We start from the raw sequence: 112564 nt of genomic DNA on the forward strand, positions 1-112564 counted from the left end.
GCGTTGGAAGAGTAGGGCGTCGCCAGGCATTAAAGCCGGCGGGCACAGGAAAAAAACCCATTCACATGTTCTTGAAAAAGCCGCTGCCGGTCCGATCGCGCGGCGGCTTTTTCAGCTTCGGCCAAGGCTGCAATCGCCCCCTTGGCTCTGGTGACGCGGGGTGGAGCAGCCCGGTAGCTCGTCAGGCTCATAACCTGAAGGTCGTAGGTTCAAATCCTACCCCCGCAACCAACATCATTCTGAAATATAAAGAAAAAGACGGCCTCCTTCGGGAGGCTTTTTGCGTTTTGGGGCCACCGTAAGCACTGTGGAAGCAAGAAGGCTCAAAGGCCCACGTTATTGAGCGTGGTTCGTGGCCCGCAGGACTTCGCCTGGCTGTCGACCTTCAGGGTGTTTTGCCGCCTTTGGCAATCTTGACGAACTTGGCGTGGCCTTGCGTAGACCTGCATGGCGGAACATAATGGCAACTTCATCGAATCGCCGGGGGATCCATGCGCCTGCTGACCAAGGAGTTCTATACTCTCGCTGAGCTCCAGGCGGCCTGGGAGATGGCGGATCATGACGTACAGTATCTGATCGCCACCGGCAGACTGAAGCTGTCGATCGTTGTCTATTCCCAGACACTGGTGACCATGCCCTCAGGACCGCATCTTCCGACAGATGCCAAGCGCCGGGTCTATAGTGGCATGCTTGACCTCAACGCTTCCGATGCTGTCGCCATCCTGCGCAAAGGTGAGACCCAGATCGCCTGCTTCAGCATGCCTGATGGGGCGGCGGGACATTTCCCATATTACTTCCGCGACCAGACAGTGATCAAAGTCGATGAGCTTATGGTTCGCCATGCCGAGCGCGAGCGGGTTGAACGGCAATGGCTCGCATCTCGCGCGTCAGATGCCACAGGACCTTTTGGCCATTCTGCTGATTATCGTGCAGTGCATATGCACGATCGCAAGTTCACGCTGGGGCCCAAACAGGCCGGCGTCATCAAATACCTGCACCGTGCCCATATGCTTGGGCAGCCCTGGTGCTCCGGGCGTGATTTGCTCGAGCATGTCGGGTCGGAAGGCGATCGTTTGCGGGACCTGTTCGGCACCGGCGACAAATGGAACACGTTGATCCTGTCAGATGGACGCGGGCTATACCGGCTCGCCATCCCCACCCAGCAGTAACCCACCCGATCTCACGGGTTTGCGCGCAACGAATCGCGGCAATCCTGCGTGATGATGAGTGTCGGTACCCCACTCCATCCCACGCCGATCCCCCGCTATCCCCCACTCAACCCCGGGTGGTCCTCCAGCAGAATCTGCATTTGATCCCCAGCCCAGGGCCACGACATCCCCCAGTCTGAACCTGCACCTCCAGCCCGGGCCCACAGTGCGGCCCGCAGGAGATATGCATGACCATCAGACATCTTAGCCAAAGTGATCTTTCCGATCGCTGGACCATCAGCCCGCGTACGCTGGAGCGTTGGCGCTGGGCCGGCTGCGGCCCGCGCTACCTCAAGATTGGCGGCCGGGTCGTCTATCGCCTCGAAGACATCGAGGCCTACGAGAACACCCAGGTATTCAACAATACGGCCGAGTTCGCCGCAACGCGGGGAGGCTTCCATGGCCGTTGAAGTCCCGCTTCTGAAAGTGCCCGATCATGTGCTGGCAGCCTGCCAGCAGGGTGGGCGGCATCTGACCCCGGTGATGCAGGCCGTGCGCTATTATGGTGTGAGCCTGGTTTTCGTGCCGCAGGGCGTCAAAGAGCTCGGTGAGGCTTTGCCGAGTGTTCTGGTAAAACCGTTTATCGCCCTCATCGGCGATGACATGCATCAGGCGCTGGGGCCTAAGGCCTTCGGCAGGAAGATGCTGGCCCGTCTCATTCGTGAGGCTGATGTCGCCGCCATTATCGCCTGCGAGGCGCTCCATGAGGTCTATGACCAGATGAGCCAGCAAGCAGCTATCGGCCGCCGCAATGTTCTGATCATCGAGACCCTGCCAGAACGTGAACTGGAGTGGCTCTCGTGCCTGCGCCGCGCCGCCCCCAAACTCCCGATCACCCTGTGCACGGTGAAGCCGGAGGTCCAATGCTGAACCAAGGCAACAGCACCAGGCCGCGCCGCCCGGCCATCCATGGCGGCATCACCACCACTGCCCGCCTGCTGGGCGAGCGGATGGAGGAACTGGCATTGCATCTTCTGGGCACGCCCAACCGTAAACTGTCGACCCGTGATGAACTGCGTTTTGGCAACAAGGGCAGCACGAGCGTCAATATTGGTGGAGCCGAGCCCGGCGTCTGGTTCGATCACGAGGCGGGCAAGGGCGGCGGTGGGCTCGAATTGATCCAGCATATTCAGCACTGCGATCTCAAAGAAGCCTGCGCATGGGCTGATGACTGGCTGGGGGTTTCAACCCTGCCGGCAGCTCCAGCCAAGCCCATGAAGCCGAAAGCAGAACCCGTGCTGTCATCGGCAGCGGGGGTGGCAGCTCCTCCACCAGCCGCACCGCCTTCTGCGCCAACCGAATTCGCGGCCAAGGTCGCCAATATCGTCGTGCAGTCCGGCCCGGCGCAGGGCACCTCCGCGGAGGTCTATCTGCGTAGCCGCGGGATCACCATGCCGTTGCCGCAATCCATCCGCTACCGCGAGGGCGCCATGCGCCAATACGGGGCGCTGGTAGGCCTTGCGACGGGCGATGCCGGTGAGGTGCTTGCAGTGCAGCAGGTCTATTTGACCAGCAGCGGTGAGAAGGCTCCGGTGCACCCTGCCAAGCGCACCAACAAGGCGGTGGAGGGCTGGGCCGAGCGCTCGGCCGTCAGGCTGCCGGGCAGAGCGCCAGTCATCCTGTGCGAAGGGATCGAGACGGCCCTGTCGCTGTGTCAGGCTACGGGTCAGGAAACATGGGCGTGCCTTGGCATCAGCAATATCGCGAAGGCTCCTCTGCCAGAGGGCGCCGAAGTGATTGTGGCGCGCGACGGGGACATTCCGGGCAGTCCAGCGGACGGGCAGATGGAACGCACCCTTGCCACCCTTAAGGCGCGGGGCTTCATTACCCTGTTGGCCTCTCCGCCGGAGAGCCAGGACTTCAACGATGTCCTGCGCAATGCCGGCGAAGAAGCTGTGCGGATGGCTATCGCGGCAGCGGTTCTGCCAGATGCTTTTGGAAGGACCAGCGCAAAACAGGTCTACATCGGTTCGGATGTGGAACTTGCGCAGCGCGTGCGGGAGGATCTGACCGAGCGGCTCGGGCGGGTCGTCCATGCCGAAGGGGCGTTCTGGCATTACGAGCGCACCCACTGGCAGCCGGTTCCCGACCGCCTGCTGCGCATGGCCGTGCACCGGTATGATGGCGCCGAATACGAGACGCCCAGCGGAGAGCCCTCGCGGGTCAAACTCGGCAAAGGGCGGATCGATTCCATCATCAATGAATGTGCCACGCTGTGCTTCGAGCCCGAGTTCTTCGCTGGCCGGCCGATCGGGATCAACTGCGCTTCGGGGTTCATCCGGTTCGACGAGCAGGGCGTGCCCACTCTCACACCGCATGATCCGTCCATGCGCTGCCGTCATACCTTGCCGGGGCAGTGGCAAGGCGGTAATGCTTCCCAGCCACCTGAAGGGAGCCTGCTCGCAAAGCTGCTGGGCGGGGCTTTCCTCGGAGATCCTGAAGCGGACGAGAAGGTCACCTTGCTCGCCGAGATCTGCGGCGCAGCTGCTCTGGGCTATGCGACCCACCTTATCCAGCCCAAGGCTGTCATCCTCTATGGGCAAACCGCCGAAAACGGCAAAAGTCAGATCCTGGATCTCGCGAGGGGACTGCTACCAGCCAATGCCATCTGCTCGGTGCCAGCCGCACGCATGGGTGATGAGCGGCATGTTATTGGCCTGGTCGGCAAGCTCCTCAATGCCACCGACGAACTCTCCTCGGCGGCAGTGGCTTCCGACACGTTCAAGTCGATCGTGACCGGCGAACCCATCGAAGGGCGCGACGTCTACAAGAGCCGGATCGAGTTCCGCTCGATCGCCCAGAACCTGTTCGCCACGAATAACCTTCCGGCCTTCCAGGGTGGGATCGATCGCGGCGTGCAAAGGCGATTGCTGGTGATCCCGTTCAACCGCACGATCCCCAAGGAGGAGCGCATTGAGAACATTGGCCAGCGCATTGCCCGGGATGAGGCCGATCTCCTGCTCGCCTGGGTAGTGGCCGGCGCGTCGCGGCTCGTTGCGCTCCGGAACTTCACCATTCCGATCTCATGCAGCCCGGCACTGACCGAATGGATATACGGCGCAGATCCGGTGCTCGCCTGGCTCGACGAATGCACCGAGGTGTTCCCGTTCGTGCCCGGTAGTCCCTACCTCACCACAAGGTCCGCCTATTCCTCGTTCCAGAACTGGGCGACCACCGAAGGGTTCAAGGGTGACAAGCTGCCAGCGATCAACGGGTTCGTACAGCGCATCCAGGCCAATGTATCAGGGATCAGCTACAAGCGGACCAGCGTCGGCCGGGTGTTCATGGGGCTAAGGATCAAGACCGCTCACGGAGCGTAAGCCATGTCGCACCTGTGTCGCGATAATGACGGGTTTTGACGCCTAAGTGCATGATAATGAACGGATGACGCACTTACCCCTCAACCATTTTATATACAGGGGAAATAAACATGAATTTATCCATCCCTCGCCCGCACATGTAATGGTTAGGGGGTGGGTGCATCATCTGTTCATTTACAAAGGCTTACGTGCCAAAACCCGTCATTCTAGCGGCACAAGTGCGTCATGAAGTCCTGCGTCCGCCCGCGCGCCGACGCGCGAGATGGAGGGGGGGAGGGTAAAAGCGTAGGGGTTTGGAACCGGAAACCGCCCCCGATCCAAAGTTTTCACGCCCGCGAGTTAGCGACCGGGGGTCGGATTTATAGAATATCCGAATATCAGCTATTTGAGCAATGACCAGATGCGCGTCTTGATGCGTGAAATCGTGGACCGGCTCTACACGTTTCACATATCCATCGATGATCTCGATTTTCGGGCGAGGGTTGATCGCTGGGCCAAGATCGCGGATCGGTGGGATGAGCCGGACGGCGACATCGAATTCTTTCGGAATCTGGCCGAAGACGAACACCAATGATGCCCGTCAGGAAGCGGAACAGGATCTTTAGCGAAGGATTTCTATTCCTTGAACGCCTCCACATCACCCGGCCTGCGCAACATCTTGTTGACCTCGTCGAGGTGTAGTTCCTCCAGCATGATCATCTCGCGGGCATACTCTTCGAGCAGAACGGACCGGTTAGCGGCAACCTCGAGTAACTCGTAGTAGAGCCCAAGCGTGGATTTCTCATGCTCAAGGCTTTCACGCAGGATATCGCCGATGTCGTGCCTTGCGGTCTCCAGCAGTGGGCCGATCTGCAGCGAGGGATGGCCACCCAACAGTGTGACAAGTTCGCCCGCCTTGCGCGCGTGAGCCAATCCTTCCGAAGCGTTGCCTTCCAGCCACGACACTATCGGAATTCGGTTATAGCCGTAGACCATCAGCGAATAGTGCGTGTAGCGGACGACTCCCGCCAGTTCCGCCTCCATGATCCGGTTCAGAACCGCGATAGCGGATTTCTTTTCGTCGTCGGTCATGTGAGCCTCCTGTGTCTGCCGAGGCAATGCCAAGCCTTCATCGCCACCTTGGCGTCGAAGGTTATAGCCGAAATACCTGCCGAAAGCCATTGCATTGCAGGAGTGCGTTTGTGCGTGTCGCCAAATGATGGAGCCCAACGTCAATCAACTGGATTGATAATGGCGTCGCTGGCCTTCAATGCGCCGATGATTGCATCCATGACGGCGCGCATCCGGGGCATGTGGCGCATGTCGCTGTGAACCCCCAGCCAGATATCGCGCACCAGCGGGGGCCGGCCATGACACAGACGCACCAGTCCGGGCTCCGCATCCGCGCGGTAGCGCGCGAGTGCGGCGACCCCGCCGCCGGCCAGCGCCGTCTGGAGCTGCACCTCCCGGCTGTTCGACCGGAAGCCGACGACAGCATCGGGGAATATCTCGAGCAGCCATTTGGCCTCAGGCAGGTGGGCCTGGTCGTCGAGCACGGAAATCAGTCTGACCTGCTCCGTGCCGATGCGATCACGCCATTCGGGCGTTGCGTATATGCCCATGGCGAGGCGGCCCGCGCGCCGTGCGACAACTTCATGACCTTCAAACCGCGACATGCGCAGCGCAATGTCCGCCTCGCGTCGTGACAGGCTGAGCGACCGGGTATCGGGCACCAGTTCGATGACAATGCCCGGATGCCGGCATTGCAGAGCGGCCAGCGCCGGGGCCACAATCCGGGCCGCCAGCGTGTCCACTGTGGTCAGCCGCACGACGCCTTCGAGCGCGGCATCGCGGCCCGTGATCGCGCGTTCGGCGGCAAGAACTTCGGCTTCGATCCGCTCGGCATTGCCGAGGACTGTTTCTCCCAGCGGGGTGAGCGCGAACCGACCGGGGTGGCGCTGGAGCAGGCGCGCGCCCGTGCGCTCTTCCATCGCCGCCAGCCGACGGCCCATGGTTGGCTGGGCCACACCGAGGGCGCGAGCGGCGGCCGAAAGGGTGCCGTAGCGGGCAATCGCCAGAAAGGTGCGCAGATCGTCCCAGTCCATACTTTAGATATGCATAAACGCATGACCATTCGTCAAGTTTGGTGAATTCCATACATCCGTGCGCTGGCTTAAGATGTGGTCATCGAACAAAGGAGCCAGCCATGAACACCATCGATCGAACTGCCGCTGCCACGACACTGCTGCGCGTCACCAGCGGCGCCTTGCTTCTCACTCACGGGCTCATCAAGCTCATCGTCTTCACCCCCGCCGGCACCGCCGGTTTCTTTGAAAGCATCGGCTTCCCCGGCATTGCTGCCTATCCGGTGATGGCTGGCGAGATTGGCCTTGGCCTGGCGATGATCCTGGGAATCCACTCGCGCCTTGCCGCACTTGCCGCGCTGCCGATTCTGCTTGGATCGATCATCCCGCACGCCGGTAACGGTTTCACCTTCTCGAACGCAGGTGGTGGCTGGGAATTCCCGGTCTTCTGGTCGATTGTGCTGGTGGTGCAAGCGTTACTCGGTGATGGCGCTTATGCCCTGCGCGGTCGTCAGCAACCGGCGCAGAGCTGATCGCCATGCTGCGCCCGCTCTTCCTGTCACACGGGGCGCCGAGCCTGCCCTTCGAGGATGTGCCAGCCCGGCACTTCCTCGAGGGGCTGGCGGCCACGATCGAACGTCCGCGCGCAATCCTTGCGGTTTCCGCGCATTGGGAAACGCGTCTGCCCACCGTCAACGCCGTGGAAGTGAATCGCACAATCCATGACTTCGGCGGGTTCGCGCCCGAACTCTACCGGCTTGGCTACCCCGCGCCGGGCGATCCGGAACTGGCCGCGCGCGTGGTGGAACTGCTTGGTGACGCCGGTCTCGTGGCTGCGACCGATACCACTCGCGGCCTCGATCATGGGGCATGGGTTCCGTTGATGATCGCCTGGCCCGATGCCAAAATCCCGGTGGTCCAGCTGTCGGTGCAGGGGCACCTTGGCCCTGGACACCATCTTGAGGTCGGACGTGCGATCGCCCCGCTCACCTGCGAGGGTGTGTTGGTGGTTGGCAGCGGGAGCTTCACGCATGATCTGTCTAGCTGGCGCGGCCAGCAAGGCATGGCCGAGCCGGAGTGGGTGAGCGACTTTGCCGAGTGGTTTGACCGGGCGCTGACCGAACAGCGTAGCTGTGACCTTCTGGCTTATCTCAACCTTGCCCCCAATGCTGCGCGCAATCATCCGACTGAAGAACACCTGCTGCCGCTGTTCGTGGCGCTCGGCGCAGCAGGAAATGATACGAAGGCGACCCGGTTGCACAGCAGCACCACTTACGGCGTCCTGCGTATGGATGCCTACGCCTTCGGTGCCTGAATCCAGATCCCTCAAAGACGCCGCCGCCTGTCGCTGAGATCGTCGTGGGAAACGGTACGCACTTTGGGCGGATCATTTAATGCGGATATTCAATCCGGCGGCGATGAACTGGACTTCGCTGGCGGCGGCGGCAACCCTCTGGTTGACCTTGCCGGCCTCGTCGCGGAACCGGCGGGCAAGGGCGTTTTCGGGGACGATACCAAGCCCCACTTCGTTGCTAACAAGGATCACATGGCCTCTGGCGCTGGCGACCGCGTTCGTCAGGCTGGCGGTGGCTGCCTCGATATCGTGATCTGACAGCAGCAGGTTGGTGACCCACAATGTGAGGCAATCGACCAGAAGCGCAACATCGGGCGTATCGTGCCTCCGGATCGCTTCGGCAAGCGCTAGAGGAACCTCAATGGTGGACCAGGCATGGCCGCGCTCATCTTGGTGCAGGCGGATGCGATCACGCATTTCATCGTCCCAAGCTTGCGCCGTGGCGATGTAGAGGGGGGACAGGCCGGTCGCTTCGGCGCGTTGCTGCGCATAACGGCTCTTGCCGGAACGGGCCCCGCCCAGCACGAAAAGACTAGGCATGCGCACCTCCCTGGGCAAGCTCTAGCAGCCCTTCAATATCGAGACGGGATTCCAGTTCGGCGGCTATTCCGTCAAGGGCGGCATCAATGGCAGTGGCATGATCATGCCCGTCCGATGCGCTTCCAAGTCGCTGCAAGATGGCGGCGCGAAGGTCGGTGCTGGCAAGGGCGCCGTGAACGTAACTGCCCATGACCCGGCCATCGGCACTGATCGCGCCATCCGGGCGATTGCCTTCAAGGGTTGCAAAAGGACGCGCACAGGCGGGACCACCTGTTTCGCCCATGTGCATTTCAAAGCCTTCGAACGCGTGCCCCAACGCTACGCCTTGTACGTGGCGCAGCGCCTTTTGAGTGGTCAGCGTGGTTTCAATGTCCAGCAGGCCAAGCCCGTCGCTTTCGCCTGCCGAGCCTTCTATCCCGTGCGGATCGCGGATGCGCTTGCCCAGCATCTGATAGCCGCCGCAAATGCCCAGGATAGCGCCCCCCCGCCGGTGATGGGCAAGGATATCGATATCCCATCCCTGTTCCCGAATGGCGGCCATGTCAGCGATTGTGGCCTTGGAGCCGGGCAGGATGATGAGGACGCAGTCTGGCGGGATGACCTGCCCCGGCGGCACCATCACAAGTTCGACCGCGCTTTCCGCCCTCAGGGGATCAAGATCATCGAAATTGGCAATTCGGGGGAGGATCGGACAGGCTATCCGGATCGTACCACTGGTCTGTTGCCGGGAGCGTTCCAGCACGACCGCGTCTTCGCTGGGCAGCTGCGCGGTGGCCCGTAGCCACGGTACCACCCCATAGCCGCGCCAGCCCGAGAGGGCTTCGATTTGCCGGTATCCATCTTCGAACAGGGCCGGATCGCCGCGAAACTTGTTGATGATGAAGCCCCGGATCATGGCTGCATCGGCAGGGTCGAGCACGGCCTTTGTGCCGACCAGCGCTGCGATCACGCCGCCCCGGTCGATATCGCCCACCAGCACGACGGGCAGATCGGCGGCGCGGGCAAAGCCCATATTGGCGATGTCCCCTTCGCGCAGGTTGATTTCGGCTGCGGAACCGGCGCCTTCGACGACCACGACATCGCATTGTTCGCGCAGGCGATGCCAGCTTTCCAGCACATCGGGCATCAGCACGCGGCGCGCGGCGCGGAAATTGCCGCCGCCCAGCGTGCCACGGACTTTGCCATGCACAACCAGTTGCGATGTATGGTCCGCCTGTGGCTTGAGCAGGACGGGGTTCATGTCAGTATGAGGTTCGGTGCGGCAGGCCATGGCCTGCAAGGCCTGCGCACGCCCTATTTCGCCGCCATCGGCGGTGACGGCGGCGTTGTTGGACATGTTTTGCGGCTTGAAGGGGCGGATCGTCAGCCCGCGATTGGCAAAGGCCCGGCACAAGCCGGCCACCAGAACCGATTTGCCAACATCCGAGCCTGTGCCTTGCAGCATCAGCGCGCCCATCACCAATCTCCCAAGGCAATGGCCGTGGCGATCCCCGCCAGAACCAGACATGATCGCACATAGACCCGGATCGCGCGCCGGACATCGGCGGCGTCGGTATCGGTTTTGCCCTGGCCGATCCACGGCTTTTCGTGAACCACGCCATCATAGGATATCGGGCCGGCCAGCCGCAGCCCGAGCGCACCGGCCATGGCCGCTTCGGTCCAGCCCGCATTGGGTGAGGCATGGCGGGCGTGATCGCGCCACATCGTTGTCCAGCCGCCGCCACCGGCCATGCAGATTACTGCCCCGCCGATCCGGGCAGGAACGAGGTTCAAAAGGTCATCGGTACGCGCCGCCGCCCATCCGAAGGCACGCCAGCGTTCTTCGCGGTGGCCGATCAGGCTGTCTGCCGTGTTGATGGCCTTGTATGCCCAGACGCCCGGCAATCCTCCCACGATCAGCCAGAACAGGGGTGCTGCTATGCCGTCGCAGAAGCTTTCGGCGAGGCTTTCGATGGCCGCGCGGGCAATGCCGGATTGATCGAGTTCGCGCGTATCGCGCCCCACGATCATTCCCACCGCTTCGCGGGCGGCGGGCAGATCGTTCCGAGCCAGCGCAAGGGCAATCGGGCGGACATGATCGTAAAGGCTGCGCTGGGCAAGCGCGGGCCATGCCAGAACGGCGACGGCAAGCCATGCAAGAGGGCCAAGGAAGCTGCGGAACAGATGTTCAAGGACAAGCCCTGCGCCTATCGTCCCGGCCAGAAGGATCAGGACGCAGGCCACGCCCAGTATACGCCGGCGGCTGTTGCTGAAATCCGGCTTGTTCCAACGGCTTTCGCACCCCGTAATGATCCGGGCGAAGAGGCCCACGGGGTGGCCGAGCCGGCGATAGAGGGCATGGGGCCAGCCTATCGCCGCATCAAGGGCAAGAGCCGTGATCGCAATCGGTTCAGGCATGGTCCGGCATCGCCGTGATGAAGCGGAACAAGGCCTCGTGGCTGCCCGGCAGGCCAATGCGTAGCCAACCGGGGTGCTGGTCGAACGGACGGGTGAGAATGGCATGCCGCGCCAGATGTTCGAACAGGGGCTGCGCCCTGTCGCAGGCGATCAGCCGGAACAGCGGGCATTGCCCGAGGACCGTGTAACCGCGCTCTTTCAGCAGAACGTCCAGCTCGCCGGCTTCGGCATCAAGCTGGCGGCGCATCGCGGCAATCCAAGCGGCATCGCGATAAGCGGCGGTGCCGATGGCAAGGGCGGCAGCCGATACGGGCCAGGCGCCGAGCTTGCCGCGCAAGCGCGCGATGATCGGGCGCGGGGCGATCACGAAACCGAGGCGCAGGCCGGCCAGCCCGAAGAACTTGCCGAACGAACGGAAGATGACGAGCTTGCGTTCGTCCGCAACAGCTGCCGCAAAACCATGTTCGGGATGGCAATCGGCAAAGGCTTCATCAAGGATAAGCCAGCCTTCCTGCCCGCGATGATCGAGCATGTCCATCAGCGCGCGGCGCTCCAGCAAGCGCCCGTCCGGGTTGTTCGGATTGGCTAGGATCAGCGTGGTTCCATGCGCATGGTCAAGATCCTCGACAGGCACAGCTTCGCTGCCCGGCATCATCTCACCATGAGTGCGATAGGTGGGGGCAATGTGATGGGCCGGGCCGGCGAACAGATCGCCGCAAAGGCGCAGGCCCACCTCGGTTCCCGGGACCGCGCAGACATGGTCCGCATCGCAGCCAAAATGCGCTGCCGCAGCTTCTTCCAGCGCCCGCAATGCGCCTTCCTCGGGCAAGGCGCGCCAGTCTATCGCTATCGTGTCGGCACCGGACCAAGCGTGGGGGTTGATCCCGGTGGACAGGTCGAGCCAGTCTTCCTCCCCCGTGCCGAAATGCGTGCGCGCAGCGGCAAGCCCGCCGCCATGCCATGTCCAGCGGTTCGTTGTCACAGCGCAGCCTCCACGCTCAGGGCAAGCAGCAGCACCGTCTCGACCAGTTCGATGCCCGCGCCATGTCCGTCGCCTGAAATCCCACCGATCTTGCGCGCGATCCAGACGGCCCACAGCGCCATGGCCGGGATGGCGGCCAGCAAGGCCGGGGCGAACCATGAGAGGCTGAGCAAGGCGATGGTCCATAAGGCAAGATCGGCGGTCCGCACCGCGCCTCTAAAACGCGCGCCTAGGCCATCGTGCAGCGGGGCGATCCAGCGTGTCCAGGCCAGCGGCGCGATGCGGGCGGCGAGGGGCACCAGCGCGAGGGCCGGGAACAGGCCTCGATCGATAAGCGCATGGAGCAGCACCAGCTTGGCAATCAGTTGGAGAGTGATGGCCGTGACACCGAAACTGCCGACATGCGGATCGGCCAGAACCGCGTCCAGACGGGCCCGGTCCTTATGCGCCGCGCCACTGGCATCGGCGATGTCGCCCAGCCCATCAAGATGGAGCGCGCCCGTGACCAGTATCCATGCAACCAGTGCGGTGAGCGCACCTGTCCAGCTGTCGATCCAGGCTCCGGCCCATCCCGCCGCCGCCACGATGGCGCCGATCAGCCCGCCTACCGCCGGGAACCATCGGATCGAGGCGGCAAAGGCTTCGGCAGAGACAGAAACGCGCGGCGCCGGCAACCGCGTCAGGAATTGGACGGCAATGCACAAGCCCTTCATGCTTGCAGTCCTGCAATCTGCGCGGTGCGCCCGGCGCCGGGCCAGATGCGCAGGCTGACGACGGCGGCATAGGGCAGTTCGAAGGCCCACAGATGGCGCTGTTCAAAGCCGAACAGGCAGGCCAGCGCTGCCCGGATGGCACCGCCATGGGTAACCACAAGGGTGTTGCGTTCCGGTATGGCGGCAAGGGCGCCATCAACGCGGGCAGTGAGGGCGGACCAGCGTTCTCCCCCCGGCGGCGGATTGGCGTCCGGATCGTCCCAGAAGGCGGCCATCGCGGGCCTTTCGACATGTTCGGGGGCAAGCCCGTCCCAATCGCCGAAATCCAGTTCGCGCCAACGCGGATCCAGCGCCACCGGCAAGCCGCGCGGTTCGCCTATCGCCTCGGCCGCCCTTGCTGCACGGCAAAGGTCGGAGGCGATCAGCGCGTCGAACGGCAAGGCGCGGGCCCGTTCCAGGCAGGCGGCAATTCCGCCCGGCGTGGATGGCGCGTCAGTCCGGCCGAGCAGCAGGCCGGGCGTTTGCGGCGCGCCGTGGCGCATGAGATGGACAAGAAACGCGCTCACAGTTCGCCTGCGACCCCGGCTTCGGCGAAAGTCGCCATCTGTGCGTGGGCGGCAAGCGCAGAACGGATGACCGATACGGCAACCGCCGCCCCGCTGCCTTCGCCAAGCCGCATGTCCAGCGCAAGGATCGGGGAAAGCCCCAGCCGTTCCAGCACGCGGCGATGGCCGGGTTCGGCCGAGCAGTGCCCCGCGATGCAATGGTCGGTGATGCCGGGGGCCGCCGCCGCCAGGGGCGCGATGGCCGCGCAGGTGATGAAGCCATCGAGAACGACGGGTATACGCAGCTGACGCGCCCGCAGGATGGCCCCAGCAATCGCCGCGATTTCCCGCCCGCCAAGACGGCGCAGGGTTTCGAACGGGGTCTCGCATGCCGTACCATGATGCGCCAGCGCGCGTTCGACGACCGCCACCTTGCGGGCGATGCCGGAGGAATCGACGCCCGTACCCGGTCCCACCCATTCGGCTGCCGAGCCGCCAAAGCTACGGGCGCACAGGGCGGCGGCGGCGGTGGTGTTGCCGATGCCCATTTCGCCCACGGTCAGGATATGGAGGTCCGGCGTCACGATTTCAGCGCCTGCCGAAAGGGCGGCAAGGCATTCCGCCTCGTCCATCGCGGGGGCGATGGTGAAATCCGCCGTCGGCCGCTCAAGGTCGAGCGCGACAACCTTGAGATCGAGCCCCGCCATTCCCGCCAGCGCGTTGATCGCCGCGCCGCCTGCGGCAAAATTGCCGACCATGGCCGCCGTTACGCTCGCGGGAAAGGCGCTGACACCGTGGACGACGAAGCCATGGTTTCCGGCAAAGATCGCCGTCCGCCCGCGTTCGATGACGGGGCGGTCATGGCCCTGCCAGCTGGCCATGAAAATGGCGATGTCTTCCAGCCGGCCGAGCGATCCGGGCGGCTTGGTGAGCTCTGCCTGCCGCGCGCGGGCAGCGGCGATGGCTGCATCATCGGCAGCGGGCAGATTGGCGAGGGCCGTCTCAAAGGCCGCGCGGGACGCAAAGTGGCTCATTCGGCGACAAAGCCCGGCGGGGGGGTGCGGGTGATAAAGTGGCCCTTCACGCCTTGCGGCCATTGCTTGAACGGCACCCGGCCATGTTCGCTTTGCGCGTAAAGCGCGGCGTATTCGAGAATGGCGGTGGCTGCGTCTTCATCCGGGGAGAAACGGCCCAGCACATATCCGACCTTGCCCGGAGCGCGCAGGTGGACCGTGCAAAAATCCGTGCAGGCAAACAGGCAAGGCATTTCCTGCACCGCGACACCGGCAAAGCGCTCATCGCTCTCGCGCACGGCGCGCAGGGCTGCGACCAGTTTCGCACCGCCGCGCTGGCCTGCGGCATCTTCGCGTTTGTCCTTGCTGTGGCGACAGGTGTTGCAGGCAACGATGGCCGGGCCATCGTCAACAGGGGTTAGCATCGTCTTGCGCTCCTTTGGCAAAGGGTCATCTTTCGAACAGGCGCTCGGCCAGCGGTTCGCGGGCTTGCCAGCCGCGCCGTTCAAGTTCGGGGGTGTAGGAATCTGCGTCGGGATAGCCGATGCACAGCAGCGCGATCAGCGACCAATGCGCCGGCACATCGAGCATGGCGGTGACCGCTTCGGGATCGAGGATCGAAACCCAGCCGATCCCGATGCCCCTGATGCGGGCCGCCAGCCACAGCGTATGGATCGCCGTGACGCAGGAATAGCGGAGCATTTCGGGCATGGTGGCAATGCCGAGGCCGTGGCCCGTTGGGGTCTGTTCGTCGCAGAATACAGCGAGAATTTCGGGCGCTTCGGCGATGCCATGCAGCTTGAGCGTGAGGTATTCGCCCTCGCGCTCCTGCCCGGCATAGCGCTGTGCCGCGCGGGCGTTCTGTTCGTCCACATGGCGGGCCAGTGCCTCGCGGATACCGGGCGAACGCAGCCGCACGAAACGCCAGGGCTGGGAATTGCCGACAGAGGGGGAAAGCGCGGCCTGCGCCAGAATATGGGCCATGTCCTGTTCGGCAATCGGGCGCGGCGCGAAATGGCGCACATCGCGCCGCCAGCGCAGTAGCGTTTCGAAGCGCTGCTCGAAATCCGCGTCGAACAGGGGTTGGCCCTCGTTCAAAACTCGATCCCCGCCTGGGCCTTCACGCCGGAACGGAATGGGTGCTTGATCATGGTCATCTCGGTGACAAGATCCGCCGCCTCCATCAGCGCATCGGGGGCGTTGCGGCCGGTGACGATGACATGCTTCATTTCCGGCTTGGCGGCGAGCACTTCAAGCACTTCGTCCAGCGGCAGGTAATCATAGCGCAGCACGATGTTCAGCTCGTCGGCCAGCACCATGTGATAGGCCGGGTCCGCGATCATGCGCTTGACTTCTTCCCATGCCACGCGCGCGGTGGCGATGTCGCGGCTGCGGTCCTGCGTGTTCCAGGTGAACCCTTCGCCCATCGGCTTGAATTCGACATTGTCGGGAAAGGCATCGAACACGGCCTTTTCGCCCGTGGCCATGGCCCCTTTCACGAACTGGACCACGCCCACTTTCATGCCGTGGCCAATGGCCCGCACCACCATGCCCAGCGCGGCGCTGGTCTTGCCCTTGCCCTTGCCGGTGTGGACGATCAACAGGCCTTTTTCGCGGGTCTTGCTGGCCATGATGCTGTCGCGCGCGGCCTGCTTCTTGCGCATCTTTTCCGCATGGCGGGCATCGTTGGCCGTATCGGGCGTATCAGCGGTTTCCATCGGCCTGTTCCTTTCGCATCAGATAAACGTCCATGATCCAGCCGTGGCGCGCGCGCAGTTCGGCGCGGCGCGCGGCAATGCGGGGCGCGGCCTCTGCCAGCGGCCCATGCTCCAGCGCCTGGTGCGGCATGCCCAGATAAGCGCCCCACCAGATCGTGATGCCTTCCGGCTCCAGCACCTCGAAGGCGCAACCGGCATCCAGCATGACCACGATCGTATCGGCGCCCTGTGGCCAGCTCTGTGTCCGCAAGGCCCGCCCGGTGGTGATCGTGACGGGACCGGCCAGTGGGTTGAGCGGTATGGCATGCGCAGCCGTCAGCGCCTGTATGCTGGTGATGCCGGCCACGACATTTACGGTCATGTCCATTCCGGCGGTCCGCAGCCGTTCGGCAATGCGCAAGGTGCTGTCGTAAAGCGAAGGGTCGCCCCAGACTAGCAAGGCCAACCGACCACCGTCCGGCAGGTGGTGTTCGATCTGTTCCTGCCAGATGGCGGCAATGGCGTCGTGCCAATCATGCACGGCAGAGGTATAGTCGCCTTGCGCATCGCGGACAGGCATGTCGAATTCGACGATCCTGACCGGGCGCGTCAGCACGTGCGCGCAAATCGTGCGGCGCAAGTCGACAAGGTCGGACTTGGCGCTGCCCTTGCGTGGCAGCAGGATAAGGTCCGCCGCATTCATGGTGTGTGCGGCCTGGGCGGTCAGGTGATCGGGATTGCCCGTGCCGATGCCGATGAGGTCAAGCTGGATCATGCGCCCTCCAGCAATGCGCCATAAAGGATGATGGCAGGCGCAGACGAAGCCCCGTTCGCCAGGCTTGTGGCAAGCTCTGCGAGGCTGGAGCGGGTGATGCGCTGATCGGCATGGCTGACATTTTCGGCAAGGATTGCGGGCGTATCGGCGGACATCCCTGCGGCCACCAACTGTTCGGCAAGAACGGGAAAGGTCCGCTTGGCCATATAGACGACCGTTGTGGCCCCTGGATCGGCAAGAGCGGCCATGTTGAGGTCTTCGGGCAATTGCCCCGTCTTTCCGTGGCCGGTCACGAACTGCAATCGCCGGGCCTGTTCGCGCCGGGTCAGGGGTATTCCGGCCGCCGCTGCCGCCGCGCTGGCCGCGCTGACGCCGGGTATGATCTCGAACCCGATGCCTGCTTTCTGCAAGGCTTCGATTTCTTCCTCAAGCCGGCCGAATATGCCCGCATCGCCGGATTTGAGGCGGACGACGCGCATCCCGGCCAGGGCATGTTCCACCAGAACCCGGTTGACTTCCGCCTGGCTGGGCGAAGGGCGGCCTGCGCGCTTGCCGACAGGCACCAGCTTCACGCCTTCGCGCGCGCTGTCTGTTGCCACCCGGCTTGCCAGGTCGTCGAACAGGATGGCATCGGCCTGTTCGATCCGCCGGATGGCCTTCACCGTGAGCAGTTCCGGGTCACCGGGGCCAGCGCCGACAAAGGAGACAAAGCCTGTCATGCCGCACCTGCGGGATGGAAGGGGGCGATCATGTGAAAGAAGGTTCCCGTGACATGGCCGCGCCGCGATCCGGTCTCGGCCACGGCATCGCCATTGGCATCCGTGACATGGGCGAGGGGATCGTCGCGCTGCTCCACGATGGTTGAATAGTGGAATTCATGGCCGCGCAGGCGGGCTCCGGCCGGGATGCCTGCAAGCGGCGCCAGCAACTCTGCGAGCCGATAGCCGAGATGCATCTTGCGCTGGGCATGGCTGGTGACGAGCCCCAGAAGGCCCGCCATGCGGTGGTGTTCTCCTGCCTTGTCGACCAGCGCTTCGCCCAGCACCATGTACCCGCCGCATTCGCCGTGGATGGGCCGCGTTTCCGCATGGCGTTGCAGGCCTGCAAGGAATGTATGTGCTGCTGCAATCGTGCCGGCGTGCAGTTCGGGATAGCCGCCGGGCAGCCAGACAAGATCGGCATCCGGCGCGGGCGCTTCGTTGGCCAGCGGCGAAAACGGCAGGATCTGCGCGCCTGCCTGCTGCCAGCCTTCCAGAAGATGCGGATAAAGGAAGGAAAACGCGGCATCGCGTGCAATGGCTATGCGTTGCGCGGGCGGGGCGGGCAGGGGGGCGATGCGTGTGCCGTTCGGTATGGGCTTGCTTTGTGCACAGGCGCGGATGGCATCGAGATCGGCGTGGGCGCGCAGGAACGTTGCGTAATCCGTCACCGCGCGTTCGAGATCGGGATGCTCCATCGCTTGTACGAGGCCGAGATGGCGTTCGGGCAGGACCAGATCTCCACGGCGGGGCAAGGCGCCCAGCACGGGGATGTCGACCGCTTCCAGCCCTTTGCGCAGGAGAGCCTCGTGGCGAGGGCTGGCCACGCGGTTCAGGATGACGCCGGCAAAGGGCAGGGCAGGGTCCAAGGTCTTGAAGCCCAGCGCGGTGGCGGCGGCGGATTGCGCCTGGCCGGATGCATCCAGCACAAGCACGACCGGCCAGCCCATGCGCCGTGCCAGATCGGCGCTGGCGCCATTGCCCAGCGCGCCCCGTCCGGCCACGCCATCGAACAGGCCCATGGACCCTTCGGCAAGGATCAGGTCCGCGCCGCCGGCCTGCATGGCGATGGCGTCGATCAGCGCTTCGTCCATTGCCCAGCTATCGAGGTTGAACGAGGCGCGCCCGCACGCGGCGCGGTGAAAGGCCGGATCGATATAGTCCGGACCGCTCTTGAACGGCTGCACTTTCAGCCCATCCTGCGCGAAGGCCCGCAACAAGCCCAGCATCATTGTGGTCTTGCCTGTCCCCGATGCGGGGGCGGCAATCATCAGGCCGGGAATGCTCACTCCGTCACCCCGCTGAAGCGGGATGTGGCATCTTGCGGGCGGAATCGGCGATCATAACCCTGCGCGTAAAGGCTGCTTTCGGCAAAGCCTTCGGCGGCGAGCACGCGCCCGACAAGGATCAGGGCGGTGCGTTCCATGGTGCCGGCCACGGCCTGTTCCACGCTAGCCAGCGTGGCGCGCACAACGCGCTGGTCCGGCCAACTTGCCCGCCAGACCACGGCCACGGGGCAATCTTCGCCATAGGCAGGAACAAGGTCTGCCACAACGCGCGCGAGATTGTGGATCGAAAGGTGAATGGCCAGCGTTGCCCCGGTAACGGCGAAATTCGTCAGGCTTTCGGAAGGCGGCATGGTGCTGGCCCGGCCCGGCGTGCGGGTCAGCACAAGCGACTGGCCAAGTTCGGGCAGGGTGAGTTCCGCTTCGAGTGCCGCTGCCGCTGCTGCAAAGGCCGGAACGCCGGGGGTGACGGTGAAGGGGATGTCCATCGCCCGCAAGCGGCGAAGCTGCTCGCCCATGGCCGACCAGACCGAAAGATCGCCGGAATGCAGCCGCGCCACATCCTGCCCGGCGGCATGAGCGGCGGCGATTTCGGCCATGATGTCATCCAGCGCCATGGGCGCTGTGTTGACGATGCGCGCGCCTTGCGGACAGTGTTCCAGCACCGCCGCCGGGATCAGCGATCCGGCATACAGGCAGACCGGGCTTGCGGCGATCAGGTCTCTGCCACGCAAGGTCAGGAGGTCGGGTGCGCCGGGGCCGGCGCCGATGAAATGCACGGTCATGGGTTTGATCCTTGGGCAATGGCGCATGTGGCCATGCGATCGGGGGAAATCTGGCGGCTGCGCAACAGGTGCGCGCCCGGCCCGGCGGCGGCAAGGGCTGTGGCTTCAGCGACGCTGCCGGTGCCGCGTGCCGTGTGGCTGGCGGCGGAGCGGGTGGGCGTGGGGGTGGCGGCCATGGTGTCGGCGTCAACTCCGGTGATCGCAAGGCGCAGGGCTTCTGCAAGCGGAAGGAGGGCGGTGGTCTTGTCATGCGCGGTGGCAAGATGGGTGACGGGCGGCAGGCCTTCCTGCGCCAGCATCAGCGCCGCGCGCAGCGAGCCCAGGCTGGTCCCTGTACGAAATCCGAAACCGGCGACGATCATAGAGCCACGCTCCATTGCACGACAGGATAGCGTGATTTCCATCCATGGCGGCTGGCGAGCGGCGCGGCATCGGCCAGTTCGATGCGCAGGAGGCTGCCGCCTTTTACGCCATGCCAGCGGGCCAGCAGGGCTTCCGATTCCAGCGTTACGGCATTGGCGACCAGCCTTGTTCCGCCAGGCAGGCGGCGCCAGAGCGCATCCAGCAAACCTTCCGACAGGCCTCCGCCGATGAACACCGCATCGGGAACGGGGCCATTCGGCAGGCTTTCGGGCGCGCGCCCTTGCTGCACGTCGAGCCGCTCTACGCCCAGGGCGAGCGCGTTGTCCCGTGCGCGCGCCGCCCTTACGGGATCGGCCTCCAGCGCAACGGCCCTGTTGGCGGGATGGGCCAGCAGCCATTCAATGCCGATAGAGCCAGAACCGGCGCCGATGTCCCACAGCAATTCGCCGGCGCGCGGCGCCAATGCGGACAGGCTCAGCGCCCGGATCGGCCGCTTGGTGATCTGCCCATCGGAGGCGAAAAGATCATCGGGAAGGCCCGATGCTGCGGGTATGGCCTCACCTGCACCTGCAACGGTAATCCCGACGGCAACGGGATGCGCGATATCGTCAAAGGCCAGATCGCTGGCCGAGGCATGGCGCAACCGTTCGCGCGGCCCGCCAAGGGCTTCCAGAACGTGGAGGGCCGATGCCCCGAAACCACGCTCGGCCAGATAATGCGCCAGGGCCTGTACGGCGCCCCCATCGCGCAGCAGCACGATCAGCCGGCGCCTCGGCACGAGGTGCGGGCGCAGCCGCTGGAGGGGCGCAGCGTGCAAGCCAAGGCAGTTCGTGTCCTGAAGCGCCCAGCCCAGCCGGGCAGCGGCAAGGGCGAAAGTGGAGGGCGCGGGATGGACGATCCATTCGCCCGGTTCGAGATGGGGGATCACGCTGCTCGCCGCGCCAAACCAGAAAGGATCACCCGATGCGAGCATCACCACGCGCTGGCCGCGATGCTCCAGCAGGCGGGGAATGCCATCGGCGAAAGGCACTGGCCATTCGACCGTCCGGCACGTAAGCGGGGGCAGCAGCGCAAGATGGCGGGGCGCTCCCATGACCAGATCGGCCTGCGCCAACGCCGCCCGGCTCACAGATGGCAGGCCGTCCATGCCATCTTCGCCGATGCCGATGATCGTCAACCACGCCATGGAAACAGGATTAGCCATGCGACATGTCCTTTTGCTGGGTGGCACCACCGAAGCGAGCGCGTTGGCCAGTTTGCTGGCCCAAGGCGGCATTGCGGCCACGCTCAGCTATGCCGGGCGTACCGAAAATCCGCGCGCCCAGCCGGTGCCCGTCCAAATTGGCGGTTTTGGCGGCGTGGCGGGGCTTGTGGATTATCTGCGCGAACATCGCGTGACGCATCTGGTGGATGCCACGCATCCCTTTGCCGCTAAGATGAGCGCTCATGCCGCTGCCGCCGCGCATCAGGCGGGCGTTCCACTCCTCGCGCTGACCCGTCCGGCATGGCAGCCGACCGCCGATGACCGCTGGACCCATGCCAGCAGCATCGAGGCCAGCGCCGCCGCGCTTGCAGGTGCGCCGCGCCGCATCCTGCTGGCGCTGGGCCGGATGCATGTCGATGCCTTTGCCGCGCAGCCGCAACACCACTACCTGCTGCGCTTCGTGGATGCGCCGCATACGCCGCCGCGCTTGCCGCATTACAGCCTGGTCGTGGATCGCGGACCGTTTTCTGTCGAAGGGGACCGTGCCCTGATGCAGGAGCACGGCATCGATCTGGTGGTGAGCAAGAACGCGGGCGGCAAGGGCGCCGAAGCCAAGCTGATCGCGGCCCGGCAGCTTGGCCTGCCGGTCCTGATGATCGACCGGCCCGCGATGCCCGCACGGCTTGAGGTCCACCGGCCGGAAGATGTGTTGGCCTGGCTGGATCACGGCAGCGTTCCGGGGGCGGAGCGCGGGGTGTAAAGCAGAGGGCCGTTTTGCCGTTCGATGATCCGGGTCCGGCTTGATCCGACAATCACCATCGTGCGCATATCGGCCATCTCCGGTTCGGCCTTGTCCAGCGGGACGATGCGCAGCTCTTCCTCCGGGGTGGAAACGGCCCGGGCGAACAGCACGGGGCGAGCGTCACCACAGGCTTCCTTCAGCACGGCCAGCGCGCGGGCAAAGCCTTCGGGGCGGGATTTCGAACGCGGATTGTAGAAGGCCATCGCGAAATCCGCTTCGGCCGCCAGCCGCAAGCGCTTTTCGATCAAGGGCCACGGCTTCAGATTGTCGGACAGGTTGATCGCGCAGAAATCATGGCCAAGCGGAGCACCGGCCCGCGCGCTGGCCGCCAGCATGGCGGTAATGCCCGGCAAGACCCGGATGTCGAGATCACGCCATGCGGGATTTCCTGCCTCCAGCGCTTCGAAGACGGCGGCGGCCATGGCAAAGACGCCTGGATCGCCGGAAGAGACGACCACGACCTTGTGGCCCCTGGCGGCCAGATCCAGCGCCAGCGTCGCCCGGTCCAGCTCCACCCGATTGTCCGAAGGGTGCAGCACCAGCCCTTCACGCGGGGCAATGCGCGCGACATAGGGTATATAGCCGATGACATCGCTCGCCTCGGCCAGCGCGGCGCTGACTTCTGGGGTAATGAGCGCCTCATTGCCCGGTCCAAGCCCGGCAATGGCCAGCCAGCCTGTCGCGTTCATGGCCGCCGTCCCTGTCCGTGGATCAGGAGGATCGAGAAATAGGGCGTAACGCTCTCGGCCTCGGTCAGCGGGGTGACCTTCTGGTTCGGCATGGCGGCATGTTCGACCAGCCATGCGGCCTCTTCGCGCCCGGCGGCGGCCACGGCGCGGCGCAGCTTGGGCAAGTTGCGCCCGATCTTCATCACCACCAGCGCATCGGTATCGCGGATGCGGCGCACCAGTTCCTCTTCGGGCAGGGTGGCCATGGCAACGGTCAGCACGTCATCGCCCCAAGTGATGGGCATGCCGGTTGCGTTCCATGCGCCCGCCATGCCGGTGATGCCGGGTACGACATGCACCGGTACGACGCCTGAAAGGCGTGAGTGAAGATGCATGAAGGAGCCGTAAAAGAAGGGATCGCCCTCGCACAGGACAATAACATCCTCGCCGCTGCGGGCAAGGGCGGCCAGTTTTTCGGTGCATTGCGCATAGAAGGCGGAAAGGCAGGCGTTGTAGCGTGGATCGGAGACCGGAATCTCGGTCGTTACCGGGTATTCCATGGGAAACTCGATCGCATCGGCCCGCAACATACCTTCCGCGATGCGGCGGGCTTGGCCGGGGCGACCGGCCTTACGGAAATAGGCGATATGGCGCGTGGTGCGCACCAGCCGGTCAGCGCGCACGCTGAGCAGGTCGGGCGCGCCGGGGCCAAGCCCGACGCCGTGGATCGTCCCGGTTATCACAGGCCCGCTCATTCCGGGCGGCTCGCCAGCGCGTTGACGGCCGCCACGGTAATGGCGCTGCCGCCAAGGCGGCCCGAAACGATGCAGCAAGGCGCCGCCTGCGCCGCCCAAAGGGCCTGCTTGGATTCAACGGCTCCTACAAATCCCACCGGGCATCCGATGATGGCGGCCGGGCGGGGGCAATCGGGGTCTTCCAACATGTTGAGCAGGTGGAACAGCGCCGTCGGCGCATTGCCGATGGCCACCACCGAGCCTGCAAGATGGGGCCGCCACAATTCCAAGGCGGCGGCAGAGCGGGTGTTGCTCATGGCCTTCGCCATTTCGGGGACCTTGGGATCGTGCAAGGTGCACAGCACCGCGTTGTCCGCCGGCAGGCGCGCGCGGGTGATCCCTTCGGATACCATGCGCGCATCGCACAGGATGGGCGCACCTGCGGCCAGCGCGGCCCGCGCCGTTGCGGCAAAGGCAGGCGAGAAACGGATATGCGGGGCCAGATCGACCATGCCGGCGGCATGGATCATGCGAACCGCGACGGGCTCCTCTTCGGCGGAAAACCGCGCAAGATCCGCTTCGGCGCGGATCATGGCGAAGGATTGGCGGTAAATCGCCGCACCATCGGTTTCATAGAGGTGGGGCATCAGGCGACTCCAAAATGAGCAAGAACGGCGCCGGGTTCGAGACCGGCCAGATCGGCAGGGGCGCCGGGGTGAGCATGGCGTGAAAGATCGAACCGACCGGCGCGGCCCGTCAGGGTGACATCGGCGGCTTGCGAAGCGGCGCATCCCTTGGCGCAGCCCGAAACATGCAGGCGCCCGGTTATGGCAGGGGCGAGACGCTGCGCCAGATCGCGGGTGGCAACGCTTGCTTGCGGGCAGAACGGCGCGCCGGGGCAGGCTTCGGCGCGCAGCAGCGGATCGACAGGATCGCAAATGAGGCCGGGCAGGGCAGAGGGCGGCGCGCCATCCATCACCAGCACGCGCCACGGCGTGATTCTCAGGCTTTCGGCTCCGCAGGCGCACACCGCAGCCGAAAGCAGCCGTGCCTCGATCTGCCCGAACGCAACGCCATAAGCCATGCCACGCGGCACCGGGCCGGGCGCAATGGGGGCAGAGGCCGCCGCCGGGGGCGTCGATCCGCAGGCCCAATCGGGCAAATCCGCGCCATGGCGGGCCATGCGGCCGGCTGCCGCGCCGCCGCTTTCCATGAACCAATGGGCAAGGGCGACAAGCCTGTCCGCCTCCTCGCCAAGTGCCACGCCGATGCCGCTGGCATGGCCCGCTGCGCGCAGGATCAATCCGTTGTCCGCGCACCGCTCGATCCGGAAATCGCCAGCCTCTCCCAGCAGGCATGGAGCCTTGCCGGCATCGATCACGAAACCGATCTTGCCCGGCAGTTCGGGCAGGCGATCAAGGCGGGCGAAAAGGTCTATCGCGATGCGGTGCGTGTCATCGCCTTCGGCCCAATCCGGCGCCATCAGCACATTGCGCCTTTTTTCAAGCGTCGCGTTGCTGTCCACCAGCCCGTGCTCAACCAGTTCGCTGACAAGGCTGGACCAGCCCTGTTCGGTCACGCCGCGGATCTGGAAATTGGCGCGGCGCGATACGTCGATGATCCCATTGCCATACGTTTCGGCAAGATCGCACAGCGCCAGAACCTGCTGGCGACCGAGATGCGCAAGGCGGGGCTTGATGCGGACCAGCAGCCCGTCGCCCGTGGCCATCGGACGCCATGCATCGGGGCACCAGCCCTTGACGAGGAACGCGCTCATAAGCCGTTCTCCGGGCTGTGCGCGGCTTCGGGCGCAAGAGGCAGGCTGGCGAGGATCGAATTGCGTCGCGTTTGCCAAAGGCCGGCGGCTAAGAGCGCGGCAAAGCGCGCTTCCATCGCGGCGAGCGCGGCGGGATTTTCGCGTTCCAGAAAGGCGCGGACGTCGCTCTGGCCCAGTGTTGCGTCGTGATAGAGATCGAACAATTGCGGCGGAACGCTGCCTGAAAGATGCGCGAAGGCGCCAAGATGATCGAGGGTTGCCGCCAGTTCTGCCCCCCCGCGAAATCCATGGCGCATCATGCCGGCAATCCAGCCCGGATGCGCGGCGCGGGCGCGGACCACGCGGGCGATCTCTTCGGTCAGCGGGCGGGCCACAGGATTTTGGGGATTGCGGCTGTCGAGGTGATACAGCGCGGCCTTGCCCCCGGTGACGGCTTGCGCTGCGGCAAAACCGGCCTCGTGCGCGGCATAATCGGCGGCCAGCAACAGATCGGTTTCAGCCAGATCCTGAAGATGGACAAAGGCATCGGCGCTCGCCACCCGCTGGCGCAAGCCGTCCGGGTCAGCCCGCCCGCCTGTTCCCTGTTCGCCTGCCCCGTCAAAGGCATGATCGGATGCGGCCAGCCATGCCTCGCCGCCTGCGAGCCGGCTCTCTTTGTCATAGACATCGGCGGCCGCGCCCAACCCCAAGCCATAGCGGCCCGGTTGCGGGCCATAAACGCGCGGTCCGGCGTCTTGCCCGGCAAACGGGTTCCATTCCGCAGGCTCGTCCCTGTCGCATAGGGCGCGCACGGCTTGCCCGAAAAGGACGGGCAGGGTGGGGAAGGCGTCGCGGAACAGGCCGGAGACGCGCAGGGTCACGTCGATACGCGGTCGGTCCAGCAGGGCGATGGGCAGGATTTCGACCCCAGTCACCCGATCGGACGCCATGTCCCATACCGGTTTTGAGCCCAGCAGATGCAAGGCCATGGCAAATTCTTCGCCCGCCGTGCGCATCGTGGCCGAACCCCAAAGGTCCACCATCAAGCCGCGCGGGTAATCGCCATGGTCCTGCAAATGGCGCCGGATCAGCTCTTCGGCCAGCACCACGCCTTGCGCATGGGCCGAACGGGAGGGCACCGCGCGCGGATCGATCGTGAAGAGATTGCGGCCGGTCGGCAGGACATCTGTGCGTCCGCGATAGGGGGAACCGGACGGGCCGGGCGGAACGCGCCGCCCGTCAAGCGCGGCGAGCAGGCCACGGCGCTCAGCCTCTCCATGCTCGCCCCGGCCGAAGACGTGCAGGCCATCGCCGAACTGGCTTTCCTTTACATCGCACACGAACCGGTCGATCCGGGTGATCGCCTCAACCAAGGTGGTGGCTGCATCAAGGCCCAGTTCCGCTTCAAGGCCCATCGCTTGCGCTTCCTCGCGGATTTCGGCCTGCAAGCGGTCCCGGCGGGCCGGATCAAGACCGCCCGCGTTGGAAAATTCGTCTAGCAGTGCCTCGATCCGGGCAAGGCCGGCCCCCTCGGCGGATGGCGAGAGGGGCGGCGGGGCATGGCCGATGGTCACAGCGCCAATCCGGCGCTTGGCTTGCGCGGCTTCGCCGGGGTCGTTGACGATAAAGGGATAAATGATCGGAAGGCCCGCGCTCAGCGCCTCCGGCCAGCAGGCGTCAGACAAGGCCACAGCCTTGCCCGGCAGCCATTCCAGCGTGCCATGTGCGCCCACATGGATCAGGGCATCGATGCCCTGCGCCTGCAACCATAGATAAAACGCAACGTAAGCGTGACGCGGGCAGCGGGAGAGATCGTGATAGTCGCCATCCCGCATGGCCGCTTCGCCGCGTTCGGGCTGAAGCGCCACAAGCGCACGGCCGATGGCAAGGGCGGCAAAGTGGAACGCCCCGTCCGCCACTGCGGGATCCTGCTCCGGCTCGCCCCAATTTTCGGCCAGCGCATCGCGCAAGGCAGCAGGCAGGCCTCGTAACGCTTCCCGATAGGCGGCAACCGGCCATTGCAGATGATCGTGTTGAAGGGCGGCGGCCAGATCAGGAACCGTGCCGGTGGCATGGCCTTCCTGGGCCAGATCGGCAAGGATCGCGTCTGCCGAAGCCAGCGCATCCAGCCCTACCGCATGGGCCAGCTGATGGGCCTTCCCGGGATAGGTGGAAAGGATGAGGGCCACACGCCGTTGTTCTGGCGGTGTGTGGCCCAGCGCAATCCACCCAGCCACCCGTGCGACAATGGCCCTGATCCGGTCGGCGTCGGCGCGGTGCGTGTTTCGGGCAAGGCCCAGCGCGGGATCGTACGCGGCAGCTTCCTTGAAGCTGGCGACGCCGGCAAAGACGCGGCCATCGATTTCGGGAAGCACCACGTGCATGGCAAGGTCTGCGGGCGACAATCCCCGTGACGCGGCGCACCACGCATCGCGCGATGCGGTGGCCAGCGCCAGCTGGAACACCGGCACGCCGGCTCCATCGAGCGGCGTCGCGCCCTGTTCGTCACGGGCCGAGAAGGCAGTGGCGTTGATGATCGCGGCGGGCGCGAGGTCTCTTACCCAGCCATCCACCCTGGCGCGCGCCTGAGGTTCCTTCAACGAGGTGACGAACAGCGACAGGCTGTCGAAGCCTTGCGCTTCCAGCGCGGCGTGCAGCGCGATGAACGGGGCCAGATCGTGCGCGGCAAGATAGGACCGGTAGAAGACGATCAGCACCAGAGGCCTTGCCTTGTCGCGTGCCATTGCCAGCGGATCGCATACGCCTCTGTCCGGGTGCCAGCACCCGGCCATGGGCAAGGGGGTGCTATCCTGTGCGGGGATGGTGGCAAGCCCGGCTGCCTGTGCGAGAATGGCCAGCGCCGAACGGGCCGCTTCCATCCCGCCGGAATCGCAAAGCCGGCCAAGCCTGCGCCGGACAGGGTCCGGCACCGTCGATACGGCATCCAGCCTTTCGTCCGGGCGGCCATCGCCGGGCAGAACGGCAAGGGCGATGCCGCGCCTGCGGGCCAGCGCCTCCACCTGCTGCAGCCCGTAGCTCCAGTACGGCGTGCCGCCGATCAGGCGGATGAGAATGGCCCTGGCGCCTTCCAGCGTGCGTTCGACATAGGTGTCGACAGACAAGGGGTGCATCAGGGCCGCGAGATTGGCCAGCCGCAGCGAAGGGAAATCCGGATTGGCCTTCGTGGCATCATGCCATGCCGCCGCGAACGCGCCAAGGTCGCTGTCCGAAAAGGACAGGACGACAAGATCCGCAGGCTCCTGCCCCAGATCCTGCGGGATGGCGGTTTCTTCCATCCCGTGCGTTTCGCGGAAGATGACGTGCATCGTCCGGTTCAGCCTGCAAGCACAGCCCGGATGACCCCGTCATCCACATGCTCGCGCTCGGCGATGGCGACCAGCGTGGTCTGGCGCGGCTCGTCGCTTCGCCAGGGCCGGTCGTATTGGTGTCGTACCCGTCCGCCGACCGCCTGGACCAGCAAGCGCATCGGCTTTCCGGCAACAGCGGCATAGCCCTTGACCCGCAGGATCTGGTGATCGCGGGCCAGCGTTTCGATTCTGCCCACCAGTTCGGCGGGATCGGCGATTTCGCCCAGCGTCACGACGGTGCTGTCGAAATCGTCGTGCTCATGCTCGTCCTCGTCATCATGGTGGGACGGACGCGCATGGATATCGTCCTCCGCCGCGGCGCCAAGGCCAAGGATCACGCGCGGATCGATCGCGCCTTCTGCAATTTCGATCACCGGGACGGGACGGGGGGCCTCGGCGGCAATCACCGCGCGGGCGGCGGCCACCCCTTCGGGGCCGGCAAGGTCGGTCTTGGTCAGCAGGACCATGTCGGCACAGGCCAGCTGGTCCTCGAACACTTCGGACAAGGGCGTTTCGTGATCGATGCCGGGATCGGCGGCGCGCTGGGCATCCAGCGCGGCGACATCGGGCGCAAATCGCCCGGCGGCCACCGCTTCCGCATCGGCCAGCGCCAGCACGCCATCGACCGTGATCCGGCTGCGGATGGCGGGCCAGTCAAAAGCCTTGAGCAGCGGCTTGGGCAGGGCAAGGCCCGATGTTTCGATCAGGATATGATCGGGGCGCGGATCAAGCGTCAGCAGCTTTTCGACCGTGGGAATGAAATCGTCCGCCACGGTGCAGCAGATGCAGCCATTGGCCAGTTCGACGATGTTTTCCGCCGGGCAATCTGGAATGGCGCAGGACTGGAGAATGTCGCCATCGATGCCCAGAGTGCCGAATTCATTGACCACCACGGCCAGCCTGCGCCCTGCCGTGTTGCGGATCAGATGGCTGATGAGCGTCGTCTTTCCGGCGCCCAGAAAGCCGGTCACGATGGTAACGGGAACCTTGGACAGGTCGGTCATGCACTTCTTCCCGCGCGCCGGGGCGACACAGGGCGGGGCTTGCCGGAAAGGTCCGGTCGGCGCGTGATGACGGGCGGGCGCAGCAAACGCCCGAAACCACGCGACCGTGCAGCCCCAGCCACACAGCTTCGCCGCTCAGACGGAAGAGTTACCGTGCCAAGACCAATCCCTGGGCCTGGGCAAGAGCGACCGGTACGCCGGCAGGTCTCCTGGCTCGCGGGTCAAAGCTTGATGCAAGGCCTTCCCAGATTTCGCATGTCCTGCGTATCCAGTGGCTGCCCCTTTGTCGGGGGCGTTCGCATCGCGCTATCCGCTTACAGTTGCAGGGACAGCCGCGGATTTGGGAGACAAGCTCCCGCACCGCATTCCCGATTAAGTCCGTTTCCGGACACCGGCGTGATCATTGAAGACGGGCAGGCCCTATCTTCGGCAGCGGCCTTAGATCGGAATGGCAGCCGAGCCAATCCCTTTCCATCAGCCCGCGGGCGTGACCTCGATTTCATCGAGCCGCTGCCAGCGATAGATCGCGAGGCTAGCGACCCAGCACACGATGAACAGGGCGATGATGCCGAAGCCGAGATTGTTGAAATTGTCCCCCAGTTCAGCGGCCACGCTCCACGGCCAGCCCGTCAGGCCCAGCTTGTCGCCAATCAGGGCCAGGGTCTCGATCCCGCCGATGATGATCGCCACCAGCGCCGAAATCAGGGTGATGGTGATGTTGTAATAGAGTTTGCGGATCGGCTTCACGAAAGCCCATTCGTAAGCCCCGAGCATGATGACGCCGTCTGCCGTATCGACAAGGGCCATGCCTGCTGCAAACAGGGCTGGGAGGACCAGGATCGTGCCGATCGAAAGCCCGTTGGCGGCCTGGCTGGCGGACATGCCCAGAATGGCCACTTCGGTTGCCGTATCGAAGCCCAGCCCGAACAGAAACCCCAGCGGAGCCATGTGCCAGCTCTTGCCGACCAGCCGGAACATCGGCCCGAACAGCCGCGACAGCGGGCCGCGCGATCCCGACAGCAGGTTCAAGTCGTCTTCCACATAACGCCCGCCCGCGCGCACATGGACGAAAGTTTTCCAGACCGAACGCAGAACGACAAGGTTCATGCCCGCGATGGTGAACAGGAACAGGGCGGAAACCGTGGTGGCGATCATGCCGCCCACGTCCTTGAACGCATCGAATTTGGACAGGGCGTTGGTCGTCAGCGCGATGGCAATGGAGGCGATGGCGATGATCCCGGAATGGCCGATTGCAAACCAGAAGCCGACGCCGATGGGGCGCTGGCCCTCCTGCATAAGCTTGCGGGTCACATTGTCTATGGCCGCGATATGATCGGCATCGACCGCGTGGCGAAGCCCAAGGCCCCAGGCGAGCACGGCGGTGCCCAGCATCAGGGGTTGTGCGTGGAACAGGCTGAACGCCCAGATCCAGACGGCGATGTTCGCCGCGATCAGGGCCGTGAAGAGCAGGCCGATCCGACGGCGCAGCGACAAGGATGAAATGCGTGCGAGAAGAGGCATGATTTTCTCTGTAACGAAAGGGACGGCAGGAGAGCGGGGGCGACAAATCCGGTGTCGCGCGGTGCGGGCGGCTTGCGGCTAGAAGGTCACCTTGGCCCCTATTCGCGTGGTGCGGGGTTCCACCACGCGGCTCAGCCGTCCTTCGACAGGGCCGGCCAGGTCGTGGGCCGGGATGTAGGATTCGTAGAAATAGGCGATGTCCTTGTCCCGGCTGTCGAAGAGGTTGAGCACTTCTGCGTAGATCTCGATCCGCTGGCCTTTCCATGCGGCCCTGCCATTGGCGATCGTGCTGCCCCGGTCCCTGACGCTGTTGTCCTCGACCAGGGGCGATGGCCCGAGATGGCGCAGCCGAAGGCTGGTCGACCAGGGCCCGCTAACCAGCGATGCGCCCGCAGAAGCCGCGCTTTCAAAGGCATTGGGGATGCGATCGCCATTGTCATAGCGCGCATGGCTGGCGGTGTAGCTCCCATCCAGAACGAGCCATGGGAGCGGTTGCCACGAGACGACCACTTCATAACCGTGGCGCTTGCTGGCCCCTGATGGCTCGACCGCGTTGGAATCCCCGATGAAGCGCAGTTCGCTGTCGACATCCAGCCACCAATAGGTGGCCGTCAGGGTCGCGCCGGCCCTTTGCATGCGCGCGCCCAGTTCCTTGCCGGTGCCGCGCACGAGCACGGGGACCGGCGTATCGACATTGACCGCGCCCCGGACATCGTTCGAATGAAAGCCGCGCCCCAAATTGGCGTAGACTTCCAGGTGCGGCCTGATTTCATAGGAAATCGATGCCTTGGGCGAAAGAAGGGTGGCTGACCCCTTGCCCTGGCCTAGCGCGCCCGCGACGGCATCGCGCGCGCGCACGAAATAGGCGTAATAATCGCCCCGCAGGCCGGCCGTCATGCGCAGGCCGGGCACAGGCTTCCAGATAGCCTCGCCGTAAAGCGCAAGGGACAGTTCCTTGACGCGGTAATGCCCCAGCGAGGCGAGAAAGGCCCGGTTGCTCGTGTGATCGACGCCCACATTGCCGATGGCGTCATAGCGGTGCTCCATCCCGACCGATCCGGTCAGGGCGGGCCCCATGTCCCATTGCTTCTTCGCGGTCAGCCCGGTCACCCAGCGACGGTCGAATTGCCGGATCTGCGCGCTGGTGCCATCCGGATTGGCGTAGGTCGGATTGGAGAACATGCTCCAGTCGTAGAACTGGGCATAGGCATTGGCGTGCCATGTCGGCTGCTTGACCAGGATATTGCCGATCAGGCGCAAGGTTTCGCCCCGCGCCGAAGGTTCGGGAGAACAGAACGCATCGGCGCACAGGGCCGTGCCGACGATGCGCTCGGGAATTTGCTCGGTCGGATGCCAGGTCGCGCGGTAGGCGTGGAGCGATGCTTCGATGGCGCCTGCCGCTGCCGGCGCGCGGTATTTGGCAAAGCCGGCGTAATGGCGCAGCCGTTCAGGCTCCTGCCAGGGGCCGTCATAGGTGCGGATCTGGCCGGCAAGCGTCAAGTCGCCGCCGCCGGGCGCGCTGTGCGTTCCACCGGCGGCCAGTCGTCTCCAGCCAAAGCTTCCGCCCTCAAGCAAGGCCCAGGGCCGGTCGTAACGGTCCACAGTGCCCATATAGGCAGCGCCAGCCAGGGCGAGATCGCCGCCATCCGCGCGATAGGGGCCTTTGCGGAAATCCTCCCGCGCCACGATCTCCGGAATCAGCCCGTTAAGATCCAGATAGCCCTGCCCGTGGCCGTGCGTGCGAAAGTTCATCTGCACGCCATCGATATAAGTGGTGAAATCGGACCCGTGATCGAGATTGAAACCGCGCAGGAAATACTGGTTTGCCTTGCCGCTGCCCGAATGCTGGGCTGCGACCATGCCCGGAACCGCTTCGAGGAATTCGGCCACACGCAAGCGGGGCCGCGCCAGCAGGTCGGCACCGGTCACGCTGCCTTCGCTGGCTGCATGGGCCGTGCCGATCGTCACTTCGCTATGACCGAAAACGACAATATCGCTGGCGGAGCGTTCCTCGCGCGCATCGGTATTCGCCGTTGCATCGGCGGTTTCGGCATGGGCAAGGGTGGCTACGAGAAGCGCGGCGAACGCGCATTTGGAAAGAACGGTTCTGATCACAACAAAGTCTCCGGCGTCTTGCGACGGGCGGGGGCTTGCCGTTCACGAACGGTCGGGACGCGCGCCGGCCCAACGCCAATGGCGCAGCATGCGTTCCAATACGGCCCCAGCCGCTCGTTCGTCGCTCAGACGGAGTTCACCGTGCCTTAGCCATCCCCTGGACCAGGCAAGAGCGACCGAGCGCCGGCAGGTCTCCTGGCTTGCGGGTCATTGTTTGATACACGCCTTCCCAGACCTCGCAGGATTTAGCGTCCGGCCCAGTGGCTGCCTCTTCAAGGAGGCGAAGTGTATCGCACTATCCGCTTACAGTTGCAGGGACAGCCGCAGATTTGGGAGACAACCTCCCGCACTGCATTCCCGATTAAGCCCCTTTCGAGGCACCGGCGCGATCATTGCCCATGAATTGCTCCATTGGGCAGTCGCGAACTTATCGGGTTCACGATAAAAAGCAACTGACGCTGGCCGCACTTTTTCTGTTGTAGCTAGGACGGGTAAATCCTCAAAAGCGGTGCATGTGGCACCACCCTATCACAGCGCTTGCGCTAAATCGCGACGCGGATTGGCGAATGATTGCGCCCCTTTTGCCTTTCTCGCGCGGCGGAGTTGAGCCTTAATGAGCTGCCTCTGTTGCGGGCAATTTGTCCAGCGTCCCGGCATCCGAGCGGGACATGTGCCGCTGACGCCAGCATATGAGTGACATCGGCGGTTTGTTCCCGATGGCGCTATGCGATCGTGCTTCGTTGTAGTGTATGCGCTGAGGTGACAGCCTCTGCCAACTTGATCAAGTCGGGGGTCGCTATTGCCAGTCAATATTTTTGCTGACGCTCTTATAGTTCGCGGTAGTATTGCAGCCTCGTGATGCGAAGTCCGGGCATGCCCGAGCGGTCGACGGCGCGCTGCCAAGCGGCAAACTCTTCAAGGGTGAGATTATAATGTTCGCAGGCCTCATCGACGGTTAGCAAGCCGCCGTTGACGGCCGCGACCACTTCGGCCTTGCGCCGGACGACCCAGCGCCGTGTATCGGCCGGCGGCAGGGAATCCAGCGTCAGTGGCTCTCCAAGCGGCCCGATGGCCACTGCAGGACGAAAATTCTGATTTTCAATCATTACAATGTCGACCGTCAGGCTTAGTAGGCTGGCGACGCCTTCTCGTATAACAAGCTTTTACCTGAGCACTGTGACACGGTGGGGTTAATGTCGGGTTTAGGGCATTTTGGGATCATTCTGGATTGGAAAATGCGACCAAGTCCACGCGGCGTTTGATCGTCGCTTGCCATTCGCGTCAGCTCGAACGGAAAACGCCCTAGCCGCTGACGCCACCTGACGACAGAAGGATTACGGGGCTACAGCTCCAATTGAAGCCATAGGGCTGCAGACGTCATGTCGCCGCGACCATGTTATCTGGTCGGGCGCCATCCATCATTGCGGGCCGCCCGCTCGGCCTCGTCATCAAGCGCAGAGCCCACCGCGAGGTTCTGTGCAGCCTGCATGATCTCGGCTTCGCTGCCGGCCTGACGATATTCGCTCTCGCTTCGCGGCGCGCCTACAGCGCCAGCGCGCAATTTCCAGCCGGTTTTGTCGCGGCAGGCAATTCCGGTGCCCGAATGGCTGGCAAAAGCGCGGCAGTATGACCCCGCTGCATCGCGGAAGCTCAGCAGGACCCTTGTCGGAGCGTCCGCTGGTCGCTCGGCCACGAGCTGGCTGTCGAGCGCGCTTGCCAGTTGCTCGTCCGCATAGCCCGGCAGTGGGTCATTGTGCGTCGTCAAGGTGACGACGAGAGCCAGCGATGCCGCAAGGGCCGGTCCAGCAAACCAGGTCCAGCGCGGAAGGGTGCGGCGTTGCGCCCGCTTGGCATCGAGATCGATCACTGCTGCCGGCTGGGGCCTGAACAGTGCCGCGAGATGGTCCGGCACGGGGGCCTGTCCGATCGGCGCGAAATGCGCGTCGAGCTTCTGGCGCAAGGCGCGATGCGCGGCCACTTGGCGGGCCAGCGCGGGGTCGGCGGCAATCGCTGCTTCGACGTCCGCCCGCTCGACATCGTCAAGCTGGCCATCGGCATAGGCGGCGATCTGTTCCGGTGTCGGGATCATGCCGTTTCTCCCAGCAGGACCAGAAGCGCATCGCGCCCACGAACTAGCCGCGAATTGAGCGTGCCGACCGGACAGCCAGCGATTTCGGCCGCTTCCTTGTAGGACCAGCCCTCGACCATCACGAGTAGCACCGCCTCGCGCTGTTCATCGGGCAAAAGCGCCAGCGCGCGGTCCACATCGCCCAGCGCCGCGCGTTCCTCCTGCCCGCCCGAGGCGCCGACGGTCAGGCCGGCTTCCTCGTCCACGAAGGTTTCGCTCCGGCGGTTGCCGGCGCGAACCTCATCAATCCAGATATTGCGCATCATCCGGTACATCCAGCTGTCGAGCCGTGTTCCTGCCTGCCACTTGTCGCGGTTGCGCAGGGCGCGCTCGATTGTAATCTGGCACAGGTCGTCAGCTTCGCCGGACCCGCGCGCCAACCCGGCGGCGAACCGGCGCAGTCGCGGCAAGAGTGCAAGGATACCGTCTGCGAAGGGGTCTGCCAGGGTCTGTGCCTTTCCTATGGATGGAACGGACGAGTTCATCCGTTTAATCCCTGCCGATGCAATTATTGCACAAAGGAGTGAAATTGAAACGGTCCGCTCTTTTCGCCCTGATCCTGGCTGTAGGCGCTGTCCCGGCGCCGGCGCAGCTTGGCCTGCCGCCCGTGGTGGGAACAGTGGACGAGACCCTGCAGACTGTTGACCGGACGATTGGCGCGGTTGCCCCGACATTGCACAATATCAGCGCCTCGGCGCGGTCTTTGGCTGATGCTCGGGTTGAGCGTCTCGCCCGGTTGCTGCGCCGCAATCCCGATAGCATGGAACGCGACAGTGCTGGCGATCTCGCCCGGAAGGATGAGCTGCTGTTGCTCGATCCGGATGCCGATGCGCTCGAAAAGGCGCGTATAGCCGGGTTTACGGTGTTGTCGACCGAGGTGTTGGCCGAACTTGGCATGAGGGTCGTGCGCTTCCGGATCCCGTCCAGCATGAAGCTGGCACGCGCGCAGGACAGGCTCGCAGGACTGCTCCCCGGCGTGACCATTTCCGCAGACACGCTCAATTTCCAGGGCGGCGCGGTATCGCCTGCGGCCAGGCCCGGCAAGGCAAGCCCGGCTTCCATGCCTCCGATCGAGACCCCAGTGGGCATCATTGATGGCGGTGCAGGCCGCAGCGCCACAGTGGCCGAGACGCGCGGCTTTGCCCGGGGCGCTCCAATGGTGAGCGACCATGGCGCCGCCGTTGCATCGCTGCTGGCCCATGCGGGCGTGCGGCGGGTTCTGGTGGCCGATGTCTATGGCAACGATCCGGCAGGCGGCAATTCGCTGGCCATCGCCCGTGCGCTCGACTGGCTCATCGGACGCGATATCCGTGTCGTTTCGATGAGCCTGGTCGGCCCGGCCAATCCGGTCCTTGCGCGGGCTATAACCGCAGCCCAGCGGCGCGGTGCGGTGATCGTCGCGCCGGTAGGCAATGATGGGCCAGCGGCCCCCGCCGCCTATCCGGCGTCCTATCCCGGAGTTATCGCGGTCACCGGGGTTGATGGCCGCAACCGCGCGATGATCGAGGCCGGGTGTGCTCTGCATCTTGATTATGCCGCGCCGGGCGCGGATATGCTCGGGGCCAATGCTGCGGGGCGCTGGGTGAGGGTGCGCGGCACGTCGTTCGCGGTGCCTTTCGTTGCCTCGCGCGCGGCCCTGGTCCTTGGTGGCCCTGTTGCCGCGCGGCTGGACCGCGAGGCGATCGACCTCGGCAAGCGCGGACCCGATGAGATCTATGGCCGCGGACTGCTCTGCGTGATCTGCCGTAGGACCCGATGAACCTGCCCCTGAAGATTTTCCGTGCCGGGATGGATTAAACCCGAAACCGCATCCGTTGTCATTTTCAGGAAGCGCCACGGCGGCGTTTTCACGAAATCGACGAAAGGAAATTGTGATGCGTATCTTCCTGGCAGCTTCGACAGCCATGCTCGTTCTTGCCGCTCCGGCAGCCCAGGCCCAGATCCTTGGCGGGCTTGGCGGCGGCCTTGGGGGCAATGTCAGCGGAACCCTGGGTGGTACGATTGGCGGTATCGGCTCGGTAGACCCGATGGGGAGCGTCAATAGCGCGACCAGCGGGACCCTGCGCGGTTCCGGCAGCGCCACCGCCAACAAGTCGGTCGATCGCAAGAACGGTAAGGTTCATGCAGACGGCAATGCTGACGGCTCGCTCACGGGAAGCCTGGCGCAGACTGTCTCCACCCCGACGCGAATGATCGGCGCCGATGGTTCAGCCAATGGCTCCGGTTCGGCATCGGGCAATGCCGATGCGCAGTTGATCGGCACCGATGCGGTGCGTTCGACCGCTCAGAGTGCAGCCGGGTCCGCGAGCAGTGCAGCTGGCGGCGGTGCTTCCACTGCCGGGACGCTGATTGGCGGCACCGTCGGCCTTACTGGTTCAGCTGCCGGATCGGCGGCTGGCTCCGCAAACGGCGCGGGCAGTGCGGCAGGATCGCAGGGCGCAAATTCGCTGGCGCTCGCAGGCACCCTCGCCTCGTCGGCCAATGGCGCCTTTTCAGTCAGCAAGGGGATGCCCGTCCTGACGCCGGATGGCGAAAAGATCGGGAAGGTCCGCGAGGTGATTACCGATGGACGCGGGGAAGTGCGCTCGCTGCTGGTCAAGGTCGATGGCGAGAAGGCGATCCTTCCAGCCGCGAATTTCACCGGCAGCGGAAATGCCGTGGTCTCGGCCATGGGTGAAGGTCAGATCAAACAGGTCGCCCGACAGCAGGACGAGGCAGCTACGGAATAAACCGGTCTTAGTGAAGAGCAGCTTCAACGTGGGATAGTCATGCACGGCTCCCTTCGGGGGGCCGTGTTTGTCATGGCTGTCCGTACTGTCCAGAGTGCCCGCGGTGGGCCATCTACCCTGATGGTCAAACGGCAGATGTTCAGGATCGCCGCGGCATCCAGAAGCTCCAGACCGCCAGGGAGCCAAGCATGGCCATGGCAATCCCCGCGATGCACAACAGGAACCGGTAAGCAAAGCCGCCCACTTTGGCTGCGTGCAACGGATAGATCGCGTTAAAAGCCTGAGTGACCGGCGAAAGGGCCCCGGCGTCTCGGGATCCGAGGATGAGGCCGCTTCCGGCGTCGAACCACACCATTGTCCTGCCGTTGGGCAACCACTCCTCGCCCCGCTTCATCCGAACTGTGATCGGCTCACCGGCTTTTCGCGGCAGTGCGACGATACGGATGGCTGCGTCTGGGAATGTGCGATGAGCGCGCTCGACGATCGCGGGCCAGTCAGGATGGGATGCCAAGGGTGCGCTCTTGAAAACTGGGGATTGGAGTTCTTCATCCAGGGTTGCCGTCGATCCCATCGGTGCAAGAACGACGTGTGCAACAGGCCGAAAGATCAGCATGACCCCTGTGAGCGCGGCCAGAAACAGGATCGGAGCCGTCACGATGCCGAGATCGCGGTGATGCATGCGAACTGCAGGCTGGCTCAGGCGTTTCGGCCAAAGTCGCAGGCGGAAGGTCCGGCGGGTTCGCCACCACAGGATCACTCCCGTGACCACGAATACAATTGCCGCCAAACCAGCTATTCCGGCCAGAAATTTCCCGGTCTCGCCTGCCAAAAGATAATGGTGCAGATCGAACAGCCACAACTCCGGCCTTTCCCACTGACTGGACCAGCGCTCGACGATTTCACCGCTTTGCGCCGCGTAGAATCCGCCATTGCCCGAGCGAAACTGGACCAGGCCGAAACGATCGTTGGCATAGATCAGGCTCTCGCCGCCGCTTGCGTCTTTCAGCAGGCGTGCCGTGAGTTGCCCGAGGGCGGCAGGATCTACCACTCTCGCATCGTCGACGTGCGGCAGCGCAATCCAGGTCTCCTTATAGACAAGGATTGCCCCCGTCAGGCCGAGCACCGCCAGGATCAGCCCGAGCAGGCCTCCGCCCCAGCGGTGCAGCAATTCAATCGTGCGCATCTGTCAATCTGCGCCCGACGATCAGAACGAGGCCTGCCAGCGCAGGGTGAAGGCACGGCCGCGCCCTGAAACAAAGTCCTTGTTCGTAACGAAGGTCGCCGTCTGCGAGAAATACGTGATGTATTGCTCGTCAAACAGGTTGCTGACGGCCAACGTAAACCGTCCAGCCTGCTTGGCGTCGTAGCTCACCGACGCATCGACAAGTGTGTATCCGTCAAAATTGAACTGGGGCAGCCCGCCGTCGAACTCACGGTCGAACAGATGCGACACCTGGACCCGTCCGCTAAGCCGTTCGCTGATCGGGCCTTCGACAAAGGCGTTGAGGCGGTTCGGAGCGATATTGCGGCCATCGAGATCGCGGTCCACCTTGCCGTCCGCGTTGCTGTCATAGCGCCCTTCCAGCACCGCGAGCGCGACGCCGACGCGGTGTCGGGTTGGAAAGCGATAGTTTGCGGCGACCTCGAAGCCCTGGATCTCGGTCCGCTCACGCTGCACAACCCCGGCACCGCCGATCACCTGGATGCGCGAGCCAAGATCGGAGTTCGACCAGAAATAGCTTGCGGTGAGATCGAGACCGCCGCGCCGCCAGCCAGTTCCAAGTTCGAATTTGTTCGCGATCACCGGTTTGAGATCGACCAGTTCCTCAACGGTCCGGCCAGGCGTGTTGACTGCCCGCAGGATCAGCCCGGCGTCCGGCATGGTGAAGCCCTGAGCGTAGGAGCCGAAGACCGTGAATCCCTTCAGTGGCTCCACGACCGCGCCGCCATTCAGAAGTAGTTTGTCGAATTGCGGGCTCCCACCTTTAACGAAGGTTCGATTGGCACTGGCAATAGTCGTGAAGTCCGGAACGTCGAGCGTGGCATGCTCCCAGCGGGCACCACCGGACAATCGCACCACATCAGCTGCGAGCTTCTGCTCGATCTGCACAAACGGCGCCCAGCCCTTGTAGATGAGTTTCGGCACCCACAGGCGACCGGTCTGGGCCAGTTCCTGGAAGCTTTTGTCGCGTAGATAGTCTGCTCCGGCAACGATCTGGAGGCCTTTCCAGATGGCGTCCTGCTTCGCCCATGTCAGCTTTGCGCCGTATTTCTCCGAACTGAGCGCGGATTGATCAAACAATGTGCCAACGGGCGCAATGTTTGAATCCTGGAACGAGGGAAACCTGTCACCCCCGTAGAGCGCATAAAAATCGTAGTAGAAGCCCTGGAGCGTGAGTTTCCCACTGAGCAGCGAGTCGTTCGTGTAGGTGAGTGCCAGATTTACCGCCTCGTTGAAGGTCGGGTCGCCGTCAGGTGTGCCTTTTTCCGAAGTAGCCGGAATTCCGGCCGCAATGTTGCCCAGGACCGTGCGATAGTCACCGTCGCCTTCAGCCTTGAAGTAGTTTGCGCTGGCTTCTAGCCGCTGTCCCGGCGCCGGTTCAAAACCGAGCTTGCCGAACAGGCTCCAGCTTTTGCTGTCCATCAGCTCACCCTGGGTCGTGTCGATGCCGACCGCGCGGTCGCTCCCGTCGTAAAATAGATCGTGCTTCTCGTAGGCCGCGCCCGCGATGAAATCGAACGCACCGAAGCGCTGGCCCGTCAGCGCGGACGCACGATAATGAAACCCGTTGTCTTCGAAATCATCCGTGGACACTTCGGCAGTGATCCGATTGAGCCAATCGCCATTTTTTGGCGCCTCGACCGTAACGTAATTGATCACGCCGCCCGTCGCGCCGACGCCCTGAATGGCGTTGGCACCGTAGATGACCTCCACGCGATCAACAAAGGCCGGGTCGACCGTGAAGCCGCTTCGCTTGCCATCACGCAGCGGCGTGGACTGCGGAATACCATCGACCAGGTAAAGCGGGGTGCGACCGCGCAAGGATTCGCCCGTGCTCGTCATCTTCTGGCGAGCGGGGGCGAGGCTTGGAATGGAAAAGGCCAGACTGTCCAACAGGCTGGGGCTTACTGCGAGCTGGGTATCGAGACCGGCGCGATCAATCACACGTACGGTGTTCGGGATCGCGGTAATGGGCGTCGGCGTGCGGGTCGCGGAAACAATGATCTCTCGATCAGATCCACCGTTTTCGAGATCGCTGCTTTGGGCTTCCTTCGCTGCAGCTATCGTTGGGCAGGCCAGCAGTGCGGTGGAGATCAAAAGTGCGGATTTCATGATTATTCCCCTGTCAGCGATCTGGGTGATTGGACCGATTCGACGTTCGCTGCAGCGGGTATAGATCTAGAGACGCTAATGCAAGTCACTCGCAATAAGGAAATCCGTCGACCGGTCATGTCCGGCCGTGGGGCCGGCTTTGGCGCAGGAGAAGTCCGGCTCGATCGAAAAGGGAAAAATAGTCCGGGCGGCCAGCCCCGTGAGCGGTGGACACAAATTTGCGCGGGCATTGGCCCGTCGCGACATGAAGTGAAACGCATCGGCCCTCGCTATGTGACACCGTTCGTGAGGAGCCAGCAGAATGACGCCGCCGACGCTCAGGTCATTGTTGAGGTGACGTGACCTCCCACCGCCTCACGCCGCAAGCGCCCTATCCAGCACATCGGTAATCGAGTCCGCCGCAATCATGGCCGGCTGGGCGGCAAGGTGGGCGTAGCGCGCCGTGGTCTGCACTTGGGAATGTCCCAGCAGTTTGCCGATGATGGGCAGTGAGTGTCCGGCAGCAATTGCTGTTGATGCGAAGGTATGGCGCAGGTCATGAATCCGGACTTCGGAGAGGCCAGCGCGGGCACGTACCCGCTGCCAGAATGGTTGGAGGTCGGTCAGCCGCCGCCCCGGTAGAGTTCCAGTGATCACCCATGGGTTGCCGGGCAGGCGAGGGGCGTTCTCCAGCAGTTCGCAAGCGGGCCGTCCGAGGAACACCTTCTTTGCTCCCGTCTTGGAATCCGGAAGGTTCAACACCCGCTCTTCGAGATCAACATAGTCCCACTGCAAGGTCATGATCTCGCTGAGCCGGCATCCGGTATAAAGAAGAAGCCGGATCGCGAGGATGGCAGAAGGCATCTCACGGCCCTCCTGCTCGACCTCCCGCAATACGTCGCCCAGATGTTTGATCTCGTCGAGGCTAAGGAACCGCTCCCGCTTCACCTCGGGGTACTTCTGGATCAGGCGGCGGGGATTGCTTCCGTCAGGGCGCAGTCCCCACAGCTCGGCCAGGTTGAACATCTTGGAGATGATCTCGAGGCAGCGGTTCGCCTCATAGGGGATGTGCCGCAGGTCATGATGGAACTTGGCAACATCAGCGCGAGTGACATCGGTGATCACCATCTGTCCCAGCTTGGGCAGGATGAATTTGGCGAGCGATCGCCTGTAACCCTTGGCGGTGCTGGCCTTGATCCGCAGCGAGATGTGCTGCTGGTCGAACCGCTCGGCGAGATCCTTGACCAGCAACGCGTCTCGACGCGCCTCTCGGTCTGCAGCAGGGTCTTTGCCACTGCGGACATCAGCAAGGATGGAGAGAGCCCGGCTGCGTGCCTGTTCGGCGGTAAGGATGGTGCTGGGCCCCAGAGAGATCCGGCGTGATCGCCGTCCAGCGCGATACTGGACGATGTACTGCCGGCGCCCCGAGGGAAGAACCCGCAGGCCGAGGCCCGGTATGTCCTTGTCCCAGATGTAATACTCTTTGCCCCTGGGGCTGGCCGTCTCGACCGTGCGTTTGGTTATCTTGGGCATTTTCGTGTCACTTCTGTCGATCGGATTTTCGGCCCGAGGCAGGCAGGTTGCATCCCGGTGGTTGGCGGCCCACCTCGATGCGCTTGGTCTTGCCTCGGCCGACGCAATCGGTGCTGATCAGTGCCCTTGAAGTCAACGAACATATTGAAAAGAAGTAATAAAAGGAAAATAGACGTGATACGGCGTATGCGGTGAGTTGGCCAAAGGCCACCGCCAGGTATCCCCGCAGTCATCCCGCTCGAATCACGGCAGGTATTTGGGCCGCCGCGGCCGGACAGGCTGTAAGCACTGTGGAAGCAAGAGAGGGCAAAAGGCGGCAAATGCCGTCGTAAACCAGCGGGGCAGGGGCCCTGCCAAATGTCCGCGCATGTGTCGGTTATGTCGTGCTTATGTCGGTCATATCGCAGTATTTACAATGATTTAAGACTGCCACTCATAACCTGAAGGTCGTAGGTTCAAATCCTACCCCCGCAACCAATAAAACCCCGCCTCAAGGCGGGGTTTTGTCATTTTGGCGGGGCGGAATAGAATGCAGTTATGGACAAGCCGCTGAATCGACGCCTGACCGTCGCCTTGCTGGCGCTTCTGCCGTTGATCCTGCTGATCTGGGCGAGCTTCCGGATTGCCCCTTCCTCGGCTGCGGAACTTTCGCTTGAACGCAATCCGCTGCTCCTGTCGGAACTGGCGCGCCTGCCGGGTAGTCCTGATGCGACGCCCTCCGCGCAATTGGCGCTCCCGGCGGGATCGCTCGATCCGCGCGCGCTGAATGCGGCCATTCCGTTCATCGCTGGCAAGATCGACCCGGCGCCGCCCTATCGTTTCGCCGGAGGGCCGACGGATCGCACCAATGCGCGGGACTGCCTGGCCCTGGCAGCCATGGCTGAAGCCGGGCCGAGCGATCCGGGGCAGCGCGCCGTCATGCAAGTAGTGCTCAACCGCGCGCGCCATCCGGCCTTTGCCAATTCGGTCTGCGGCGTCGTGTTCGAAGGAGCCGAACGCGCGACCGGGTGCCAGTTCACTTTCACTTGCGACGGCTCCCTGTCGCGGCATTATGCGCCCGCCGGTTGGGAAGCCGCGCGCAAGCGGGCGGATCAGGCGCTGGCTGGCTATGTCTATCGCCCGGTCGGCAACGCGACCCATTACCATACCGACTGGGTGTTCCCCTGGTGGAGCCCCAAGTTGCAAAAGCTGGCCCAGGTGGAAACGCACCTGTTCCTGCGCTGGCCGGGTTACTGGGGTTCGGTCGCATCGTGGCGCAAGGGGCGGTCGGCGGCTGAGCCTTCCTTCGCTGACCTGCTGAGCCGCTTTGCCAGGGAGGCTCCGGCAGAAGCGGAACTGGCGGCCCAGTCACCGCTGGGTGAGGTGGTGATGCCGCCTCTGCCAGCCGATACGCCGAAGGTGAGCGGCGGGGCAGTCGTCATGCGCCTGCCTTCGGGCAAGGCCAACTTCGTGCTGGTGACGCCCGCTGCGGGAGCGGACAGCGCGCTGAACATGGCGCGCAGGCTTTGCCCGGAAGCGGGAACCTGTCGCGTCATGGGCTGGGCGGACCGGGGTCTGATCCCCGCCGCGCTGCCTCTGCCCGCGCCCTCGCGGTCCGCCCTGCAATTCAGCTATGCGCGCGATCCCGCCGGAGCGGAGATCGCGCTGTATAACTGTGAAACCTATCCTGGCCTGCCGCGCGAGAAATGCATCCCGCGCGCGCGTTAGACCCTCAAGTTTAGTTGAACTTCCCGCCTTCAGCCGCCAGCTTCTCCAGCAGCGGCGCAACGGGCAGGTTGTGGCGCTTCAGGCCCTCGACGATCTTGGGCAGGCCTTCGTGGTCCGCCCAGTACATGATGCCGCCGGTCCAGACCGGCCAGCCATAGCCGTTGAGCCAGACCAGATCGATGTCGCTGGCCCGCTGGGCGATGCCTTCTTCCAGGATCAGCGCGCCTTCAGATACCATCGGGTAGAGCAGACGTTCGAAGATTTCCTGCTTGGAAATTTCGCGCTGCGCCACGCCGGACTTGGCGGCGAAGTCGGCGATGATGCCCTTCACCTCGTCAGACGGGGTGCGCTGACGGTTCTCGTCGTAATCGTAGAAGCCCTTGCCCGTCTTCTGGCCCCAGCGGCCCGCCGCGCAGAGCGCTTCGCGGATGGTCGTGACCTTGCTGGGATCGCGGTGCCAGCCAATGTCTAGGCCAGCGAGGTCGCCCATCTGGAACGGCCCCATCGGGAAGCCGAAATCGAGCAGCACCTGGTCGATGTCGTAATAGGCTGCGCCTTCCATCAGCAAGGTGTTCGCCTGTTCCTGCCGCTTGGAGAGCATACGGTTGCCGATGAAGCCGTGGCACACGCCCGAGACGACCGGAACCTTGCGGATCTTGCCGGCCAGCTGCATCACCGTGGCAAGCTGGCTGTCGCCGGTCTTTGCGCCGCGCACCACTTCGAGCAGCTTCATGATGTTGGCAGGCGAGAAGAAGTGCATGCCCAGCACGGCTTCGGGCCGCTGGGTGGCCGTGGCGATCTCGTCAATGTCGAGATAGCTGGTGTTGGAGGCGAGGATCGCGCCCTGCTTCACGATCTTGTCGAGGCGGCCGAAGACGTCCTTCTTGACCTCCATCGATTCATAGACCGCTTCGATCACCAGGTCGCAATCGGCCAGGTCGTCAAAGCTGAGGCTTGGCGTCAGGCGCGCCATGGCGGCCTGGGCGTCCGCTGCCTCGATCCGCCCGCGCTTGACGCTGGCTTCATAGTTCTTGCCCATCACGCCGACGCCGCGATCCAGCGCGGCCTGTTCCTGCTCGACGATGGTCACCGGGATGCCAGCGGAAAGGAAGTTCATGGTGATGCCGCCGCCCATGGTGCCGGCGCCGATCACGCCGACCTTGGCAATCGGGATCAGCGGCGTGTCTGCCGCGATGTCATCGATCTTGGCGGCAAGCTTGAGTGCGGCTTCGATATGCGCCTGGGCGCCGGGAAGGGGTTCGGACATGATTTCGACTCCTTGTTGATGGGGCGCAGGTAGCGCAATTTTGGGCTCACACGAAGACACGAAGGCACGAAGATGTTGCTATGGACCGCAGGTCCCTTGCCGATCGACCATTGCGGCAAACGCAACGGTTGAAGGTTTAGGGCAACTTTGCCGCAATCACGACACCTTCGTGTCTTCGTGCCTTCGTGTGAGCAAATCCGCAATCAGTTGATCTGCCGGTCAAACCCCGCCCAATAGGGTTCGCGCAGTTGGCGGCGCAGGATCTTGCCGCTGGGGTTGCGGGGCAGCGCGTCGATCACGTCCACGCTCTTGGGCACCTTGAAGCCCGCCAGCCGTTCGCGGGCCCAGCTGATCACGCTGTCCGGATCGACGGTTGCGCCGGGCTTGGGCACGCAGACGGCCTTCACCGCCTCGCCCCATTTCTCGTCCGGCACGCCGATCACGGCGACCTCCAGCACGTCGGGATGGCCGTAGATGCCGCTTTCCACTTCGGCCGGATAGACGTTTTCGCCCCCGGTGATGATCATGTCCTTGGCCCGGTCATACATGTAGACGTAGCCGTCCTCGTCCATGTAGCCGACATCGCCAGTGGCAACCCAGCCATCCTTCATCGTCGCTTCGGTCGCTTCGGGCAGCTTCCAGTAACCCAGCATGTTGCTGGACGAGCGGGTGACGATCTCGCCAATTTCGCCGGCGGGAAGCGCATTGCCGTCGGGGCCCCGGATTTCCATTTCGACCCCGGGCAGCGGCTTTCCGGCCGAGCGCATCCGCTTGTTGCCTTCGACGGTATGGTCCTCGGGCGGCAGGACGCAGATCGTGCCGGTGGTTTCGGTCATCCCATAGTTCTGGACGAACTGCGCGCCGAACATGGCGATGCATTCGCGCAGCAGTTCCAGCGGGATCGGGCTGGCGCCATAGAGGATGTACTTGATCCGGCTGAAATCGGTCTTGCCGCAGTCCGGGTGGTTGAGCAGCATTTGCAATGCGGCCGGAACGATGAAGAAGCGGGTGACGCCCCGGTTCTCCACTGCGTCGAACACGCGCGGCGGATCGAATTCGGTCAGGACCACGCCGGGCAGGCCCGCCGCGAGCGCCATGACGCCCAGCCCGGTGCCGCCGATGTGCGCGCAGGGCATGGCGACCAGCACCGCCTCGTCCTCGTCCCACAAGGTATGCGGCGGCGGATTGTCGAGATTGGCCTTGCGCAGGCCGAACAGGTTGCGGTTGGATAGGACCGCGCCCTTGGGATTGCCGGTCGTGCCGCTGGTGTAGAGCTGCAGGATGGCATCGCCGGCGCCCGAGGGGGTGAAGTCGGCGCGCGGTGCGGTCAGCACTTCGCGGCGGGCTTCATCAGAAGTGAAAGTGCGGATCAGGCCGGGGCGCTTGCCCAGGGTGTTGGCGCAGGCTTCGAAACCGTCGCCCAGGAACAGCAGCTTTGCCTCGGCATTGTCGATGATGAAGGCCGCTTCCGGCTCGGCGAGGCGCCAGCCGACCGGAACCATCACGATCCCTGCGCGCGCCGCGCCAAAGAACAGGGTGAAGTAGGTGACGCTGTTCTTGCCGAACCAGCAGATCCGGTCGCCTTTGTTAAGACCCATGGCCAGCAGGGCCGAAGCCACACGGGCCGTGGCGTCCTCCAACTCGGCAAAGCTGTAGCGCAGGTCGTCCCCTTCCATGGCCAGCTTTTCCGGGCGGTCCTTCGCCCAGTAACGCAGGAATTCGTCAAAGGTGAACAGGTCAGCCGTCAGCTTCGCCTTGGCCAGCAGACGGTCGTAGGTCTCTTGATCCAGCATGATTCATCGCTCTCCTGATCGGCAGTTTAACCGCGCGATTAAGAAGGGCAAGGGGCTTGGCGTCAGCCTGCTGCAGTTGCCAGAAGGCGCGCGTAAAAGGCGATGGCGCTCTCCAGGTTCTTCAGCGTCATATGCTCATTGGTGCCATGGATCATCTTGGTTTCGCTGGTTGCGAGCGAGATCGCGGCGAAGCGGTAGACGTCGTCCGAAACCGGAGCCATCGAACGGCTGTCCGTCGCGGCGACGACCAGATAGGGCGAAGCGACGATGCCCGGATGACCGGCATGGGCCGAAGCAACGATCATCTGCCAGCCGGTCGAGGTGGACGATGACAGGGCGGTCGGCTCACGCGGTGGGCGCTCGGTGAAATCGACCCGCACCGGCATTCCCTTCACGGCGGCGCGGGCGCGTTCCAGCACCTTGGCCGAACTGTCCCATGGGGCGATGCGGTAATTGATCAGCGCCTCGGCACTTTGCGGCAGGACGTTTTCCTTGGGCGAGCCTTGCAGCATGGTCGGCGCGATGGTGGTGTGGAGCAGCGCGGCAGAGGCTGGGCTTTCCGCCATCTGTCCCTTGATCACGCCGCTGAAAAGCCACTTATTGGCGGCGGCGACCTTGGTCATCCCCCCGGCCTTGGCGGCGAACACGTCGAGCATCGCGGCGGCCGGACCGCGCAGTTCCAGCGGGAATTGATCCTGATGGATGGCGATCAGCGCCTTGGCCAGGTTGATCGTGCCGATCTCTTTTGGCGGCATGGAGGAATGGCCGCCCGGCGCATCGGCGCGCACGCGCAGGGTGACATAGCCTTTCTCTCCCACGCCGATCATCATCGCGGGCTGGTTGATGATGGGGGTGTCGCTGGTGATGACGCCGCCTTCGTCGATTGTGAACAGCGCCTTCACCTTGCGCTCGGCCAGCAGCCGCGCTGCCGCTTCGGCACCGGTTCCGCCGACCTCCTCGTCATGGCCGGAAACCAGATAGATCGTGCGCGTGGGCTTGAACCCGCTGGCGGCCAGCGCTTCCATCGCTTCGAACAGGGCGACCAGCGAGCCCTTGTCGTCAATCGTGCCGCGTCCCCAGACCGCGCCTTCGGCAATGGTCCCGGCAAAGGGCTGGTACTTCCAGTCCTTTTCGGTGCCCGGGGTGACCGGCACCACGTCCTGATGGGCCATGACGATGATCGGTTGCGCGGCAGGATCGCTGCCCGGCCAGGTATAGACCAGGGTCTGGCCGACCATTTCGCGCTGCATGGCCGCGTGGGACTTTGGATAGGTGGCGGCCAGCCAGGCGTGCAGCTTGTCCCATTCGCCGCGCTGGTTCTGGCTGGCGTCCTGGTTGCTGATCGTCAGGAAACGGACCGACTCCGCCAGATGCTGCGTCGCCAGGTTGGTATTGAAGGGAACCAGCGGGGCGACCTTGACGGCAGCGCCATCGGCCACGCTCTGCGGCGCGAACATGGCGGTTCGCACGGCAATCGTCCCGCCCAGCACCAATGCCGCGACGCCGATGCCCAGCACCCATTTCTTCATGATCCGTCCCCCATCTTCCCTTGGCCAAAAGGCTAAGCGGCGGGTGCGGGCTTGGCAAGCCGGGACGCAGTGGTTCGAGACGGCTCTTCAATCTGCGATTTCAGAGCCTCCTCACCACGAACGGCTTTCCATTATAGCCCGCTCGTCCTGAGGAAGCCGCGAAGCCGTAGGCTGAGGGGCTGTCTCGAAGGACTGCCGCCTAACCCGCCATCAGCGTCGCATTGCCCCCGGCGGCGGTGGTGTCGATGCAGGTCACGCGTTCCGTGGCGAAGCGGGCGATGTAGTGCGGGCCGCCTGCCTTGGGGCCGGTGCCGGACAGCCCTTCGCCGCCGAACGGCTGGCTGCCGACCACCGCGCCGATCTGGTTGCGGTTGACGTAGAAGTTGCCGACTCTGGCCCGCGCCTCGACCAGCTGGCGGGTGGCGTCGATCCGGCTGTGCAGGCCCAGGGTCAGGCCGAACTGGCAGGCGTTGATCTCGTCGATGACTTGCTCCAGCTCATTGGCCTTGAACCGGGCGACGTGCAGCACCGGGCCGAAGTGTTCGCGGTCCAGGTCGCGGATCGAGCCGATCTCGATGATGGTCGGCGCCACGAACGTTCCGTGGGCGCAGGCGGGCGGCAGATCGCGCTGCCACACCTGCCGTCCGGCCTGGCGCATGGCGGCGATGTGGGCTTCCAGCTTGGCCTTGGCCTCACCGTCGATCACCGGGCCGACATCGGTGGCCAGGTCGTCCGGGCTGCCAATCACCAGCGCTTCGAACCCGCCCCGGATCATCTCCAGCACGGTGTCGTAAATGTCGTCCTGAAGGTAGAGCACGCGCAGGGCCGAGCAGCGCTGGCCCGCGCTCTGGAAGGCGCTGGCCAGAACGTCGCGGGTGACCTGTTCGGGCAGGGCGGAACTGTCCGCGATCATCGCGTTCTGGCCGCCGGTTTCCGCCACGAAGGTCGCAATCGGGCCGTCACGGCTGGCCAGGCTGCGGTTGATTGCCCGCGCCGTCTCGGTCGATCCGGTGAAGGCGACCCCGGCAATGCGCGGATCGGCGGTGAGCATTGCGCCCACCGCGCCGTCTCCGGCGGTGAGGTGCAGGGCCTCTGCCGGAATGCCGGCCTGGTGCAGCAGTTGCACGGCAAAGGCGGCGATCAGCGGGGTCTGTTCGGCGGGCTTGGCGATGACCGAATTGCCCGCCGCCAGCGGCCCGGCAACCAGCCCGGTGAAGATCGCCAGCGGGAAGTTCCACGGCGAAATCGCGACGAAAACGCCCCGGCCATGGAGGCGCAGGCGGTTTTCCTCGCCGGTCGGGCCGGGCAGGCGTTCGCCTTCGGGCGTGAACAGCCGCCGCGCCTCTGCCGCGTAATAGCGCAGGAAGTCGACCGCCTCGCGCAGTTCCAGCACGGCGTCGACCAAAGTCTTGCCCGCCTCGCGCTGGCACAGCGAAAGCAGCAGCTCGGTATTGTCCTCGTACAGGTCGGCCGCGCGCTCCAGCAGCTCGGCCCGCGCCGCGCCGCCCCGTGCGTCCCAGGCGGGCTGGGCGGCAAGAGCGGCGGTGATCGCGGCGTCGACATCGGCGGCAGTCGCCTCGCCAATGCTGCCGACCGGCTGGCGCAGGTCATGGGGCGCCTGAATCTGGCAGATCGCGCCCTTGCCGCCGCAAATGACGTATTCCTTCTCACCCAGCTTGGCGAGGCGCGCAAGCAGGGGTTCGCGCACCAGCGGATCGGCCAGGTCCACCCCGGCGCTGTTGACCCGCCCCGGGAACAGGTCGCGCGGCAGGGCAATGGCGGGATTGCGGCGCAGGGGTAGGGCGGCGAGGTCCGCCACCGGATCGCTGACCAGTTCGTCCACCGGCACATCGGCATCGGCCATGCGGTTGACGAAGGACGAGTTGGCGCCGTTTTCCAGCAGGCGGCGGACCAGATAGGCCAGCAGTTCCTTGTGCCCGCCGACGGGCGCGTAGATCCGCACCGGCGTGCGCGCTTCGCCGCGCTCTGCCTCCAGCCGGGCCAGTTCCTCGTAAACGTCCTCGCCCATGCCGTGCAGGCGCTGGAATTCGAACTCGGCCTTGCCCGCCAGCGCCTTGATCGCGCCGATGGTATAGGCATTGTGCGTGGCGAAGGCGGGGTAGATCGCGTCCGGCGCGGCCAGCATCTTCGCAGCGCAGGCCAGATAGGACACGTCGGTCGCCAGCTTGCGGGTAAAGACCGGATAGTCGCCGTGCCCGCCGACCTGGCTCAGCTTGACTTCGCTGTCCCAATAGGCGCCCTTGACCAGGCGGACCATGATCCGGCGCTGGTACTGCCGGGCAAGATTTACGGTCCAGTCGACCAGCGGGACGGCGCGCTTGGAATAGGCCTGAAGCGCCAGGCCAAAACCCTGCCAGCCGCCCGCAAACAGTTCGCCATCGGCGACCAGGTCCTCGATGATGTCCAGCGACAATTCCAGCCGCTCGGCCTCTTCGGCGTCGATGGTAAAGTGAATGTCCGCGCGGCTGGCCGCCAGGGCGAGCTCCTTCAGCATCGGCACCAGCACCGCGCGCGCGGCAGAGGCGTGGAGGAAGTCATAGCGTGGGAACAGCGCCGAAAGCTTGACCGAAATGCCCGGCGATCCGGCCAAACCCGCGCCGCCTTCGCGCGCAATCCGGGCGAGGGCGGCAGCATAGGAGCGGCGATAGCGCTCTGCATCGTCGAAGGTCATTGCGGCTTCGCCCAGCATGTCGAAGCTGTGGGTCAGGCCGCGCTTGCGCTCTGGCGCGGCGCGTTCCAGTGCTTCGTCGATAGTCCGGCCAAAGACGAATTGCCCGCCCAGGTACTTCATCGCTTGCAGCGTCGCCTTGCGGATCACCGGCTCGCCCAGACGGCCCACCGCGCGCTTGAGCGATGCGGCAAAGCCGTCCGCCTGCTTCTGCTGAAGGACCTGCCCCGTCAGCATCAGCGAGAAGGTGGCGGCATTGACGAAAGTGCTGTCGCTTTCGCCCATGTGTTCGGACCAGTCGATCCCGCCCAGCTTGTCCTGGATCAGTGCGTCCGCCGTCGCCGCATCGGGTACGCGCAGCAGCGCCTCGGCCAGGCACATCAGGGCTATGCCCTCGTCCGTGCCCAGGCCATAGGTCTGCATCACGGCCTCCAGCCCGCTCGCCTTTTGCGCCCGCGCCCCTTCGACCAGCCGGGTGGCGATCCGGCGCGCTTCGGGATGGACCGCGCGCGCCGCGCTGGCCTGGGCCAGCCGCTCGGCAATGCAGGCTTCCTCATCCATGCGATAGGCTTCACGCAGGGCGGTGCGGTCAATCGGTGCAGGCATGCCGATTCCCTAGCACTGGTTGCAATGGAAACCAATCACGCCGGGCCGAAAATTCCACTGCGCCGGATGCTTGGTGCCGATCAGCTGGCGTCAATCCCAAGCGCGGCCAGCAGGGGGCCAAGATGGTCCGCGTGCTTGCGCCAGCGCCCGGCCGAGGTCTTGTAGACCGGCTGGCGGACCTGGTTGACGCTGGACGTGCGCACCGGGCGCTTGGTCTGGTGAAAGTCCAGGCAGGCCGGCTCCCAGTCCAGACCCAGGAATTCCAGCATCCGCCGCGCCTCGCGCTCGATATCCTCGACCACGTTTTCGTAGTCGACCTCGATGAAATGGCTGGCGGGCAGCACGCTGCGCCAATGCGCCATCAGCGCCTGGTAATCGCGGTAGAAGCGGCCGAGTTCCGCCTGGTCATAGGTGAATGCCTGCTCTCCGCCGAACAGCTTGGAATAGCATGACAGGCAGGTATCGACCGGATCGCGCCGCGCGTGAATGATCCGCGCATTGGGCAAGATCAGGTGGATCAGTCCGGCATGGAGGAAGTTGGCCGGCATCTTGTCCACCACGTGCGGCTTGCCCTGGGCCAGGGGGGCAAGGCGGGCGACATAGTCTTCGCCCATCGCGGTCAGCCGCTCGGCGGTCATGCCGCTCAGCATCTGGGGCATCCCGCCAGCCTGTTCGATCAGCAGCGAGATCGCCTTCAATTCCCCCGCACCGGCAATCTGCGAGTGCGAGGCCAGGATCTGCTCGATCAGGGTCGTGCCCGAACGCGGCATTCCCAGCACGAAGATCGGCATGGCAGAGGCCGCGCCCGCGCCGGGGAACCGGCCCAGCACGTCGGCGGGAAACGCCTCTGCCAGACTTTCCATCCAGCGGTGCGTGGCATCGGGATCATAGACCGTGATCGCGCGCTTCATGGCGTTGCCCTGGTCCAGATGGCGCAGGGCCGCAGCGGAATCGCCGGTATCCAGATAGGCCTTGCCCAGGGCGAAGTGCATGCTCATCCGGTCCGCATTGGACTGGACCCCGCCGGGGCCGACCAGGGCCTCCATCTGGCCGATCGCGGGATCGTCCGCCTTGAACTTCACGATGTCCGCCCGGGTATGCCAGCCAGGGACCGAGGCGGGGAATTCGGCGACCAGTTCGTCGAGCAGGCGGAGGGCCTCATCGCTGCGGCCATTTTCCTGATAGGCCATGGCCCGCGCCAGCAGCAGCCGTTCGCGCAGGGTGCTGGGCAGGGCAAGCGCGCGGTCATAGGCGGCAATCGCTTCGTCAAACCGGCCATGGGCAAGCAGGACCGAGCCGAGCGCGCTCGCCGCTTCGGCACTGTCGGGCCGGTTGCGCACCGCGCGCTCCGCATCGGCCAGGGCCTCGTCCAGCCGCTCCAGATCCTTCAGGGTCAGTGCGCGGGCGGCGAGGCCTGCCGGGTGATCAGGGGCGAGGGCGAGCAGGCGGTTGAGCCAGTCCAGCGCCGCCTCATGCTGCCACAGCGCATTCTCTGTCGCGGCAAGATTGACGTAAGCGTCCAGCAGCTGCGGATTGAGCGCCAACGCGCGCTGCCCGCATTCGCGCGCCTTCTGGTATTCGCCCTGTTCGTTGAACAGGTTGGCCAGGTTGGTAAAGGTTTCGGGATAGTTCGGGCGGAGCGCCAGCGCCTGTTGCCAATGGCGTTGCGCCAGGTCGAACTGGCCCAGCCGGCGGAAGGTATTGCCCAGGTTGTTGTGCGCCTCGGCATTGCTGGGTTCCAGCGCGACGACTTTTTCCAGGCAGGCGCGGCTTTCTTCCAGCTTGCCCATTTCCTGCAAGACGATGCCCAGGTTGTTCCATGCTCCTGGGAAGCCCGGTTCGCGCGCCACGGCGGCGCGGCCCGCCTGCTCCGCCTCGGCCAGTTCGCCCTGCTGGCGCAGCATTTCGGTGAGGTTGCTGAAGGCCATGGCCGGTGCATTCGGCGATTGGCAGGCCTGGCGCAGATGGGCCACCGCGGCCATGCGGTCCCCCGCGCCATAGGCGATCAGGCCCAGCATGTGCAGCGTGTGCGGCTCCCCCGGCACGGCGGCCAGGATGCGCTGGCAAAGCGCCAGCGCCGCCTGGACTTGCCCGCCGTTGAGCAAAGCCTGCGCCTGGCCCAGGGCCTGGTTTACTTCCTGACGTTGCTGCGGGGTGAGGGTTGGGGTCATGGGGGGGAAGTGTCCGGAAAGTGCTTAAGATTAAGCATGATTTGCTGTCCGCGTTAATCCGTAACGCAAGCAATCGACCTGGCAGATGCATCCATAACGGTGCAGCCAGCTCGCGGCTGGAGCCGCCCGCCGCCGCGCCATGCGACGCGGGGGGCGGGCGACCGGTTTTTAGAACCCGATGCGGATTCCGGCGGTGAGGTTGGTGATGATCTGGTTGGTGAAGGCCTCACCGCGCAGCGCGCCGCCCAGGGTGATGCGTGCGCCCCTGGTGAACTCGTAACCCAGTTCGACCGAGCCATTGCCCCGGAACCGCCGCCCGCTGCCTGCCGGGCTGAGCGCGAAGCTGGGCAGGTCATCCACCTGGCTCGTCCCGGCAAAAGCATCGCTGCGCGAGGCCAGGTCCCATTCGACCCCGGTGCTGACCCGGTAGCTCAGCCTGCCGCCCAGGTCGCCCTGGGCTGTCACCCCGGCCTGGGCCGTGGTGGTGCGCAGGCCATAGGCGCCGTAGGTGAAGGGGAACTCGACTTCGCTCGCCGCTGCCTCGGCATAGGCGGCGCGCGCTGCGCGGACATGGCGCAGGCCGATGGTGGGCATGATGCGGTTGCCCGGCGCCACGGCAAAGGCATAGCCCAGCTCGCCCGCCAGGGCCCAGGTCTTGAACCGCGACTGGCCGCGGCCCGCCTCGGTATCGGCCAGGTCGGCGGCGCGGGTGATGGTCACGTCCTGAGCGTGGACTGCCCCCACCAGGCGGGCTTGCAGGCCGGAACCATCGCCCTTCTGGCTATAGCCGACAAAGCCGCCATAGCTGACCGTATCCTGATCGGTGCTGAGTCCAGCCAGGCGACTCTTGCGGTTGATCGGCAGGTCGACAAAGGCCCCGACGCGCAGGTTGCCAGTGATCCGCAGCCCAGCGCTGAGCGCCATGCTGGTCTCGCTTTCGTCGCGGTGCTCCAAGCGGCGCAGCTCGGCCGAAAGGCACAGGCCCGCACTGCCGAAGCTGCCGCAGTCGGTGCTCAGCAGATTGGTGATGCGCGCCGCGCGGTTGGCCAGGGCGGTCATGATCTCGTCCCGGCTGAGGCCCAGGGCGAGCAGGCTGTTCACCGCATCCGGGCCGAGCCGGATGACCAGCAGATCCCAGTTCCCCGCCGTGGCCGCATCGGCGACCAGCGACCACTGGTACCGGCCCAAGGTGCCGGTCAGCGGGCCGTTCACAGTTGCGATCCCTGACAGGAGATCCTGATAGGTGCCCTTTTCCAGGACCGACTCCCCGGTCAGCCCGAACGCGGCCAGCACGCCTTCGCCGCCGGTATAGACCAGCTGCCCGTAATGGCTGGGCGAGGTGATGTGCGCGGTATAACCGCCGGTGATCATCCGGTCCGACAGGACCAGCGGCGCTATCGCCCCGCCGCCACCAGCGCCGCCCTGGCCATTGACAAGGGTGTTTATGGTGCCGGCGTTGTTAAGACCCTGTTCGATCACGCCGAAATTGCGCAGGGCATCGATCGTTCCCCGGTTGTAGATACCATTGCTGCCGCCGCTGATCGTGCCCAGATTGCTGAGCGTGCCGATCGTTACATTGTTGTAGATAGTCCCCGTAGCATTGCTGCTGCTTGCTATTTCACCGGAATTGACCAGCGTGCCAATGGTGCCGTTATTGAAAATCCCGGTTGAGCCGCCGCTGATCGTGCCGGTGTTGGTCAGCTGGTCGATCGTGCCCCCGTTGCTCAGGCCGATGGAAGTCCCCCCGCTGATGGTTCCGCTGTTGAGCAGGTTGCCGATGGAGCTATCATATGCGTTCTGAAGGCCAACCGAGTCCCCCTCGATCGAGCCGCTGTTGACCAAGGATGTAATCTGGCCTCGGGTCTGCCGATCGACCCCGTCGACCGTGTAATAACCGATCTGGTTGACCACGGCATAGGCCCCGGAAATGGTCCCTTCGTTGGTAAATTGGTCCATCTGCCTATAGTTGCGCATGCCGATGCCGGGAGATTCGATCGTCCCGCGATTGGTCAAAGTGCCGATACCATCGAAATTATAGACTGCCGTGTTTGACCCGGTGATCGTGCCACTGTTGGTCAGGGTTCCGATCCGGCCGTCCAGCAGGAACCGGCCGGACTTGTTGTAGATTCCGTATTGCGAGGATTTGCTGCCGATGGTTCCGGTATTGGTCAGCGTCTCGATCACCCCTTCGTTCCACAGGGCATGGTCCTGCCCGCCGGTGATCGTACCGGAGTTGGTCAGGCTGGTGATGGTTGCACCCTGGTTGCGCATTCCGGCCAAGCCGCCATCGATGCTGCCGCTGTTGCTGATTGAGCCGATCGAGCCACCCCAGCTGTACAGGCCATAGGTTCCGCCGCTGATCGTGCCGGAATTGGCAATCGCACCGATATCCCCGCCATCATTGTAGAGGCCATAGGTTGTCGCCCCAGAGATTGTGCCGCTGTTGGTGATCGATGTGACTTCGCTGTTGTTGTAAAACCCGTAATTGGCCCCGCCGATCGCGCCGTGATTGATCAGGCTGGTCAGCAAGGCCGAGTTATAGACCCCCGCCGTCCCGCCGGTGATCTTGCCCGCAGCTTCATTGGTGATCGTGCCCATCGACCCGCCGGAATTGAAAATGCCTGTGTCGCTTATCCCGGCGATGGTGCCACTGTTGGTGATCGAACCGATCGTTCCGCCATTGTTGAAAATGCCGGATGCGGTGCCTCTGATCGTCCCGCTGTTGCGCAGGGTGGCGATGTTTCCCGTCGAACCGTTACCGCTATAGTTTTCAATTGCGTATGTGCCGCCGGTAACCGTTCCGGCATTGTCCAGCGTGGTGACGGTCCCGTTGCTGAAGATCGCTTGATATGAGGAAGATATCGTACCTTGGTTGGTTAGCGTTGTGACTGTGCTTCGATTGAGGTGGAATGCAATCTTGCCGCTGGAGATCAGTCCGGTTTCGCTGTTTGTGATAGTGCCGTACGATGCCGTGCTTGTAAAAAGTCCGGCCTCATTGCCTCTGATAACGCCGTGATTGGTGAGAGATTCGATCGATATCAAATTCAAGATACCGAAGGATCCGCCACTGATCTCTCCAGTTTCCCGGTTTACCAGATTGGTGATCCTACCTGTATTCGAGATGCCAAAGTTGGCCTCTCCACTGATCACACCGCTGTTGGTCAAAGTCGCGATTGTTCCGCGCTCGTTGGCGATCCCGGTGGGGGCGGTGAGGGTACCCGCGTTGTTCAGCGTGGTAATCGTACCTAAATTGCGCAACCCGATCAGGCCACCGGTGATCAATCCTCCCGCCCGATTGATGAGCGTGCCAATGGCAGCACCGCCCTCATTGATGATGCCAACCTGGCTGTCCCCGCGGATCGTTCCGCTGTTGTCCAGCATGGTAATCACCGCTTGGCCGAAAGTGCTGTTGATGTTCCAGATGCCATGGACGGCGCCAGCAATCGTCCCCGAGTTGGTCAGCGTGACGATATTGGCCAGGTTGCGGATTCCCGTGGTGCCCGATGCCGTGATCGTGCCGTGGTTCGTCAGTTCGCTGATGGTCCCGCCGTTGTAGATGGCTTTGGAGCGCCCGTCGATATTCCCCCCCGCATTGTTCAGCAGGACAAGGATGTCCGAATCCCGGTCATTAGAAATTGCGTTGGCCCCGGTGCCGAAGATGGTGCCGCTGTTGGCAATCCTGTCGATCTGTCCCGCGTTATAGATCCCGGAATTTGCGCTGATCCGGCCGATATTGTTAAGCGCGCCGATGAACCCGCCATTCACGAAAAGTCCGGTGTTCTGGGCGAGGATGTTGCCGTTGTTATTGATCGTGCTCATCACCCCGCTTTGCGTGACTTCGACCGCGTAGGAGGTTCCGTAGATCTGTTCGAAATTGTCCAGAATGCCGATCCGCCCGCTTGATCGAAGGCCGATGCCGCCGGCCCCCTGTGCGACAATCCGGGCACCGTAGGAATTGTTCAGAACGCCGATGTTGACGCCAGTTTGCACGTCAATTGCGGGAACGTCATAGTCGGTGGTACTGATGATCTCGCTGTTGTTCGTGAAATCTCCCGAACCGGGTGTCGTTGCTCCGTCGCAAGGTGCGTAGACACCCTGGACCGTCCCGCACGGCGCGGCGAGGGCTGGCGTGGCGGCGAAGGCTGCTGCAAAAGCAAGGCCGGATGCACCGCCAGTCAGTACGGATTTGCGTGCAGCGCGAATTGGATTTCGGGTAATTTCGTGAAACATCGAGTGCGACCTCTGTTGAAAACGTCCAATACCTGCGCGGCCACAGATGAATGTCACGGCGTTCCGAACAGGCGGAACGGCCATGGCATTGCGCTTATGTCATGAAATTGGTTTATATTTCAATGTCCTGATCGGAGGCCTCGCACAGTCCGAAGATTGCACCAAACGGTTTGACGAACCGGCAAAGTCGGCGCTTCTGGATCGGGAAGACAAGCGGTTAGACACCCACGGTGCGCTGTGCTGGCCGACCCGGGCTTCTTTGATCTTTCGCGCCCGGCTGTGCGGCGCGGCACCTGGTGCCGATAAGTTCGGTCACTGGCAGCCTTCGAATTCGGAAAAACAAAAGGCCCCGCAAGAGGTCTCCACGAGCCCACTTCTGCATGTCGAAAGCTACGAACGCGCCCGGACGAAGCGCGTCATTTATAGCAGAAAACTGCGGTTTTTGGAAGGTCCGGGGGTATCCCCCCGGAAGAACAAATGGTGCCCAGAAGAGGACTCGAACCTCCACGCCCTTGCGAGCGCCAGCACCTGAAGCTGGTGCGTCTACCAATTCCGCCATCTGGGCACGGGGCAGAAGGTCAAAGCACCTGCTGCCGAGGTAGGAGGGCGCCACTAGCCGGGGGGTGGCGGGGTGTCAACGCCTGTTTGTTGGTTCTTGCAACATTATCGCACAGAAGGGCGAAAATGGCTTGCTCAGGCGGGCTTCGTCTGGAACCAATTGCAAAAGAGGACCGAATCCGAGTCCGCATTTTTGTCGAGAGGAACTGGCCGTGGCGCAATTTGACCTGATCATCCGGGGTGGAACGATTCACGACGGAACGGGTGCGCCGCCGGTGCTGGGCGACGTTGCGGTGAAGGACGGGCGGATCGTTGCCGTGGGTCAGGTCAGCGGCGATGCGGATCAGGTGATTGACGCGTCGGGCAAGATCGTGACGCCCGGGTTCGTGGACGTGCACACCCATTTCGACGGCCAGGTGACCTGGGAGAACCGCCTCTCGCCTTCGTCCGGGCACGGAGTGACGACGGTGGTCATGGGCAATTGCGGGGTCGGTTTCGCGCCTTGCCGCCCGGATCAACGCGATACGCTGGTCAAGCTGATGGAAGGGATCGAGGACATTCCCGAAGTGGTCATGGTCGAAGGCCTGCCATGGAACTGGGAGACGTTCCCCGAATACCTCGACGCGCTGGACCAGCGGCGGCTGGACATCGATATTGCCGCGCAGATCCCGCACTCGGCGCTGCGGGTCTATGTCATGGGCGAGCGGGCCGCGCGCAAGGAGCCGCCGACGGCCGAGGACCTGGCGGCCATGCGCCAGCTGGTGGCCGAGGGGATTCGCGCCGGGGCCTTTGGCGTGACCACATCGCGCAACGTGATGCACCGGACCAAGGCGGGCGACCTGGCCCCCAGCCTCTATTCCGACGTGGACGAGCTGTGCGCGCTGGCGGCGGGGCTGAATGATGCCGATGCGGGCGTGTTCCAGATCATTCCGGCTCCGGCTGAACCGGCTGAAGTGGAATTTCCGATCCTGCGCCAAGTGGCCGAAAAGTCAGGTCGGCCGATCTCTTTCACCTTGCTGGACGTGCCGAACCAGCCGGGCGAGGGCTGGCGCTATCACCTGGCCGGGCTGGAGCAGGCCGCGCGTGACGGGCTGACCATGCGCGGCCAGGTCGCGCCGCGCCCGGTGGGCATGTTCTTTGGCCTGGACCTGTCGCTGCACCATTTCAGCAGCCATCCGAGCTACAAGGAGATCGCGCACCTGCCGCTGGCCCAGCGGGTGGCGATCATGCGCGATCCGGCCTTCAAGGCGAAGCTGCTGGCGGAGCAGCCGGAGGATACCAACCCGACCACGTTGATGCTGATTGCCGCTTTCCGGGGTACTTACCAGTGGGACGACGCGCCGAATTACGAACCGCAGCGCGATGACCGCGTCGACGCGCGGGCCGAGGCGGCGGGCCTGTCGCTGGACGAATATGCCTATGACGCGCTGCTCGGCCATGATGGGCGCGCGGTGTTCTACCTCCCTGCGGCGAACTATACGGAGGGCAACCTGAAGTCGGTGCGCGAAATGCTGGGCAGCCCGCATACGGTGATGGCGCTGGCCGATGGCGGAGCGCATTACGGGCTGATCTGCGATGCCAGCTTCCCGACCTATTTCCTGCAGCGCTGGGTCCGCGATGCGGCTCCGGACGAACAGATCGACCTGGCCGATGCAATTGCCGAACTGACCGGGAGGACTGCCGCGCTGATCGGCATGACCGACCGGGGACGCATTGCCGTGGGTCTCAAGGCGGACCTCAACGTGATCGACCTGGACGCGCTGAAACTGCACGTGCCGACGATCGAGTATGATCTGCCCGCAGGCGGCAAGCGGATGCACCAGAAGGCGGACGGCATCGTCTGCACCGTCGTTTCGGGCGAAGTGACCTACCAGGGCGGCGTCCACACCGGCGCGCTGCCGGGGCGGCTGGTGCGGCGCGGGGAACTGGCGCAGGCGGCTTGATCCTCGCACCCGCTTGCCTTGTGCAAGGTGGCGGCGGGGCAGGGGTTCACGCAAAGGCGCAAAGGACGCAAAGGGGCGAAGGGATTGCGGCGCAGCCGCTTTTCCCGGCACCGACTGCGGAAAACGCGGACTTCAGATAAAGTTTTGCCTCCGGCGGACCGATGCGGCCTCTTTGCGTCCTTTGCGCCTTTGCGCGAAATCCTCTCCCTGATCGCGTCTTGAAGGGCTGTGTGGTTCGAGGCAGAGCGACACTTCCCCACCGGACAGGCTGGCGCTTGGCGCCGCTGCGCCTAGCGCGGTGGGGTGAGTGGGCGCTTGATCCTTGTCCTGGGTGACCAGCTGACACCCGGCCTGTCTGCGTTGCGGGCGGGCGACCGGGCGCGGGACCGTGTGCTGATGGCGGAGGTTCTGGCCGAGGCCAGCTATGTTCCGCACCACAAGAAGAAGATTGCCTTCGTCTTTTCCGCCATGCGCCACTTTGCCGAGGAACTGCGCAGGGAAGGCTGGCAGGTCGATTACGTGAAGCTGGACGATCCCGGCAATAGTGGCTCGCTGGGCGGCGAAGTGCGGCGGGCTTTGGCCCGCAAGGGTCTGACCCGCGTTGTTGCGACCGAACCGGGCGAGTGGCGCTTGCTGGAGGAGATGCGCGGCTGGAGCGACACTGAACTGCTGCCGGATGACCGCTTCCTGGCGGACCGGCACGGCTTTGCCGAATGGGCCGAGGGACGCAAGGGCCTGCGCATGGAGCATTTCTATCGCCTGATGCGGCGCAAGACCGCCCTGCTGATGGAGGGCGACCAGCCTGCCGGAGGGCGCTGGAACTTTGACGCGGAGAACCGCAGCAAGGCCGATCCGGACCTGCTGATGCCGCGCCCGCCGCGCTTTCCCCCGGATGCCATTACCCGCGAAGTGCTTGATCTGGTGGCCGCGCGGTTTCCGGGCAATTTCGGCACGCTGGAGCCGTTCTGGTTCGCCGTTACCCGCGCCGATGCCGAAGCCGCCTTCGATCACTTCGTGCGACATGCCCTGCCGCAGTTCGGCACCTATCAGGATGCGATGCTGGAAGGGCAGGCCTTCCTCTATCACGCGGTGATCTCGCCCTATCTCAACGCGGGCCTGCTCGATCCGCTCGACCTGTGCCGCAAGGTCGAGGCGGCCTGGCGCGCCGGGGCGGTGCCGATCAACAGCGCTGAGGGCTTTATCCGCCAGGTGATCGGCTGGCGCGAATTCGTACGCGGGATCTATTGGTGGCAGATGCCCGGCTATGACCGGGTCAATGCGCTGGAGGCACAGCGGGCGCTGCCTGCTTTTTACTGGACTGGCGAGACGCGGATGAACTGCCTGCGCGCTTGTGTCGAGCAGACGCGGGACGAGGCCTATGCCCATCATATCCAGCGGTTGATGGTGACTGGCAACTTCGCGCTGCTGGCCGGGATCGATCCGCACCAGCTGCACGAATGGTACCTGTCGGTCTATGCCGATGCCTATGAATGGGTCGAACTGCCCAATACCGTGGGGATGAGCCAGTTTGCCGATGGCGGGCTGCTGGCCAGCAAGCCTTACGTGGCAAGCGGTGCCTATATCGACCGGATGAGCGACTATTGCCGGGGCTGCGCCTATGACGTGAAGGCCAAGGCCGGGCCGAAAGCCTGTCCGTTCAATCTGCTCTACTGGGACTTCATCGCCCGCCACCGCGACCGGCTGGCGCGCAATCCGCGCATGGCGCAGATGGTCCGCACCTGGGACCGCTTCGCGCCGGAAAAGCAGGAGCAGTTACGGCGCGACGCGGGGCGCTTTCTGGACTCCCTTGCCTGAGCGGCAGCGGTCAGAGCAGTATTTCACGTTGTCCCAATCGCGCTCCCACTTCTTGCGCCAGGTAAAGGGCAGGCCGCAGCCCTGGCAGGTCTTGCTGGGCAGGTCGGCCTTTTTGCGCATCTTGGGCATGGGACCGGTCCTAGTAAGGCAGGCGCGTGCCGTCCCACGCGAACAGGCCGCCGCTGTCCGCTGGAGTCAGGCCGTCCAGCACGTCAAGCAGATAGCCAGCCGACTGGTCGGGTGAGAACAGCTTGTCCGGCGCGACGCCGCGCTGGAACGGGGCGGAGAGGCGGCTGTCGACCGTGCCGGGGTGCAGCGCGGCGGCAATGGCCTGCGGATGGCTGCGCGCCAGTTCGATGGCGAAGTTGCGGATCAGCATGTTGAGCGCGGCCTTGCTGGCGCGGTAGGAATGCCAGCCGCCCAGGCGGTTGTCCTCGATCGAGCCGACCTTGGCTGACAGCGCGGCGAAAACGGCGCGGCTGCGGCGTGGCAAGCGGGGCAGCATGTGCTTGGCAATCAGCGCCGGGCCGATGGTGTTGGCGGCAAAGACCTGCGCCATGGCCGCGCCGTCCAGCGCGCGCCAGCTTTTCTCGGGTGCAATGCCCATGGCAGGATCGTGCAGCAGGCCGGTGGCGACGATCACGAGCGCGGGTTCCTGGGGCAGGCAGGCGGCAGCGGCTGCGATGCTCTCTTCGTCACTCAGGTCAAAGCGGAAGGGCACTGCGCCTGCCGGACCGGGGCCGTCGCCGCGCAGTCCGGCATGAACCTCGCCATAGCGCGGATCGTCCAGCAGGCGTTCCACCAGGGCGCGGCCAATGGCGCCGCCCGCGCCGAACACAACGGCGTTAGCAGGTTGGGTGTCGTCGACCGGGACCATGCCCTCGCTTGGACCCTCGGCGATGCGGTGGCGACCTGCCGAAACGGGCAGTGGCCCAATGTCCATGTTGCTTGGCGCGGCTAATGCGCGTTGGTCTGCCGCCATGACGATCAAGACCTTGCCGCGCCCTGTGACAGTCCTGGGCCTTGCCGGAATTCTGCCGCAGATTGCTTGCCTTGGCGTGGTGATTGCTTCGCCGGAATGGCGCTGGGTGGCTATGGCGGCGGGCTGTTTCTATGCGGCGCTGATCTTTTCCTTCCTCGGCGGACTGTGGTGGATGCAGGCGCTGCTGCGCGATGAGCGGCGGTGGGAGCCCTATCTGCTTTCCGTCGTCGCCAGCCTTGGCGGCTGGGCGGCATTGTTGCCGTGGTGCCTGGGCTGGACCTGGCCGGGGCCGTCGCTGGTGGCGCTGGGTGTGGCCGTGCTGCTTAGCCCGCTCGCTGACAGGCGTCTTGCCGCCACCTTGCCGGTCCCGCCGGCCTGGCTGCAACTGCGCGCAATGATGGCGACGGGCCTGGGCGTGCTGACCGTGACCATGGGGCTGCTGGCCCCCTAACTACTTGGCGGAGGACATTTCCCGCTCGGCCGATTGGAGGCTGAGCGCGGCAATCACCTGATCCGCCAGTTCCACGCCGGACAGCCAGCCCCCTTCGACCTGCGGACCTATGCACCAGTCGCCGCAGGCACCCAGCCGCAGCCGGGGGTTCCACACGGTCGAGCCGCGCTGGCCGAACGCCAGGGCAAAGCGCCAGCGGTGGGCTTTCAGGAACGTCGCTTCCGGCAGGGCCGTGCCGCATTCCGCCGCGAACAGGCCGAGCAGCCGCTCCGCCACTTCGTCCCGGTCCAGCTCAAGATGCTGCTGCGACCATTCCGCGCTGGCCTGAATCACCCAGCATTCCGCCGCGCCGCGCCCCGGCTTGGAATTGTTGCGCGCGGCCCAGGCGATGGCGCCGCGGTCCTGAAGATAGGCGGGCACACCATCCAGCGGCTGGTCGAATGCCACCATGGCGGTCCAGCACGGACGCGAGCGGGCGGCGGCGGCTTCGCGCGCCATGTCGAGGTCGTGCAGCGACAAGAGCGGCGCTGCCTGTTCCGAAGGTATCGCGATGACCAGCGCCGCAAACGGCCCCTCGCACAGGTCCGGCCCGGACAGGAACCAGGACAGACCGTCGCTTTCGATGCGCTGCACCAGCGCGCCAAAGCGCACGTCATGCTGCGCGCACTGCGCGGCAACCAGGGCGTTCATTCCGGGCACGCCGACCAGCGCGCCATCGGGCCCTTCGGTCCAAGGAGCAAGCAGGCCGGCCTCGGTCCAGGCTGCAACCTGCGCGGCAAAGGCAGGGCTTTCCGCGCGAACCAGCTGGCAGCCAAAGTCCCAGGCCAGATCGTCCAGTTGCAGAGTGGACAGGCGGCCACCGGGGCGCTTGCCCTTGTCGAACAGGACTGGCTCGACCCCATTGGCCTTCAGCCGGTCGGCGCAGGCCAGCCCGGCAATTCCAGCTCCGATGATTGCGACCTTCATCGACCCTGAACCTGCTTAGCCGTGACCCATCAGCGCCAGCACTTCCTTGCGGCTGCTGGGATTGTCACGGAAGCAGCCCAGTACCTTGCTGGTCACCATGTCGACGCCGTGGGTGCGCACGCCGCGCCCGGTCATGCAGCCGTGGGTAGCCTTGATGACCACAGCCACGCCCTGCGGGCGCAGGTTGTCCCAGATGCACTGCGCGATCTCGGCGGTCAGGCGCTCCTGAATCTGCAAGCGGTGGGCATAGCCGTGCAGCACCCGGGCCAGCTTCGAAATGCCGACGACGCGGTCGGTCGGCAGATAGGCGATCGAGGCCGTGCCGACGATCGGGGCCAGGTGATGTTCGCAGTGCGAATGGAACGGGATGTCGCGCAGCAGGACGACTTCGTCGTAGCCGGCGACTTCCTCAAAGGTGCGCTGCAGGTGCACCGCCGGGTCCTCGTCATAGCCCGAGCAATATTCCTTCCACGCCCGGCCATAGCGGGCCGGAGTGTCGATCAGCCCCTCACGCGACGGATCGTCGCCCGCCCAGCGCAGCAGGGTGCGGACCGCTTCCTGGACCTCCTCCGGAACGGGGAGCTTGTCGCCGGAGGTTTCCGGCACGATATGGCCATGCATGATGTTCATGGGATGCCCCTTGTTCTGAAGGTTTTTGCCGGCCACCACTGGGAGGGGGTTTGGGCGAGGTGGCGACCGGCACTATTGATCTAGGTTTTTGGGTCCGGGTCTGCGATATGGCCATACGGGTAGTGGTTAGGGGAATGCTGGAGTGTCGATGTCGCCGGAGTCCCTGATAGCAAGCAGCAAGGTCGCAGCCGTGGTCAGCGACCCGCGCCAGCCCGACAATCCCATCGTTGCCTGCAACGAAGCCTTCATGCAGCTAACCGGCTATCCCAAAGAGGAAATCCTGGGGCGCAACTGCCGCTTCCTGCGCGGTGACCGGACCGAGCCGGAGCAGACCGCCATGCTGCGCGAAGCCGTGGCGGGAAGCCGTCCGGTGATGGTCGAACTGATCAATTACAAGAAGGACGGCACCCCGTTCCGTAACGCGGTGATGATCGCGCCCCTGTTTGATGAAAAGGGCGAGCTGGCCTATTTCCTCGGTTCGCAAATGGCGATCGACGATAGCGGCGCCAGCCGCCACGAACAGGCCCGCGCCCTAGTGGACGGGCTGAGCCGCCGCCAGCGCCAGATCCTGGAAGCCCTGGCCAAGGGCCGTCTCAACAAGCAGATTGCCTATGAGCTGGACCTGACCGAACGCACGATCAAGATGCACCGCGCCGCCATGCTCCGCGCCCTGGGCGTCCGCACCGTGGCCGAAGCGATCCGCATCGCGATCGAAGCGGGGCTGTAAGGCGCGCCGCTAGGTCACCTGGCAAAGGCCGGGGTGATGGTGGTGGGTGGCCGAGGAGCCCTAACTCCGCTCAGGCTGAGCCTGTCGAAGCCGGGTTGATTAAACCGGAGTCAATGCATCCGGCTGACGGCAAAGCGGGTCAGGTCGCGCAAAGGGGTGGCCTTGGGGCCGAACAGGTCCAGCGCTTCGTGGCAGGCATCTTCCAGCAGGCTGGCCTGCCGCGCGGCTCCGTCCAGGCCGAGCAGCGCGGTGGCGCTGCGGCGGCCGGCATCGGCATCCTTGCCCACCGCCTTGCCGACCACGTCCGCATCGCCGATCGAGTCCAGCATGTCGTCGCGGATCTGGAAGACCAGGCCCAGGTTCTCCGCAAAGCGCAGCAGGCGGGCGCGCTCTTCGGCTGAGCAGGTGCCCAGCATCGATCCGGCCTCCACGGCAAAGCGGATCAGGGCGCCGGTCTTGCGGGATTCGCATTCGAACACGTCTTGCGCAGTGGGCTTGGCCGGGGGGAACAGGTCCATCATCTGGCCGCCTGCCAGGCCATCCTGCCCGACCGCGCGGGCCAACGCGACGACAAGCTGGACGCGGACGCTGGCATCCGGGTGCGTCGCTTCCTCGCCCAGGATTTCAAAGGCCAGGGCCAGCAGGGCATCGCCCGCCAGCACCGCAGTCGCCTCGTCAAACTTGCGGTGCAGGGTGGGGCGGCCCCGGCGCAGGTCGTCGTCGTCCATGCAGGGCAGGTCGTCATGGACCAGCGACTGGGCGTGGACGCATTCGATCGCCGCGCCGACCCGCAGCGCCTGGGCATAGGAACCGCCGACCAGTTCGCCCACCGCCGCGACCAGCAGCGCGCGAAACCGCTTGCCGCCGCCCAGCGTGGCATAGCGCATCGCCTCGGCCAGGCGGCGATCCCGCCCGCGCGCCTGGCCGATGGCCTTGTCCAGCTCGGTTTCGATGTCCGCGCGCAGCCGGGAAAGGCGATCCTCAAGCGAGCCGGCCAGCGCCTGCGGCTCCAGTGCGTCGAGCGCGACGGGGCGGAAACGCACGCGCTCTGGCTCGCCCTCCGCTTCGATCACTTCGCAGCCCAGGTCTGTCAGGGCCGCGCAAATTCCGTCAACCGCGCTTTCCGGGGTGGACGCCGCGGCGGTAAGGCCGATGGTCCTTGCCGCAAGCACGGCATCCAGCGGCAGGGCGCTGGCATCGGCAATCAGCCGCGCATCGGGGCACCCGGCGGCCTGGGCAACTTCGACCAGCCGCCGCGCGTTGGACGACATGGTGTCGCCCGCCACCAGCACCAGGTCGCAGAGCGGGGCAATGGCCTCCAGCGCTTCTTGCCGGTTAGTCGTGGCATAGCAGATGTCGCTGGAGCGGGGCCCGGCGACGTCAGCAAAGCGGGCCTGGATCGCGGCGATCATCCCCGCCGCTTCGCGCGTCGAGAAAGTGGTCTGCACGGCATAGGCAACGGCAGTATTGGGGGCGAGGTCCAGCGCGTCCAGGTCATCCGGCTGGCTCACCACCGAAACGGCACCGGCGGGAACCTGGCCCAGGGTGCCAACCACTTCGGGATGGCCCTGGTGGCCGATCAGCAGGACATGCCGCCCCGCGCGGTACCAGGCTTCGATCTCGGCATGGACCTTGGCCACCAGCGGACAGATCGCATCGACCAGGCGCAGGTTGCGGCTTTGCGCCGCCAGCTTGACCGAGCGCGCGCTGCCATGGGCGGAGAGGATCGCGATGGCGCCTTCCGGGATCTCGTCAATCTCTTGCACGAAGATCGCGCCCTGCCGTTCCAGGCCTTCCACTACGGTGCGGTTGTGGACGATGGCGCGGCGGACATAGACCGGCGCGCCGTGGCGGGCCAGCGCCTGCTCCACAACGTCGATGGCGCGCTGTACCCCGGCGCAGAATCCGCGCGGATTGGCCAGCAGCACTTTGCGCCGTGGAGCCTCGCCCTGGTGAGAGGTGGCAGTGTTGATCGAACTGGCAGCCATGATTACCTGAGTGCAGGATGGTTCAGCCAGGCCCCGGCGGACAGCCGCCCATTGGGACAGGTTGTCTGACAGTCTTCCTGCAATAAATGGGCCAACATGCAACCCTCCCGCTCTGCCATCGTCATCGGTTCCGGTTTTGGCGGGCTTGCCCTTGCCATTCGCTTGCAGAGCGCCGGGATCGCCACCTCGATCGTCGAGGCGCGCGACCGCCCCGGTGGCCGCGCCTATGTGTGGAAGCGGGATGGTTATACCTTCGATGCCGGGCCGACGGTGATTACCGATCCGGCCTGCCTGGAAGAGCTGTGGGCCCTGTCCGGCAGCCGCATGGCGGACGACGTGACGCTGCTGCCGGTCCATCCGTTCTATCGCCTGCTGTGGAACGATGGCACCGCGTTTGACTATTCCAACGACGAGCAGGAACTGAATGCCGAAATCGCCAAGCTCGATCCGGCGGACGTGGCCGGATATGCGCGGTTCCTGGAATATTCGAAGGGCGTTTACGAGGAAGGCTACCTGAAGCTGGGGGCGGTGCCGTTCCTGGACTTTACCTCGATGCTCAAGGCCGCGCCCGCGCTGGCCAAGCACCAGGCCTGGCGCTCGGTCTATTCGATGGTCTCCAGCTTCGTCGAGAACGACAAGCTGCGCCAGGCGCTGTCGTTCCATACCCTGCTGGTCGGGGGCAATCCGATGCAGACCAGCAGCATCTATGCCCTGATCCACCGGCTGGAAAAGCTGGGCGGCGTGTGGTTCGCCAAGGGCGGGACCAATGCCCTGGTCAGCGGCATGATTGCCCTGTTCGAGCGGCTGGGTGGCAAGTTGCTGCTGGGCGAGAAGGTCACCCGCATCAGCCATGAAGGCCAGCGCGTGAGCGGCGTGGTCACGGCCACGGGCAAGGTGCTGCATGCCGACATGGTCGCCAGCAACGGCGACCTGGTCCACAGCTATGGCCTGATCGAAGGGTCATCCTATGCTGCGGGCAAGGTTCGGTCGCTGCGGCGCAAGCGCTTTTCGCCCAGCCTGTTCGTGGTGCACTTTGGCCTCAAGGGCCGCTATCCCGAAGTGGCGCACCATTCGATCCTGTTCTCGGACCGCTATGGCCCGCTGCTGGACGATATCTACAAGAAGGGGCGGCTGGCCGAGGATCCCTCGCTCTACCTGCACCATCCCAGCGCGACCGATCCGGACATGGCGCCCGAAGGCAAGTCGACCTTCTATGCCCTGGCACCGGTGCCGCACATGGGGACCGCCCCGGTGGACTGGGCGCAGGAAGGGGGGCGCTATCGCAAGGTCGTGCTGGACCGCGTGCGCGACCTGCTGATCCCGGACCTGTACGAACAGCTCGACACCTGCTTCCACTATACTCCGCAGGACTTCTCGGACGATCTGGGCGCCCATCTGGGCAGTGCCTTCAGCCTTGAACCGGTCCTGACGCAAAGCGCTTGGTTCCGCGGGCACAACCGCGACGATCATTTCCCGAACCTCTATTTCGTCGGGGCCGGCACCCATCCGGGGGCCGGCATCCCCGGCGTGGTCGGCAGCGCCAAGGCAACGGCAAGCCTGATCGTCTAAGCCGCCAACAGGTGCTATGGACCAGCAGATGGACTGGATTGCGAACAGCCTGATCTTCGTCGCCACGGTCGCGGGCATGGAACTGTTTGCCTATGGCATGCACCGCTGGGTGATGCATGGGCCGGGCTGGTTCCTCCATGCCAGCCACCACCGCGCGCGGACCGGACCGTTCGAGTGGAACGACCTTTACGCCGCGATCTTTGCCGTGCCCTCCATCGTCATGCTGTGGCTGGGGGTGCAGGGCGGCTGGGGCGGCTGGGCCACGGCAATCGGCGCGGGCATCGCCGCCTATGGCGCGATCTACTTTGGCTTCCACGACTGGATCGTCCACCGCCGCCTGCCGCACCGGATCGTGCCGAAGAGCGCATACTTCAAGCGCATCGTCCAGGCTCACCGCCTGCATCACGTGGTGGAAAGCAAGCACGGCACGGTCAGCTTCGGCTTTCTCTGGGCTCCGCCGGTTGAGCGGCTGAAGGCACAGCTGCGCGCGTCAGGCCAAGGTCGCCTGCGCGAACCGACCCTTCAGGACTGACGCGGCCGCGTCCACAGCCCCGCGCGCGAGGCCGGGGCAGGCGGGGTGCAGGATCGCAGCGCAGCCCCTGCCAACAGCCCCAGCTTTCCGGCGCTGCTGACCCGGACGCGGCGGTCCCAGGCGGCTGGTCCCAGGGCAAAGACCTGTTCCCCGATCGCCCCATAGATCCCGTCCGCTGCCAGCACGGCCAGCCGCGAGCGGAACGGCAGCCGCGCCGCTCCGACCCGGGCCGAATGGCGATAGGGGCGCGATAGCTCCACCAGCCGCGCCGCCAGCCGGGCTACCGCATCGCGCTGCGCGGGATCGGCCAGATCGGCTTCGCCAAGCCCCGCTTCGCGCAGCCAGGCGGCGGGGAGATAGCAGCGCCCGGTCTGCGCATCGGGCACCACGTCGCGGGCGATATTGGCCAGCTGGAAGGCGAGGCCGAGGTCGCAGGCGCGGTCGAGCGTGTCCTGATCGTCTGCCGCCACGCCCATGACCACGGCCATCATGCACCCGACGCTTCCGGCCACGTGATAGCAATAGCGGAGCAGATCCTCCTCGCTCTCCGGTCGCCAGCCTGCGGCGTCCAGGGCGAAACCGGCCAGGTGGTCCTCGATGAAGCGGCGCGGCATTCCCGTTTCGCGCGCGACCAGGCGCAGCGCCTCAAACGGCAGGGGCAGCGGCGTATCGCTGTCCAGCGCCGCCGCAGTCAGCCGCTCCAGTTCCGCTTGGGCATGAGCGGGATCGGCCAGCGGCGCGGCACCGTGGCCCAGTTCCTGCCCGTCAGTCAGGTCGTCCGCCGCACGGCACCAGGCATAGAGCAGCCAGGCCCGCTCCCGCGTGTCCGGTGCGAACAGCTTGCTGGCCGCGGCAAAGCTTTGCGAACCCTGCGCGATGGTATCCCGCGCGGCCAGGACAAGAGCAGCGCGCTCGCTCATGGCTGGAGTAGTGCCTTGATCGCCGCGCCCACCGGCACTGGCGGTTTGCCCGTCAGGATCCGCACCCGGTCGCTCCAGGTCAGCTTTCCGGCATAGAACCGGGCAATGCGCTGCGCGGGCAGGCGGTAGAAGTGGGCGAAGATGCGGTGCCGCTGGTCCGGCACTGCGGCGCGGAACAGCATCCGGTTGAGCAGCCGGAAATAGCCCATGTCCCGCCAGTGCCGCATGAACCGTTCACGGCTCCAGCGGGCCAGCGCTGGGCCACTGAAGTCGCCGGGCAGGGCGGAGATTTCCTCCGCCAGTTCCATCGCCAGCCCAAAGGAATAGCCGGTGGTCGCATGGAAGAACCCGCCTGCCAGTCCCAACCGTGCAACCGGATCGCCAACGGGCCAGAACTGCTGCGGATCGCCGCCGATCAGGATCGGCAGAACCCCGGTTTCGTGCCGCAGTTCCGCTCCGCCCAGGCCGCGCTCTGCGGCAAGGCTGCGGACCCGTTCGGCAAGGGTGTCGACGGCCAAGTCCGGGCAGTCGCTGTAATAGGTGTCCTCCACCAGCACCCGGTCAGGCGCCATGGGCAGGACATAGACGAAGCGGTAACCGTCCAGCTGCGGCAGGTCGGCGTCCATGATCGTGGCGCAGTCCGGTTCTGCCGCCTGGGCCTGGAATTCGATCCCGACGAATTTCTGCCAGGCCAGGTCCAGCCCCGGCATTGCCCCTTGCGGCCCACGTGCGTCGATCACGGCGCGGGCGGCAATCTGCTCGCCGCCAACCAAGGTCACGCCATCGGCGTGCAACTGCGCCACACTTGCCCCCAGCCGGTAAGACGCTGCGGGCAGGCACTTGCGGACCAGGGCATCCAGCGCGGCGGAATGGACCGAGTTGTAAGCAACCGGCAATTCGCGCGTGCGACCGGCAAAGCGGACCTTGTGGCGCGGCCAGCGCACCGGTTGCAGCGCCGCAACCAGATCGGTCGCTTGTGCTGGAACGTCGCTGTCAAAGAAGGACCAGGTGTGATCGCCGCCAAAGGTGCTGCCGCTTTCCAGCAGCAGCAGCGGGATATCGGGCCGCCGCTGGGCCAGGCGCAAGGCGGCCAGCGCGCCCGCCAGCCCGCCACCTACGATCACCACGGGCAAGTCTGCCGTCATGGCCGGTCAATAGCCGAGCCGATCCCGCTGGCCTAGTAGCCCCAAGGTGCACGGCAAGTTGGGCTTTGCGCGGCGGGCAGTCGCGCCTATCGTGCGCCGATGTCGCACCTTGCTTTTCTCCGCCTGACCTTGGTCGCCACAGCGCTGGGCCTGGCGGTTCCCGTTGCAGCTTCGTCCCAGGCTGATCCGGCTTCGCTTGAAGTCTCCGTAACCGGCATCAAGTCCGCCAAAGGCGTGATCCGTCTGGCCCTGTGCCCCCCGCAGACCGGATTTCCCGATTGCAAGGACAAGGCGGTTCGGACAGCTTCCTTGCCGATTGAAAACGGCAAGGCCCAAGTGCTGCTGAGCGGTCTGGCCGCCGGAAATTACGCGGTGGCAATTTTCCACGACGCCAATGCCAACAGCAAGCTGGACACCTTCGTCGGAATTCCGAAGGAAGGCTATGGCTTCTCGCGCAATCCGCCGTTCCGTCCGCGCGCTCCCAGGTGGGAAGAAGCTGTTATCAACGTAAATGGTGAGGCTCGTGCGGAGATCAGGCTTCGTTATGTTCTGTAAGGCGAAATCAGAAAATTAGTTATATAAGTTAATTTACGTAATAAAGGGTTTACTTTCAATTTGGCACTAATTTCACGCAGTGAATTGGTGCAAATCAAAAGATCTATTTGTCTGCCTGTGCATTATCGCCTGTGAACACGGTGCGATTCCAGAAGTGAGCAGGCAAATGAAAGATCATGCAGCCCTTTCGATCCTTGCAGCGCTAGCGGCTGCCTTCGTTGCGGCCCCGGCCATCGCATCCGAACCGGCCGCACAGTACCGGATCGGCATTTCCGCCGAAGTGCCGGTGCTCTGCCGCGTTTCGGTTGATGCAGCGCTGGTTCCGGACAGTGCCGGGCGGGTTTCGCTCGGCACCATGAAGGAGTTCTGCAACAATCCACACGGCTATCAGGTGGTGATGGAATATGCCCCGATGGCCGGCGATGCGGCACTGATCGTGGATGGGCGTACGATTCCACTGGGCAAGAGTGGCCGTGTGATCATTGCGAAGTCGCCGGGTGCCGCCGTGACTGAACGGAAGGTGGAATTGCAGCTCCCGCAAGAGGGAGTTGCTCCCGCACTGGCATTCCGCATTGAACCGCTATGATCTGCACTTATTCACATTGGATTATGAAATGTGATTTATAAAACGTCATTATAAGACAATAAGCTGGACATAATAGGTGTTTTGTCTTATAATATTTTGATTTATAAAGTGCTATTCAATCAGGGCAACGTGTTCAGGCAATTCTATTGTCATGGGCTAACCTACCGACTGTGGGAGTATTTGCGGGGCGCCAGTGTGCCGCAGATGGCTTGATTGAGTATGCTGGACATTTCCGACGCGACTGCACATGCTTTTAGCCGCCGCCAGCATTTGGCGTTTCCCGATGACCGCATGGAATACATCCTCCGGATCGAGGCTGGCTGGCTGGCGCGTTACACCAGGCTCGCTTCGGGTCAGCGGCAGATCACAGCCATCTACTTGCCGGGTGACTATTGCGAGCCGCATTGGATCATAGATCCCACCAGCACGGAATGGATTGTCGCGCTTACTCCGGTGAAGGCGACGGCAGTTTCACTGGAGAGCGTCATGCTGGACGCGGGAACGTACCCGGAGCATACCCGCAGGATACTTGCCGACCTCATCCGGGTGCTTGCCCGGCAGTCGTCGATGGTCGTCGCCTTGGGGCGCAAGTCCGGGGTTGAACGGCTCAGCGCGGTCATCCTGGAACTGTACGATCGCGTGGTTGCCATGGCCCCGGACGGCGAAGTCGAGGCCATGCCCCTTACGCAAGGGGATCTGGCCGACATCGTTGGCATCACGCCGATCCACGTGAACCGCATCCTGAAAGAGCTGCGCGGACGTCAAGTGCTTGAAGTGCACCGCGGTGCCGTCACCGTGACCGATCCGGAGACATTGAGGTTCATCACGGTCAACGGCTATTTCCCCCCACACGATGCAATCTAATCGCAGACCGGGCCTGTGCGCTTTCTCAAAATGGCATGCATTCTGAAACGCAGCCGGTCAAAATCCATGTCATTCTGACTTGCATGATCCTGCGTGCAACAATCGATTGCAAAGCGGCAAGGGCTTAGTGCTCTGAAATCCCGGAAAATTCCGGAAATGGTACGGTTCTTGCCAGTTTCGCTGCATCCAGAAGGAGGAAATGCAGTGAAACTCAATCTTCAAGTTCGCCCGTCCCGCATCGCCGCAGCCGTTGCCGCTGCTTCGATCATCGTTGCTCTCGCACCGGCTAGCTATGCCCAGTCCGGCACCAGCCAGTATCGTATCGGCGTTGAGGGTCATGTTCCCGTGATTTGCCGCGTTGCGGTTGATGCCGCGCAGGTTGACACCGGCACGGGTACCTCATCGCTCGGCAATCTGAACGAGTTCTGCAACAACGCCCGCGGTTACCAGGTCGTGGCTGACTACTCGCCGGTCCTGGCGGGTGCGAGCCTGGTGGTCGATGGCGTGGAAATCCCGCTGAACGAAAGCGGATCGGTTACCGTTTCGCGCTCTGACACGGCGGCCATTGCCAATCGCAAGCTGGCGCTGAAGCTGGCCGGCAATGCCCAACCGGGCAACCTGACCTTCCGCATCATGCCGCAGTAATGCCTGCGCGCTGCTTTCCCGCCCCGTGTGGCCCAATCGGGCCCACGGGGAGGAATGGCGCTTTACAGGTACGATCTGGGGTCGACGGGTCTGCCGCCCAGGCGGACCTCGTAATGAAGATGCGGACCGGTGGATCGGCCAGTGGAACCGACGCGCCCGATAAGGTCGCCCATGCCGACCGGGGTGCCCGGTGCTGACGCGACAGCGGAAAGGTGACCGAACAGGGTCGAAGTCCCGCCGCCATGGTCGATCACGACGCACAGTCCGTAATTGCCGTTCCATCCGGCAAAGGAAATGAAGCCGGGGGCAGTGGCGTGGACCGCCGTCCCGGTCGGTGCCGCAAAGTCCAGCCCGCCGTGGAACTTCGCCCCTCCGCCAAAGGGGTGGAAACGCATGCCAAAGCCGCTGGAGATCCAGTTGGCCTTGAGCGGCAGTCCGCTGGGCCGGGTGCCGGGTCCGGCCAGGGGGAACCCCGGGTTGAAGGCACGCGCGAGCCGCAAGGGGGTGCCTTCAATATCCAGCGAACGACCGAACGTTACGGCTGGCCTCGTTCCTTCTGCATAAGCCGCATCCGATGCCACGGCGGCAATGCAGAGAATGCCGGTAAGGGCGAGGGACAGGCGGCGCGAAGTCAATGGAACAGGCCCGCGCTGGCCAGAACGGCTCCAGCCGCAATGGCGATGCCGAATGGCACCTTGGCAAAGTCCGCCTCGTCCTCTTCGGGAGAGGGGGCTGAGCGCATCCAGATCAGCCAGATCAGTGCGATCAGGAACCCGGCGAGCGCAACCCAGCCCAGCAACCGGAATGCCTCTGACAAGGGAAACCACGCCGCGACCCCGGCGTAATACTTGGCATCGCCGCTGCCGACCAGGTCCAGGGTCGAAACGCAAAAGCCGATGCCGAGCGCGACCAGCATGTGGATCAGGCTGGAAAAGGTATGATGGCTGCCAACCAGGGCCATGCCGGCTGCGAGACCGGCGATCGCCAATCCTGCCGCGACCACGTTGGGCAGGCGCCGCCTGACCAGATCGGACCAGGCCATATAGGCGCCGCTCGCCGCCAGGGACCCAAAGGTGACGATGCCAAAGCTCATGGCTGCCGCGCATTGCCCCCGGTTTGCGGTCCGATAACGACCGGCAACGCGCTTGCCGCGCCGAAGGTCACAGTCTTGCGTGCGGATGTGCGAACCGGTTTGTCAACGGGGGATGCTGCCGGAGCGGCTGCGACCGGGGTTCCGGGCCGGACCTTGTTCCGAGCTGCCACGGCAGGAAGGGCGGCCTGGGTGCAGTTGCGCGGCCTGGCACCCTTGAAGCTCACCGCGCAAGAGGTTGCGGTGCGATCTGCCGGCCGGGTCAGCAAGGTGAACTGGCGGTTGCCATCGCGGTACAGCTTGCCCGGTTCGCGCGGTGCCGGCGGCACGGGTGCAACCAGGGGCCTTGCCGCCTGCGGGCGGAGTGCGGCCAGAGTGAACCCGGCAGACTGGGTAAGCGTCGCCAGATTGCGCGCATAGAGCGGATTGGCGGGATCGGCCGTGGAGGCTTGGGTGAAGAACCGGTAGGCCAGGTCGGCCCGTCCCAGGCGAGCGTAAGCCACGCCCAGGCCATTGAATGCCGGAGCGGCAGGCTCTCCAAAAACCAGCGCACGGTTGAAAGCTTCAATCGCGAGGCCATTGCGCTGTGCGGCCAGATGCGCGCGGCCTAGCTCGGTCTCGCTCGGGGCCGGGCGTTCGATCCCGTTGCGCGCGAGCCCGGGGGCGCCGGTTGCCTGACAAGCCCCCAGCGCGGCTGCGCATCCCAGCAGCAAGGCATTGCCCAAAAGCCTGTTTCGCATATCAACCTCCTGCCATGACGGGGAAAACGTTCCTGATGACGCGAATGAGTGCGGGCAGCATCAGCACCCCGATCATGGTCGGCAACATGCAGACCACCAGCGGGATGGAGAGCAGGACCGGCAGGCGGTGCGCCTTTTCTTCCGCCCGCATCCGGCGCCTTTCGCGCATTTCGCCGGCATAGACGCGCAAGGTCGCGCCGATGCTGGTGCCCAGCTTGTCCGACTGGATCAACAGGGTGGAGAACGAGCGGATCTCGTCGATGCCAGCCTCGTCCGCCATCTGGCGCAGCGCTTCTTCGCGCGTTGCACCGGCGCGCAAGCGCAGGGTCGTCGTCGCCAGCATCTGCGCTACCAACGGGTGGGACGCCGCCATTTCCCGCGCCACGCGGTCCAGCGCCGCTTCCAGCCCCAGTCCGGCCTCGACCGCGATCAGGATCAGGTCGAGCGCATCGGGGAAGCCGTTGGTGATCGCCTCGCGCCGCCGGTCCGCCTTGATCCGCACGATCAGCGATGGACCGAGCAGGCCGATCGCCCCGCAAATCGAACCGACCAGGTAGAGCCGCAGGAAGGTCAACTCCTGTCCGGTGGCCAAGGTGCCCAGCACGAATGCCGTCGGCAAGGTCACCACCAGGCCAAGCCGGACCAAGGTATAGAGCCGGGGGGCGAGGGGCGAAGTGAACCCGGCGGCGCGGAGCCGGTCGCGCAGGACGTCTCCCTTGGTATCGTCCAGGTTGAGACCGGCCTGTTCGATCCTGGCTACCAGCTTGTTCCACACCCCTTCGTTGTGGCTGCGCAGCGAAACGCTGTCCGTCCGCCGCGTGCTGCTGGAGATCGAGCGCAGTTCGCTCCGCGTCGCCATGCGCCGGTCGACGAAAGTCATGGCGGTCAGCGCCGTCAGGGCAACGATCCCGAAGATGCCCAGCAGGACAGTGTAGCGAATGACGGGGTTGGTGGCGATCAGTTCGAGCATGGGTCAGACCTTCAAATCGATCATGCGCCGGATCGTGTAGACCCCCACGGCATAGAGCAGGCCCAGCCCGGTGAACCCGTAAAGGAAGATTGGATCGCCAGCGACGTCGAAGAAGAATTTGCGGTTCAGAGTGAACAGGAACAGGAAGGTCAGGACCGGGAGCGCGGAGAGAACCCAGCCGCTCATCCGTCCTTCCGAACTGAGCGCACGGACTTTCAGGTACATCGAGTGGCGGTCGCGGATCACGCTCGACAGGTTGCCCAGGATTTCGGCCAGGTTGCCGCCGGTTTCGCTTTGCAGCGAAATCGAGACGGCAAACATGCGGATATCGGGCAGGTCCCAGCGGTCGGCCATGTCCATCAGCGAGGTGGTGAGTTCCGCGCCATAGGCGACTTCGTCCGCCACCAGGCCGAATTCGCTGCCCAGCGGGTCTTCCATTTCCCGGGTCAGCAGGTCGATGGCGGCGGCGATGGGATGGCCGGCCCTGAGGGCACGGGTGAAAACGTCGAGGGCGATGGGAAACTGCTCTTCCATCTTGCGGCGGCGCTGATCCTTGCGGCGGCTGATCAGCGAAAAGGGGACCAGGATGGTCAGGCAGCCGCTCATCACCAGGACCAGTTCGAAGGTGCCGATGGTGATGGTAAATCCAGAACTCATCGCCAGCAGCAGCAAGGCGGCTGCGACAATGGCAAAGGCGGACAGGCTGGCCAGGATGATCGTGCGCGGTGCCAGGCCGATATTGGCGATCTGCACCGTCTGCTGAAAGCGGTGATACCACCGTTCGAGCCGCCCGGCGTCCGGCGAGAGGCGGCTCGGGACATAGCGGCGCAGGATCGCATCGACATCGCTGGCCGATGCACCGCTTTTCAGCAATTCGAGGCGGCGGTTGACTGCTTTCCTTGCCGCGCGCCGGTTGACGTAGCCCGCCAGCAGCCACTGCGAAACAAGGAAGATCGTCGCAAAGACGACCACCAGGATCAACAGGCGGAGCAGCAGCGCGCTCATGGCGTGGTCAGGTCCGTTTGCGGGCTGAACAGGGCCGGGTCCAGCTCGATCCCGCGATCGCGCAGCAGGGTGGCGAACTTCGGGCGGATGCCAGCCGCTTCGAACTGGCCCAGGACTTCGCCGGTTTCGCTTTTCCCGGTAATGCGGAAGCGGAAGATTTCCTGCATGGTCATCGTATCGCCTTCCATCCCGGTCAGTTCGCTCAAGCTGATCAGGCGGCGGCGGCCATCGGGCAGGCGGGCGATCTGGATCACCACCTGGATGGCCGAGGCGATCTGCGCGCGGGCGGAGCGGGGGGTAATGTCGATCTCGCTCATCCCGATCATCTGCTCGATGCGGGACAGCGCATCGCGCGGGGTATTGGCGTGGACCGTGGTCATCGATCCGTCGTGGCCAGTGTTCATCGCCTGGAGCATGTCGAAGGCTTCGCCCGAGCGGCATTCGCCCAGGATGATCCGGTCGGGCCGCATGCGCAGCGCGTTCTTCACCAGGTCGCGCTGGGTTACCTCGCCCTTGCCTTCGATGTTGGGCGGGCGTGTTTCCAGCCGCGCGACGTGTTCCTGCTGCAATTGCAGTTCCGCCGAATCCTCGATCGTCACGATCCGTTCGCGCGGGTTGATGAACGAGGACAAGGCATTGAGCAGCGTGGTCTTGCCCGAACCGGTGCCGCCGGAAATGATGATGTTCAGCCGCGCTTCGACAATCGCGCGCAGCACCGGCTTCAGCTTGGCCGGGATGGAGCCAAGTTCGATCATCCGGTCCAAGCTGATTGGGGACTTGGAGAATTTGCGGATCGACAGCAGCGAGCCATCGATGGCCAGCGGCGCGACGATGGCGTTGACGCGCGATCCATCGGCAAGGCGCGCGTCGACGAAGGGGGAGGATTCGTCGACGCGCCGCCCAACTGCGGATACGATCTTCTGGATGATGCGCAGCAAGTGGCGCTCGTCCTGGAACCGCGTGGGGACGCGCTCCAGCAGGCCGCGCCGCTCCACGAACACGGTCTTGTAGCCGTTCACCAGGATATCGGTGATCGTTTCGTCCTTCAGCAGCGGCTCTAGCGGGCCGAGGCCCAGCAGTTCGTCCAGCACTTCGTCGATCAGCTGGGCGCGCTCCGTGCGGTTGAGCGCCACGCCATCGGCATCGATCAGGTCCCCCACGACCTGCGCCGTTTCCGCCGCCACCTGATCGCGCGGCAGCTTTTCCAGCGCGGCCAGGTTGAGCCGTTCGATCAATTGCTGGTGTATGCGGACCTTCAGGCCCATCAGCTTGTCGACATCGTGCGGCACGCCCGGTTTCGCCGGAGGCGCAGGGGCCGGGGCCTGCACGGCCGCTTGGGACGTTCCGCCGTGCGGTCCCGGGTCCGGGCGCCTGAGCTGCCACATGCTCATCGCGCTTCATATCCGATGCGCTTCGCGACCGCTTCGGCGATGGCGGCGACATCGGCAGAGAACTTGCTCTTGCGGCTCAGGCGGTGGGCCAGCACGCCCTGGGCCTGGGCCGAGGCGAGGTCCTGCCCCTCCAGCGAGACGGTGCCGATCACTTCGCGGTGCAGCGTTTCTGATACATCGGAGGTGTCGATGGCCTTGAACATGCGCCGCTCGGCCCGGTTGATCACCAGGACCACGCGGTCGCGCTCCACCCCGATCTGGGCCAGCAGGTCCAGCCGCCGCTTCGCCTGACGCAGGCTTTTTACGTTGAGTTCCACCACCATCAGGATGAGGTCCGAAGCCGAAAGCACCGAGACGGCCCAGTTGGTCCAGTCGGTCGGCACGTCGACCACCACGGCGCTGTAGTTCTGGCGGATCAGGGTCAGCAATTGCAGCAGCCGGTCGGTGTCCACTGCTTCCAGCGGCTGGATGTCATCGGGCGAGGCGAAGACGACCAGATGATCGTCCGCCTTGCGGGCGACGGCGCGCAGCAGTTCCTCGTCCAGGCGGCTGCCGGCGGCGAGCAGGTCGCTGAGTGTTCCCGTTCCCGATGTGCCCAGGAATTCGGCGATGGAGCCAGCCTGGAGGTCAAGGTCAACCAGCGCGACAGGGGCGGCATGGGGCCGGATCGCTGCAAGGTGCGCGGCAACGTGGGTGGCAATGGATGTGGCGCCGCAGCCGCCAATGGAACGCACAACGGCCAGTTGCGGCGCCAGCCTTACCGCGCCCGAACGCGCCCGCGAATGGGCGAGCGCGCGCAGGGTCACGTCCAGAAGTTCCTCGATCTGCAGGGGTAAGACAATGACGTCGCTCACCCCTTCGCGCACCAGCGTCTGAACCAGGGCAATCGTGGTTTCGGCAATGGCCGCGATCCGGGGCAGGTCGGGATAGTCCCGCCCGATGGCGCGCAGCCGGTCGAGCGAGGCGGGGCTGCCAGGATCCACTTCCACCACGACCACCCGCGCTGCGGCCAGCAGGTCGGCGGGGACGGGTTCGTCCGCACTGCTGGCATAGGTCAGCAGCCCCGGAAACGCCTGCGCCCCGGCGCCGCCTTCAACCGCAGCGAGCTGCGCGCTGGAGGCCACCAGCAACAGGTCCGCGCAAGACCGCATCCCCGCATCCGCTTTGGCAAAACCCTTGAGATTCATGTCGGTCATTTCTTGTCTGCTTAGTTCGATGTCGTACCGCTGCCGTCTTCCATCGGCAGGGTGTAGGGGAAGGCGGGCATTTCAAATTGCCCGCCGAGTAGGACGATGGAATTGAACTGAATGCCGTGCAGGCTGACTGTGGTCAGGGGCGCCACGTCCGGCGCGTTCGGATCGCCAGCAAAACCCAGGCCGGAATGGCTGTAGGTTATCCTGACATTTTCGTAATTAATGCGGGGGTAAACCTCCTGCATCCGTTCGACAAACAGCCTGAAAGCCGAAGAGTCTGAAGTGACCGGGAATGGGCAACTTCCCGCCGTGCAACTGCATGTCACCGACGATGCAGTGCCGTCGCAAACAACTTTGCCGAACAGGGCGGAACTGACTGGTTCTCCCTGTGGCACTTCACCCGAAGCGGCAAAGCTGTAATCCTTCAGGCCGCTGGCGATCATATCGGTGGCAACAGCCCAGCGTGCCCCCACCTGGGTCGCCCGTTCCGCCCGGTTCAATTCCCAGGCAAAGCGCCCCAGATCCAGCGTTCCAAACAAAAGTAGCAGGAACGCCGGCAAGACCAGCGCAAATTCTGCCGCCGTTGCGCCTCTTTCACAGGCGAGGAAGTGGCCCGGGCGGGTCATATGCCAGTCACCGGGCTTTCCGCCGCAGCCTGGATCTGCCACGTCGCGGACCCAAACCCCATGCTGCCGAGTAATGAGGGGAAAGGCACAGTGGTGTGAATGCGGACCTTGGGGGCATAATTGCCCGTGGCTGCGTAAATTCCGCCCACTTCGATTCCGCCGATTTCGCTGGTGCAAGAGACTGAAATGAAGATATGCTTGTCCGCCCAGCCCGGAACTGTTCCTTCGCCCAGTTCAAGTTGACCAGTCCGCGTTAGGTTCTTGATCTTCTGGACCGTCAGTGCGCTGCCATTGAAGGTGCCGCCGGGGCAACCGTAATTGGCAAAGTCGAGGCGTGCCGCGTAACGTGCACCGTCACGCACTCCCTTAATTACCCGGTGCTCACACAGGATATACCAAGCGCCCTCGAACATGGTGAACAGCAAGGCAAGCGCGAGTGGCAGGATCAGCGCCATCTCCGCCGCCGCCGCACCGCGCTCGTGGGTAATGAAGGCGCCGACCCGGCCCATTTCATTCCACCAGGTACGGCACGTCGCGCCGGATCTTCTGGGCGGCATTGCTTCCGCCACCAGTCGTCGTAAGTCCGATCACCTCGACGTAGACATCGCTTTGCTCGGTGTACTTGTTCCCGCCAGAGTCGCTGCGATTGGCCGAAGGCTCGACCAGGAACACGTCGATCCACCGGGTCGGCTGGATCCCTGTGGTAGTGCCTTGAACGCCTTGTGCTTTGCAGTTGACTACTGCGACCGATAGAACCCGCCGATCCACGTTCGTTCCGCCCACTGCCACGCCCGGCTGGCGACAGATGGGTTGTGGTCTGGACGTAAGACTTCCGCTGCTCTGCGTAAGCAGGCGCGTCGTGGCATTTGCCGCCTCGTACTTGTAGACGTCGTACCGGGTCAGGGTCGAGCCGCGCTTGGGAATGGTGTTGAAGTCGAAAGTAGGGGAATAGTTGTCGGAATTCGTCCTGAAATAGGCGTTGCGGTCCCATTCTCCGTTGCCGATGATTCCTCCTGGACAGACACCTGTCGTGCTGACCGCATGGCACATGTCCCGCGGATAGCCCATCGGCGCCGTGTTCTGGATCTGCTCACTGGACAGCGGTGCAGCGGATAGCGGGCGGTATGGATTGGGTGGCTCGCGCCAACCACTGCCGCCCCCCGCTGCCAACTGGCATGCGTTGCCACGTTGCATCAGATCCTTGCGGGTGTTCGCCGATGGCGGACAGAGGTGGTTGTCCGTGCCGCAGGCCTGGTTCAGGCCGTTGGCATAGATGTCAAACCGGGTGTTAAGGGCATCGAGGACGCTAACCTGTTCCCCGGGCTTGGTTGTTATGGAATTGGCATCGACGCAGTCGCCCGGAATCTCGACGCGGCCAAGCGTTTGCGAGGTCGTCTGCGCCCCGTTCCCGGCGTTGGTCTGCAAATAGCCGAAGTTGCCAGGAGCATAATTCGACCCGCCGTCATTGGCGATCAGGCGAATGCCTTTCCCGATATAATTCGTAATCTCGAAATCAGGGTCGTTGATTTCGTTGGGGTTACAGATGAAGACTGGTGGCACCTTGCAGACGGAGGAGCCCAATCCTGCGACTGCCGTTGCGATGGCATCGCCTGTGAGCAAACCAGCAATGGGAGTGAAAGCAAAGCTGACGCTGCGCGCGTCAACGGTCACTTCGATAAAGCGTGCGTCGCTGTCTGACTTCGCTGGGGTTCCGGTTTTGTCGCTCCAGAACTTTATGCTTCCGCTGCTGTCGCAGGCTGAGACAGGTTGCACGACGACGCGACCCTGTCCGTCCGCCAGCAAGGTCAAGTTGTTCACCAGCGTCGCCGCTGCCGCCGCCGCGCGTGCACAGGCGCCGGGGCGGCCGTCGAGCTGGGTAGCTCCGGCCAGGGCGGCCTGGTCGGCGCCGTTTTGCAACTCGCTGTCCATGGCGGCCAGGCGGCCATAGTCAAAGCCCACGCCGGCGATCAGGACCAGCGCGGTCAGGGTGAGCGCATAGGTTGCGGCAACCGCGCCGCTCTCGTCTCCTACAAAGCCATGACCGTCAATTCGGCGCATGGTCGCACAGGTCCTTTCCTCAGTTGCCGCCCCCGGGGGAGCCGCCCGCTCCGCCGCCGGAGTCGCTTCCGCCGCTGCCGCCGATCTTGGTGATGCGCTGCCGTTCGGGCTGCTTCACCTTGTCGGTGCGATAGCGTTCGATGGCCTGGGCCGCCTTGTCGCCGCTGCCGCCGATCAGGGCGTCATCGTAAACCGGAGCGGGGTCGATCACTTGCGCGGCGAAGGTCTGGCGGTTGGCCTCACCGAAATTGTCGGGCTGGTTGACGCCGAGGGTGCTGCCGTCCGGCCCGGTACAGCCCGCGAGAGCAAGAACGGCGAGGGGTGCGAGCCGCCGGGCAAGGTCAGAAGCCATATGCGTCGTCCTTCTTGGTCTGGGCTGCGGGGGGCGGCGCGCCGTCCGAGGACACCGGAGGCAGTTCGCGCGGCTGGTAAGGCTGGCCCAGCAGGAACGTCTCGCCATCGGTGGGTTCGCGCACGCGGTCGGTGGGCAGGCGCACCTGCTCGGGCCGGATCGGCGCGACGAGGCGCGGGGTGACCACGATCAGCAGCTCGGTCTCGCCCTTCTGGTACCGGGTCGAGCGGAACAGGGTGCCCAGGATCGGGATCGAGCCGAGCACCGGCAGCTGCGAGATGTTCGCCTTGCTGTCCTGTTGCAGCAGTCCGGCGATGGCAAAGCTTTCGCCGTCGCGCAGTTCCAGAGTGGTGCTGACGCGCCGGGTGCGCAGGCCCGGGATGGTGATGCCGTTGATCGTAACCGCAGCGTTGGAATCGATCTCGCTCACTTCCGGATCGACGATCATGTGGATGGTCTTGTCGCTCAGCACGGTCGGGGTGAAGGCCAGTCCGATGCCGAAGGTCTTGAACTCCACGGTGATCGCGGCGTTGGAACTGCCGCCCTGCGCGACCGGAATGGGGAACTCGCCTCCGGCCAGGAACGAAGCGCGCTCGCCCGAAATGGCCACCAGGGTGGGCTTGGCCAGCGTTCGCGCAAGGCCCTTGGTTTCCAGGGCGTTCAGGATGCCAGTGATGTCGAGGCTGCCGATCCCGAACGTATTGCGGAATATCCCCGCCTGTCCGGTAATCGATTCCAGCCACAATTCCCCTGCGCCCGTGTCGGGATTGGGAATGAGCTGCGAATTGCGGCCCAGGACCATGTCGAAGGTACCGCCCTTGGACTTGGCGGAGCCGCTGAAGCCGACTTCGCGGCCCGTGGCGCGCTCCACCTCGGCGAACTGGACTTCCAGCATGACCTGTTGACCGGAGCCCAGGTTGATCATGTTGACCACCTTGTCCCCGGCATAGGTCCTGGCCAGCCGCTCTGCCGTATGGGCCGCGCCTGGGCTGGAAACCATGCCGGTCAGGACGATAGAGTCGTTGGAGATGCGGGCCTGCACCTCCTCGCCCGGAACCAGGTCGTTCAGCTGCGATTGCAGGGCCTCGACGTCGGGGCCGACAGCCACGTCCATCACCGCGATCACGCGCCCGCCCGCATCGTAGAGCGTCAGGCTGGTCGTGCCCATCTTCTTGCCAAGGACATAAAGCGAGCGGCTGGACAGCGGCAGGATGTCCGCCACTTCGTCGTTGCCGATCATCGCCTTGGCAATGGTGCGGTCGGCATTGACGATCTGGCTTTTGTTGACCGGCACTTCCAGCGTTCCGGCGTGCAGATCGCGGCTCTCGCCCGGAAGCGAGGCTGCGTTCTGCGCCATGGCCGGAGCAGCCGGGATCAGCAGGCACAGCGCCAGCGCGGCGAGGCCGGGGCGCAATCTGGCAGGCTCAATAGCCATGGAACACACTCACTTCGCTGGTCTTGGTGCCGCGCACCACGGTTACGCTGGGGCCGGTGAAGGCGCGGACGGGCTGGGCCGCGGCAGTCGGAACCGCGCTGCCTCTGCTGGCGGCGGCAGGTGCGGGGGAGGCCGAACCCGCCTGGCGGCGCTGCGCGATGTAGAGGCGGCTGGCGGTAATATCGCGGCCCGTCACCGTGCTGCGCGAACCTACATTGGGATCGCCGACCTTGCGCAGCGCCAGCGAGATGACGCCAAGCTGCTGTGACAGAGCGAGTTTCTGCGCGCCGAAGCTATCGACTTGCAGCGTCGCGGTCTTGCCCAGGGCGGGGTCCGTGCTGTTGGGGTCGGACACCTGATCGACCGCGAGGACCGGAATCGATTCCAGCACGATGTCGGTCATCTTGTCGGACTGGCTCGATCCTTCGCCCGGGATCTGGCGGGTGACCAGCACGTCCACCACGTCGCCCGGACGGACGAAGCCGCCCGCTCCGGCCACGGCGTCGATCGGCACGGCAAAGGCGAGCTGTCCGTCGGGCAGGTTGGCGGACAGCGTGGCGCGGCCGTTTTCACCCGAGACCTTTGAGGCCAGGACCGGTTCGCCGGCGACCAGCGGGCGCAGCGCAACCCGCGCGCGCGTTGCCTCTTCCAGCGTGGTAAAGGCTCCCGCCGGAACGGATGAGGCCGGCCAATTGGCTAGCCGGGCGTTCTGGGCAGAGATCGGCGTGCCAAACGGCACGTCCTGGCTGGCCACGACGATGCGGACCTGGCGGCTTTGTTCCGCCACGGCTGCCTGGCGCTGCTCGACACCAGAGAACACGCCGTTGACGATCAGCACGGCGACCAGGCCTATCAGCAAGGCCGCGGCCAGCACGATCAGGCTTCGTGAACGCATTTTGCCCCCAAACTGCGTGAGAGGAGATCAGGTCACTGGTGCGGCCACGCATTTTGAGGAGCGTGGCCGCAATGGGATTACGCAGGCGGAGGGACGATTTCGTTCGCGACGTCGGTAATGACGGTGGCGATGTTTGTGCCGAGCAGCGTTGCTCCCACGGCAATACCGCCAGCAACCACTGCCAGGATCAGCGCATATTCGGCAGCGGCGGCGCCGCGTTCGTCGCGGATGAAGAATTTGATGAACTTGGTCATGTCAACTACCCCAATTTTGAACTCATTTCGGGCCATTTCAGAACGAGGGCATAGGCCGGACGGCATCTGCTCTCAGGTCCGTGGGGCGATTGGAATCAACGCAACCCTGATTTTATTTGGAAGCCAGCCAGTTGCACTGACCCCAAAGCGCGTTTGAAACCACGGGACTTCCTTAAAATCTTCCCACTTTGGTGCAACGTCAATTGGATTCCAAAGAAGGTTAAGTTGCGTTAAGAATTCTATTTCTAACCAGTAACTTGCTATGGAAAAACGGATAACGAAGCTGGTTAAGCAAGAGGGTTACCATGGCATTAAGGTGACAGTTTGCTTCCAAAATGGAAGCGAATCGGATGCCTGATTCGGCTGGTTGAGAGGAAATTAACCAGTCCGCCCTCACACTGCTCCCGGAACAGGAGCGCCCCATGGACCAAGTTATCGCAATGGCTGCCAATCTATCGGCCCGGCTGCTGGACGAGAGCCGCCGGATTGCGAGCTTCATCCAGCGCCGAGGGGTGTGGATCCTGGCCTTCTGGACCGTCCTGGCGCTGGGCGGGGGGCTGCTGCGGACCGGCAAGTTCTTTCTTGCCCACCCCCATCTGGCCAGCGATGCCCGCATCCCCGAATTGATGGCTCCTTCGCTGTTGATTGCGGCAGCGCCGTGGCTGGCCTGGTTCCTCGCCTCGCGCGCCTATCCGCATGGGGAGGGCACGCGGCAGCCCGCGTTCCGGCTCGCCGCCTTTGGCACCTGGCGGCGGATTCCGGCGCAGGAACTGCGCAGCCAGCCAGCCTATGGGTTCGAGGGGTTCCTCGTTTCGCTTGCCGTGGGCATGCTGCTGTCGATGGTGATGCGGCTGGTGACCTATCACCTCGCCATGCCCGCCATGCCGCCCGGTGCGCCGGGCTGGGCCATAGCGGCATTCCGCATCATGACCCTGGACGTGGCCTTGCTCAGCTTCATGTACATGATGTGCTTCACCATGGCCCAGCGCGCTGCGCCGCTGTTTCCCCGGATGCTGGTGGTGACCTGGTGCTATGACCTGCTGATGCAGTTCGCCATTGCCAAATATGTCGCCAGCGCCGGAGCCGTTCCTGCCATTGTAGCCGGACCCTTTGCGGACATGCTGACCGGAAATGTACGCCGGGTGCTGATCTCCATGACGATCTGGCTACCCTATCTGATGGTTTCCGCGCGGGTGAACACGACCTTCCGGGCACGGGTGCGCGTCCGGGCGTAGCTATGCTGCGGGGCACTTGCGCAGCGCGCACCAAGGCGGCACTGGGCTGGAATGCGGATTGCCTTGTACGAACCCGAAATTGCCGGAAACGTCGGCGCGGTCATGCGGCTGGGGGCCTGCCTGGGCGCGGCGGTGGACCTGATCGAGCCGCTGGGCTTTGCCTGGGACGACAAGCGCGTGCGCCGCGCGGCGATGGACTATATCGACCATGTCGAAGTGACGCGCCACGCTGGCTTCGCGGCCTTTCGCGCTGCCATCGCGCCCCGGCGGCTGGTGCTGTTCACCACCAAGGCCACGCAGTCCGTCTATGACTTCTCCTTCGCAGCCGACGACGTCCTGCTGTTCGGCAAGGAAAGCGCCGGGGTTCCGGCGCAAGTGGCAGAAGCTTGCGATGCGCGCCTGCGCATTCCGATGCGGCCGGAAGTGCGCTCGATGAATCTGGCCTCTTCCGCCGCGCTGGTCCTGGGCGAGGCGCTGCGCCAGAGCGGCAGCTTGCCTGGCTGATCTTCAGCTTTCGGCGGGTTCGGGCATAGCCGCGCCGACGTGGGCCGCGCCGCGCCGCTGCGCCAGCAGCTCCTGGCGGTGGCGCTCGCGGTAGGAGGCGCGCTGTTCCTCGGTCCGCTCGTCGTGGCAGGCGGCGCAGCTGACGCCTTCCTCATACAGCGGGGATTGCCGGTCCTCCGGCTTCAGCGGGCGGCGGCAGGCGTGGCACAGGGTGCAATCGCCTTCGACCAGACCGTGCCCGACGGTGACGCGCTGGTCAAAGACGAAGCATTCGCCCTGCCACAGGCTCTGCTCCAGCGGCATGACTTCCAGGTACTTCAAGATGCCGCCTTTCAGGTGGAACACGTCCTCGATCCCCTCCTGCTTGAGGAAAGCAGTGCTCTTTTCGCAGCGGATGCCGCCGGTGCAGAACATGGCCACCTTGGGCGGCTTGCCGGTGCCCAGCAGGCGTTCGCGCTCGCGCCGGAACCAGTCGGGAAATTCGCGGAAGCTGACCGTGTGCGGATTGATCGCGCGGGCGAAAGTGCCGACTTCCACTTCGTAATCGTTGCGGGTGTCGATCACGATCGTGTCGGGATCGGAAATCAGCGCGTTCCAGTCCTGCGGCTCGACATAGGTGCCCACCACGCTGCGCGGATCGATGTCGGGCTGGCCCATGGTCACGATCTCGCGCTTCAGCCGCACTTTCATGCGGTGGAACGGCATGGTGCTGGCAGTGGAGAGCTTCACGTCCACTTCGGCACAGTCGGGCAGGGCGCGGATCGCGGCCAGCACCGCGTCGATCCCTTCCGGCGTACCGGCGATGGTGCCGTTGATCCCCTCGTGCGCCAGCAGCAGCGTGCCGCGCACGCCGTGCTGGTTGCACAGCTGCTCCAGCGGCTCGCGCAGGTCGCGATAGTTGTCCAGGCGGGCAAAGCGATAAAGCGCGGCCACGCGCAGCGGCTCGTTGGATCGGCGAACGGGGTTCTGCATGGCGGCCCCATAGCGAGGAATTGCGTCCGCGTCAGCAGGGCTGATACCCGGCTTCGACAGGCTCAGCCTGAGCGGGGCGTGGTAAAGCCCGTTCGTCCTGAGGAAGTGCTGAAGCCGCAGGCTGAAGCGCTGTCTCGAAGGACAGCGTCCCGCGCGATGGTTCGAGACGGCCCCTCAACCTGCGATTTCGGGGCCTCCTCACCACGAACGGCTACGATGCTGACTCCGCGATCCGCGCCAGCAGCGCCTCCACCTGAACCTGCGCGCCCGGCGTGGCGGTCAGTTCCACCACCGTCCCGTCGAACGGCGCGGTCAGGGTGTGTTCCATCTTCATCGCTTCCAGCGTGAGCAGCTTCTGCCCCTTGGCGACCTGCTGGCCCTGCGTAACTTCCACGGCGATGATCTTGCCGGGCATGGGGGAGAGGATCGCGCCGTCGGCGGCGGAGTGGTGCAGGCCGCCCTCGACCCGCTCCAGCGTATAGCGGCGGGCAAAGCCGGAATCGAACACCAGCACTTCGCGCGATGGCTCCTCGGCTTCGACTTCGGCCAGATCGACCACATGGACCGTGCCGCTGTCTTCCATCAGCCGGGCCTGGGCGCGCGGCGCTGCACCCATCCGCAGGCCCAGCGCCGCCGACCACGGATCGCTGCCAGAACTGCCACAAAGGCTGGCCGCCACTTCGCGCAGTTCGTCCAGATCGGGCGCGGGCGGCTGGACCAGAGCATCGCCTTCGCGTCCGATCAGACCGGTATCGACATTACCCGCGATGAAGTCCGGGTGCGCCAGCAGGCGGCCCAGGAACCCGGCATTGGTGCGGACCGGCCAGACCTCGGTATCGTCGATCCCGTCGGCCAGCGCGGCAATCGCTTCGTCGCGCGTATCGCCGGTGGCGATGATCTTGGCGATCATCGGATCGTAGAAGGGCGATACCGCGCCGCCTTCCTCAACCCCGGTGTCGATCCGCAGCTCTTCGCTCAGCCGCAAGTGTTCCAGGGTGCCGATGGAGGGCAGGAACCCGGCGGCGGGATCTTCGGCATAGAGCCGCGCTTCCATCGCCCAGCCGTGGATTTCCAGTTCATCCTGCCGCAGTGGCAAAGACTCTCCGCTGGCGACGCGCAATTGCCATTCGACCAGATCGACGCCGGTGATCTCCTCGGTCACCGGATGTTCGACCTGCAACCGCGTGTTCATTTCCATAAACCAGATGCGGTCGGCGCGCAGGCCCTCGCTGGCATCGGCGATGAATTCGATCGTGCCCGCGCCGACGTAGTCCACCGCCTTGGCCGCACGCACGGCGGCGGCGCAGAGCTCGGCGCGGGTTGCTGCGTCCATACCGGGGGCGGGGGCTTCCTCGATCACTTTCTGGTGGCGGCGTTGCAGCGAGCAATCGCGTTCGAACAAGTGGACGACATCGCCGTGGCTGTCGCCGAAGACCTGAACCTCGATATGGCGGGGGGAGAGGATGTACTTCTCGATCAGGACATGGTCGTTGCCGAAACTGGCCGCCGCCTCGCGCTGGCACGAGGCAAGGGCATCGGCAAAGTCCGCCGCGCTGTCCACGCGCCGCATCCCCTTGCCGCCGCCGCCCGCAACCGCCTTGATCAGCACAGGATAGCCGATCTGTGCGGCCTGGCCGGCCAGGAATGCGGGATCCTGGTTCTCCCCCATGTAGCCCGGCGTTACCGGCACGCCCGCAGCCTGCATCAGCTGCTTGGCCGCGTCCTTCAGGCCCATGGCCGTGATCGAGGCGGGACGGGGGCCGACCCAGACCAGCCCGGCGTCGATAACGTTCTGCGCAAACTCCGCATTCTCGGACAGGAAGCCATAGCCGGGATGGATCGCCTCTGCCCCGGTGGCCTTGGCGGCGGCGATGATCCTGTCGCCGACCAGATAGCTTTCCCGCGCCGCACTGGGGCCGATGTGCACGGCCTGATCGGCCAGCCGCACGTGCAGCGCCTGCGCATCGGCATCGGAATAGACCGCCACCGTGCGAATGCCCATCTGCCGCGCGGTGCGGATGATCCGGCAAGCAATCTCGCCGCGATTGGCGATAAGAAGGGATTGGATCATGGACGTGACTCTCAAAAAACCTCCCCGGAACGGGGAGGGGGACCGCCAGCCGCAGGCTGGTGGTGGAGGGGTGGTTGCTTCAGGCAAAAGGCAACAATGCCGCCGATTGCAGCGTTCAGATCTTTCAGCACAAAGGCCGCCGGAATTCGCAGGACAGCAAAGCCGCGTGACTGCAAAGAGGCATCGCGGTTCAAGTCGCGCAGCGGACGGTCACCCCTGTCGTGGGCCAGGCCGTCAATTTCGATTGCCGCCCGCCGCTCTAGACAGACGAAATCAAGGACCACTTCGCCCAGTGGATGCTGGCGGCGGAACTTAAGGCCGCCCGGTCGCTTGCGCAGTTCGCGCCAGACCAGCACTTCGGGCAGGTTGCCTGTGCGCCGTTCGCGTCTCGCGATCCGGAATGCGCGGTTCGAGGCATTCAGCACCCCTCCACCACGCGGCTTTGCCGCGCGGTCCCCCTCCCCGTTCCGGGGAGGTTCCTTAAAAGGCTGATCCGTCATCACATCCTGAACACACCAAAGGCGGGACGGTCCGGCATCGGGGCTTCCAGCGCGGCGGCGAGGGCCAGGCCCAGGACGTCGCGGGTCTGGGCCGGGTCGATCACGCCATCGTCCCACAGCCGCGCGGTGGCGTAGTAGGGGTTGCCTTCGTCTTCGTACTTCTGCCGGATCGGCGCCTTGAAGGCTTCGGCTTCGTCATCGGACCACTTGTCCGCATCGCGGTGGACCGTGGCGAGGACCGATGCGGCCTGTTCGCCGCCCATCACCGAAATGCGCGCATTGGGCCAGGAGAACAGGAAGCGCGGGGAATAGGCCCGGCCGCACATGCCGTAATTGCCCGCGCCAAAGCTGCCGCCGATCAGCACGGTGATCTTGGGCACGCTGGCCGTTGCCACGGCGGTAACCAGCTTGGCCCCGTGCTTGGCAATGCCCTCTGCCTCGTACTTCCCGCCGACCATGAAGCCCGAGATATTTTGGAGGAACAGCAGCGGAATCTTGCGCTGGCAGGCCAGTTCGATGAAGTGCGCGCCCTTCTGTGCGCTTTCGCTGAACAGCACGCCGTTGTTGGCCAGGATCGCCACCGGCATGCCCCAGATATGGGCAAAGCCGCAGACCAGCGTGCTGCCGTAATGCGCCTTGAATTCGTGGAACTCGCTGCCGTCGACGATCCGGGCGATGACCTCGTGCACGTCATAGGGCGCGCGCACGTCTTCCGGGATGATCGAATAGAGCTCTTCCGCGTCATAGATTGGCGGGCGCGGTTCCTTTAGTGGAAGACCGTGCTGATGCCGCCGGCCAAGGTGCGAAACGATATCGCGCACCATGGTCAGGGCGTGTTCGTCGCTTTCGGCAAGATGGTCGACCACGCCGGACTTGCGCGCGTGAAGATCGCCGCCGCCCAGGTCTTCCGCGCTGATTTCCTCACCCGTCGCGGCCTTGACCAGCGGCGGTCCGGCAAGGAAGATCGTGCCCTGTTCGCGCACGATCACCGTCTCGTCCGACATGGCCGGGACATAGGCGCCCCCGGCCGTGCACGAACCCATCACGCAGGCGATCTGGGCGATGCCCTTGGCGCTCATCTGGGCCTGGTTGAAGAAGATCCGGCCAAAGTGATCGCGGTCAGGGAAAACCTCGGCCTGGTGCGGCAGGTTCGCGCCGCCGCTGTCGACCAGGTAGATGCAGGGCAGATGGTTCGCCTCGGCAATCTCCTGCGCGCGCAGGTGCTTCTTGACGGTGAGGGGGTAGTAAGTCCCGCCCTTTACCGTCGCGTCGTTGGCAACGATCATGCACGGTCGGCCCGAAACCCGGCCAATCGCGGTGATGATCCCGGCGCCGGGAATATCCTCGCCATAGACGCCGTCAGCCGCCAGTTGCCCCACTTCCAGAAGGGGCGATCCGGGATCGAGCAGGCGTTCGACCCGATCACGCGGCAGCAGCTTGCCGCGCGCGGTGTGGCGTTCGCGGCTCTTCTCGTTCCCGCCAAGGGCCGCCTCGGCCACCTTGGCGCGCAGTTCCTCCACCAGCGCGCGGTTGTGCGCGGCGCGGGCCACAGCGACGGGATCGTCCGGGTTCAGCGTGGAGGACAGGACCGGCCCGCTCATGCCGCGCCGATCAGTTCGCGGCCAATCAGCATGCGGCGGATTTCGTTGGTGCCTGCTCCGATGTCGAGCAGCTTGGCATCGCGCATGTAGCGCTCCACCGGCCAGTCGCGGGTATAGCCTGCCCCGCCCAGGGCCTGGACCGCCTCACCCGCCACGCGGAATGCGTTTTCGCTGGCGAGCAGGATCGCGCCCGCCGCGTCAAAGCGGGTGGTGTGGCCGGCATCGCAGCTTTTGGCGACGGCATAGGTATAGGCGCGGGCCGATTGCAGCGCGACGTACATGTCCGCCACCTTGGCCTGGATCAGCTGAAACGCGCCGATCGGCTTGCCGAACTGCTTGCGTTCGCGGACATAGGGAATGACGGTGTCAAGGCAGGCCTGCATGATGCCCAGTTGCAGCCCGGCCAATACGACGCGTTCGTAGTCCAGCCCGCTCATCAGCACGCCGACCCCGCCGTGCAGCGGGCCCATGATCCGTTCTTCCGGCACGAAGCAATCGTTGAACACCAGTTCCGCCGTGGGACTGCCGCGCATCCCCACCTTGTCGATCTTCTGCCCGATGGAGAAGCCTTCGTCGCCCTGCTCGATCAGGAAGGCGGTGATCCCGCGCGATCCGGCTTCGGGCGAAGTCTTGGCATAGACCACCAGGGTATCGGCATAGGTCGCGTTGGTGATCCAGAACTTGGTGCCGTTCAGGCGATAGCCGCCCGGCACCGCTTCGGCGCGCAGCTTCATCGAAACCACATCCGACCCCGCGCCCGCTTCGGACATGGCGAGGCTGCCGACGTGCTCGCCGGAGATCAGCCCTGGCAGATACTTCGCCTTTTGCTCGTCATTGCCCCAGCGGCGGATCTGGTTGACGCACAGGTTGCTGTGCGCGCCATAGGACAGGCCGATCGAGGCCGAGGCGCGGCTGACTTCCTCTACCGCGATCACGTGGTCGAGATAGCCCAGCCCCAGGCCGCCCCATTCCGGTTCCACCGTGATGCCGTGCAGGCCCAGGTCGCCCATGGCCGTCCACAGTTCAGCGCGGGGGAACCAGTCCTCCGCATCGACGCGCGCGGCGAGCGGAGCAATCTTGTCGTCCGCGAACCGGCCCGCGGCATCGCGGATCATCCGGGCGCTTTCGGGCAGATCGAAATCGAATTCGGGCGTTGCGCGCATGGCCTGTTGCTTCCTCTATCCCAATCAGCAGAACGAACCACGTTTTAGCGCGCCAACGAAATTGGAAAAATTGAAAGTACGAAGGAATGTCGATAGATTAAATTTATGATCAAGCGGTCCCATGTTCGCCAGTTCCTTGCCGTAGTCGATGCTGGCAGCTTTACCCAGGCGGCGGCGCGGATGCGGGTGACGCAGCCCACCCTGTCGCTGGGCATCGCCGAACTGGAGCGGCTGGTGGGGGCGCAATTGATCGTGCGCGACCGGCGGCACTTGCGCCTGACCGAGGCGGGCGGGCGGTTCCTGCCGCTGGCGCGCGAGCTGGAACGCAAATTTGCCGAGGCCGACCGCTTTGGCGAGGTGCGCGGGACGGACTGGCCGGAACTGAAGCTGGGCCTGATCAAGACACTGCCCGGGCGGGCGGTGCAGGCGCTGGTCCGGGCGCTGAACCCGCATTGCAGCCTGGAACTGGTCGAGGGCACGGACAGCGAACTGCGCGCGGCGCTCAGCGACGGGCGGCTCCAGGCGATGATCGGCCTGCTTCGCCCGGACGAGGCGGGCGAGGGCGTCACAGTCCTGCTGGACGAGCCTTACACCATGTTGGTGCCCGCCGCGCATCCACTGGCAGGGCGGGGCGAGGTCGCGCCGGAGGAACTGGCCGCCGAAGTGATGATCGCGCGGCGCAGCTGCGAAATTCTCGACCAGACCAGCCGGTTCTTCACCCGCCACCAGGTCCGCCCGCGCTTTTCCCTTCGCAGCGAGAGCGATGAGCGGTGCCTGCAAATGGTCGCGGCCGGGCTGGGCATCACCACTGCCCCAGCCTCTTTGCAGCAAGAGGGGACCGTGCCTTTGCGCGTGACCGGATACGATTTCCGCCGCCGCCTGGGCCTGCGTGCTGCTCCGGGCTACGAAGCGTCGTGGGCCGCAAGGCTGGAGCACGCGCTGGCCGCGTTCCGCGCTGCTATCGCGGATTGAGGGAATGCTATCCGGGCTTTCCGTCCTTGCGGCGGGTGAGGTAGATCCCGGCATTGCCGATCACCCAGGGGAGCAGCCCTAGGGCGAAAGTCGCGGACCCAGCAGCCAGCAGCAGCGCGTTTTCACTGCGCAGCGCGGCCATAACACGCAGGGCCAGGGCCAGCTGGATTGCCCCGAAGGCGAACCAGGCGGTGCGGGTCATGGCCAGCGGACGACCACTGTGGCCCTGCGTCACGCGGGTGACCATGGCGACCATCAGGCTTCCGGCAAAGCCCAGCGCCAGGGCGTGGGTCGGGGCAACGCCCAGCGGCACACCGGCAGCGGCAAGAGCGGCGAGGGCAAAGCCCACGGGCGCCCAGGCAAAGCCCCAGATCAGGACCTTGAGCAGACCCGGCGCAGGCCCGCGCGGCCACCACTTCCACGCCATCAGGCCGGTGATGGCGGCCAATCCCGCGGAGGCTAGCGCTGATAGGGCGGGATGCAGCAAAGCCTCTCCGCCCATGCGCGAGGCCAGGAGCACCCACAATGCAACGAGTAGCCAGTCCGGCCGCCAGCGTTCGTACCCCGCCACCACATTGCCTGCGAAGAACGGCACCATCCGGTGCGCCACCGTCAGGAAGACCGGCAGAATGAAGCCGTTCAGCGCCAGCACATTGGCCAGGCGCAGAAAGCGGGGGTCCATGCCAAGCAGGAAGACCATGACCAGCACCAGCCCGAACCAGCCGATTACAAGCGCCGCCAAGGCGGAAACCGCGTGCCAGCATGGCGGTTTGCCCGCGCGCCGGTTGGCACGGATCGTTGCGGCGAGGTGCAGCATGGCCAGCGCCCAGGCCCCGGCTTCAAACAGGAAGCCGGTGTGCAGCAGCGCCAGTTGCCCGCTCCACAGACCGGCCATGACCGCAAGGCTGCCCAGAGCCAGACCGACGGCGACCGGCCGGAACTGCGTGGGCCTCAGGTCCGGCTGGCCCATCCAGCGCGGGAATACGGTGAGGAGAAAGCCGAAGATGAAGGCCGGATAGACGATCAGCAGCATGACCGGCGCATGGAGCAGGGCGCTCGGCAGGCTCCCTGCGTTTGGCGCGATCCCGGCCATGCCGCCGCCCAGGTGCAACAACCACCAGGCAGCGGCAGCAGCCAAGGCCAGGGTGCCGGTCAGGAAGGGCAGGCGGTGCGGCGCGGCGAACAGGATGAGGAGCGGGTTGGACATGGCCTAGAACATCCCATGGGCCCCGCCCATCGCCCCGATCACCGTGACCAGGGCAAAGACGGATAGCAGGCGGTGGACCGCCACGAGGCGGGCAAAGTCCGCTTCCGGCGTAGCGGAATGATCCATCCGGCGGTGCAGGAACAGTGGCTCCAGCACGAACAGCATCAGCGCGAAAACTGTCCACAGCGCCAGCATCGCGTGCATCCACCAGTAGTGCGCCTGGGCGAAGCGGCTCCACAGGCCCGCCTGCTCGGTCATCCAGAAGCCGGAGAGGCCAGCCAGCAGAACCCAGAACTTCGCCTGCCGGGAAAAGCCCTGCTCGATCCGGTGGAAGGCCGACATGCGCAGCGCGGGCGGCTCGCTGCGGGTGATGGCCGGCATGATGACGAAGGTGACGAACCAGACGCCGCCGATCCAGCCAACGATGGAAGCGACGTGGAGCACGCGGGCCAGGACAAACAGATCGGGCATCATTGCACAGCCTTCCTTCCACAGCAGGAAATGCCCAGCATTGATAAAAGTCAATTACACTACCTATCGGTCCCGCGATAGGGCAGGGCATGAACCACGCTCCGTTCCGCCCGGTCCTGCTCCTCGCCGTCCTGATGGGCAGCGCGTCTGCCGCTAGGGCAGAGGAAGCGCCGATCACCCCTTATGCGGATCTGCGGTACCGGCTGGAACTGGTCGACCAGCAAGGCATCGAACAGAAGGCCACGGCTTCGACCATCCGTTTGCGCGCCGGGGTCAAGACGGCGGAATGGAATGGCCTGAGCGCGCAGGTCGAGGGCGAGGCGATCCAGCCGCTCGGCGCGGTGCATTACAACGACACGGTCAATGGCAAGACCACCTATCCAGTGGTCGCCGATCCGGCCGACGTGCTGCTGAACCAGGCCTTCGTCCGGTGGAGGCCGGTCAAGGAGCTGGAAGCCGTGGTGGGTCGCCAAGCGGTCAATCTGGACAACCAGCGGTGGATCGGCTCGGTCGGCTGGCGGCAGAACGACCAGACGCTGGATGCGGCGCGGCTGACCGTGCGGCCCTTCAAGGGCGCGACGGTCGACTATCTCCACGCCTGGCGCGTGAACCGGGTGTTCGGCCCGGATTCGCCGCAGGGCATCTGGCGCAGCACCGCGATCAACGCGGTGCGCGGCGTCTATGCGATCAAGAACATCGGTACGCTTTCGGCTTACGGATACTGGCTGGATCTCCCCCCTCAACCAGCGAGCAGTTCGAAGACCCTGGGCGTGCGGATGGCTGGCGAGTTGCCGGCGGGTAAGGGGTTCGCCCTCCTTTACGCCGCCGAATATGCTCGCCAGCAGAACTTTGCCGGTAATCCGCGCCAGTTTGCGCTGGATTACCTCTTGCTGGAACCCGGCTTGAAGGCGGGAGCCTTCACCGTGAAAGGCGGGCTGGAGCGGCTGGAAGGCAATGGCACTGTCGCCGTGCAAACGCCGCTGGCCACGCTTCATGCCTTCAACGGCTGGGCCGACAAGTTCCTGACCACCCCGGCCAATGGCCTGCGCGATCTCTATCTTGATGCCACCTACAAAGTCGGCGGCAAGGGCGCGCTCAAGGGCCTGGTGCTGCGCGCGGCGTGGCACGACTATCGCTCTACCCTGGGCGATACTGCCTATGGCCGGGAATGGAACGCGCTGGCGAGCTATCCGGTCGACAAGACCTTCACCGTCAGCGCCAAGCTGGCCCGCTATGAGGCCAAGGCATTCGCGACCGACACGACCAAGGCCTGGTTCTCGGTCGAAGCCAAGTTCTGATCAGAACAGTTCCTCGGGCACGACATCGGGCTTGGAATAGGCTTCCAGCGCGGCGCGGTCGACGATGGTCAGCTCCGCCCCGTTGACTGCGAGGCCGTGGCTGCCAAGCACCGCAAAAGCGCGCGACAGGTTTTCCGGCGTCATGCCCAGCAGCGATGCCAGCAGCCGCTTTTCCGCGCGCAGCCGGACCTTGCCGGTGCCGCCCTGGCGCCGTTCCTGTTGCAGGATCAGGTTGCCGAGCCGCTCTGCCGATTGACGCAGCTTCATGTCGGTCAGCGCGCGGACCATGTTGCGATAGGCAATCGCCAGTTCGCGCATGGTCGCCTGCATCAGGGCCGTGTCTTCCTTGATCACCTCGCGCATCAGCGGCGCCGGAATCAGCAGGATTCGCGAGGGCGCTAGCGTGCGTGCCGACATCAGATAGGGCATGTCCGTCACCACCGCGGCCTGGATGAAGCTGGTAACTGGCTCGATGATCCGCATCGTGGTGTCGCGGCCCGCGCTGGTGGCGTAAAGTTCCACCAGTCCATCGACCAGAACGTGCAGGAAATCAGCGTGCTGGCCGATTTCGAACAGGGTCAGCTGCGGCGGGAAGACTTGCAGGAAAGCGCCCGAGAAAATCCGCTCGCGCTGTTCTTCCTGCATTTCGCGGAACAGGGGCAGGCGGGCAATTTCTGGTCTTTCGCCGGGTCGCACGCGGGGACTCTATCCTGTTTGTCGAAGGCCGTCCTTAACAGTCCACTTGACGTCTATCAATTGGCCAGTTGATCCCTGTCTAGCCATTTTCAGGCCCGGATCAGGCGAAATTGAAATGGCCGCCCCGGGGAGGTTCGTTTTGATACGGATCAACTCTCGCCCCGTATATTTCCTCATGCCGCGTCTATCCACCCAAACAGGGAATAGCCGTCATGCCACTTCGCGAAACCATCAGCGCGGGACAACAGCACCGGGCGCTGGGCCTTAGCACATTCGCGTTCACGATCTGCTTTGCGGTCTGGACGATCTTCGCGATCATCGGGATCGAGATAAAGCAGGAGCTGGGCCTGAACGACACGCAGTTCGGTCTGCTGGTCGGCACGCCGATCCTGACAGGGTCGCTGGTGCGGCTGTTCCTGGGGGTCTGGACCGACCAATATGGCGGCCGGGTGATCTTCCCCCTGACCATGCTGGCTTCTGCCGCATCGACCGTGCTGCTCAGCCATGCGGACAGCTATCCGCTGATGCTGCTGGCCGCGCTGGGGCTGGGCCTGGCGGGCGGCGGCTTTGCGGTGGGCGTGGCCTATGTGTCCAAGTGGTATCCGCAGGAACGCCAGGGCGCGGCGCTCGGCTTTTTCGGCATGGGCAATGTCGGCGCGGCAGTGACCAAGTTCCTGGCGCCCTGGATCATGGTGGCCTTTGGCTGGCAGGCCGTGGCGCAGATCTGGGCGGGCGCGCTGGCGCTGGTCGCCGTGCTGTTCTTCCTGTTCGCCAAGGACGATCCGGAACTCGCCGCGCGGCGGCTGAGCGGGGAAAAGCCCAAGGGCCTGAAGGAGCAGCTGGAACCGCTGCGCAACGAACAGGTCTGGCGCTTTTCGCTCTATTACTTTTTCGTGTTCGGCGCTTTCGTCGCCCTGGCGCTGTGGCTGCCCAAGTACCTGATCGGGGTCTACGGCGTCGACGTGAAGGTGGCCGGGATGCTGGCGGCGACGTTCTCGCTCTCCGCCTCGGTCTTCCGGGCCTATGGGGGCATCCTGTCCGACCGCTATGGCGCGCGCAAGATCATGTACGCCACCTTTGGCGTGTCGATGTTCCTGCTGTTCATGCTGTCCTACCCAGCGACCGACTACACGATCCACGGGGTCAAGGGCGATATCCGGTTCTCCACCTCGATGGGGCTGGTGCCCTTCGTGATGGCGATCTTCGTCCTGGGCTTCTTCATGTCGCTGGGCAAGGCGGCGGTGTTCAAGCACATTCCGGTCTATTACCCCGATCACGTCGGTTCGGTTGGCGGGCTGGTTGGCCTGGTCGGTGGGCTTGGCGGGTTCATTCTGCCCATCGTGTTCGGCGCGGTCAGCGACCTGACCGGGATCTGGACCAGCTGCTTTGCCGTCCTCTTCGCGCTGGTCGCCGTGGCCCTGACCTGGATGCACCTGGCGATCCGGCAGATGGAGCACAAGGCCAGCGGGATCGACGCGCGTTCCCTGCCGCAGTTCCCGGAAATGGCCGGGCTGCACGATGCCGCGCGCCACGGCCCCGTTCCGGCGGCCAAGGTCCTGGCTGACTGGCGCCCGGAAGACCCGCAGTTCTGGGAGGAAACCGGCCAGAGGATTGCCTCGCGCAATCTGATGATCTCGATCCCGGCGCTGCTGCTCGCCTTCTCGGTCTGGATGGTATGGTCGGTCGTGGTGGCCAAGCTGCCGCTGATCGGGTTTGACTATACCACGGACCAGCTGTTCTGGCTGGCCGCGCTGCCCGGCCTGTCCGGCGCAACGCTGCGGATCTTCTACAGCTTCATGGTGCCGATCTTCGGCGGGCGGCTGTGGACCACGCTGTCCACCGCTTCGCTGCTGATCCCGGCCTTCGGCATCGGCTATGCAGTGCAGAACCCGGATACGCCCTATTTCATCTTCCTGGTCCTGGCCCTGCTGTGCGGCTTTGGCGGCGGCAACTTTGCCTCGTCGATGGCCAATATCGGGTTCTTCTTCCCCAAGTCGCGCAAGGGCAATGCCCTGGCGCTGAACGGCGGGCTGGGCAACCTGGGCGTGTCGGTGATGCAGTTCCTGGTGCCCGTGGTCATCACCACCGGCGTCTTCGGCGCGCTGGGCGGCGATGCGCAGGTGACCAAGGACGGCGCGCACCTGTGGCTGCAGAACGCCGGCTTCATCTGGGTGCCGTTCATCATCGCCTCGGCCCTGCTGGCCTGGTTCGGGATGAACGACATTTCCGATGCCAAGGCCAGCTTTGCCGAGCAGGCCGCGATCTTCCAGCGCAAGCACAACTGGCTGATGTGCTGGCTCTATACCGGCACCTTCGGTTCGTTCATCGGCTTTTCGGCTAGCCTGCCGCTGCTGGCGAAGAAGGAATTCCCCGAAGTCGAAGTGCTGAAATATGTCTGGATCGCCCCGCTGGTCGGCGCGATCAGCCGCGCCGCGACTGGCTGGGTGGCCGACCGCTGGGGCGGGGCGCGGGTGACCTTCTGGGTGTTCATCGCCATGATCGCGGCGACCCTGGGCGTGGTCCACTTCCTGCAGGCCAAGGACTTCAGTGGCTTCCTGGCCATGTTCATCGTGATGTTCGCGGTGACGGGAGTGGGCAATGCCTCAACCTTCCAGATGATCCCCAACATCATGCGCCTGGAAATGCCGCGCCTGATGCCCGAGCTGTCCGCCGCCGAGGCCACCCGCAAGGCGGAAAAGGAAGCGGCGGCCATCGTCGGCTTCACCTCGGCCATCGCCGCCTATGGCGCCTTCTACATCCCCAAGGCGTTCGGCAGCTCGATCACGCTGAGCGGTTCGGCCCTGCCGGCGCTCTTCGGTTTCATGATCTTCTACGTCAGCTGCGCCGCGCTCACCTGGTTTGCCTACACCCGGCGCGGCGGCCTGCTGCACGACATTGAACGCGGCGCGCCCGCTGCCCCCCTTTCCCAAGGAGTACCCGCATGAGCCACCTGCTCGACCGCCTGACCTTCTTCCGCCAGAAGAGGGAGACCTTTTCCGACGGTCACGGCCTGACCACCGGCGAGGACCGCCATTGGGAAGACGGCTATCGCAAGCGCTGGCAGCACGACAAGATCGTGCGCAGCACCCATGGCGTGAACTGCACCGGATCGTGCAGCTGGAAGATCTACGTCAAGGGCGGGATCATCACCTGGGAAACCCAGCAGACCGACTATCCGCGCACCCGGCCCGAACTGCCCAACCACGAACCACGCGGCTGCCCGCGCGGGGCAAGCTATAGCTGGTACATCTATTCGGCCCAGCGCCTGAAATATCCGCTGATCCGCAAGCGCCTGGTCAAGCTGTGGCGCGAGGCGCGCCGCAGCCTGCCGCCGGTCGCCGCCTGGGCCTCGATCCAGGCCGATCCGGTCAAGCGCAAAAGCTATACCGCGATCCGCGGCCACGGCGGTTTCGTCCGCTCCACCTGGGACGAGGTGAACGAGATCATCGCCGCCGCCAATGCCTATACGGCCAAGACCTATGGCCCGGACCGGGTGATCGGCTTTTCGCCGATCCCGGCCATGTCGATGGTCAGCTATGCCGCCGGTTCGCGCTATCTCTCGCTGCTGGGCGGGACCTGCATGAGCTTTTACGACTGGTACTGCGACCTGCCGCCCGCCAGCCCGATGACCTGGGGCGAACAGACCGACGTTCCGGAAAGCGCCGACTGGTACAATGCGGGCTTCCTGATGATGTGGGGGTCCAACGTGCCGCAGACGCGCACGCCCGATGCCCACTTCATGACCGAGGCACGCTATCGCGGGACCAAGGTGGCCGTGGTCAGCCCGGACTATGCCGAAGCGACCAAGTTCGCCGACCTGTGGCTGAATCCCAAGCAGGGCACCGATGCGGCCCTGGCGCTGGCCATGGGCCACGTGATCCTGCGCGAATTCCACCTTGACCGGCAGGTCCCCTATTTCGAGGACTATTGCCGTCGCTATTCCGACATGCCGATGCTGGTCCGCCTGGTCGAACAGGATGGCCGCCTGGTGCCCGAACGCCTGCTGCGCGCCTCTGACGTGAAGGGCGGATTGGACGAAGGCAACAACCCGGAATGGAAGTGCGTTGCGATTGACGAGGCGAGCGACGAACTGGTCGTGCCGTCCGGCTCTGCCGGCTTCCGCTGGGGCGAGAAGGGCAAGTGGAACCTTGAGGAAAAGGATGGCCAGGGCCGCGAGGTAAAGCTGCGGATGACCGCGATCCTCGACAAGGATCACGACGAGGTGGTGGAAGTGGCCTTCCCCTATTTTGGCAACCGCGAGCATGACCACTTCGAAGGCACCGACCATCCCGACGTGCTGATGAAGCGGGTGCCGGTGCGCCAGCTCGATCTGACCGAGGGGCGGGCCTACGTCGCCACGGTGTTCGACCTGCTTTGCGCCAATTACGGCCTGGACCGGGGGCTGGGCGGCGAACACGTGGCGCGCGATTATGCCGCCATGTCGCCCTATACCCCGGCCTGGGGTGAGAAGATCACCGGCGTTCCGGCCGATGCGATCATCACCGCCGCGCGCGAATTTGCCGCCAATGCCGAAGCGACCAATGGCAAGTCGATGGTCATCCTGGGGGCCGGTCTGAACCACTGGTACCACATGGACATGAATTACCGCGGGATCATCAACCTGCTGGTGATGTGCGGCTGCATTGGCCAGTCGGGCGGCGGCTGGTCGCACTATGTCGGCCAGGAAAAGCTGCGCCCGCAGACCGGCTGGACCGCGCTGGCCTTTGCGCTCGACTGGAGCCGTCCGCCCCGGCAGATGAATTCCACCAGCTTCTTCTATGCCCATACCGATCAGTGGCGGTACGAGACGCTGGGCGTTGGCGAGATCCTTTCGCCCACCGCGCCCAAGGGCGATTGGGACGCCAGCCTGATCGATTACAACGTGCGGGCCGAACGCATGGGCTGGCTGCCCAGCGCGCCGCAGCTGAAGACCAATCCGCTGGACTTGGGCCGGGCGGCCAAGGCTTCGGGCATGGAGCCGAAGGACTATGTGGCCCAGGCGCTGAAGGGCGGCGATCTGGAGCTGTCCTGTCTTGATCCTGACGATCCGGCCAACTGGCCGCGCAACATGTTCGTCTGGCGCTCGAACCTGCTTGGCTCGTCCGGCAAGGGGCACGAGTATTTCCTGAAGCACCTGCTGGGCACGGCCCACGGCGTCCAGGGCAAGGACCTGGGCGAGATGGGCGGCCAGAAACCGCAGGAAGTGAAGTGGCACGACGAAGCGCCGCAAGGAAAGCTGGACCTGCTGGTCACGCTGGACTTTCGCATGTCCACGACCTGCGTCTATTCCGACATCGTCCTGCCCACGGCCAGCTGGTACGAAAAGGACGACCTCAATACGTCTGACATGCACCCGTTCATCCACCCGCTCAGCGCGGCGGTCGATCCGGTGTGGGAATCGCGCAGCGACTGGGAAATCTACAAGGGGATCGCCAAGACCTTTTCCGAAGTGGCGCCCGAAGTGCTGGGGGTGGAGCACGACCTGGTCCTGACCCCGATCCAGCACGATACGGCGAACGAGATCGCCCAGCCCTTTGACGTGGCCGACTGGGGCAAGGGCGAGGTCGAGCCGGTCCCCGGCAAGACCATGGCCACGGTTGCCGTGGTAGAGCGGGACTATCCCAATCTCTACAAGCGTTTCACCGCGCTGGGGCCGCTGATGGACAAGCTGGGCAACGGCGGCAAGGGCATCGGCTGGAACACCGTGACCGAGGTGGAGAACCTGCGCAAGCTGAACGGCACGGTGGGCGATGACGGGCCGACCAGGGGCATGGCCCGGATCGACAGCGCCATCGACGCGGCCGAAGTGCTGTTGATGCTGGCGCCGGAAACCAATGGCGAGGTCGCGGTCAAGGCGTGGGATGCGCTGTCGCAGTTCACGGGCCGCGATCACAAGCACCTGGCCCTGCCCAAGGAAGAGGAAAAGATCCGCTTCCGCGACATCCAGGCCCAGCCGCGCAAGATCATCTCCTCGCCCACCTGGTCGGGCCTGGAAAGCGAGCACGTGTGCTATAACGCGGGCTATACCAACGTCCACGAACTGATCCCCTGGCGCACCCTGACGGGCCGCCAGCAGCTTTACCAGGATCACAAGTGGATGCGCGCCTTTGGCGAGGCGCTATGCGTCTATCGCCCGCCGATCGATACCAAGGCGGTCAAGCCGATGCTGGACCAGGCCGAGGGCCGCCCGCACGTGGTGCTGAATTTCATCACCCCGCACCAGAAGTGGGGCATCCACTCCACCTATACCGACAACCTGCTGATGCTGACCCTGTCGCGCGGCGGGCCGATCGTGTGGATGAGCGAAGTCGATGCCGCCAAGGCCCGCCTGGTCGATAACGACTGGGTCGAAACCTTCAATTCGAACGGCGCCCTGGTCGCCCGCGTGGTCGTGTCCCAGCGGATGAAGGAAGGCACCCTGTTCATGTACCATGCCCAGGAGAAGATCGTGAACGTACCCGGTTCACCGCTTACCGGACAGCGCGGCGGAATTCACAACTCCGTCACCCGCGCCATCCTGAAACCCACCCACATGATCGGCGGCTATGTCCAGCAGGCCTATGGCTTCAACTACTATGGCACCGTCGGTTCCAACCGCGACGAATACGTGATCGTCCGCAAGCTGGAAAAGGTCGACTGGCTCGAAGGGGCCCTGAGCGAAGGGGAGAACGCAGCATGAAGGTCCGCGCCCAGATCGGCAAGGTGCTGAACCTTGACAAGTGCATTGGCTGCCACACCTGTTCGGTCACCTGCAAGAACGTGTGGACCAGCCGCGACGGCATGGAATACGCCTGGTTCAACAATGTCGAGACCAAGCCCGGCATCGGTTATCCCAAGGACTGGGAAAACCAGGAACGGTGGAACGGCGGCTGGGTGCGCACGCCCAGCGGCTCGATCCGCCCGCGCATGGGCGGCAAGTGGCGGCTTTTGGCCAAGATCTTCGCCAACCCGGACCTGCCGGAAATCAACGACTATTACGAACCCTTCACGTTCGATTACGCCCACTTGCAACAGGCGGGCGAAAGCAAGGCCTTTCCCACCGCGCGCCCGCGCAGCCTGGTTTCGGGCGAGCGGATGGAGAAGATCGAGGGCGGTCCCAACTGGGAGGAAATCCTGGGCGGCGAATTTTCCAAGCGCTCTGCCGATTACAATTTCGAAGGGGTGCAGAAGGAGATTTACGGCCAGTTCGAAAACACCTTCATGATGTACCTGCCGCGCCTGTGCGAGCACTGCCTGAATCCCACCTGCGTCGCGGCCTGTCCTTCCGGTTCGATCTACAAGCGCGAGGAGGACGGCATCGTCCTGATCGACCAGGAAAAGTGCCGCGGCTGGCGCATGTGCGTCTCGGGCTGTCCGTACAAGAAGATCTACTTCAACTGGAAAACCGGCAAGAGCGAGAAGTGCATCTTCTGCTATCCCCGGATCGAGGCGGGCCAGCCCACGGTTTGCAGCGAAACCTGCGTCGGGCGCATCCGCTATCTGGGCGTGATGCTCTATGACGCCGACCGGATCGAGGAAGCCGCCAGCGCCGAGGACGTGGAAGACCTGTACCAGGCGCAGCTCGACATCTTCCTTGACCCCAACGATCCCGAAGTGATCGCCCAGGCCCGCAAGGATGGCGTGCCAGAGGCCTGGCTCGAAGCCGCGCGGCATTCCCCGGTGTGGAAGATGGCGATGGAATGGAAGGTCGCCTTCCCGCTCCATCCCGAATACCGCACCCTGCCGATGGTCTGGTACGTGCCGCCGCTTTCGCCGATCAGCGCGGCGGCCAGCGCGGGCAAGATCGCCGCGCACAACGGGATGCCGGACGTCCGCAGCCTGCGCATTCCGGTCAAGTACCTCGCCAACCTGCTGACCGCGGGCAAGGAAGCTCCGGTGGTCGAGGCGCTGGAACGGATGCTGGCCATGCGCGGCTATATGCGCTCCAAGACGGTGAACGGCGTGGTGGCCGAGGATATGGCCCGGGAAGTCGGCCTGACCGGCGCGCAGATCGAAGAGATGTACCACGTGATGGCCATCGCCAATTACGAGGACCGCTTCGTCATCCCGACCGGCCACCGCGAGGATGCCGAGGACATGTACGACGAACGCGGCGGCTGCGGCTTCTCGTTCGGCAATGGCTGCTCTGGCGGCAGCAGCGATGCCAACCTGTTCGGCGCGCCGGCCCGCAAGAAGCTGCAAACCCCTTCGGAGGTGTTCTGATATGCGCCTGACCCTTCGCGTCCTGTCCGCCCTGCTGCGCTATCCCGATCAGGAGGTGCAGGCCGGGGTGGACGACCTGTCCGCCGCGCTGGCCCAGGAAGGCCTGCTCTGCCCGCAGCAGCGCGCCGCTCTGGCGCCCTTGCTGGACCAGCTGGCCCACGATGACCTGCTCGATTTGCAGGAGGCTTATGTCGCCCTGTTTGACCGGGGGCGGGCGGTTTCGCTCCACCTGTTTGAACACGTCCACGGCGAAAGCCGCGACCGGGGCCAGGCCATGGTCGACCTGCGCGAGCGTTATCTGGCCCAGGGGCTGGAAATCGCGGCGAACGAGCTGCCCGACTATCTGCCGCTGTTCCTGGAATACCTCTCGGTCCTGCCGCCCGAGCAGGCGGCGGAGGAGCTTGCCCAGCCCGGCGTGATCCTCTCCGCCCTGGCCGAGCGGCTGGAGGAGCGCGGAACGCCTTATGCCGCGCCCTTGCGCATCCTGGCCGATCTGGCTGGGGCAGGCGGCGAGGCATTCGAAATCGCCCCGGCCGACGATCCGGACAACCTGGCGCAGCTCGACGCTGCCTGGGAGGAAGAGCAGGTCCGCTTTGACACGCCGCTGGCACCGGGCAGCGACCATTGCCCCAAGGTCGGCGCGATCCTTGACCGGATGCTCGACCCCGCCCTGACTGCCCGCCCTTCACGGAGCCTGTGACATGGCCGACTATATCAACCATCTGCTGTTCGGAATTTATCCCTACATCGCGCTGGCCGTGCTGGCGATTGGCTCGATCGTCCGGTTCGACCGCGAGCCTTATTCCTGGCGCGCCAGTTCCAGCCAGCTCTTGCGCCGCAAGCAGCTGATCTGGGGATCGGTCCTGTTCCATCTGGGCGTGCTGGTGGTGTTCTTCGGCCACCTGGTCGGCCTGCTGGTTCCGATCTGGGTGTTCGAAAGCCTCCATGTGAAGCACGAATGGAAACAGGTCCTGGCCGTCGTCGCGGGCGGCATTGCCGGAACCTTCTCTTTCATCGGGGCCACCATGCTGCTGCACCGCCGCCTGTTCGATGCCCGCATCCGGGTCAATTCCACCTTTGCCGATACCGGCATTCTGGTTCTACTGTGGCTCCAGCTGGCGTTGGGCCTGATGACGATCCCGGTTTCGCTGGGCCATCTGGACGGCAAGGAAATGGTCAAGTTCATGGCCTGGGCCAATGGCATCTTCACGTTCGACCAGGCGGCTTCGTCCTATCTGGTCGGTTCCAGCCCGATCTTCCGCGTCCATATCTTCCTGGGGCTGACGATCTTCCTGCTGTTCCCCTTCACGCGCCTGGTCCACATGCTCTCTGCTCCGGTGCGCTACCTGTGGCGGCCCGGTTACCAGGTGGTCCGTTCGCGAAAGCTGGCCTCATGATCGAAGAACCCGTCTTCATTGGCGAGCGCGAGATCAGCGTGGCCGCGATTGCCGCAGAGGCGCAGCACCATCCCGCGCCCAGCGCCGAAGCGGCTTGGACCGCGGCGGCGCGGGCGCTGGCGGTGCGGCAACTGCTGCTGGACGAGGCCGAGCGGCTGGAAATCGCGGGCGAGGGCCTGACCGACGCTGAGGGCCGCCAGCTCGCGGACGAGGACGCCCGGATCGAGGCGCTGCTTGCCCGCGAAGTGCAGACCCCCCAGGCGGACGAGGCAACCTGCCGCCGCTTCTTTGCTCTGCACCCGGATCGGTTCCGCACTCCGCCCCTGGTCGAGGCCGCGCATATCCTGATCGCGGCCGATCCGGCGGACGATCTGGCCATGGGCCTGGCCACGGGCGACGCGCGCACCCTGATCCGCCAGTTGCAGGCCGATCCATCGCGCTTTTCCGAGCTTGCCCGCAGCAAATCGGCTTGCCCCTCACGTGAACAAGGGGGTAACCTCGGGCAAGTCCAGCCTGGCCAGATGGTGAGGCCGTTTGAGGAAGCGCTGTTTGCGATGGAACCCGAAAGCCTGTGCCCCAATCCCGTGCGGACGCGCTTTGGCGTCCACGTGATCCGCGCCGGTCGCCGGGCAGATGGGCGCGCCCTGCCGTTCGAGGCGGTGCACCAGGCGATTGCCGATTACCTGGAAGAGGCCAGCTATCGCCGCGCCTTGTCGCAATACATCGCCATTCTGGCGGGCCGCGCCGATGTGCGCGGGGTCGATCTGGGCGTAGTCGACGGGCAATTGGTGCAATAGGATGGAACCGCTGCGCCACGACGGACTCTATGACGGCCATGGTCGCAGGTTCGAATACCTGCGCCTGTCGCTGACCGATGTCTGCAATTTCCGCTGCAGCTATTGCCTGCCCGATGGCTATCGCAAGCAGGCGGGGCAGCCGTCCAGCCTGTCGGTGGAGGAAATCCGCCGGCTGGTCACCGCCTTTGCCCGCCTGGGCCTGTGGAAAGTGCGGCTGACCGGCGGCGAACCGGCGCTGCGGCGCGAGCTGATTGACATTGCCCGCACTGTCTCCGCCGTTCCCGGCATCCGCCGCGTGGCGATGACCACCAATGGCTACCGCCTGGCAGAGCGGGCGCAGGACTATGCCGCTGCCGGGATCGGCGCGCTGAACGTCAGCGTGGATTCGCTCGATCCGGCGCGCTTTGCCAGCATTACCGGGCATGACCGGCTGGGCGAAGTGCTGGCCGGGATCGCGGCTGCGCGCGCGGCGGGGATCGCTTCGATCAAGCTGAACAGCGTGCTGATGCGCGGTGTCAACGATGACGAGCTGGACGCCTTCATCGGCTTCGTCCAGCAGCACGACATGGCGCTGCGCTTCATCGAAGTGATGCGTACCAACGACAATACCGAATTCTTCCAGCGCCATCACCTGGCTGGAGCGGAAATCGCGCAGCGGCTGGAATCGCTCGGCTGGCAGCGCCTGCCGCGTCAGGCTGGCGCCGGGCCCGCGGTGGAATATGCCCAGGCGGGATCGCCCGGCCGGATCGGGATCATCGCGCCCTATTCCAAGGATTTCTGCACCACCTGCAACCGCCTGCGCGTTTCGGCCAAGGGCAAGCTGCACCTGTGCCTGTTCGGCGATCACGGGATTGACCTGCGCGATCTGCTGCAGGACGATGCGCAGGGCGATGAGCTGGTCCGGCGGATCATGAAGCTGACCGCGACCAAGGCCCCCGCGCACCGCCTGCACGAAGGCAACAGCGGCGGCACGCCGCACCTGGCTTCCATCGGAGGATAGGGTGACTGCCCGCTTGAACGTGGAACTGTGCGGCCGCCTGGCCGAGGCCTGCGGGCGCATGGTGGAACTGGACTTGCCGGAGGAGGAAGTGCCGGTCAGCGTCATGTTCACCGCGCTGGCTGCGGCCTATCCGTCGCTCGCCCCGTCCATCGCCAGCGGACGGGTGCGCGCCTGCGTGAACGAAGCTCTGGTCGGCCCGGACAGCCCAGTCCGCGCAGGGGACGAGGTGGCGCTGTTCCCTCCGGTGTCCGGCGGATGAGCAGGACGGTCGAACTGGCGGAATCGGGGTTCGATCCTGCCGCCCTGCTGGCGCGCTTCAACGCGCAGCTGGACGGTGAGGGCGGCGTGGTCAGCTTTACCGGCTATGCGCGGGGCGCGGCCAAGGACGGGCAAAGCGTGGAGGCGCTGGTGCTGGAAACCTATCGCAGCATGACGCTCGCCTCGATGGAGCAGATTGCCGCCGATGCCCATGCGCGCTTTGCCATCACTCGCAGCCATGTCGTTCACCGCGCGGGCACGATCCTGCCGGGCGAGGCGATTGTCTTTGTCGCCGCCGCTTCGGCCCACCGCCGCGCCGCATTCGAAGCGGCGGATTACATGATGGACCGGCTCAAGACCGAAGCCGTGTTCTGGAAGCACGAGGTCAAGGGCGGCGCCAAAAGCTGGATCGAGCCGACCGAGGCCGACATGGAAGATGCCAGCCGCTGGGCTGATAGACAGGACTGAAGAATGCCCGGAATCGATCCGAACCTGCCGTTCCATCCGCTGAGCATCGCGGTCCTGACCGTGTCCGATACCCGCACGGAGGAAACCGACACGTCCGGTGCGCTGCTGGTCGAGAGGTTGACGACCGCAGGCCACAGGCTTGCCGCCAAGGCCATCGTTACCGATGACGTTCCGGCCATTCAGGCCCAGATGCGCGCCTGG

General features: G+C 64.7%; 101 protein-coding genes, 2 tRNA genes, 1 pseudogene and 2 riboswitches (1 of these 106 cut by a window edge). Of the genes and pseudogenes, 36 read left to right on the forward strand and 68 right to left on the reverse strand.

Annotated features, from left to right (window positions below; translation table 11 throughout):
• Positions 1-154: 154 nt before the first annotated feature.
• The 6 genes from ACQKOE_RS14250 (at position 155) to ACQKOE_RS14275 (ending at position 5102) form a co-directional block, all read left to right on the forward strand.
• Positions 155-231 (forward strand) — tRNA-Met (locus ACQKOE_RS14250).
• Between the two features lie 260 nt (positions 232-491).
• A complete protein-coding gene (locus tag ACQKOE_RS14255; RefSeq protein WP_427513382.1) occupies positions 492-1169 on the forward strand; it encodes a hypothetical protein in 678 nt (225 codons plus the stop codon).
• A 227-nt stretch (positions 1170-1396) separates the two neighbouring features.
• Positions 1397-1618 (forward strand): helix-turn-helix transcriptional regulator, encoded by a 222-nt coding sequence (locus ACQKOE_RS14260; protein ID WP_427513383.1) that lies wholly within the window; start codon positions 1397-1399, stop codon positions 1616-1618.
• The gene (locus ACQKOE_RS14265) at positions 1608-2078 is read left to right on the forward strand and encodes a hypothetical protein (protein ID WP_427513384.1); all 471 of its coding nucleotides are present in this window, start codon (positions 1608-1610) and stop codon (positions 2076-2078) included. Before ACQKOE_RS14260 ends, ACQKOE_RS14265 begins: the two co-directional genes overlap by 11 nt.
• Positions 2072-4528, forward strand: coding sequence for a phage/plasmid primase, P4 family (locus ACQKOE_RS14270; protein ID WP_427513385.1), 2457 nt, complete (start codon positions 2072-2074; stop codon positions 4526-4528). The genes ACQKOE_RS14265 and ACQKOE_RS14270 overlap by 7 nt, the downstream gene beginning before the upstream one ends.
• A gap of 412 nt (positions 4529-4940) precedes the next feature.
• A complete protein-coding gene (locus ACQKOE_RS14275; protein ID WP_427513386.1) occupies positions 4941-5102 on the forward strand; it encodes a hypothetical protein in 162 nt (53 codons plus the stop codon).
• A 41-nt stretch (positions 5103-5143) separates the two neighbouring features.
• Here ACQKOE_RS14275 and ACQKOE_RS14280 read toward each other — a convergent pair whose 3' ends face one another.
• The gene (locus ACQKOE_RS14280) at positions 5144-5599 is read right to left on the reverse strand and encodes a ferritin-like domain-containing protein (RefSeq protein ID WP_427513387.1); all 456 of its coding nucleotides are present in this window, start codon (positions 5597-5599) and stop codon (positions 5144-5146) included.
• Between the two features lie 140 nt (positions 5600-5739).
• Positions 5740-6612 (reverse strand): LysR family transcriptional regulator, encoded by an 873-nt coding sequence (locus ACQKOE_RS14285; RefSeq protein WP_427513388.1) that lies wholly within the window; start codon positions 6610-6612, stop codon positions 5740-5742.
• Positions 6613-6713: 101 nt separating this feature from the next.
• Here ACQKOE_RS14285 and ACQKOE_RS14290 point away from each other — a divergent pair, with 101 nt between their 5' ends.
• Both ACQKOE_RS14290 and ACQKOE_RS14295 read left to right on the forward strand, forming a co-directional pair.
• On the forward strand, positions 6714-7124 hold the full coding sequence (locus ACQKOE_RS14290; protein ID WP_427513389.1) for a DoxX family protein: 411 nt from the start codon (positions 6714-6716) through the stop codon (positions 7122-7124).
• A gap of 5 nt (positions 7125-7129) precedes the next feature.
• Positions 7130-7906 carry a DODA-type extradiol aromatic ring-opening family dioxygenase gene (locus ACQKOE_RS14295; RefSeq protein ID WP_427513390.1) on the forward strand — a complete coding sequence of 259 codons (777 nt, stop codon included), beginning with the start codon at positions 7130-7132 and terminating at the stop codon, positions 7904-7906.
• Between the two features lie 72 nt (positions 7907-7978).
• On the opposite strand, the gene cobU is transcribed toward ACQKOE_RS14295, so the two are convergent.
• Genes cobU through cbiE form a run of 16 tightly spaced genes read right to left on the reverse strand, consistent with a single transcriptional unit; the run spans position 7979 to position 21003 of the window.
• On the reverse strand, positions 7979-8485 hold the full coding sequence (gene cobU / locus ACQKOE_RS14300; RefSeq protein WP_427513391.1) for a bifunctional adenosylcobinamide kinase/adenosylcobinamide-phosphate guanylyltransferase: 507 nt from the start codon (positions 8483-8485) through the stop codon (positions 7979-7981).
• Positions 8478-9941: a cobyric acid synthase gene (locus ACQKOE_RS14305; protein WP_427513392.1), complete on the reverse strand. Its 1464-nt coding sequence runs from the start codon at positions 9939-9941 to the stop codon at positions 8478-8480. The genes cobU and ACQKOE_RS14305 overlap by 8 nt, the downstream gene beginning before the upstream one ends.
• Positions 9941-10882, reverse strand: coding sequence for an adenosylcobinamide-phosphate synthase CbiB (gene cbiB, locus ACQKOE_RS14310; RefSeq protein ID WP_427513393.1), 942 nt, complete (start codon positions 10880-10882; stop codon positions 9941-9943). The genes ACQKOE_RS14305 and cbiB overlap by 1 nt, the downstream gene beginning before the upstream one ends.
• A complete protein-coding gene (locus tag ACQKOE_RS14315; protein ID WP_427513394.1) occupies positions 10875-11864 on the reverse strand; it encodes an aminotransferase class I/II-fold pyridoxal phosphate-dependent enzyme in 990 nt (329 codons plus the stop codon). The genes cbiB and ACQKOE_RS14315 overlap by 8 nt, the downstream gene beginning before the upstream one ends.
• Positions 11861-12577 carry an adenosylcobinamide-GDP ribazoletransferase gene (gene cobS / locus ACQKOE_RS14320; RefSeq protein WP_427513395.1) on the reverse strand — a complete coding sequence of 239 codons (717 nt, stop codon included), beginning with the start codon at positions 12575-12577 and terminating at the stop codon, positions 11861-11863. Before cobS ends, ACQKOE_RS14315 begins: the two co-directional genes overlap by 4 nt.
• On the reverse strand, positions 12574-13143 hold the full coding sequence (locus ACQKOE_RS14325) for a histidine phosphatase family protein (protein ID WP_427513396.1): 570 nt from the start codon (positions 13141-13143) through the stop codon (positions 12574-12576). Before ACQKOE_RS14325 ends, cobS begins: the two co-directional genes overlap by 4 nt.
• Positions 13140-14156, reverse strand: a complete 1017-nt coding sequence (gene cobT, locus ACQKOE_RS14330; RefSeq protein ID WP_427513397.1) for a nicotinate-nucleotide--dimethylbenzimidazole phosphoribosyltransferase — start codon at positions 14154-14156, stop codon at positions 13140-13142. Before cobT ends, ACQKOE_RS14325 begins: the two co-directional genes overlap by 4 nt.
• Positions 14153-14560, reverse strand: a complete 408-nt coding sequence (locus ACQKOE_RS14335; protein WP_427513398.1) for a DUF1636 domain-containing protein — start codon at positions 14558-14560, stop codon at positions 14153-14155. The genes cobT and ACQKOE_RS14335 overlap by 4 nt, the downstream gene beginning before the upstream one ends.
• A 25-nt stretch (positions 14561-14585) precedes the next feature.
• On the reverse strand, positions 14586-15233 hold the full coding sequence (bluB, locus tag ACQKOE_RS14340) for a 5,6-dimethylbenzimidazole synthase (RefSeq protein WP_427513399.1): 648 nt from the start codon (positions 15231-15233) through the stop codon (positions 14586-14588).
• Positions 15230-15853 (reverse strand): cob(I)yrinic acid a,c-diamide adenosyltransferase, encoded by a 624-nt coding sequence (gene cobO / locus ACQKOE_RS14345; protein ID WP_427513400.1) that lies wholly within the window; start codon positions 15851-15853, stop codon positions 15230-15232. The genes bluB and cobO overlap by 4 nt, the downstream gene beginning before the upstream one ends.
• Positions 15840-16607 (reverse strand): precorrin-6A synthase (deacetylating), encoded by a 768-nt coding sequence (gene cobF, locus ACQKOE_RS14350; protein WP_427513401.1) that lies wholly within the window; start codon positions 16605-16607, stop codon positions 15840-15842. Before cobF ends, cobO begins: the two co-directional genes overlap by 14 nt.
• Positions 16604-17326 carry a uroporphyrinogen-III C-methyltransferase gene (gene cobA / locus ACQKOE_RS14355; protein ID WP_427513402.1) on the reverse strand — a complete coding sequence of 241 codons (723 nt, stop codon included), beginning with the start codon at positions 17324-17326 and terminating at the stop codon, positions 16604-16606. The genes cobF and cobA overlap by 4 nt, the downstream gene beginning before the upstream one ends.
• Positions 17323-18654 (reverse strand): cobyrinate a,c-diamide synthase, encoded by a 1332-nt coding sequence (locus ACQKOE_RS14360; protein ID WP_427513403.1) that lies wholly within the window; start codon positions 18652-18654, stop codon positions 17323-17325. Before ACQKOE_RS14360 ends, cobA begins: the two co-directional genes overlap by 4 nt.
• A complete protein-coding gene (gene cobM, locus ACQKOE_RS14365) occupies positions 18651-19436 on the reverse strand; it encodes a precorrin-4 C(11)-methyltransferase (RefSeq protein ID WP_427513404.1) in 786 nt (261 codons plus the stop codon). Before cobM ends, ACQKOE_RS14360 begins: the two co-directional genes overlap by 4 nt.
• Positions 19433-19798: a cobalamin biosynthesis protein gene (locus tag ACQKOE_RS14370; RefSeq protein ID WP_427513405.1), complete on the reverse strand. Its 366-nt coding sequence runs from the start codon at positions 19796-19798 to the stop codon at positions 19433-19435. Before ACQKOE_RS14370 ends, cobM begins: the two co-directional genes overlap by 4 nt.
• Positions 19795-21003 carry a precorrin-6y C5,15-methyltransferase (decarboxylating) subunit CbiE gene (gene cbiE, locus ACQKOE_RS14375; protein WP_427513406.1) on the reverse strand — a complete coding sequence of 403 codons (1209 nt, stop codon included), beginning with the start codon at positions 21001-21003 and terminating at the stop codon, positions 19795-19797. Before cbiE ends, ACQKOE_RS14370 begins: the two co-directional genes overlap by 4 nt.
• On the opposite strand from cbiE, the gene ACQKOE_RS14380 reads away from it, so the two are divergent.
• Positions 21002-21763: a cobalt-precorrin-6A reductase gene (locus tag ACQKOE_RS14380; protein WP_427513407.1), complete on the forward strand. Its 762-nt coding sequence runs from the start codon at positions 21002-21004 to the stop codon at positions 21761-21763. The genes cbiE and ACQKOE_RS14380 overlap by 2 nt on opposite strands.
• Here the strand turns inward: ACQKOE_RS14380 and cobJ are convergent.
• From cobJ to ACQKOE_RS14435, 11 genes are all read right to left on the reverse strand, one after another.
• Positions 21727-22494 carry a precorrin-3B C(17)-methyltransferase gene (gene cobJ / locus ACQKOE_RS14385; RefSeq protein ID WP_427513408.1) on the reverse strand — a complete coding sequence of 256 codons (768 nt, stop codon included), beginning with the start codon at positions 22492-22494 and terminating at the stop codon, positions 21727-21729. The two genes, ACQKOE_RS14380 and cobJ, sit on opposite strands and share 37 nt — an antisense overlap.
• On the reverse strand, positions 22491-23228 hold the full coding sequence (gene cobI, locus ACQKOE_RS14390; protein WP_427513409.1) for a precorrin-2 C(20)-methyltransferase: 738 nt from the start codon (positions 23226-23228) through the stop codon (positions 22491-22493). The genes cobJ and cobI overlap by 4 nt, the downstream gene beginning before the upstream one ends.
• A complete protein-coding gene (locus ACQKOE_RS14395; RefSeq protein WP_427513410.1) occupies positions 23225-23854 on the reverse strand; it encodes a precorrin-8X methylmutase in 630 nt (209 codons plus the stop codon). Before ACQKOE_RS14395 ends, cobI begins: the two co-directional genes overlap by 4 nt.
• The gene (locus ACQKOE_RS14400; protein ID WP_427513411.1) at positions 23854-24984 is read right to left on the reverse strand and encodes a cobalamin biosynthesis protein CobG; all 1131 of its coding nucleotides are present in this window, start codon (positions 24982-24984) and stop codon (positions 23854-23856) included. Before ACQKOE_RS14400 ends, ACQKOE_RS14395 begins: the two co-directional genes overlap by 1 nt.
• Positions 24981-28289 (reverse strand): cobaltochelatase subunit CobN, encoded by a 3309-nt coding sequence (cobN, locus tag ACQKOE_RS14405; RefSeq protein ID WP_427513412.1) that lies wholly within the window; start codon positions 28287-28289, stop codon positions 24981-24983. Before cobN ends, ACQKOE_RS14400 begins: the two co-directional genes overlap by 4 nt.
• An 8-nt stretch (positions 28290-28297) precedes the next feature.
• Complete coding sequence (gene cobW / locus ACQKOE_RS14410) at positions 28298-29335, reverse strand: cobalamin biosynthesis protein CobW (protein ID WP_427513413.1); 1038 nt, start codon at positions 29333-29335, stop codon at positions 28298-28300.
• Between the two features lie 182 nt (positions 29336-29517).
• Positions 29518-29746, reverse strand: a riboswitch (cobalamin riboswitch).
• 63 nt (positions 29747-29809) lie between these two features.
• Positions 29810-30856, reverse strand: a complete 1047-nt coding sequence (locus ACQKOE_RS14415) for a HoxN/HupN/NixA family nickel/cobalt transporter (protein ID WP_427513414.1) — start codon at positions 30854-30856, stop codon at positions 29810-29812.
• Positions 30857-30934: 78 nt separating this feature from the next.
• Entirely contained in the window at positions 30935-32971 is a 2037-nt protein-coding gene (locus tag ACQKOE_RS14420) for a TonB-dependent receptor (protein WP_427513415.1), read from the reverse strand.
• Positions 32972-33139: 168 nt separating this feature from the next.
• A riboswitch (cobalamin riboswitch) is annotated at positions 33140-33371 on the reverse strand.
• Between the two features lie 427 nt (positions 33372-33798).
• On the reverse strand, positions 33799-34077 hold the full coding sequence (locus tag ACQKOE_RS14425; RefSeq protein ID WP_427513416.1) for a DUF1153 domain-containing protein: 279 nt from the start codon (positions 34075-34077) through the stop codon (positions 33799-33801).
• A gap of 290 nt (positions 34078-34367) precedes the next feature.
• Entirely contained in the window at positions 34368-35060 is a 693-nt protein-coding gene (locus tag ACQKOE_RS14430) for an anti-sigma factor (RefSeq protein ID WP_427513417.1), read from the reverse strand.
• Positions 35057-35584 (reverse strand): RNA polymerase sigma factor, encoded by a 528-nt coding sequence (locus tag ACQKOE_RS14435; protein WP_427513418.1) that lies wholly within the window; start codon positions 35582-35584, stop codon positions 35057-35059. Before ACQKOE_RS14435 ends, ACQKOE_RS14430 begins: the two co-directional genes overlap by 4 nt.
• Before the next feature lie 38 nt (positions 35585-35622).
• On the opposite strand from ACQKOE_RS14435, the gene ACQKOE_RS14440 reads away from it, so the two are divergent.
• Positions 35623-36858 carry a S8 family serine peptidase gene (locus ACQKOE_RS14440; RefSeq protein ID WP_427513419.1) on the forward strand — a complete coding sequence of 412 codons (1236 nt, stop codon included), beginning with the start codon at positions 35623-35625 and terminating at the stop codon, positions 36856-36858.
• Positions 36859-36973: 115 nt separating this feature from the next.
• Positions 36974-37828 carry a PRC-barrel domain-containing protein gene (locus tag ACQKOE_RS14445; RefSeq protein ID WP_427513420.1) on the forward strand — a complete coding sequence of 285 codons (855 nt, stop codon included), beginning with the start codon at positions 36974-36976 and terminating at the stop codon, positions 37826-37828.
• Positions 37829-37967: 139 nt separating this feature from the next.
• On the opposite strand, the gene ACQKOE_RS14450 is transcribed toward ACQKOE_RS14445, so the two are convergent.
• From ACQKOE_RS14450 to ACQKOE_RS14460, 3 genes are all read right to left on the reverse strand, one after another.
• Positions 37968-39011, reverse strand: a complete 1044-nt coding sequence (locus tag ACQKOE_RS14450; RefSeq protein ID WP_427513421.1) for a PepSY-associated TM helix domain-containing protein — start codon at positions 39009-39011, stop codon at positions 37968-37970.
• A 21-nt stretch (positions 39012-39032) separates the two neighbouring features.
• On the reverse strand, positions 39033-41162 hold the full coding sequence (locus ACQKOE_RS14455; RefSeq protein WP_427513422.1) for a TonB-dependent receptor: 2130 nt from the start codon (positions 41160-41162) through the stop codon (positions 39033-39035).
• A gap of 354 nt (positions 41163-41516) precedes the next feature.
• A complete protein-coding gene (locus tag ACQKOE_RS14460) occupies positions 41517-42674 on the reverse strand; it encodes a tyrosine-type recombinase/integrase (protein ID WP_427513423.1) in 1158 nt (385 codons plus the stop codon).
• Positions 42675-43211: 537 nt separating this feature from the next.
• Here ACQKOE_RS14460 and ACQKOE_RS14465 point away from each other — a divergent pair.
• The gene (locus ACQKOE_RS14465) at positions 43212-44381 is read left to right on the forward strand and encodes a cell wall hydrolase (RefSeq protein WP_427513424.1); all 1170 of its coding nucleotides are present in this window, start codon (positions 43212-43214) and stop codon (positions 44379-44381) included.
• 10 nt (positions 44382-44391) lie between these two features.
• Here ACQKOE_RS14465 and ACQKOE_RS14470 read toward each other — a convergent pair.
• From ACQKOE_RS14470 to ACQKOE_RS14500, 7 genes and pseudogenes are all read right to left on the reverse strand, one after another.
• A pseudogene (locus ACQKOE_RS14470) lies at positions 44392-45666 on the reverse strand (3-hydroxyacyl-CoA dehydrogenase NAD-binding domain-containing protein); the annotation flags it as partial.
• Positions 45667-45851: 185 nt separating this feature from the next.
• On the reverse strand, positions 45852-47441 hold the full coding sequence (locus ACQKOE_RS14475) for a fatty acid--CoA ligase (protein WP_427513425.1): 1590 nt from the start codon (positions 47439-47441) through the stop codon (positions 45852-45854).
• A gap of 62 nt (positions 47442-47503) precedes the next feature.
• A complete protein-coding gene (locus ACQKOE_RS14480) occupies positions 47504-48970 on the reverse strand; it encodes a M20 family peptidase (protein ID WP_427513426.1) in 1467 nt (488 codons plus the stop codon).
• A gap of 199 nt (positions 48971-49169) precedes the next feature.
• A complete protein-coding gene (putA, locus tag ACQKOE_RS14485; protein WP_427513427.1) occupies positions 49170-52265 on the reverse strand; it encodes a bifunctional proline dehydrogenase/L-glutamate gamma-semialdehyde dehydrogenase PutA in 3096 nt (1031 codons plus the stop codon).
• 80 nt (positions 52266-52345) lie between these two features.
• Positions 52346-54436, reverse strand: coding sequence for a tetratricopeptide repeat-containing sulfotransferase family protein (locus ACQKOE_RS14490; RefSeq protein ID WP_427513428.1), 2091 nt, complete (start codon positions 54434-54436; stop codon positions 52346-52348).
• 168 nt (positions 54437-54604) lie between these two features.
• Positions 54605-58666: a hypothetical protein gene (locus ACQKOE_RS14495; protein ID WP_427513429.1), complete on the reverse strand. Its 4062-nt coding sequence runs from the start codon at positions 58664-58666 to the stop codon at positions 54605-54607.
• A gap of 478 nt (positions 58667-59144) precedes the next feature.
• Positions 59145-59231, reverse strand: a tRNA-Leu gene (locus tag ACQKOE_RS14500).
• Positions 59232-59436: 205 nt separating this feature from the next.
• Here ACQKOE_RS14500 and ACQKOE_RS14505 point away from each other — a divergent pair.
• Entirely contained in the window at positions 59437-61167 is a 1731-nt protein-coding gene (locus ACQKOE_RS14505; RefSeq protein WP_427513430.1) for an N-acyl-D-amino-acid deacylase family protein, read from the forward strand.
• A 315-nt stretch (positions 61168-61482) separates the two neighbouring features.
• Positions 61483-62982, forward strand: coding sequence for a cryptochrome/photolyase family protein (locus ACQKOE_RS14510; protein ID WP_427513431.1), 1500 nt, complete (start codon positions 61483-61485; stop codon positions 62980-62982).
• Here the strand turns inward: ACQKOE_RS14510 and ACQKOE_RS14515 are convergent.
• Together ACQKOE_RS14515 and ACQKOE_RS14520 are read right to left on the reverse strand one after the other, a co-directional pair.
• Positions 62941-63111, reverse strand: coding sequence for a DUF2256 domain-containing protein (locus ACQKOE_RS14515; RefSeq protein WP_427513432.1), 171 nt, complete (start codon positions 63109-63111; stop codon positions 62941-62943). The two genes, ACQKOE_RS14510 and ACQKOE_RS14515, sit on opposite strands and share 42 nt — an antisense overlap.
• 10 nt (positions 63112-63121) lie before the next feature.
• Entirely contained in the window at positions 63122-63859 is a 738-nt protein-coding gene (locus tag ACQKOE_RS14520) for an SDR family NAD(P)-dependent oxidoreductase (protein WP_427513498.1), read from the reverse strand.
• Positions 63860-63962: 103 nt separating this feature from the next.
• Between ACQKOE_RS14520 and ACQKOE_RS14525 the strand changes: the two genes are divergently transcribed.
• Positions 63963-64415 carry a DUF3429 domain-containing protein gene (locus ACQKOE_RS14525; protein WP_427513433.1) on the forward strand — a complete coding sequence of 151 codons (453 nt, stop codon included), beginning with the start codon at positions 63963-63965 and terminating at the stop codon, positions 64413-64415.
• On the opposite strand, the gene ACQKOE_RS14530 is transcribed toward ACQKOE_RS14525, so the two are convergent.
• Complete coding sequence (locus ACQKOE_RS14530; RefSeq protein ID WP_427513434.1) at positions 64416-65381, reverse strand: NAD(P)/FAD-dependent oxidoreductase; 966 nt, start codon at positions 65379-65381, stop codon at positions 64416-64418. It lies immediately after the preceding gene.
• Positions 65382-65396: 15 nt separating this feature from the next.
• Complete coding sequence (folE, locus tag ACQKOE_RS14535; RefSeq protein ID WP_427513435.1) at positions 65397-66011, reverse strand: GTP cyclohydrolase I FolE; 615 nt, start codon at positions 66009-66011, stop codon at positions 65397-65399.
• A 148-nt stretch (positions 66012-66159) separates the two neighbouring features.
• Here folE and ACQKOE_RS14540 point away from each other — a divergent pair, with 148 nt between their 5' ends.
• On the forward strand, positions 66160-66738 hold the full coding sequence (locus ACQKOE_RS14540) for a PAS domain-containing protein (protein ID WP_427513436.1): 579 nt from the start codon (positions 66160-66162) through the stop codon (positions 66736-66738).
• A 110-nt stretch (positions 66739-66848) separates the two neighbouring features.
• Here ACQKOE_RS14540 and ispH read toward each other — a convergent pair whose 3' ends face one another.
• Positions 66849-68726, reverse strand: a complete 1878-nt coding sequence (gene ispH / locus ACQKOE_RS14545) for a 4-hydroxy-3-methylbut-2-enyl diphosphate reductase (RefSeq protein ID WP_427513437.1) — start codon at positions 68724-68726, stop codon at positions 66849-66851.
• A gap of 96 nt (positions 68727-68822) precedes the next feature.
• Between ispH and ACQKOE_RS14550 the strand changes: the two genes are divergently transcribed.
• A complete protein-coding gene (locus ACQKOE_RS14550; protein WP_427513438.1) occupies positions 68823-70295 on the forward strand; it encodes a phytoene desaturase in 1473 nt (490 codons plus the stop codon).
• A 28-nt stretch (positions 70296-70323) separates the two neighbouring features.
• A complete protein-coding gene (locus tag ACQKOE_RS14555; protein ID WP_427513499.1) occupies positions 70324-70827 on the forward strand; it encodes a sterol desaturase family protein in 504 nt (167 codons plus the stop codon).
• Here the strand turns inward: ACQKOE_RS14555 and ACQKOE_RS14560 are convergent.
• Together ACQKOE_RS14560 and crtY are read right to left on the reverse strand one after the other, a co-directional pair.
• Positions 70818-71747, reverse strand: coding sequence for a phytoene/squalene synthase family protein (locus ACQKOE_RS14560; RefSeq protein ID WP_427513439.1), 930 nt, complete (start codon positions 71745-71747; stop codon positions 70818-70820). The genes ACQKOE_RS14555 and ACQKOE_RS14560 overlap by 10 nt on opposite strands.
• Positions 71744-72892: a lycopene beta-cyclase CrtY gene (crtY, locus tag ACQKOE_RS14565; protein ID WP_427513440.1), complete on the reverse strand. Its 1149-nt coding sequence runs from the start codon at positions 72890-72892 to the stop codon at positions 71744-71746. Before crtY ends, ACQKOE_RS14560 begins: the two co-directional genes overlap by 4 nt.
• Before the next feature lie 99 nt (positions 72893-72991).
• Here crtY and ACQKOE_RS14570 point away from each other — a divergent pair, with 99 nt between their 5' ends.
• The 4 genes from ACQKOE_RS14570 to ACQKOE_RS14585 all read left to right on the forward strand — a co-directional run bounded on the left by ACQKOE_RS14570 (position 72992) and on the right by ACQKOE_RS14585 (position 75542).
• Complete coding sequence (locus tag ACQKOE_RS14570; RefSeq protein ID WP_427513441.1) at positions 72992-73447, forward strand: DUF2141 domain-containing protein; 456 nt, start codon at positions 72992-72994, stop codon at positions 73445-73447.
• 166 nt (positions 73448-73613) lie between these two features.
• The gene (locus ACQKOE_RS14575; protein ID WP_427513442.1) at positions 73614-74033 is read left to right on the forward strand and encodes a hypothetical protein; all 420 of its coding nucleotides are present in this window, start codon (positions 73614-73616) and stop codon (positions 74031-74033) included.
• Between the two features lie 219 nt (positions 74034-74252).
• Positions 74253-74897 carry a Crp/Fnr family transcriptional regulator gene (locus ACQKOE_RS14580; RefSeq protein WP_427513443.1) on the forward strand — a complete coding sequence of 215 codons (645 nt, stop codon included), beginning with the start codon at positions 74253-74255 and terminating at the stop codon, positions 74895-74897.
• 204 nt (positions 74898-75101) lie between these two features.
• Entirely contained in the window at positions 75102-75542 is a 441-nt protein-coding gene (locus ACQKOE_RS14585; RefSeq protein WP_427513444.1) for a hypothetical protein, read from the forward strand.
• Positions 75543-75604: 62 nt separating this feature from the next.
• Here the strand turns inward: ACQKOE_RS14585 and ACQKOE_RS14590 are convergent, their stop codons facing one another.
• The 14 genes from ACQKOE_RS14590 to ACQKOE_RS14655 form a co-directional block, all read right to left on the reverse strand.
• Positions 75605-76177 (reverse strand): M23 family metallopeptidase, encoded by a 573-nt coding sequence (locus ACQKOE_RS14590; protein ID WP_427513445.1) that lies wholly within the window; start codon positions 76175-76177, stop codon positions 75605-75607.
• Positions 76174-76635: an A24 family peptidase gene (locus ACQKOE_RS14595; protein ID WP_427513446.1), complete on the reverse strand. Its 462-nt coding sequence runs from the start codon at positions 76633-76635 to the stop codon at positions 76174-76176. The genes ACQKOE_RS14590 and ACQKOE_RS14595 overlap by 4 nt, the downstream gene beginning before the upstream one ends.
• Positions 76632-77372 (reverse strand): tetratricopeptide repeat protein, encoded by a 741-nt coding sequence (locus tag ACQKOE_RS14600; RefSeq protein ID WP_427513447.1) that lies wholly within the window; start codon positions 77370-77372, stop codon positions 76632-76634. The genes ACQKOE_RS14595 and ACQKOE_RS14600 overlap by 4 nt, the downstream gene beginning before the upstream one ends.
• A gap of 1 nt (position 77373) precedes the next feature.
• Positions 77374-78342 carry a type II secretion system F family protein gene (locus tag ACQKOE_RS14605; RefSeq protein ID WP_427513448.1) on the reverse strand — a complete coding sequence of 323 codons (969 nt, stop codon included), beginning with the start codon at positions 78340-78342 and terminating at the stop codon, positions 77374-77376.
• 3 nt (positions 78343-78345) lie between these two features.
• A complete protein-coding gene (locus tag ACQKOE_RS14610; RefSeq protein WP_427513449.1) occupies positions 78346-79347 on the reverse strand; it encodes a type II secretion system F family protein in 1002 nt (333 codons plus the stop codon).
• On the reverse strand, positions 79344-80732 hold the full coding sequence (locus ACQKOE_RS14615; protein ID WP_427513450.1) for a CpaF family protein: 1389 nt from the start codon (positions 80730-80732) through the stop codon (positions 79344-79346). Before ACQKOE_RS14615 ends, ACQKOE_RS14610 begins: the two co-directional genes overlap by 4 nt.
• Before the next feature lie 2 nt (positions 80733-80734).
• The gene (locus ACQKOE_RS14620; RefSeq protein ID WP_427513451.1) at positions 80735-81934 is read right to left on the reverse strand and encodes an AAA family ATPase; all 1200 of its coding nucleotides are present in this window, start codon (positions 81932-81934) and stop codon (positions 80735-80737) included.
• A gap of 11 nt (positions 81935-81945) precedes the next feature.
• Positions 81946-82557, reverse strand: coding sequence for a TadE/TadG family type IV pilus assembly protein (locus tag ACQKOE_RS14625; protein WP_427513452.1), 612 nt, complete (start codon positions 82555-82557; stop codon positions 81946-81948).
• Positions 82554-83066, reverse strand: a complete 513-nt coding sequence (locus tag ACQKOE_RS14630; protein ID WP_427513453.1) for a TadE/TadG family type IV pilus assembly protein — start codon at positions 83064-83066, stop codon at positions 82554-82556. Before ACQKOE_RS14630 ends, ACQKOE_RS14625 begins: the two co-directional genes overlap by 4 nt.
• A gap of 1 nt (position 83067) precedes the next feature.
• On the reverse strand, positions 83068-84615 hold the full coding sequence (locus tag ACQKOE_RS14635; RefSeq protein WP_427513454.1) for a pilus assembly protein TadG-related protein: 1548 nt from the start codon (positions 84613-84615) through the stop codon (positions 83068-83070).
• Between the two features lie 19 nt (positions 84616-84634).
• Positions 84635-84967, reverse strand: coding sequence for a hypothetical protein (locus ACQKOE_RS14640; protein WP_427513455.1), 333 nt, complete (start codon positions 84965-84967; stop codon positions 84635-84637).
• Positions 84957-86402, reverse strand: a complete 1446-nt coding sequence (locus tag ACQKOE_RS14645; protein WP_427513456.1) for a type II and III secretion system protein family protein — start codon at positions 86400-86402, stop codon at positions 84957-84959. The genes ACQKOE_RS14640 and ACQKOE_RS14645 overlap by 11 nt, the downstream gene beginning before the upstream one ends.
• On the reverse strand, positions 86392-87297 hold the full coding sequence (gene cpaB, locus ACQKOE_RS14650) for a Flp pilus assembly protein CpaB (RefSeq protein ID WP_427513457.1): 906 nt from the start codon (positions 87295-87297) through the stop codon (positions 86392-86394). Before cpaB ends, ACQKOE_RS14645 begins: the two co-directional genes overlap by 11 nt.
• A 77-nt stretch (positions 87298-87374) precedes the next feature.
• Entirely contained in the window at positions 87375-87551 is a 177-nt protein-coding gene (locus ACQKOE_RS14655) for a Flp family type IVb pilin (protein WP_427513458.1), read from the reverse strand.
• A 422-nt stretch (positions 87552-87973) separates the two neighbouring features.
• On the opposite strand from ACQKOE_RS14655, the gene ACQKOE_RS14660 reads away from it, so the two are divergent.
• Together ACQKOE_RS14660 and ACQKOE_RS14665 are read left to right on the forward strand one after the other, a co-directional pair.
• Positions 87974-88786 carry a DUF2569 domain-containing protein gene (locus ACQKOE_RS14660; RefSeq protein WP_427513459.1) on the forward strand — a complete coding sequence of 271 codons (813 nt, stop codon included), beginning with the start codon at positions 87974-87976 and terminating at the stop codon, positions 88784-88786.
• A gap of 51 nt (positions 88787-88837) precedes the next feature.
• A complete protein-coding gene (locus ACQKOE_RS14665; RefSeq protein WP_427513460.1) occupies positions 88838-89290 on the forward strand; it encodes a tRNA (cytidine(34)-2'-O)-methyltransferase in 453 nt (150 codons plus the stop codon).
• A 3-nt stretch (positions 89291-89293) separates the two neighbouring features.
• Here the strand turns inward: ACQKOE_RS14665 and ACQKOE_RS14670 are convergent, their stop codons facing one another.
• From ACQKOE_RS14670 to ACQKOE_RS14690, 5 genes are all read right to left on the reverse strand, one after another.
• Entirely contained in the window at positions 89294-90262 is a 969-nt protein-coding gene (locus ACQKOE_RS14670) for a rhodanese-related sulfurtransferase (protein WP_427513461.1), read from the reverse strand.
• A gap of 211 nt (positions 90263-90473) precedes the next feature.
• On the reverse strand, positions 90474-92333 hold the full coding sequence (locus ACQKOE_RS14675; protein WP_427513462.1) for an acetyl/propionyl/methylcrotonyl-CoA carboxylase subunit alpha: 1860 nt from the start codon (positions 92331-92333) through the stop codon (positions 90474-90476).
• 11 nt (positions 92334-92344) lie between these two features.
• On the reverse strand, positions 92345-92758 hold the full coding sequence (locus ACQKOE_RS14680; RefSeq protein ID WP_427513463.1) for an endonuclease domain-containing protein: 414 nt from the start codon (positions 92756-92758) through the stop codon (positions 92345-92347).
• Positions 92759-92832: 74 nt separating this feature from the next.
• On the reverse strand, positions 92833-94434 hold the full coding sequence (locus ACQKOE_RS14685; protein ID WP_427513464.1) for a carboxyl transferase domain-containing protein: 1602 nt from the start codon (positions 94432-94434) through the stop codon (positions 92833-92835).
• Positions 94431-95597 carry an acyl-CoA dehydrogenase family protein gene (locus ACQKOE_RS14690; protein ID WP_427513465.1) on the reverse strand — a complete coding sequence of 389 codons (1167 nt, stop codon included), beginning with the start codon at positions 95595-95597 and terminating at the stop codon, positions 94431-94433. The genes ACQKOE_RS14685 and ACQKOE_RS14690 overlap by 4 nt, the downstream gene beginning before the upstream one ends.
• A gap of 105 nt (positions 95598-95702) precedes the next feature.
• On the opposite strand from ACQKOE_RS14690, the gene ACQKOE_RS14695 reads away from it, so the two are divergent.
• Positions 95703-96569 carry a LysR family transcriptional regulator gene (locus ACQKOE_RS14695; protein ID WP_427513466.1) on the forward strand — a complete coding sequence of 289 codons (867 nt, stop codon included), beginning with the start codon at positions 95703-95705 and terminating at the stop codon, positions 96567-96569.
• 7 nt (positions 96570-96576) lie between these two features.
• Here ACQKOE_RS14695 and ACQKOE_RS14700 read toward each other — a convergent pair whose 3' ends face one another.
• Together ACQKOE_RS14700 and ACQKOE_RS14705 are read right to left on the reverse strand one after the other, a co-directional pair.
• Positions 96577-97776: an NnrS family protein gene (locus ACQKOE_RS14700; protein WP_427513467.1), complete on the reverse strand. Its 1200-nt coding sequence runs from the start codon at positions 97774-97776 to the stop codon at positions 96577-96579.
• A gap of 3 nt (positions 97777-97779) precedes the next feature.
• Positions 97780-98247 (reverse strand): hypothetical protein, encoded by a 468-nt coding sequence (locus ACQKOE_RS14705; protein WP_374588665.1) that lies wholly within the window; start codon positions 98245-98247, stop codon positions 97780-97782.
• An 89-nt stretch (positions 98248-98336) separates the two neighbouring features.
• On the opposite strand from ACQKOE_RS14705, the gene ACQKOE_RS14710 reads away from it, so the two are divergent.
• Positions 98337-99545, forward strand: coding sequence for an alginate export family protein (locus tag ACQKOE_RS14710; RefSeq protein ID WP_427513468.1), 1209 nt, complete (start codon positions 98337-98339; stop codon positions 99543-99545).
• Here ACQKOE_RS14710 and ACQKOE_RS14715 read toward each other — a convergent pair whose 3' ends face one another.
• Positions 99546-100241: a cyclic nucleotide-binding domain-containing protein gene (locus tag ACQKOE_RS14715; protein WP_374588651.1), complete on the reverse strand. Its 696-nt coding sequence runs from the start codon at positions 100239-100241 to the stop codon at positions 99546-99548. It abuts the gene before it with no gap.
• A 212-nt stretch (positions 100242-100453) separates the two neighbouring features.
• Here ACQKOE_RS14715 and ACQKOE_RS14720 point away from each other — a divergent pair, with 212 nt between their 5' ends.
• The 10 genes in view from ACQKOE_RS14720 to moaB are tightly spaced (at most 3 nt apart) and all read left to right on the forward strand, a layout consistent with a single transcriptional unit that may run on beyond the window.
• Entirely contained in the window at positions 100454-103186 is a 2733-nt protein-coding gene (locus ACQKOE_RS14720; RefSeq protein ID WP_427513469.1) for a nitrate/nitrite transporter, read from the forward strand.
• Complete coding sequence (locus ACQKOE_RS14725; RefSeq protein ID WP_427513470.1) at positions 103183-106920, forward strand: nitrate reductase subunit alpha; 3738 nt, start codon at positions 103183-103185, stop codon at positions 106918-106920. Before ACQKOE_RS14720 ends, ACQKOE_RS14725 begins: the two co-directional genes overlap by 4 nt.
• A complete protein-coding gene (gene narH, locus ACQKOE_RS14730) occupies positions 106917-108443 on the forward strand; it encodes a nitrate reductase subunit beta (RefSeq protein WP_427513471.1) in 1527 nt (508 codons plus the stop codon). Before ACQKOE_RS14725 ends, narH begins: the two co-directional genes overlap by 4 nt.
• Position 108444: 1 nt before the next feature.
• Positions 108445-109143 (forward strand): nitrate reductase molybdenum cofactor assembly chaperone, encoded by a 699-nt coding sequence (gene narJ / locus ACQKOE_RS14735; protein ID WP_427513472.1) that lies wholly within the window; start codon positions 108445-108447, stop codon positions 109141-109143.
• A gap of 1 nt (position 109144) precedes the next feature.
• On the forward strand, positions 109145-109840 hold the full coding sequence (gene narI / locus ACQKOE_RS14740) for a respiratory nitrate reductase subunit gamma (RefSeq protein WP_427513473.1): 696 nt from the start codon (positions 109145-109147) through the stop codon (positions 109838-109840).
• On the forward strand, positions 109837-110637 hold the full coding sequence (locus ACQKOE_RS14745; protein WP_427513474.1) for a peptidylprolyl isomerase: 801 nt from the start codon (positions 109837-109839) through the stop codon (positions 110635-110637). Before narI ends, ACQKOE_RS14745 begins: the two co-directional genes overlap by 4 nt.
• 1 nt (position 110638) lies before the next feature.
• Positions 110639-111637 (forward strand): GTP 3',8-cyclase MoaA, encoded by a 999-nt coding sequence (gene moaA / locus ACQKOE_RS14750; RefSeq protein WP_427513475.1) that lies wholly within the window; start codon positions 110639-110641, stop codon positions 111635-111637.
• A 1-nt stretch (position 111638) separates the two neighbouring features.
• Positions 111639-111896, forward strand: coding sequence for a MoaD/ThiS family protein (locus ACQKOE_RS14755; protein WP_427513476.1), 258 nt, complete (start codon positions 111639-111641; stop codon positions 111894-111896).
• Positions 111893-112363, forward strand: a complete 471-nt coding sequence (locus ACQKOE_RS14760; RefSeq protein ID WP_427513477.1) for a molybdenum cofactor biosynthesis protein MoaE — start codon at positions 111893-111895, stop codon at positions 112361-112363. Before ACQKOE_RS14755 ends, ACQKOE_RS14760 begins: the two co-directional genes overlap by 4 nt.
• 3 nt (positions 112364-112366) lie before the next feature.
• Positions 112367-112564 carry the beginning of a molybdenum cofactor biosynthesis protein B gene (gene moaB / locus ACQKOE_RS14765; protein WP_427513478.1) on the forward strand. It continues 339 nt past the right edge of the window, so only the first 198 of its 537 coding nucleotides appear in the window; its start codon is at positions 112367-112369; the stop codon falls past the right edge of the window.

It is taken from the genome of Novosphingobium sp. NPDC080210 (genome assembly GCF_050281025.1).
Classification (GTDB): domain Bacteria; phylum Pseudomonadota; class Alphaproteobacteria; order Sphingomonadales; family Sphingomonadaceae; genus Novosphingobium.

What these genes read in the sequence shown, in the direction of transcription:
- ACQKOE_RS14290 (WP_427513389.1), top strand. Translation starts at nt 6,714, where the DNA reads ATGAACACCATCGATCGAACTGCCGCTGCCACGACACTGCTGCGCGTC.
- ACQKOE_RS14280 (WP_427513387.1), bottom strand. Translation starts at nt 5,599, where the DNA reads ATGACCGACGACGAAAAGAAATCCGCTATCGCGGTTCTGAACCGGATC.
- ACQKOE_RS14395 (WP_427513410.1), bottom strand. Translation starts at nt 23,854, where the DNA reads ATGCCCCACCTCTATGAAACCGATGGTGCGGCGATTTACCGCCAATCC.
- ACQKOE_RS14525 (WP_427513433.1), top strand. Translation starts at nt 63,963, where the DNA reads ATGACGATCAAGACCTTGCCGCGCCCTGTGACAGTCCTGGGCCTTGCC.
- ACQKOE_RS14605 (WP_427513448.1), bottom strand. Translation starts at nt 78,342, where the DNA reads ATGCTCGAACTGATCGCCACCAACCCCGTCATTCGCTACACTGTCCTG.
- ACQKOE_RS14450 (WP_427513421.1), bottom strand. Translation starts at nt 39,011, where the DNA reads ATGCGCACGATTGAATTGCTGCACCGCTGGGGCGGAGGCCTGCTCGGG.
- ACQKOE_RS14760 (WP_427513477.1), top strand. Translation starts at nt 111,893, where the DNA reads ATGAGCAGGACGGTCGAACTGGCGGAATCGGGGTTCGATCCTGCCGCC.
- ACQKOE_RS14550 (WP_427513438.1), top strand. Translation starts at nt 68,823, where the DNA reads ATGCAACCCTCCCGCTCTGCCATCGTCATCGGTTCCGGTTTTGGCGGG.
- ACQKOE_RS14555 (WP_427513499.1), top strand. Translation starts at nt 70,324, where the DNA reads ATGGACTGGATTGCGAACAGCCTGATCTTCGTCGCCACGGTCGCGGGC.
- ACQKOE_RS14615 (WP_427513450.1), bottom strand. Translation starts at nt 80,732, where the DNA reads ATGTGGCAGCTCAGGCGCCCGGACCCGGGACCGCACGGCGGAACGTCC.
- ACQKOE_RS14540 (WP_427513436.1), top strand. Translation starts at nt 66,160, where the DNA reads ATGTCGCCGGAGTCCCTGATAGCAAGCAGCAAGGTCGCAGCCGTGGTC.
- cobJ (WP_427513408.1), bottom strand. Translation starts at nt 22,494, where the DNA reads ATGAACGCGACAGGCTGGCTGGCCATTGCCGGGCTTGGACCGGGCAAT.
- ACQKOE_RS14430 (WP_427513417.1), bottom strand. Translation starts at nt 35,060, where the DNA reads ATGATCCCGACACCGGAACAGATCGCCGCCTATGCCGATGGCCAGCTT.
- ACQKOE_RS14640 (WP_427513455.1), bottom strand. Translation starts at nt 84,967, where the DNA reads ATGGCTTCTGACCTTGCCCGGCGGCTCGCACCCCTCGCCGTTCTTGCT.
- cbiB (WP_427513393.1), bottom strand. Translation starts at nt 10,882, where the DNA reads ATGCCTGAACCGATTGCGATCACGGCTCTTGCCCTTGATGCGGCGATA.
- ACQKOE_RS14335 (WP_427513398.1), bottom strand. Translation starts at nt 14,560, where the DNA reads ATGCTAACCCCTGTTGACGATGGCCCGGCCATCGTTGCCTGCAACACC.
- ACQKOE_RS14575 (WP_427513442.1), top strand. Translation starts at nt 73,614, where the DNA reads ATGAAAGATCATGCAGCCCTTTCGATCCTTGCAGCGCTAGCGGCTGCC.
- ACQKOE_RS14695 (WP_427513466.1), top strand. Translation starts at nt 95,703, where the DNA reads ATGATCAAGCGGTCCCATGTTCGCCAGTTCCTTGCCGTAGTCGATGCT.
- cobN (WP_427513412.1), bottom strand. Translation starts at nt 28,289, where the DNA reads ATGCACGTCATCTTCCGCGAAACGCACGGGATGGAAGAAACCGCCATC.
- ACQKOE_RS14255 (WP_427513382.1), top strand. Translation starts at nt 492, where the DNA reads ATGCGCCTGCTGACCAAGGAGTTCTATACTCTCGCTGAGCTCCAGGCG.
- ACQKOE_RS14635 (WP_427513454.1), bottom strand. Translation starts at nt 84,615, where the DNA reads ATGCGCCGAATTGACGGTCATGGCTTTGTAGGAGACGAGAGCGGCGCG.
- ACQKOE_RS14665 (WP_427513460.1), top strand. Translation starts at nt 88,838, where the DNA reads ATGCGGATTGCCTTGTACGAACCCGAAATTGCCGGAAACGTCGGCGCG.
- cobA (WP_427513402.1), bottom strand. Translation starts at nt 17,326, where the DNA reads ATGACAGGCTTTGTCTCCTTTGTCGGCGCTGGCCCCGGTGACCCGGAA.
- ACQKOE_RS14630 (WP_427513453.1), bottom strand. Translation starts at nt 83,066, where the DNA reads ATGGGCCGGGTCGGCGCCTTCATTACCCACGAGCGCGGTGCGGCGGCG.
- ACQKOE_RS14480 (WP_427513426.1), bottom strand. Translation starts at nt 48,970, where the DNA reads ATGAAGAAATGGGTGCTGGGCATCGGCGTCGCGGCATTGGTGCTGGGC.
- crtY (WP_427513440.1), bottom strand. Translation starts at nt 72,892, where the DNA reads ATGACGGCAGACTTGCCCGTGGTGATCGTAGGTGGCGGGCTGGCGGGC.
- ACQKOE_RS14515 (WP_427513432.1), bottom strand. Translation starts at nt 63,111, where the DNA reads ATGCCCAAGATGCGCAAAAAGGCCGACCTGCCCAGCAAGACCTGCCAG.
- cobT (WP_427513397.1), bottom strand. Translation starts at nt 14,156, where the DNA reads ATGAGCCACTTTGCGTCCCGCGCGGCCTTTGAGACGGCCCTCGCCAAT.
- ACQKOE_RS14705 (WP_374588665.1), bottom strand. Translation starts at nt 98,247, where the DNA reads ATGCCCGATCTGTTTGTCCTGGCCCGCGTGCTCCACGTCGCTTCCATC.
- cpaB (WP_427513457.1), bottom strand. Translation starts at nt 87,297, where the DNA reads ATGCGTTCACGAAGCCTGATCGTGCTGGCCGCGGCCTTGCTGATAGGC.
- ACQKOE_RS14475 (WP_427513425.1), bottom strand. Translation starts at nt 47,441, where the DNA reads ATGCTGGATCAAGAGACCTACGACCGTCTGCTGGCCAAGGCGAAGCTG.
- cobI (WP_427513409.1), bottom strand. Translation starts at nt 23,228, where the DNA reads ATGAGCGGGCCTGTGATAACCGGGACGATCCACGGCGTCGGGCTTGGC.
- moaA (WP_427513475.1), top strand. Translation starts at nt 110,639, where the DNA reads ATGGAACCGCTGCGCCACGACGGACTCTATGACGGCCATGGTCGCAGG.
- cobM (WP_427513404.1), bottom strand. Translation starts at nt 19,436, where the DNA reads ATGACCGTGCATTTCATCGGCGCCGGCCCCGGCGCACCCGACCTCCTG.
- cobF (WP_427513401.1), bottom strand. Translation starts at nt 16,607, where the DNA reads ATGATCCAGCTTGACCTCATCGGCATCGGCACGGGCAATCCCGATCAC.
- cobU (WP_427513391.1), bottom strand. Translation starts at nt 8,485, where the DNA reads ATGCCTAGTCTTTTCGTGCTGGGCGGGGCCCGTTCCGGCAAGAGCCGT.
- ACQKOE_RS14275 (WP_427513386.1), top strand. Translation starts at nt 4,941, where the DNA reads ATGCGTGAAATCGTGGACCGGCTCTACACGTTTCACATATCCATCGAT.
- ACQKOE_RS14460 (WP_427513423.1), bottom strand. Translation starts at nt 42,674, where the DNA reads ATGCCCAAGATAACCAAACGCACGGTCGAGACGGCCAGCCCCAGGGGC.
- ACQKOE_RS14685 (WP_427513464.1), bottom strand. Translation starts at nt 94,434, where the DNA reads ATGAGCGGGCCGGTCCTGTCCTCCACGCTGAACCCGGACGATCCCGTC.
- ACQKOE_RS14495 (WP_427513429.1), bottom strand. Translation starts at nt 58,666, where the DNA reads ATGTTTCACGAAATTACCCGAAATCCAATTCGCGCTGCACGCAAATCC.
- narJ (WP_427513472.1), top strand. Translation starts at nt 108,445, where the DNA reads ATGCGCCTGACCCTTCGCGTCCTGTCCGCCCTGCTGCGCTATCCCGAT.
- putA (WP_427513427.1), bottom strand. Translation starts at nt 52,265, where the DNA reads ATGCCTGCACCGATTGACCGCACCGCCCTGCGTGAAGCCTATCGCATG.
- ispH (WP_427513437.1), bottom strand. Translation starts at nt 68,726, where the DNA reads ATGGCTGCCAGTTCGATCAACACTGCCACCTCTCACCAGGGCGAGGCT.
- cbiE (WP_427513406.1), bottom strand. Translation starts at nt 21,003, where the DNA reads ATGGCTAATCCTGTTTCCATGGCGTGGTTGACGATCATCGGCATCGGC.
- ACQKOE_RS14380 (WP_427513407.1), top strand. Translation starts at nt 21,002, where the DNA reads ATGCGACATGTCCTTTTGCTGGGTGGCACCACCGAAGCGAGCGCGTTG.
- ACQKOE_RS14465 (WP_427513424.1), top strand. Translation starts at nt 43,212, where the DNA reads ATGGACAAGCCGCTGAATCGACGCCTGACCGTCGCCTTGCTGGCGCTT.
- ACQKOE_RS14700 (WP_427513467.1), bottom strand. Translation starts at nt 97,776, where the DNA reads ATGTCCAACCCGCTCCTCATCCTGTTCGCCGCGCCGCACCGCCTGCCC.
- ACQKOE_RS14745 (WP_427513474.1), top strand. Translation starts at nt 109,837, where the DNA reads ATGATCGAAGAACCCGTCTTCATTGGCGAGCGCGAGATCAGCGTGGCC.
- ACQKOE_RS14720 (WP_427513469.1), top strand. Translation starts at nt 100,454, where the DNA reads ATGCCACTTCGCGAAACCATCAGCGCGGGACAACAGCACCGGGCGCTG.
- cobW (WP_427513413.1), bottom strand. Translation starts at nt 29,335, where the DNA reads ATGACCGACCTGTCCAAGGTTCCCGTTACCATCGTGACCGGCTTTCTG.
- ACQKOE_RS14305 (WP_427513392.1), bottom strand. Translation starts at nt 9,941, where the DNA reads ATGGGCGCGCTGATGCTGCAAGGCACAGGCTCGGATGTTGGCAAATCG.
- ACQKOE_RS14530 (WP_427513434.1), bottom strand. Translation starts at nt 65,381, where the DNA reads ATGAAGGTCGCAATCATCGGAGCTGGAATTGCCGGGCTGGCCTGCGCC.
- ACQKOE_RS14265 (WP_427513384.1), top strand. Translation starts at nt 1,608, where the DNA reads ATGGCCGTTGAAGTCCCGCTTCTGAAAGTGCCCGATCATGTGCTGGCA.
- ACQKOE_RS14445 (WP_427513420.1), top strand. Translation starts at nt 36,974, where the DNA reads ATGCGTATCTTCCTGGCAGCTTCGACAGCCATGCTCGTTCTTGCCGCT.
- cobS (WP_427513395.1), bottom strand. Translation starts at nt 12,577, where the DNA reads ATGAAGGGCTTGTGCATTGCCGTCCAATTCCTGACGCGGTTGCCGGCG.
- ACQKOE_RS14570 (WP_427513441.1), top strand. Translation starts at nt 72,992, where the DNA reads ATGTCGCACCTTGCTTTTCTCCGCCTGACCTTGGTCGCCACAGCGCTG.
- ACQKOE_RS14620 (WP_427513451.1), bottom strand. Translation starts at nt 81,934, where the DNA reads ATGACCGACATGAATCTCAAGGGTTTTGCCAAAGCGGATGCGGGGATG.
- ACQKOE_RS14425 (WP_427513416.1), bottom strand. Translation starts at nt 34,077, where the DNA reads ATGATTGAAAATCAGAATTTTCGTCCTGCAGTGGCCATCGGGCCGCTT.
- ACQKOE_RS14285 (WP_427513388.1), bottom strand. Translation starts at nt 6,612, where the DNA reads ATGGACTGGGACGATCTGCGCACCTTTCTGGCGATTGCCCGCTACGGC.
- ACQKOE_RS14490 (WP_427513428.1), bottom strand. Translation starts at nt 54,436, where the DNA reads ATGACCCCAACCCTCACCCCGCAGCAACGTCAGGAAGTAAACCAGGCC.
- ACQKOE_RS14660 (WP_427513459.1), top strand. Translation starts at nt 87,974, where the DNA reads ATGGACCAAGTTATCGCAATGGCTGCCAATCTATCGGCCCGGCTGCTG.
- ACQKOE_RS14520 (WP_427513498.1), bottom strand. Translation starts at nt 63,859, where the DNA reads ATGGTCCCGGTCGACGACACCCAACCTGCTAACGCCGTTGTGTTCGGC.
- ACQKOE_RS14595 (WP_427513446.1), bottom strand. Translation starts at nt 76,635, where the DNA reads ATGAGCTTTGGCATCGTCACCTTTGGGTCCCTGGCGGCGAGCGGCGCC.
- narI (WP_427513473.1), top strand. Translation starts at nt 109,145, where the DNA reads ATGGCCGACTATATCAACCATCTGCTGTTCGGAATTTATCCCTACATC.
- ACQKOE_RS14435 (WP_427513418.1), bottom strand. Translation starts at nt 35,584, where the DNA reads ATGAACTCGTCCGTTCCATCCATAGGAAAGGCACAGACCCTGGCAGAC.
- ACQKOE_RS14610 (WP_427513449.1), bottom strand. Translation starts at nt 79,347, where the DNA reads ATGAGCGCGCTGCTGCTCCGCCTGTTGATCCTGGTGGTCGTCTTTGCG.
- ACQKOE_RS14670 (WP_427513461.1), bottom strand. Translation starts at nt 90,262, where the DNA reads ATGCAGAACCCCGTTCGCCGATCCAACGAGCCGCTGCGCGTGGCCGCG.
- ACQKOE_RS14270 (WP_427513385.1), top strand. Translation starts at nt 2,072, where the DNA reads ATGCTGAACCAAGGCAACAGCACCAGGCCGCGCCGCCCGGCCATCCAT.
- ACQKOE_RS14295 (WP_427513390.1), top strand. Translation starts at nt 7,130, where the DNA reads ATGCTGCGCCCGCTCTTCCTGTCACACGGGGCGCCGAGCCTGCCCTTC.
- ACQKOE_RS14455 (WP_427513422.1), bottom strand. Translation starts at nt 41,162, where the DNA reads ATGAAATCCGCACTTTTGATCTCCACCGCACTGCTGGCCTGCCCAACG.
- ACQKOE_RS14625 (WP_427513452.1), bottom strand. Translation starts at nt 82,557, where the DNA reads ATGACCCGCCCGGGCCACTTCCTCGCCTGTGAAAGAGGCGCAACGGCG.
- ACQKOE_RS14370 (WP_427513405.1), bottom strand. Translation starts at nt 19,798, where the DNA reads ATGATCGTCGCCGGTTTCGGATTTCGTACAGGGACCAGCCTGGGCTCG.
- cobO (WP_427513400.1), bottom strand. Translation starts at nt 15,853, where the DNA reads ATGGAAACCGCTGATACGCCCGATACGGCCAACGATGCCCGCCATGCG.
- ACQKOE_RS14655 (WP_427513458.1), bottom strand. Translation starts at nt 87,551, where the DNA reads ATGACCAAGTTCATCAAATTCTTCATCCGCGACGAACGCGGCGCCGCC.
- narH (WP_427513471.1), top strand. Translation starts at nt 106,917, where the DNA reads ATGAAGGTCCGCGCCCAGATCGGCAAGGTGCTGAACCTTGACAAGTGC.
- ACQKOE_RS14260 (WP_427513383.1), top strand. Translation starts at nt 1,397, where the DNA reads ATGACCATCAGACATCTTAGCCAAAGTGATCTTTCCGATCGCTGGACC.
- ACQKOE_RS14675 (WP_427513462.1), bottom strand. Translation starts at nt 92,333, where the DNA reads ATGATCCAATCCCTTCTTATCGCCAATCGCGGCGAGATTGCTTGCCGG.
- ACQKOE_RS14600 (WP_427513447.1), bottom strand. Translation starts at nt 77,372, where the DNA reads ATGCGAAACAGGCTTTTGGGCAATGCCTTGCTGCTGGGATGCGCAGCC.
- folE (WP_427513435.1), bottom strand. Translation starts at nt 66,011, where the DNA reads ATGAACATCATGCATGGCCATATCGTGCCGGAAACCTCCGGCGACAAG.
- ACQKOE_RS14645 (WP_427513456.1), bottom strand. Translation starts at nt 86,402, where the DNA reads ATGGCTATTGAGCCTGCCAGATTGCGCCCCGGCCTCGCCGCGCTGGCG.
- ACQKOE_RS14710 (WP_427513468.1), top strand. Translation starts at nt 98,337, where the DNA reads ATGAACCACGCTCCGTTCCGCCCGGTCCTGCTCCTCGCCGTCCTGATG.
- ACQKOE_RS14580 (WP_427513443.1), top strand. Translation starts at nt 74,253, where the DNA reads ATGCTGGACATTTCCGACGCGACTGCACATGCTTTTAGCCGCCGCCAG.
- ACQKOE_RS14725 (WP_427513470.1), top strand. Translation starts at nt 103,183, where the DNA reads ATGAGCCACCTGCTCGACCGCCTGACCTTCTTCCGCCAGAAGAGGGAG.
- ACQKOE_RS14690 (WP_427513465.1), bottom strand. Translation starts at nt 95,597, where the DNA reads ATGCGCGCAACGCCCGAATTCGATTTCGATCTGCCCGAAAGCGCCCGG.
- ACQKOE_RS14400 (WP_427513411.1), bottom strand. Translation starts at nt 24,984, where the DNA reads ATGAGCGCGTTCCTCGTCAAGGGCTGGTGCCCCGATGCATGGCGTCCG.
- ACQKOE_RS14415 (WP_427513414.1), bottom strand. Translation starts at nt 30,856, where the DNA reads ATGCCTCTTCTCGCACGCATTTCATCCTTGTCGCTGCGCCGTCGGATC.
- ACQKOE_RS14560 (WP_427513439.1), bottom strand. Translation starts at nt 71,747, where the DNA reads ATGAGCGAGCGCGCTGCTCTTGTCCTGGCCGCGCGGGATACCATCGCG.